Raw genomic sequence first — 114,491 nt, 5'->3', positions numbered from 1 at the left:
TTATTGCTTACACGGAGCGTAACGATCCGCAATGACTCTTACCCCTCTGATTAACGAAACACTCACGCAGCTGTATCCCCATCAGGATCCCGCTGTGACCGGCGAGAGAATTCTCCAACTCTGCAAACAATGGAAGTCTGGTCAGCACACTCCGGTTCCGCTGGACCAAACCCGCGTCTGGATGATTGCTTATGGTGACAGTATGACCTCCCCAGGCGCACCGGCACTTAACGTACTGCACCGGTTTTCACAGACGTGGCTGAAAGAGAGGATCAGTGACATCCACCTGCTGCCTATGTATCCGTGGAGTTCCGATGATGGGTTTAGCGTCAAAGATTACCGACAAATAGCCCCTGAACTGGGCGGCTGGCAGGACGTCGAAGCGATGGCAAAAGATTTCAATCTGATGTTCGACTTCGTTATCAACCATATCTCCCGGGAAAGCACCTGGTTTAAAGGGTATCTGGACGGTGATGCCCGCTACGAGAATTTTTTCCTGAATGCCGACCCGGAGGGCAATTACCATCAGGTGACGCGTCCCCGGGCGTTACCGCTACTCACGCCATTTACACGTAAAAGCGGGGAAAAGGTTCATATCTGGACAACATTTAGCGCCGATCAGATAGATTTGAATTTCCGTGAACCGGAAGTCCTTCTGGAGAGCATTGCGATCCTGCTGGAATATGCCGCCCGTGGCGCACGCGCGATCCGTCTGGATGCTATCGGTTTTCTCTGGAAGGAGCCAAATAGCCGCTGTATTCATCTTCCACAGGTGCACCAAATCATTAAGCTCTGGCGAGCCATTCTTGATAAAACGTTCCCCGATTGCCTGCTCATTACGGAAACCAACGTCCCGCATCAGGAGAATATCCGTTACTTTGGTGCCGGTGATGAAGCAAGCATGGTCTATCAGTTCCCCTTGCCTCCGCTGACGCTGCATGCATTTTTACGCGGCAATGCTCGCTGGCTGAGACAGTGGGCAGAAACGCTGGAAGCCGACCCCCTTCCTGGCAACTGCACATTTTTCAACTTCCTGGCCAGCCATGACGGTATTGGTTTACGCCCGGTAGAGAATGTGCTGGATGCAGAGGAAAAAAACTTTCTGATCAGTGAAGTGGAACGCAAAGAAGGACGTATTTCCTGGAAAACGGATCCTGACGGTAGCCAGTCGCCGTATGAACTCAACATCAACTATCTGAGTGCGTTAAGCGAACCCGGCGAAAGCCAGAACTCACAGATAGCCCGCTTCAGCGCCGCACATGCAATTTTATTCATGCTACAGGGCGTTCCGGCAATTTATTACCACAGCCTGCTCGGGAGTGAAAATGATGTTGCCGGGCTGCGCGCCTCTGGCATTAACCGGCGTATCAATCGCGAAAAGCTGGATCTTTCACGTCTGCACAGTGAGCTTATCGACCCACAGAGCCTGCGCGCCCGCATCTATGGCGAACTGACGAAACTGTTACAGATACGGCGGCAGCATCCGGCCTTTTCGCCCCACGCCGGGCAGCGTGTCCTGCCGCTGGAGGACTCGCTCTTTGGTGTGGTACGCCAGAATAAACAAGAAAGCGAAACCCTCTATTGTGTCGTCAACGTCACGGGAACCCCGCAGCCGCTTTCGTTACCGGTGGCAGGTATCGATCTCGTAACAAACAAACCGTTTACCGGCAGGTGCATTCTTGCAGGCTGGCAGACACTGTGGGTTCAGGTTAACTCACCCCTGGAGGCATAAAATGAATTTACTCACGCTGACTCACGCTGATTTCATCTTTATCAACCCCGAGCCACGCACGCCGGAAGCGCTCATCAGGCACATGTCAGATTCGCTAGCCAGACGGGGTGTGATCCACGATAAGCACGCGTTTATTGATAGTGTCTTACATCGCGAAAGCGAAGGCCCTACCGCGCTCGGTGAAGAGCTTGCCGTCCCGCATGGAAAATCAGAATCTGTCGCCCAGGCGGCCTTCTGTGTTGCACTTTTTGAAGAGCCCATCACATGGCCCGGGCTGGAGGGCGACGAAAAGGTCAGAATGGTATTTCTGCTGGCCATTCCTTCCCGTGAAGCGGGAAGCACCCATATGCAGCTTCTGACAACGCTGACAACCTCCCTCACTGATGACGAAACGCGCAGTAACCTTCTCGCGGCAAGCACCCGCGAAGAGGTGCTGTCCATTTTAGGGGGTGAGGAGGAAGCGCCTGTACCACCTGCAATGCCTGCCGCACCGGCTAACAACCCACTGCTTCCGGTGATACTTGGCATCATCACCGCGGTGGCGCTGATCAACGCCGGGCTAAGCTGGGCCGGTCACCTGTAACGCAGAACTCACACCTGTCAGTCAAAACCAGGCTCAGCGCAACCTGCGCTGAGCTGATGATTTTGTTGAAAAATTAATCAAAATTTGACGCAAGGAATTTACAAAGCCTGTAACGCTTGTCATCTGTACTCTCCCTTTTTTACTTTGTTCTGAATCAAAAAAATCGCAAACAAGTTTGATGCAAATCACTATATGTAGCACTTAAAATGCACGCCGACCCAACATCTTGTATTTATCGTCTACTATTCCAACAACAAGACGGCGACCCTGCTCCCCGGAATTGTGGATAACAAGTGTCGGGAACGAGGGAAATAGCGGGGCGGATTGAAAATCTGCCCGGCGCAATCTTCTCCACCTCTGTGGATAACCTGTTTTTAAAATGGAGTGATCATGACACCGCATGTGATGAAACGTGATGGCTGTAAAGTGCCGTTTAAATCAGAGCGCATCAAAGAAGCCATTCTGCGTGCAGCTAAAGCAGCGGGAGTCGATGACGCAGATTACTGCGCCACCGTCGCAGAAGTCGTTAGCAGCCAGATGAATACACGCAGCCAGGTTGATATCAGTGAGATCCAGACTGCCGTTGAGAACCAGCTGATGTCGGGGCCTTACAAGCAGCTGGCCCGCGCCTACATTGAGTATCGCCACGATCGTGACATTCAGCGTGAGAAGCGCGGTCGTCTGAACCAGGATATTCGTGGTCTGGTAGAGCAGACCAACTCCGCCCTGCTCAATGAAAATGCGAACAAAGACAGTAAAGTCATCCCGACCCAGCGTGACCTGCTGGCGGGTATTGTTGCCAAACACTATGCCCGTCAGCACCTGCTGCCGCGCGACGTCGTTTCCGCGCACGAGCGCGGAGAGATCCACTACCACGATCTCGACTACTCGCCGTTCTTCCCGATGTTCAACTGCATGCTGATCGATCTGAAAGGGATGCTGACCCACGGTTTTAAAATGGGTAACGCCGAGATTGAACCGCCAAAATCCATCTCCACCGCTACCGCAGTAACGGCGCAGATTATCGCCCAGGTCGCCAGCCATATTTACGGTGGCACCACCATTAACCGCATTGATGAAGTGCTTGCGCCGTTTGTCAGCGCGAGCTTCAACAAGCACCGTACAACGGCGGAAGAGTGGCAAATCCCGGATGCCGACGGCTATGCCCATTCGCGCACCGAAAAAGAGTGTTACGACGCATTCCAGTCGCTGGAGTATGAAGTTAACACGCTGCACACCGCCAACGGCCAGACGCCGTTTGTCACCTTCGGTTTCGGCCTGGGTACCAGTTGGGAATCGCGACTGATCCAACAGTCCATTCTGCGCAACCGCATCTCTGGTCTTGGCAAGAACCGCAAAACGGCGGTATTCCCAAAACTGGTGTTTGCCATTCGTGACGGTCTGAACCACAAGTTTGGCGACCCGAATTACGACATCAAGCAGCTGGCCCTGGAGTGCGCAAGCAAGCGTATGTATCCGGACATCCTGAACTACGATCAGGTGGTCAAGGTCACCGGTTCGTTTAAAACGCCAATGGGCTGTCGCAGCTTCCTCGGCTTGTACGAGGATGAAAACGGCGAGCAGATCCACGACGGGCGTAATAACCTGGGCGTGATCAGCCTTAACCTGCCGCGCATCGCGCTGGAGGCCAAAGGTAATGAAGCGGCCTTCTGGACGCTGCTGGACGAACGTCTGCTGCTGGCACGTAAAGCGTTGATGACCCGTATTGCCCGCCTGGAAGGGGTGAAGGCGCGCGTTGCGCCAATCCTGTATATGGAAGGTGCCTGCGGCGTGCGTCTGAAAGCAGACGATGACGTTTCTGAGATCTTCAAAAATGGCCGTGCGTCTATCTCGCTGGGCTATATCGGCATTCACGAAACCATCAACGCGCTGTCTGGCGACAAGCATATGTATGACAGCGACGCGCTGCGTGAAAAAGGTGTCGCTATCGTGCAGCGCCTGCGCGATGCGGTTGACCTGTGGAAAGATGAAACCGGCTATGGCTTTAGCCTGTACAGCACCCCGAGCGAAAACCTGTGCGACCGTTTCTGCCGCCTGGACACCGCAGAGTTTGGCATCATTGAAGGGGTGACCGACAAAGGTTACTACACCAACAGCTTCCACCTCGACGTCGAGAAAAAGGTTAACCCGTACGACAAGATCGACTTTGAAGCTGCTTACCCGCCCATCGCCAGCGGTGGTTTCATCTGCTACGGCGAGTACCCAAACATCCAGCACAACCTGAAAGCGCTGGAAGACGTGTGGGATTACAGCTACCAGCACGTGCCGTATTACGGTACGAACACGCCTATCGATGAGTGCTACGAGTGCGGCTTTACCGGTGAGTTCGAATGCACCAGCAAAGGATTCACCTGTCCGAAATGCGGCAACCATGATGCCTCGCGCGTTTCCGTGACTCGCCGCGTGTGTGGTTATCTCGGCAGCCCTGATGCACGTCCGTTTAACGCCGGTAAGCAGGAAGAGGTGAAACGCCGCGTGAAACATCTGGGGAATGGGCAGATCGGGTAAGTTCTTTGCCAGGTTCTCCCCCTCACCCTACCCCTCTCCCTCAAGGGAGAGGGAACCGATCGAGCACATTGTCATGCCGGACGCCGGTTTTCTCCCTCTCCCTGTGGGAGAGGGCCGGGGTAAGGGCATCAGGTTAACACTATGAATTACCACCAGTACTACCCCGTCGACATCGTCAACGGCCCCGGCACCCGCTGCACCCTGTTTGTTTCTGGCTGTGTTCACGAATGCCCCGGCTGCTACAACAAAAGCACCTGGCGCTTAAATTCAGGCATGCCGTTTACTGCAGAGATGGAAGACCGGATCATCAACGACCTGAACGACACACGCATTCGCCGCCAGGGGATTTCACTCTCCGGTGGCGACCCGCTTCACCCGCAAAACGTGCCGGAGATCCTGAAGCTGGTAAAACGTATTCGCAGAGAGTGTGCAGGAAAGGACATCTGGGTCTGGACAGGCTACAGGCTGGATGAGCTGAATGCGCAGCAGATGGAAGTGGTGGATCTGATCAACGTGCTGGTCGATGGCAAATTCGTGCAGGATTTAAAAGACCCGGCGCTTATCTGGCGCGGCAGCAGTAACCAGGTTGTGCATCATTTGCGTTAAACGCTATAGCCGTTTATCTGCATCATGATAAACGGCTGATTTCTCTCGTTTGCCTATGGCAACAACAAACACCATCACAACCTCATCCCGCACCTGATAGACCAAACGGTAGCCGGATGATTTAAGCTTAATTTTGTAGCAATCATGCAGCCCATGTAAACGGGCGGATTCGATCCTGGGATCCACCAGTACATCGACCAATTTCTTCTTAAATTGGGTTTTCACGGTATCGCCCAGTTTATGCTACTCCTTTAGCGCTCCAGGGTCGAATTCCAACTCATAAGTCATCCAGACTAACCTTAATTCCTTTTTGTGGATTAGCCAGTCGCTCCCGGACTGTCTGAATCAATGCGTCTTCACCGTCGCTAATGGTCACCGTTTTCACCGGCATACGCCCCGTCTCTGCGACGTACTGAAACAGTAATCTTACAGCTTCGGTTGGGGTGATATTGAGTTTTTCCAGCACTGCATAAGCCTCATTTTTAAGTTTGTCGTCCAGACGGACGTTCAGCGTGGCCATTATGCCTCCAGTAATGACAAAGATGTAATGCAGTTTAGCATTACATTCGCATTACATCGAATTCTGGATAACGCCTCTCAAAACCGGCTCAAACTCTCCATCGCCACGGTCTTAAACTCCGCAAAATCCCCGCAACCGCACAGCCGTGACATGGCGCGTTCGCGCAGGAATGTCACGAAGATGTCGTAAATCGCCATCGCCTCTTCGTATTCGCTTTTACTGATGGCAAGCAGGAAGATGACGTGCGCAGTTTCATCGCCCCACGGAATACCCTGCGGAGCCAGCACGGTGTAAACCACTGTTTTCTGCGCCAGTAACCCGAGGGAGTGCGGCAGCGCGATACCATCACCGAGCATGGTGCTGACGATGGCTTCGCGCTCGACGACGGAGCCCAGGAATTCCGCGCCGACAAAACCTTCGTCTTCAAGCTGCTCACACAGCTCACGGAACAGCGTTTGCTGGTCAATGGGTTTATCAATAATGCGGAAATGGGCCGCGTCGAAGTATTTGTCCAGCATCCACGGACGGGTTCTGTCCACCAGCACCAGCTTGCCGATCTGCTCCAGCTGGTAGTCCGTCGGGAACGGGGCGATCATCACCACCGGCTTGGACTTTTCGCTCACGCGGGCGGTGGCGATAACAAAGTCTTCGCTGATCGACCCGGCCTGCTCGTACTCGCGCAGCGTAAGGGTACGCGTCACCTCAATTTGCGGATATTTACGCTGCAGCACCGCCTCAATCATTCGCACCATCGCGTTACCAGCATCGCACACCAGCAGCACGCGCGGCTGACGCTGGTAACCAATATTGTAGTGACGCTCAAGACCAACCCCGATATGCAGCACCAGGAAGCCAATTTCGTTTTCACTGATCACATACGGCGTGTATTTGCCCCAGCTCGACACCGCCGCCAGCGTCATATCCCACGCCATCGGGTAGTGCTGTTTGATGTTATCCAGCAGCGGATTGGGGATCATGATTTGATACCGCACGCGGGTGATCATGGTTTTAATATGTGTCAGCAAATCCGCATGCAGCTGCTCGTCGCTGAGCAGATTGTAGTTATAGTGGGTGTTGATGTAGCGCAGGATGTAATTAACCAGCGCTTCGTCGTCATCGGCATTGATGGCGCTGGGGGCGATGTCCTGGATCTGTCGCGACGCAATGTGTACGCACAGCCAGTTCTCTTCTGAAGGCGAAAGCGCCTTACCTGCCAGCTGCTGGATAGTCACCGCGATATCCTTCGCCGCTTCACGCACATTCTCTTCCACACCTTCCGCATGGAATTCCGGCAGCGGGTAGCCTTCACTGATGCGACGCACCGACACCGCACAGTACAGGCGCAGGAACAGTTCACCTTCGTCGGTCAGGCGGATATGGTGGCGGGTCAGCGCGTCATGCAACACGCTCACCATCTGCTCAGGTACACCTGCGTTGAGTGCAACTTCCGTCACCAGTGGGTTCAGGCTGTCCTGCTGCGCCAGCTCCCAGAGGAGATCGGTCAGACAGGCGCGGGTTGCCATCTCGCTACCAAACAGCTTCATGCCGTGGCGTGGGCGGGTTTCCAGCGTCAGGTGGTAGCGATGGAACCACTCGCGCACTTCCGCCATGTCGCTTTGCAGCGTGGCGCGGCTGACAAACCACTCGTCAGCCAGATCTTCCAGCTTGAGGGAAAACGCCGAGGTGAGAAAACGCACCACCAGATAGTGCACACGCTCCGGCCCCGTCCGGGGAATGCGCAACGCGCGCGGGTGAGACTCCTGGAGCTGCTGGTAGCGCTCTGCATCGTCAATTTTGAGCTGGTAGCCATTGCCACGGCTCAAAATAAACTGTGCGCCGTGGCTCGCCAGCAGCGCGTTCAGGGCGGTGATATCAGCGCGGACGGTTCGCGTGGAGACCGACAGACGCTGCGCCAGCTCGTCCTGCGGCAGCGTCTCGTTTTGCAACAGATCGAAAAGTTGCGCTAAACGTTGGTTCGGGAATCGCACGTCGTTGTCCTCTTACTGCTTAGGGTGAAATAACCATCTGGGATGGGCTGCCGACCGGGGTATAACCCGGCTCGAAGCTCAGTTTTCCATCCTGTGCCACGCGGAAACGGGTAATGTTGTCGCTGCGCTGGTTCATGACATACAGCCAGCGCCCCTGCTTATCGAGCGTCAGGGTTCGCGGATAATCGCCCCGCGTCCAGACATCGTCCTGATGCCGCAACGTGCCATCCTCTTTTACGGTAAAGTGCCCGATGCTGTTATGCAAACGGTTAGCCACATACAGCTGCCTGCCGTCGGCACTTAATGCCAGCCCGGCGGCAAAACTGGTGCCTTTATAACCTTCCGGCAGCGCGGAGAAGGTTTTGCCTTCTTTCAGCCTGCCGCTGGCATCCAGCGTATAGTGCGTCAGCGTGGAAGCCTCTTCGTTAATCAGCCACAGGGCATCACCTTTCGGTGTAAAGACGAAGTGACGAGGCCCGGCTCCTTTTGAAGAGGCACGGATAAACGGCGGATCGTTGGGGGTCAGCTTCCCGCTTCGATCGTCAAAGCGGTACTGGTAAATACGATCCAGCCCCAGATCGGTGGAAAAAACGTATTTCCCGCGCGGATCGGCGGCGATCATATGTGCGTGCGGGCCGTTATGATCGCTGATGGCAAAACTCCCTTCCACCGCCGCCTCCGGTTTCGCCGCACCCGGCTCGCCCTGATCCTGATGTTTATCCGTGGCATCACCCAGGCTGCCGTCGGTTTTGATCGGCAGAACCGCAATCGAACCGCTGACATAATTCGCCACCAGCAGATGTTGCCCGTTCGGCGTCAGGGAGAGATAAACCGGCCCCGCACCACCGGACGCCACCTGATTGAGCTCACTCAACTCCCCGTTATCCCCCACGCGCAGCGCCTGCACCACCCCCTGCTCCACTTCGCTGGCCACATACAACGTTTTACCGTTGTGCGAGACAGTGAGCTGCGCGGCGTTCGGCAGCTTGCTCACCAGCGTTTTGCTGCCGAGCGCGCCAGTTTGCGGGTCGACGGTAAAGCGGTACAGCCCTTCACCATTGGGATTGTAGGTACCGACCCAGGCGTACTGCGTCTGGGCGACAGCAGCAGTAGCCAGTAAAGAGAGTGAAGCGACAAGCAGATTACGGGTGTGCATGGTGGCTCCTTCAGGTGTATGCGGTTTGTTCCCCTCACCCCAGCCCTCTCCCAAAGGGAGAGGGGGGAAATGTTCCCTCTCCCTTTGGGAGAGGGTTTGGGTGAGGGTTCAGGTTTTACTTCACCAGCTTCTTCGTCATGTCCAGCAGCGTACGCACATCTTCCGGACGCGTATCGCCGCTGGCTTTGTCGATAATCGAACTGTAGATATGCGGGATGATTTTGCTCACACCCGCGTCCAGCGCGATCTGCAGGATCTCCTCAAAGTTTTCCAGATCGATACCACCGGTCGGCTCCAGCCAGAAATCGTGACGGGCGCAGGCTTCCGCCACCGCGTTGTACTCGTCACGACATTTCAGGCCGCCCATCGGGAAGTATTTGATGGAGCTGCCACCAAAATCTTTCAGCAGGGCAATCGCAGTTTCCACAGGAACGATGCCGTCCGGTGCCGTACTGCTCAGCGGGCCAGTGGAGATTTTCACCATGCCAACGGTACCGGTCGGGGAGACCAGGCCGTTCACCACGGAGTCGTTCTGCCCCAGCAACGCACGGCTGGTTGCCACACCGGTGAAGACCTGGTTCACGTGCTGCGGTTGTACCTGACGGGAGATTTCACTCACCATCGCAGACTGGTTCGGATCACCTGCGCCCAGGCCCACGGACAGCGCATTATCAATCAGCGCCGCGTATTCGCGCATATCGGCCACAGCGCTTGCCACGTCCGGGTAATTTTTGGAGAGCACACCCACCAGCACATGGCCTTCCGCAGCCTCGTAAATGGCGCTGGCGTTGGCTCTGGAGCCTGCCAGTACGTTCAGACAGACGCGGTCACGGTAAAAATTAGGGGTCAGCTTCATGCGTTTTTCTCCTGTCCTAATACTTCGCGAATGCGGCGGAACACAATGTTCAGCTGTTCAGCATTCACGCTGCGCACATCCGCTTCGATAATCCCTTCGTTGGCCTTGTAGCCACGGAAATAAATGGCGTATTCGCCCTGCTTCAGCGCATTCACCAGGTCACCTGTCCCCATGCCGGTGGTCGCTTCATCAAACGCAATCTCGGTGCGCGCAATGTCACGACCAGCGCTGTCCCAGACCACGCGTGCCGTTACGCCATTCAGGGTGTTGAGCGCGTCGACAAACGGCGTCATCTTCGCCACCATCTCTGCGCCACTCTCTTTGGTCGCCGTCAGATAATGCTCAATGGCGCAGGTCAGGCCAAGAATGCCCTCTTTACCCACCTTCATGGCGCGGCCAATGCCTGCCGTCTGGCGCTTCACCCATTCAACGTACTGGGCTTTACCGATCACCAGCCCGCTGGTTGGCCCTTCAATGGCTTTCGCACCGCTGTAGATAACGAGATCCGCACCGGAGCGGTAGTAAACATGCAGATCTTCTTCTGCCGCCGCATCAACGATCAGCGGCAGACCATGTTTACGCGCCACCACGGCTGCCTGCTCCACGCTGAGCATGCTTTTCTGCACGCAGTGGTGAGACTTGATATAGAGGATCGCCGCCGTACGTGGGGAGATCGCCGCCGCCAGCTGCTCGGCAGAACATTCGTTGGCATAACCCGCCTCCACCAGCTTGCCCCCCCCCAGCGCCACCATTGTGCCCACCGGTGCGCCAAAGTTGACGTTGTGACCTTTCGGCAGCACGATTTCGTTGTTCTCAGGTGGGGTGACGTGCAGATTTTCCAGCAGCCAGTCGCTGTCTTTCACCAGCACTGCGGCCACGGACTGCGCAATACCCGCCGAGGCACAAGAGACCACTGTCGCCCCTTCCACATCCAGCAACTTCGCAATGTATTCCCCGGTTTTATTGACCAGATCCTTCATCTCAAAATACTGATTCATACCGTCCATCGCCGCCTGCACCACTTCCGGGCGCGGCGTGGAAACCCCCAGCGCCGTCATACGGCCAGAGGTGTTAATGACTTGCTTTAAGTGGTACTTCTCATAAATCGAAGGCATGTTCCGTGCTCCCTTGTTCGGTCATGTAGCCCTTGCCCGCGCGGATCGCAGCAAGCGGCACCAGAATGTGTTCAGCCTGCAGGCTGTCGTTTTCGGCATCCGTCAGCACCGTCGGCTGACGTTTAATGGTGAACAGCGTCAGATCGGCGTCGAGCCCAGGCTGGATGCGGCCCTTGCGCGTCAGGCGCAGGCCATCAGCCGCATTTGCCGTCACGCACTCAACCACCTGCGGCAGTGACATACCGATGGCGAGGAATTTCGACATCACGCTCGCAAGTGAGCCTACCGGGCCGTGAAGACGGTTGCGGCAGTAGATATCCGAGCTGATGGTGTGCGGCAGAATGCCCATCGCGATGGCGCGTTTTGCCACCTCAAAGCTGAAGCTCGCCGTACCGTGGCCGACGTCCAGACGCACGCCGCGTTTCAAGGCGGAAGTAATGGATGCACGCAGTTCGCCGGATGGGGTGAGAATGCGGTTTGGCTTGCCGTTGTAGCAGTGGGTGATGATGTCGCCAGAGCTGAGCAGTTCAGCGATTTCGTCGAGGTTTGGCGGGTTATTACCAATGTGTACCATCAGCGGCAGGTCGCCGTTCTCTTTCTGGATAGCTTTCGCACGTTCCAGTGGCGTAATGCCATTCTCACCGACCACGCTGCTGCTCATGCGCGCTTTCAGGCCAACGATAAAATCAGGGTAACGTTTAACCGCCTGTTTCACCGCATCGGCGTCGATGTTAGCCAGATTAGCCAGCTCGTTCTGCGCAATCAGTCCAACGCGGGAGATGTTCAGCAGAGTGTAAACCTCGGTTGTCGCTTTGCGGGTGATGGCGTAAAAATCGTCCACGTCATCCGCCCCGGTACTGCCCGCATCCACCACGGTGGTGACGCCAGTGGCAATGCCCACGCTGTCTGGTTCGTCGTGGTAAATGGGGGAATTCGGGTAGCAGTGTACGTGGGAATCAATCCAGCCCGCGCTAACGTATACGTCACCGTTGAGCGCCACCGTTTGATGGGCGGGTGCGTCAATGTCGCCCAGCGCCGCGATTTTTCCGTCCTGAATGGCGATATCAGTCAGGGTATCGTCAGTAAGACGCGCACGGCGCAGGAGTAAATCAAACATAGTGCTCTCCTGATAAGGCGGGCGCGCTGCGCCCGCGGGTGTTAAAGGGCGACCGGGAACAGCCAGCCTAAAATCATCGCACCGAGGATCGCACCACCGGTGATCGGCTTCTGCCAGAGATAGAACAGCAGTGCGCCTGCAAGCGACCCGATACCAATCGGAATGGATGCAGTCATGGCGCTCAGGATAATCAACGGCCCGAGGAAGCGCCCGGAAGCGTTACCTGCCCCCATCATCACGTCAGCACCGTAGGTCGAGTTACTCTGATTGATGGTGAACTTACGCGCCAGAATGATGACGTAACCAATCGCCAGACCAATCACCAGGCCGGTGATCAGGGCGGCAATAAAGTTGGTCACCGGGAACATGATGCCCGCTCCCAGCAGCAATGCAGGAACGCCGAGGCCAACGCCAGTCTGGATAGCCCCGCCGATATCTAAAATCCCCACCAGCGAGCCTTCGATGATACGGGCGAACAGGAAGCTGGCACCAAAGGCCGCTACCGCGCCGTAAACACCGGTATCAATCCCTGCTTTCAGCATCGCCACAAAAGCCACTTCGTTAAACGCGCCAATGCCGTAGAGGTAGTACATGTGCGTCCCGGCGAAGACGCCGGAGGAGAGCAGGCCAACGAAGATCGGGAACGACCAGTCGGCATACCAAAAACCTTTATTCTGTTCCATGTAGAGGCTCCTGTTATTTACCGCTGAGCGAGTTGTGGATCATGTCGAGCCAGTTCGGCACGGTCAGATGGAAGGATTCGATCATCTTCATATCGAAGCCACGGAAGAAGCCGCTCAGGACGAACAGCGCCACGATGGCCACCATCATCACTTTGGTGACGTGGTTCCAGCCGCTCTCTTCCACGCCTTTACCGATCAGAATACCCAGCACCAGACCCGGTACGGCGTTACCCATGATCAGCTGCGCCGCACCGCCAAACACGGTGGCCCAGAAGCCGGATTTTTTGCCTGCATCGATGGCCGCCAGCCAGAAGATAACCGGCATGACGGTGTTCACCAGCAGGTTAGCTGCCGGTACCAGCACCTTAACGGCCGTCACCTGAAGTGCAGCCGGAACGGAGGAGGCGGTAAGGTTAAGGAAGGTCACGACGATCATGCCGATCACGCCGCAGGCAATCGCCATCTTGCGGGGATCGTGGAGTGTTTCGCCGACGTTACGGTTTTTGAGCATTAGCGCCGCTGCGCCCCAGTTCGGGATAATGCGGTGGTCAACGTCCTGAGTGAATGCACCTGCGGCCACGGAAGAAGCCCAGGCGTTAAAGAAGAAGCCTAACCCAAAAGAGAAGTGAGAAGCCGGGTCCCCTTCACAGGAGTTCAGTTCCCCCAACGTACGAAACGCGCCCATACCCTGAGTGGTAGGCGCATGAAACATGCGTGCAGCCCCGGCCCCCACACCGACGCCAACCAGGCCGCCAATGATGAGCGATTTTATTAATATAATTAAGAACATCAGTCTGCCCTTTTATGAAGAATCAGCGTTGCGTGACGAAATCCACCCGATCAAGATTGATGGCAGTCACGTTGACGGTCACATCCAGCTCCACGCTGTAGGTGCGTCTTTCCCGGCGCAAAAAGAAGAACAGGAAGGCTTCTTTACGCACCGCTTCTTGCGCCTGAACAACCTGCACATCCTGTGGCTCAATACGCAGTAAGATATGCGGTGAGGCTTGCATCACCGCGGCCTGAACGTGGTTGAGCGCATCGGCAAAGGCGCGCGCTTTGGCATCGCCTTTGCCCTTCACTCTCACGGTGGTCGTGAACTGTTCTTTCATGCTTATGCGCCGTGCTTCTTCTGCCACGCCTGTACCAGACGCTCGCCCAGCTCTTCTTTATCCATAAAGCCGAAGCCCAGCACGTTGCAGCCTTCGTTGATGGCGGTTACGCCCTCTTCCACAGAACGCATGCCGTATTTGGCTTTGTAGCCATATTTGGTTTGCGCAGTAATGGCACCCGCGCCACCGCTGCCGCAGAAGGAGATGCCGAAGGTGGCGTTTTCCGCTTTCATCACGTCACCCAGTTTCATATCTGCCGCCACCCCCGGCACGACAACCGCACGTCCACCTGCCTTTTCCACGCCGGCGGCCACTTTCTGACCTTTACCCAGGCGATCGCCAATCACGACTGTAATCTGTTCCATGTGTTGCTCCTTAAAGGTTGTCTTTCGCGACTTCAAAGTGAACGGAGAGCAGCCAGGCCTCTTCATCAGGAAGGTTGCCAAACTGCGCCACCACTTCGCGGGCAAGTCGCATTGAATCGGGTGAAATCTCGTCGAACAGCTCTGCTTCTACTTCCGGCAGCGGCTCGCCGGTCACAGACCGGTGCGCCATCGCGCGAACGTGTGAGGTCAGCATCTGTTCCTGTACTGCATTAGGGATGATGTTGTGCCGGGCCAGCAGGGTATAGACCTGCTGCAGCATGGTGTTAGCGAGCTGTTCTGTTTGCACCGCCTGATCCCCAACGTCGTTCATTACCGCTCCGTTAATCACTCGTCTTACCCCGTTAATGGCTCTGGAATAAAACTAACGATGACGGCAAAGGGTTTGTAGCGAGTTGTTTTCCACTTCGAAGTGGAAAGGAAAGCAGCAGCAGTGATCTGTGCCACATAAATACGCTGAATTTGAATAAATCAATGCATTTACGTGATGAATATCACTCAATCTGGCGGCACAAAAGGGATGAGTAAAGCAGAAAAGATTACGAGCAGACTCGTAGAAATGTGACGTGGATAAGGTTTTCTTATGGGGATTCGCTAGAGTGGCGACGGGTGCTTGAGACTGACCGTCTCAGGCATGGGACGGAAAGTGGAAAGCCCCGCCTGATAGAAAATCAGGGTGGGGGCTCGAAACGACACGCACAACCGTGGAGTTCGCTACCTCGCCCGCTTTAAAGCAAGGAGGCATCCATGAAACGCCAGTCCCTGATTATCCGGGGTTTGATGATTATTGCTTTGACAATAATCATTTTAACGCTGGTGACGAGGAAAACACTGTGCGAGATCCGTTTTCGAAACGGCTCGTTTGAAGTGACAGCGCGGATGGATTGTCGCTCCGGAAAGTAGGGAGCAAGCATGCGGGGGCGCGTAATGCACCGCCGCACACGGAGAAAGGGCGTACAGCTCAGGCACCCAATTAACGATACTTTTTGTGATACGTATTGCGTGTCGTCACAAACTGATCGGCTGCTGCACGAGCTTCTTTCACTTTGCCTTCATTCGCGAGCTTCAGCGCACCGTCGATCTGGCCCACCAGCACGTCAAAGCCGTGGAGATAGTCCTTCATCTCGGCGCTGTCAGCCGCTTTGTTTTCCAGCTTAGGTGGCGTGGATTTTTTCGAGTCTAATGCCGCCTCACGCATTTTGGTCAACGCGTCTTTCATTTCTGCTGCATTGTCCGTTTTCTGAACGATCTTCAGGTTTTCACTGAGAATACCCATGTTGCTTTCAAGATCGGCAGCAAACGCAGAAGAGCCAAGAACCAGCGTTGAAGCCGCGACGATCGCTAACAGGTGTTTACGCATTGCTCACTTCCTTTTTTATTATTCACGATAAGCGTAATACCCTAAATAATTCGAGTTGCAGGAACGCGTGCAGCCAACGCACCTGCAGTTTGAAGTATGACGGGTATTATTGACCGGCAATTTTCATTTCCGGCAGAAGAACTGAACCACACTGTATATTGCTACGTGTTTCAATATCGTTACCGACAGTAACAATATTGCGCCACATATCTTTCAGGTTGCCGGCAATAGTGATTTCACTCACCGGATACTGGATTTCACCGTTTTCAACCCAGAAGCCCGCCGCACCACGAGAGTAATCCCCGGTCATGCCGCTCACGCCCTGGCCCATCAGCTCCGTCACCACCAGGCCGGTCCCCATCTCTTTCAGCATCTGCTCAAAGTTCAGACCTTGCCCGGCAATACGCCAGTTATGAATGCCACCCGCGTGACCCGTGCTTTTCAGCCCCAGCTTACGTGCAGAATAGTTGGTCAGCAACCACTGGGTCAGAATACCGTCTTTGATGATATCGCGGCGTTCTGTGCGCACGCCTTCGCTGTCGAATGGCGTAGAAGCCAGACCTTTAAGCAAATGCGGATGCTCTTCGATAGTCAGCCATTCCGGCAGGATCTGTTTACCCAGCGAATCAAGCAGGAACGTCGATTTACGGTAAACCGAGCCACCGGCAATCGCCCCGACCAGATGGCCAAACAGGCCAGTCGCCACTTCATTGGCAAAAATAACCGGGGCTTTCATGGTAGAGAGCTTACGCGGTGACAGGCGAGAAAGTGTGCGCTGCGCACACTCAGCACCGACCCACTCCGGAGACTGCAAATCCTCCAGCGCACGGCCAATGGTATAGGCGTAGTCACGCTCCATATCGCCATTTTCTTCGGCAATCACACAGCTGGACAGCGAATGACGGGTCGAGCAGTAACCCTGCAACATCCCGTGGCTGTTGCCGAATACTTTGATGCCGTAGTGGCTGTTGAAACTGCCGCCTTCGGTATTGGTGATGCGTTTATCAGCCTGCAGGGAGGCCTGCTCGGCACGCGCAGCCAGTTCGATCGCTTCGTCCGGGGTGACTTCCGCCGGATGGAAAAGATCGAGATCCGGGGCATCAAACGCCAGCAGCTCTTTGTCGGCAACACCTGCGTAAGGATCGGGGGACGTATAACGCGCGATATCCAGCGCAGCCTGCACCGTACGGGCAATGGCATCCGGGCTGAGATCGGTCGATGATGCACTGCCTTTGCGATTCTGGTGATACACCGTGATCCCCAGAGCACCATCGCTGTTGAATTCTACATTCTCCACTTCGCCATAGCGGGTACTCACGCTAATGCCAGTGGTTTTGCTGACCGCCACTTCCGCGCCATCTGATTTACCTGAAGCGAGCGTCAGCGCGGTGGAGACGGCTTCTTCCAGAAGCTTACGCTGCGCTTCAACTTGTGAGGTTACTTTCATCGCAAATGCCATACTGTAAGAGAGAGTTAACTGAAGTCTAACAGAGAACCGTTTTTCAGTGCGCGTCTTAACTGGTAACATTAGCCTCTTTTTTTAAGGAGCCTGACATGACTAAGCAGCCCGAAGACTGGCTCGACGACGTTCCCGGTGATGACATCGAAGACGAAGATGATGAGATCATCTGGGTCAGTAAAAGTGAAATTAAACGCGACGCCGAAGAGTTAAAACAGCTTGGCGCAGAAATGGTAGAACTGGGTAAAAACGCGCTGGATAAGCTCCCGCTCGACCAGGATCTACGTGATGCCATTGAACTGGCACAGAAAATCAAAAAAGAAGGCCGCCGCCGCCAGCTTCAGCTTATCGGTAAAATGCTGCGTCAGCGTGACGTCGACCCGATTCGCCAGGCGCTGGACAAGCTGAAAAACCGCCACAACCAGCAGGTTGCGCTGTTCCATAAACTGGAGCAGATCCGCGATCGTCTGATTGAACAAGGTGATGACGCTGTGCCAGAAGTCTTAAATCTGTGGCCAGACGCCGACCGCCAGCAGCTGCGTTCTTTGATCCGCAACGCGAAGAAAGAGAAAGAAGGGAATAAGCCGCCGAAATCTGCGCGCCTGATTTTCCAGTATCTTCGCGAGCTGTCTGAGAACGAAGAGTAACATTCGAACCGCCTGTTCCCCTCACCCTGACCCTCTCCCCAAAGGGGCGAGGGGAATTGAACAGCCTCTCCCCTTTGGGAGAGGCTGGGGTGAGGGGATTACTCGACCACTTCCGCTTTCTTCGCCAGACCGTCCAGCAGTTTCTGATGGATCCCACCAAAACCGCCGTTGCTCATCACCAGAATGTGATCGCCAGGCTGTGCAGATTTCACCACCATATCCGCAAGCGTATCAACGTCCGCACTCCAGTGCGCAGGCTGTACGCAGGCATCGGCAACTTCCGCCACCTGCCACGGAATATGCTGCGGCTGCAGCAGGAAGACTTCATCGGCACGCCCTAAGGATGGTGCGAGATCGTCTTTGCAGATGCCCATCTTCATGGTGTTAGAGCGAGGTTCCAGTATCGCCAGAATGCGCGCCGTGCCCCCCACTTTGCCGCGCAGGGCAGCAAGCGTCGCCAGAATGGCCGTTGGATGATGTGCGAAATCGTCATACACCGTGACACCGTTGGCTTCGCCACGCAGCTCCAGACGACGGCGGGCGTTCACAAATGAACCCAGTGCATTGGCCGCATCCGCAGGCTGAACGCCCACATGACGTGCCGCAGCAATCGCCATCAGACCGTTGTGCATGTTGTGCTCGCCCACCAGGCCCCACTTCACCTCACCCACTTTTTCGCCGTCGAGCAGCACTTCCCACTCAGAGGCATCCACGTTGAGTTTTTTCGCCTGCCAGTGGCCCTGATCGCCCACCAGCTCCTGCTCGCTCCAGCAACCCATCGCCATCGTCTGCTTCAGGTTGATGTCGTTCTCCGGCAGGATAATACGGCCCTGACCCGGAACAATGCGCACCAGATGGTGGAATTGCTTCTGAATCGCTTTCAGGTCGTCAAAGATATCCGCGTGATCAAACTCAAGGTTGTTGAGGATCAGCGTACGTGGGCAGTAATGTACGAATTTAGAACGTTTATCGAAGAACGCACAGTCGTACTCATCGGCTTCGATCACAAAGAATGGGCTGTCACCCAGACGTGCGGAGACGTCGAAATTACCCGGTACACCACCAATCACGAAGCCAGGCTTGTAACCACAGGCCTCAAGGATCCAGGTTGCCATCCCGGCGGTGGTGGTTTTACCGTGAGTACCGGCAACAGCGATCACCCAGCGGTCGCGCAGCACAAAATCATGCAGCCACTGCGGGCCAGACATAAATGGAATATTGCGTTCCAGCACCGCTTCAACACACGGATTACCACGGGTCATGGCGTTACCAATGATCACCAGATCCGGCTGCGGCTCCAGTTGGCTGACATCGTAGCCCTGAATAAGGGAGATGCCCTGCTTCTCCAGAAGCGTGCTCATCGGCGGATACACATTGGCGTCCGAACCTGTCACTTCATGGCCCAGCGAGCGCGCCAGCATTGCCAGTCCGCCCATAAAAGTGCCACAAATCCCCAATATATGAATGCGCATACGTCACTATCCTTCTTCAATGTGGCGCACATTTTACTCACATGTCAGCGCCTGTGAAACGCATTTCAGGTAAATCCGTATGCTGCTGGCGCGATTCACCTCTGCGCTAACATTTGAATGTTTGTTAAGATTGTTGGGCTTTAGTCGTTTTAGTGAACATACAATCGCTCTACTCACATAAGATGCAGGGAAAGTGTTATGAAAACGTTAGGTGAATTTATTGTCGAAAAGCAGCACGAGTTCTCTCATGCTACCGGTGAACTCACTGCTTTGCTGTCGGCAATAAAGCTGGGCGCTAAGATCATCCACCGTGATATCAACAAGGCCGGTCTGGTCGATATCCTGGGTGCCAGCGGTGCCGAGAACGTTCAGGGCGAGGTTCAACAGAAACTCGACCTGTTCGCAAATGAAAAACTGAAAGCTGCACTGCGCGCACGCGACATCGTTGCGGGTATCGCCTCTGAAGAAGAAGATGAAATTGTTGTTTTCGAAGGGTGCGAACACGCGAAATACGTCGTTCTGATGGATCCGCTGGACGGCTCCTCCAATATCGACGTTAACGTTTCTGTCGGTACCATTTTCTCCATCTACCGCCGCGTCACGCCTGTTGGCACGCCGGTGACCGAAGAAGATTTCCTGCAACCTGGCAGTCATCAGGTTGCTGCCGGTTACGTCGTATATGGTTCGTCCACCATGCTGGTGTACACCACCGGGTGTGGCGTTCACGCCTTTACTTACGATCCGTCGCTGGGCGTGTTCTGCCTGAGTCAGGAACGTATGCGCTTCCCGGAGAAGGGCAACACCTACTCCATCAACGAAGGTAACTACATCAGATTCCCGAACGGCGTGAAGAAATACATCAAATTCTGCCAGGAAGAGGATAAAGCAACCCAACGCCCGTATACCTCTCGCTACATTGGCTCGCTGGTAGCGGACTTCCACCGTAACCTGCTGAAAGGCGGCATCTACCTCTACCCAAGCACCGCCAGCCACCCTGACGGGAAACTGCGTCTGCTGTACGAATGCAACCCGATGGCGTTCCTGGCCGAGCAGGCCGGCGGTAAGGCGAGCGACGGTAAAGAGCGTATTCTGGATATCGTGCCAAAAAGCCTGCACCAGCGCCGTTCGTTCTTCGTCGGTAACAACCATATGGTTGAAGATGTTGAACGTTTTATCCGGGAATTCCCGGACGCGTAATACCCTTAGCAAAGGGAGCCTGGCTGGCTCCCTTTCTCATTTATATATTTTACCGTATAAGTGTTTATAAAAAATACGCTTTAATATTCACCACTGCTCCTGCATTATTTCCATAACAGTTTGACAGATATTTCGTGGAGCATAACTTGTGATGAAAAACTATTCTCGAGCCAATACCGGTATTGATTTAAATCTTATCCCCGTATTTATTGAAGTGGTCCGCTGCGGCAGCATGGCAAAAGCCTCAGTGCGTCTGGAAATGTCCCGCCCGGCGGTAAGCCTGGCATTAAAACGCTTTAGCCAACTCTTTGACGAACCATTATTTTTCCGCAAAGGTTTATATCTGGAACCAACCGAAAAAGCGTTAGCCTTAACCAGCTCGCTGGAAATATTAGTGGGTGATATTCACGATAATCTCGGGGCGATAAATTCAGCGACAAATAAAACCCTGGCACACAATGCACCAGGGCTGGATATTATTATGCAACAGCCTGAGCCGTCAGTTTGAATGATGACATGGCTTCCATCAGCTCACGCGACTGCTCTTCCAGCGAGCGTGTCGCGGCAGAAGATTGTTGCACCAGCGCCGCGTTTTGCTGCGCGGTTTCGTCCATCTGATTCACCGCGATATTCACCTGCTCAATACCGCGACTCTGTTCCTGAGACGCGGTAGCAATTTCGCGCATCAGTTTGGTCATGCGCAGGACTTCAGTCGCGATTTCGTCCATCGTTTCACCGGCCTGCTGCGCCAGCTCGCTGCCCTCGTTAACGTGGGTTTGCGAATCACTGATAAGTGAACGGATCTCTTTTGCCGCATCGGCACTGCGGCTGGCCAGGTTACGCACCTCACCTGCCACAACGGCGAATCCACGTCCTTGTTCACCTGCGCGTGCGGCTTCAACAGAGGCGTTCAGCGCCAGGATATTGGTCTGGAATGCGATACCGTCGATGACGCTCAGGATGTCGGCGATGCGCGCCGAGCTGCCAGAGATATCCCGCATTTTCTCGATCACATAGCAGACCATTTCGCTGCCGTGATCGGCAGTGTCGGACACCGACTTCGCCAGCTGGTGTGCCTGTTCGGCGTTATCGGCATTAAGTTTCACCGTCGCGGTGATCTCTTCCATGCTGGCCGCCGTCTGCTCCAGCGACGTCGCGGTGGATTCGGTGCGCTGGGCAAGGTTCATATTCCCCGCCGTTAGCTCACGGCTGCCGGTATCAATTTGTGAACTGGCATCGCGCACCCGCATAACCGAGCCCATTAGCGACTGACGCATCTCTTCGATGGCCGCGTTCAGACGGTTAAATTCCTGGCTCGCAGGTGCATTCAGCGTATGGGTTAAGTCCCCCGCTGCAACATGTTCAAGCTGCGCAATGGAGGCAGAGAGCGGCTTCAGCAACATATTGCGCAGCACCAGCCAGGCCAGCACAATAATCCCGGCCGTCAGCAGCGCCGCCACGACAATCAGGATCAGCACCCGGTTTTTACTCGATTGCACCGCGCTCACTTCCGCTTTTCCGCGCGCTTCGCTCCATGTCTGGAACGCCTGCATATCGTTATCAAACTGCTTCGCTACCGGGATCAGCCTGTTCTCCAGCAGATCGTAGTAGCTGTCTGCATTCTGGTCGTTCAGGGCTTTCAGCATCGGGTTGATCCCTTGCTGGTTATACGCCGCGAGACTCGCCGCGACCTTATCCAGCAACTGCTGTCCTTGTTTGTCCGCCACACCATCGTCGATCACGCTTTTCAGCGTTTTTTGCGCCTGGATGACTTCCTGATTGATGGTTTTCACCGACTTCGCCGCATCGTCCAGCATGCCGATTTCCATCATGCGGACGGCCTGGCTTGCTTCATTGCGCGCACGCAGGATCAGCGTATAGCCAGAATTAAGCTGCACCATCTGTTCACCCTGAAGGTGGTTGATGCGCTGGAGTGAAGACGAACTCTGTGTGAGGGCATAAATACCAATGCCGCTGACAATCAGCAGCAGAAGGGTCATAACGGCCAGTAACGAAAGCAAGCCGGTACGAATCGATAGCGTTTTCAGCATGATATTATTTCCGGTAGCGAGATATTTCTGGGCATAAAAAAAGATTATCGGCCGCTACCGGAAAATGTTTAGACTTTAAGCAAATTCAGCGTGTTATCACTTTGTTGCTGATGTGCTTACACGCGTAACAGGCGAGTTCTGGCGGTTCTCCCACAGTACCGTCAGGCCACGTTGCAACGCGATAAAAATAAAGAGCAGAATGCCGATGGCGATTTTCGTCCACCACGAACTGAGCGTGCCGTCGAAGTTGATGTAGGTCTGAATCAGCCCCTGGATCGCCACGCCAAACAGCGTCCCGAGCACCGTTCCCACCCCACCGCTGAGCAGCGTTCCGCCAATCACAACTGAGGCAATGGCATCAAGCTCCACGCCCACCCCTGCCAGAGCGTAACCGGCCTGGGTATAAATGGAGAAGACGATACCTGCCAGCGTCGCCAGTCCGGTAGAGAGCATATAAATGCGGATGGTGGTGCTGCGGGTGGAGATCCCCATCAGGTTCGCCGAGGTGGCGCTGCCGCCAATGGCGTAAACCTGATTACCAAACCGGGTGCGATGAGCGAGGAAGATCCCAATCACGACCACGCCCAGCATCAACAACCCCATCGCGCTCAGGCGGCCACCGCCAGGGATTTTCCACGCCAGGCTGGAGAGCGTGTCGTAAACCGGATGGTTAATCGGAATGGACTCTTCCGACACCAGATAGCTGACGCCGCGCAGAAAGAACATTCCCGCGAGAGTGATGATAAAGGCCGGGATTTTTAGCGCATCTATCAGCAGCCCCATAAAGGCACCAAACGCACAGCCCAGCACCAGTATCAACGGGAAGGCCAGCAGCGGTGAAATGCCCCAGAAACCGATCGCTTTCGCGAGAAACACACCGGTAAACGCGATCACCGAACCCACAGAGAGATCGATCCCGCCCGAGAGGATCACAAAGGTCATGCCGACGGCGATAATGCCTAAAAAGGCGTTATCCGTCAGGATGTTGCAAATGACGCGCGTGGAAGCAAAGCCGGGGAACTGGGTCAGGCAATAGAGATACCCCAGCACAAACACGCCCAGCGTGATCATCAACGGTAAATTACGTTTTATCATGGCCACGGATCCCCTTAATGATGCTAACAAAGCGCGGCGACTGAACAATCAGCACGCAGAGCACGACCACCGCTTTCACCACCTGGTTGAGTTCCGGCTGAAAGCCGGAGAGCAGGATACCGGTATTCATTCCCTGAATAATCAGTGCGCCGACTACCGAGAGCAGCAGGTTAAAGCGTCCGCCCATCAACGATCCGCCGCCAATGACCACCGCCAGGATCGCATCCAGCTCCAGCCATAACCCGGCATTGTTGGCATCAGCCCCACGGATATCTGCCGCGACAATGATCCCGGCGATGGCAGCGCAGACACCGCTCAGCACGTAGGTCAGCATCACCATCAGCCGGGTATTCACCCCAGCGTTTCGCGCGGCGCGAATGTTGATCCCAACCGCTTCAATAAACATGCCGAGCGCCGTTTTACGGGTAAACAGCCAGAACACCACTAACGTCACCAGCGCAATAATGACCGGCGTCGGGAAAAAGAGCAGCTTACCGCTACCGAGCCACGCCAGGCCCGGCGAGTTGAAAGTGACAATCTGACCGGAGGTGATCAACTGCGCCACCCCGCGTCCGGCCACCATTAAAATCAGCGTGGCGACAAACGGCTGGATCTTGAGAACCGCCACCAGGATACCGTTCCACAGCCCGGCCAGAACGCCCGTGCCTAATGCGGCCAGCAGTACCACCGGCAGGCTATGTCCGGCCACGGTCATCGAGGCGGCAGTGGCACCTGCAATCGCCATCACTGCACCAACGGAAAGGTCGATACCGCCGGTGGCAATGACCAGCGTCATGCCAATCGCCAGCAGGGCCACGGGAGCGGCGCGGTTTAAGATGTCTATCGGGCTACCAAACAGGCGGCCATCCTGCACAATAATCTGGAAGAAATGCGGGGCGACCAGGCTATCGACCAGCAGTACCAGCAGCAGCGCGGCAATTTGCGGCGTGCCGGTCGGCCAGTTAAAGCGGCGCTTTGACTCACCAGTTTGCGAAAGCGAACGGGGCATCACGATTAACTCCTTATGCCGCGATGGCATTCATGATTGCCGGAACGGACAGTTTATCCAGCGGGATCTCTGCCACCTGCTTGCGATCGCGCATGATAATCACGCGATCGGCATACCCCACCAGCTCCTCCAGTTCGGACGAGATCACCAGCAGCGCCAGCCCGTCGGCACAGAGCGTTTCGATAAGCCGGATAATTTCGGCATGCGCCCCGACGTCAATACCGCGCGTCGGTTCGTCGAGGATCAGGAACTGGGGTTTAGTCAGCAACCAGCGTGAAAGCAGTACCTTCTGTTGGTTACCGCCGGAGAGAAACTCAATGGGTTGTTCCGCGCTCGGGGTGCGGATCCCCAGCTGGCGGATAAAGCGTTCGGCAATCGCATTTTGTTCTTTACGCGGAATCGGTCGTAACCAGCCACGCTGCGCCTGCAGAGCAAGAATGATATTTTCCCGCACGGAGGCCGCGGCAATAATGCCGTCCGTTTTCCTGTCTTCCGGGCAGAACCCGACCCCCAGACACGAAGCCTGATGTGGCGATCGCAGCGTTTGCGGTTTGCCTTTGATCAACGCGCTGCCGCTGTCGGCAGGTTTGATCCCGAAGATCACTTCGGCGGTTTCGGTACGGCCTGATCCGAGCAGGCCTGCCAGGCCGACAATCTCGCCGGGGCGCACCTCCAGATTAAACGGCGAGATCGTCCCTTTTTTGCCGTAATCGCTGAAAGCGGCGACCGGTTTATCGCTCAACAACGTGCGGCCTGCACGCTGGAGCGCATTGGTATCCAGCTCACGGCCCAGCATCATTTTAACCAGCTCAATCTGCGGTAGCTCACGGGTTTCGCGACAGCCGACAAAACTGCCGTTGCGCAGCACCGTAATCCGATCGCTCACTTCATACACCTGATCGAGGAAGTGGGTGACGAAGATCAGGCTCACCCCCTGATTGCGCAACTGGCGCATCAGAGTAAAGAGCATCTCCACTTCCTGGGTATCGAGGCTGGCGGTCGGTTCGTCGAGGATCAGCACTTTCGCAGAGAGATCGATGGCACGGCAAATGGCGACGATCTGCTGCATCGCCACGGAAAAGCGGTTTAACGGCTCGCGGACGTCGAGGGAGAAACCGTAAGACGCCATCAGTTTCGTTGCCCGCGCTTCCATCTCTTTACGCCGTAACAGGCCAAAGCGCCGTGGCTCACGGCCAATAAACAGGTTATCCGCCACCGACATATTCGGCAGCAGGTTCACTTCCTGGTACACCGTCCCAATTCCCAGCTGCTGGGCATGGGCGGTATTTTTTGGCGAAATCGCGTTGCCTTCCAGCCAGATGGAACCACGATCGGCGTGATAAACGCCGGTCAGGGCTTTAATCAGCGTTGATTTTCCCGCACCGTTCTCACCCAGCAGCGCCATGATCTCGCCACGTCGCAGGCTAAAATCGACGTTATCCAGCGCCTTTACGCCAGGGAAAAATTTGCTTAATCCTTCTGTGCGGAGGATTTCCTGGTGTTGTTCAGTGGTCATGGTTATCCCCCTCACCCTGGCCCTCTCCCCATAGGGGAGAGGGGAACGGGCATTAGTAGCCCATATTTTTCTTCTTCTCTAACTCTTCTTTGGCAGTATCTGGCAGGTAGAGTGTGGATTTAGTGATGGTCAGCTTCTCAGGCAACGTGCCGTCTTTCTTGAATTTCTCCAGCGCATCAAATGCCGGGCCGGCCATGTCTGGCGTCAGCTCAACGCTGGCATTCGCTTCACCGTCCATCATCGCTTTGTAGATATCCGGCACGCCATCGATAGAGCCGGTGAGGATATCTTTACCCGGCTTCAGGCCCGCTTCTTTAATGGCCTGAATAGCACCGATCACCATGTCATCGTTATGGGCGTAAACCATGCAGATGTTCTTGCCGTTGTTTTCAGCCTTGATAAAGCTTTCCATAACCTCTTTACCCTTGCTGCGGGTAAAGTCGCCGGACTGAGAGCGGATAATCTTGATGTTCGGCGCTTTAGCGATGGCTTCTGCAAACCCTTTCTTACGGTCGATAGCCACGCTCGCGCCCACCGTACCCTGCAGCTCAACCACGTTACACGGTTTGCCACCCACCTGTTTCACCAGCCAGTCTCCAATTAATTGACCCTCAAGAATGTTGTTGGCGGTGACGGTGGTCATATAGAGAGATTTGTCTTTTACATCAATGGAACGATCGAGCAGGAAGACCGGGATCTCAGCGTCTTTGGCTTCCTTCAGTACCGGCTCCCAGCCTGTGGCCACCACCGGCGCAATGAAGATGGCATCCACCCCCTGAGCGATGAAGGAACGCACGGCTTTAATCTGGTTTTCCTGTTTTTGCTGACCATCGGCAATCTTCAGCGTGATGCCGCGTTTCTGGGCCTCGCTTTTCGCAACGTTGGTTTCAGCCGCACGCCAGCCGGATTCAGACCCGACCTGCGAAAATCCTACGGTTAAAGGTGCGGCCATCGCCATAGACGACATGGCTGCCGAAACTGCTGTGACAAGAAGTAAGCGCTTCCACATATGAACGTCCTCGTAGGGGGGTTTATTGTTGGTTAAAAGGTGTTCTGCGGAAAAACTATAGACAATACGAGATGTAACGGATTGCGTTACATCACACTTCAGAAAAGTGAACAAAGCGTTAATAACAAGTTTGTAATCGTTTTCATTTTGCCATGAAAAATGCAGCTGTGATTATGGACTTTCCTGCTATGAAATTGCTCTGAAAAGTGGGAAGAACGAGGAGAGAAGACGAAAACAGGCGGAGACATTCAGCGCCAGTTGGCTATAATACCTGCCACTTGTTTACCATCCATTTTAAAGGACACAGACATGAGCTTACTCAACGTCCCTGCGGGTAAAGAACTGCCTGAAGACATCTACGTTGTTATCGAAATCCCGGCTAACGCAGATCCTATCAAATACGAAGTGGACAAAGAGAGCGGCGCGCTGTTTGTAGACCGTTTCATGTCTACCGCAATGTTCTATCCATGCAACTACGGCTACATCAACCACACCCTGTCTCTGGACGGTGACCCGGTTGACGTGCTGGTCCCAACACCATACCCACTGGAGCCAGGCTCCGTCATTCGCTGCCGTCCAGTTGGCGTGCTGAAAATGACCGACGAATCCGGTGAAGATGCAAAACTGGTTGCGGTTCCGCACACCAAACTGAGCAAAGAGTACGATCACATCAAAGATGTGAACGACCTGCCAGAACTGCTGAAAGCACAGATCACTCACTTCTTCGAGCACTACAAAGACCTCGAAAAAGGCAAGTGGGTTAAAGTTGACGGCTGGGACAACGCTGAAGCTGCGAAAGCAGAAATCATCGCGTCCTTCGAGCGTGCAGCTAAGAAGTAATTCTTACCGCTGATAGTAAGCCCCGCATGTCGGGGCTTTTTTGTATCCGTTGCAAATTGTCACAAAAATGTCACAAAGAGATTTTCGCTCACGATATTAATTAGATAGCGCTTTTTACCTGCCTTACCTCCGCTTTGCCCCCTTAAAGTCCGCCTTCTACAGGTCGATACCTCCCCTGCGTGACCGCGATCGCTTTTTCACTTAACGGGAAATCATGAAACTCAACACACTCACAATTGGACAACGTCTGGGGCTTCTGGCGTCGCTTCTGCTGCTTGCGACCCTCTTGATTGGCCTGCGTGGCCTGCTGATCAATAGCGACAGCCGGGCGCAGAACGAGCAGATTATGACGATGGAACAGACCATCACCCGCAGTATCGACACCGCCCGTAATGCCCAGGTGCAATTCAAAATTCAGGTTCAGGAGTGGAAGAACACGCTGATTCGCGGTGCTCAGGGGCAAGAGGCATTCGATAAATACAAACAGGCCTTTATTGCAGAAAGCCAGAACACTCAGGCACTGCTGACACGCCTGAGCGAATTACTGCCAGAGATTGGCATGGATAACCAGCAAGTGCTGGAAACACGCGACATTCACGCCGGTCTTGAACAGAAATACCTGGCGGCACTGGCCACTTATCAGGTGGGTGATGCCACCAGCGCCCAGCGTGTGGATCAACAGGTTACGGGGATCGATCGTGAACCCACTAAAATGATCGACAATGTCGTGGCGCGTACGCTGCAACATGCTCAGGCGCTCCACCAGCAAACTATCGCCCGTAATCAGGAGCAATACCAGCAAACGAAATGGATGTTAATGCTGACAATGGCCCTCACACTTGCCGCCGGACTGCTCGTCACCTGGTGGCTGATCCGGAGCATCACCCGCCCACTGGCACAGGCTGTCATCATTGCCCGTACCGTCGCCGCCGGGGACTTACAGTCCAGCTTTACCGTTGACGGGCGTGATGAAACGGCTGAGCTGATGCGTGCCCTTCAGGAGATGAATGACAACCTCACGCGTATCGTCTCTGGCGTACGTAACGGCACCGAAACCATCGCCACCGCGTCGGCGCAGATCGCCAGCGGTAGTCACGAGCTTTCATCCCGTAACGAAGCACAGGCCAGTGCGCTGGAACAAACTGCCGCATCAATGGAGGAGCTCACATCGGTGGTGAAAAGTAACGCCGAAAACTCGCGTACCGCCAGCGATCTTGCCAGAAGTGCCCGTCAGGTTGCCAGCCAGGGTGAAGAGGCGGTTGAACGCGCAGTACAAACCATGAGTGAAATCCACAATTTCTCCAGTGAAATCAATACGATTATCGGTATGATCGACAGTATTGCCTTCCAGACCAATATCCTGGCGCTAAACGCAGCCGTTGAAGCCGCGCGTGCAGGCGCTGAGGGGCGTGGCTTTGCGGTAGTTGCTGCGGAGGTTCGTGCGCTGGCACAGCGTTCAGCCGCCGCCGCCAAAGATATTCGCGTTCTTATCGACCGTTCCGTGAACCGTATTGACGAGGGGAATGGGCAGGTGAAACAGGCCGGTGCAGCGATGGCAGATATTCTGCACAGCGTCAGTAAGGTGAGTGAACTGATTGAGGCGATTTCACATGCCAGCCATGAACAGAGCACCGGAATTGATCAGGTGAATGTGGCAGTGACCCATATGGATGCGGCTACACAGCAAAACGCCACCTTGTCGCAGGAATCTTCTGCGGCAGCACAGGCGATGCATCGTCAGGCGGAACAGCTGCTGGATACGGTACAAATATTTAAGCTACGTCAGGAAGCGGTTTAACGCTGATAAGCTCTTGCACTGAAAAAACAACGCCACCTTACGGTGGCGTTGTCGTTTTTCAGTACTGGTCTCTGTCTAACCAGTTACCGCTTTCAATCCGCGTTAACCCTTCGACCGGACGCTGATAGACGTACATCCATGCACTTCCATATGGCGTCTGGATCAACTGGCGTGCGTATTCACCGCCCCTGGTGCGCAAGGCATCAAGTTCGGCAAGCGTGGCATTATCAATACGATAAACCTCACCCTGTACCGTTCCGTCCCCCGGAACCGCGCCTGGATAGTGGCCCAGACTGTACAACTGGTAGTTCTCGATATTGTAATTTCCCAACAACTGGGCGTTGGTCATCCAGTGACTGTTGCCTTGCTTGGTTCGTAAACTGCCGTAAACAAATATTCGCATTGCTAAAACTCAAACTGATAGAGCAGATCAAGTGCCTGGTCTACGCCGGACACTGCTTCCAGATATAGCTTAGGCATCAGGCGATAGCGTAACGTGAGTGTTGCCAGTGAGTCAAAGATCCCCACACCGTATTTTACCTGCAGACCCGGCAGTACATAGCCGCTGACCACCACCTGCGAGGAGTCACCCACGCCCTGGGTGTCCAGCGCCAGATTACTTACGCCGAACGTCTCACCGATTTTACCCACAACCTGACCACTTTGTGCAACCCCCAGCCCCACTAACATTGACGTCATCGCCGCACTGTCGTTTTGACCGCTATCCAGACCCTGCCCACGCAGCAGGTAAGAGAGGGCTTCCTGTTGCGACATTGCCGGGTCAGAGAAAATCTCGGCTTTCGGTTCATCGGCAGAACCGGTGACGCGCACGCCAGCAATCACGTCGTTTTCCGTGGCCTCAGGATTACGAATCGCTTCGATATTCAGCAGCGGTTGATCCGGTGGTCCGGAGAACAGCAGTATACCTTTACGCACAATCAAATCCTGACCGTAGGCATGGAAACGCCCTTCAGGAATATTGATTTGCCCGTTAAGACCTAATCCCTGCTTATCCTGCGCGACGTTCAGATCGCCAGTCAGTTTCGCCTTCAGCCCAAACGCATCCAAACGCACGTTATTCCCCACGTGCACAATAAGATTACTATTGATCGGTATGCCAGCGCTCTTCTGTTCGACAGGTTTCAGATTATCATTGAGCATAACTTCATCGCTTGAGACACCCACTGCGCTTTCCGGCACGTCGTGAACCACAATTCGCGCCCACGGCACGTCCACGCGTCCATCCAGTGTGAAGAGGCTCGGTGTTGCTTCAAAGACAATATCCGGCGACACGTCCAGGCGCACCATTGGCGGTACGGTGATCCGCACCTTACTGCCTTTTGCTGCAATGCGAGCGCGCCAGTTATCGAGCTGGCTCCAGTCTGCATCACCGCTCAGGTTGATTTGCCCCTGCTGCGTTCGCACCACACCGGCGATAGTCGAGCGCATGCCGTTGAAGTTCATCGCTATCTGGCTTGGCTGCATATCAAACGGCATAAAGTTACCGTCAATATCCACGCCGTTTAGCTGCATCTGACCAAACAGCTGCGGGCTTTGCGCATTACCTGCCAGACGCAGGTTTGCACTGAGCATCCCCGCCGCTTTTTCTCCGCGAGAGAAAATCGGGTTCACCATCGCCAGGTTGAAATTGCGGATATTGACGTTACCGCCCAGATTGCGTCGCCCTTGCGGATCGGTAATCTGCACCTGCCCGTCAAACTGACCGTTGTTGGTCAGGCGGATAAGCCATCCCAGCTCTGCGCGGTTGTTATGCAGATCGGCACTCAGGTTGAGGGTATCGAACACCACCGGCAACGGTGCGCTGTTTACCTCCTGTGTCACCTTCACGTTACGGCCAGAGAGCGTAACGCTACCCTGCGGCAGCCCCTCTTTGGTGGTGTCCCAGACCACGTCAGCTTTACCGCTGAAGACACCGCTGGCCTGCGTGGTTTCCGGCATAAACGGCTTCAGCATCGCCAGGTCGAAACGATTGAGGTTGATCTGCGCACGCCCCTCCGCACCGGCATCGATGGTTTGCGGCACGCACAGCTCAGCGTTCGGGTTGGTCCAGCAATGTGGCCCGATGCTGATTTTCTGCTCAGCGTTACGATAGTCCAGCGCAATGGCACGCGACAGCGCCAGTGGCCCGACAGGGGTATTAAAGCGGGTGTTATCCAGCGTCCCTTTCCAGCGTTCTTCCTTACGGTCAAAACGGCCCGCCAGATGGAGTTGCCCGGAAACGGGTTCGCCCTGCACGCGCAGCTGGAGGTCATGCTGCTTCTCGTTACCTTTCGCCTCAAGCGTCACCAGATTGATATTCACATCCGGCTGGGCAATGCGCTCTACGCGCAGGTTCAGGTTGCCGCCGATCTGATCGGTAGACTTCACATCCCCTTCCACGCGCACACGGGCAACAGACAGTTCCTGCCAGCGCAGATTACTGGCCGTGATATCTGCCAGCAGCTGCGGCGCATCTACCGTGCCGCGCACCTTCACTAACCCCTTCGCCGTGCCGCCAAGCCCTGGCAGGGCGTTATCCAGATTCGGTGCATCGATGGTGGCATCCAGATTGAGATCCTTCACCCCCAGCTCGCCTTTGATATCCGCCGTGTTACGCCCCAGAGCCACATGCAAGCCCGGGATCACCCACTGCAGGTAGCTGTTGCCCTTCAGCGAACCTTCCACGTTAACCTTGTTCTGCTTCACGTTACCGGTGAGCTTAATTTCCGGCACATCCATCTGCCACGAGCCACCGTACAGGCTGCCGCGCGTTTTGATCAGGCCATCAAATTTAGACGGCCAGTCCGGTACCTCTTTCCCCGTGTTGATGCCCGTCAGCTTCAGCTCGCCGTGCCAGCTGATCGCCTGCTGCCAGTCGAGTAAAGCGGTCAGTTCCGTTTTCCCTTCCAGCGCCGCAACGGTCAGTTTGTCGAGATTAACCTGCTGTTCGTTACCCTTTGCATCCAGCGTGATAGTCGCTGGCGGCACGCCCTGCCCCTTCACTGCCGTGCGGAACGACAGCGTGTAACCGGTCATCTTGCCACTCAGCTTCAGCTTCAGGTCGTTGGCCTGGAACTGTTTTTCGCCGGTGAATGGCCAGTAAAGCTGCTGGCTGACAATATCGAGATTGAGAGGCAACCCGGCTTCCGCCAGCTGTGCCTGCGCCCGCAAGACCATATCTACCGGGCCGGAGAGGTTCACGCCAACATCCAGTTTGTCGCGCAGCGCACCGCCGACTTTTACCTTCACTTTCTCGCCCTTCAACGGGTCGATGTTGAGCGCACTGTTCAGCGTGATATCCACCGGCCAGTTATCGCGCAGTAGCGCATGACCAGACGCATTGACGGAGCCCTGGCTGGTATCAACATCCAGCGCGTCGAGCTTCATATTGCCGTCAATGCTGCTGACTTTAAGCAGCAGGTTATAGACCGTCAGATCGGTATCACCGGTCAGACGCAGCTGCTCACCCTTAAACTCTTCGATATTGAGGTTCAGCGGCAGATGAACATCCGTCATCTCCGGTAAAACAGGTTTCGAGAAGAGATCTTTCAGCGTTTCACCCAGCGGTTTTTCTTCCGGCTGCGGGTTCTGGATCTTCGGCTCGACGATCTTCTCCTGAGTCACCTGCGCCACTTTCGGCAGCGCAATCAATAGCCCCTGCAGGGAGGTTGGCGTCAGAGTCAGGTTCTTCTCCTCCCAGCGCAGGCCGGAGGTGAAATCCATCACCGACACGGTGGTGTCGTCTATGTTGATATTGACGTTATCCAGCGCCACGCGATAGAGCGCAATCGGGTACGGCGTGGAGAGGTTCAGTGGGCCGCTGTCCTCTTCTTCAACCGGTGCTGATTTCGGCATTTTTTTCGAATCAATCGCCACATTCACATCTTTTAGCGACAGATCGTTCACACACAGCTTGCTGTCCCGCAGGCAGCCCAGCTTGACCGCCAGGTGGAATTCCCCCGCGTTGACCGCTACGCCTGGTTGCGCATAACGAACATTCTTCAGACGCAGATCGCGCCAGCCGCCTGTCACCTGGCCAATTTCCAGCCCCGGAACCCAGCGGTTTGCCGCGTTAAACACCAGATGCAGGCCGGTTGTCGTACCGACCAGAAACGCCACCGTGCCGAGCAGCAGCACGATAAAAATCAACACCCCGAGGCTTATCTTCTTCCATAAACTCATAATTCAGGCCCCAGACCGATGTAAAACTGTAAACCGTGTTCCTTTTTGTCTCCCACCGGAACGGCGAAGTCGAGCTTGATTGGCCCAACGGGAGACTGCCAGCGCACGCCAACGCCTGCGCCGGTTTTAAAATCGTTTGTACGGATGTCGTTCACCGCCTCACCACCATCGACAAACATCGCGCCCCACCATTTCCCGCTGACGTTGTACTGATATTCCAGCGAGCCGGTCGCCAGCTTTGATGCCCCGGTCAGCTGACCTTTATCGTTTTCTGGCGAAATGGATTTGTACTTGTAGCCGCGAATACTGCGGTCGCCACCGGCGAAGAAACGCAGATCGGGCGGAACTTTGTCGAAGTCCCCGGTTTCAATCCAGCCGAGGTTCCCGCGTACCACGAAGCGGTGTTTATCGTACAGCGTGCGGATCCAGACGTTTTGCGCCTGCACGACCGCGAAGTCGACGTCAGAACCCCACATCGTACTGGAGTAATCAACAGAATAACGCTGGGAGTCGCCCCAGGTGGGCATCAGGCCGCCGCGTGAACGGGTGCGGCTGATCATCACGCCCGGATACAGCAGCATGGTCGTGTTGGTAACGTTAGCCTGGGTAAAGTGGTCAAGGCTCCAGCGCAGGTTGATAGCGCGCTGCCAGCCGCTGGAAAGATCCCAGTAACGCGAAACGGCGAGCGTGGTGGAATCCGCCCGGGTATCGTTCAGGTCGGTACGCTTAAAGCCGCCCTGAACGAGGTAATATTGCTCCAGCGGATTTTTCAGCAACGGCATTTTGTAGCTGAAATCGAGCTGTTGTTCCGGTGCGGAGATACTGGCACTGGTGGTCAGGCTATGGCCCCAGGAGTTCATCCACGGTTTTTTCCACGTCGCCTTCACGCGCGGACCGACGTCAGTCGAATAACCGAGCCCTGTCTCAACGGTGTTCTCTGTGCGCGGCGAAACCACGCCGTGCAGCGGCAACACTTTCGTTTTACGTGATTTATCAAACTCTGGCGCGACCACAACGGAGTTAAACCACCCGGTTGCCGACAGACGACGGTTTAGTTCTGCCAGGTCTTTTGACTGGTAGTAGTCCCCCTTCCTGAAGGGGATCAGGTTTTGCAGGTATTCATCACGAATTTGCGAGCCTTCGAACGTCACGTCACCAAAGCGATAGCGTTCACCGCTGTCGTAGTCGATATCCCAGAAGGCCTGGTGTCTGTCCAGCGCAATACCCAGCTGGCTTTTGTTGAACTGGCTGTCGAAGTAGCCCTTACGCAGCGACACGCTCGTCAGCTCTTTTTTGAAATCGTCGTAGTCACCGTGATTAAGCACGGTACCGATTTTAGGCCGCGTGCTGAGCAATTCCAGGTAATCCCGGTCCGTACGTGCGCCACCGCGTAACACAACATCAGTACCGCCAATCAGTACCGGTTCGCCCGGCGAGACGCGGGCAATCAAAACCTGTCGCCCCTTCTTTGGCGGCGGGCGAAGATCAAAATCAATGGTGGGTTCGTAATACCCCAGAGCCTTCAGCCCTTCGCGGATCGCATCATCCACGCGCGCACGAAAACGCCGGTCCGGCGTCACTTCGTCACTCTGGATCGTCGACAGCTGTGCACGCACGTTTTTTTCCAGCGCTCCGGATAACCCCTCAACCTGCAAACGAACATTCGCCGCGCTGGCGACTCCGCTTGTCAGTAATAAACTGACTAAACATAACTGGCGGATCTTTGGCACGTTTTCTCCTGAATATCCTTGTTTCCACCCCTGGAAGCAAATGAAGTGCCGCTCCGCGGTCCTCTACGGCTTATCAGCCCAAAACCCAATTCATGGGTTGAAAAAGGGTGTAATACCCAAATATTTCTTATGATTAAATCTAGACTCATTTAGCGTATTTATTGTGTTCAATTAAACGCTTCGTGACAACCTTAACCGAAACATCGCTACCCGGAGGCCCCACCGTGAGTTTATTCGACAAAAAGCATCTTGTTTCTCAGGCCGATGCATTACCGGGACGGAATACCCCAATGCCTGTGGCGACCTTGCATGCTGTAAACGGTCATTCCATGACAAATGTCCCGGAAGGAATGGAAATCGCCCTGTTTGCGATGGGCTGCTTCTGGGGCGTCGAACGTCTCTACTGGCAGCTACCCGGCGTTTACAGCACCGCTGCGGGCTACACCGGAGGCTACACACCAAACCCAACCTACCGTGAAGTGTGCTCCGGCGAAACCGGTCATGCCGAAGCGGTGCGCGTGGTGTATGACCCAGCCGTGACAGGCTACGAGCAACTGCTGCAGGTCTTCTGGGAAAATCACGACCCGGCGCAGGGTATGCGTCAGGGTAATGATCACGGCACCCAGTATCGCTCTGCGATTTACCCGCTCACGCCAGAGCAGGAAACGGCGGCGCGCGCCAGCCTGGAGCGCTTCCAGAGCGCAATGCACACCGCCGGTGACGATCGTCAGGTCACGACGGAAATTACCGCTGCGAAACCGTTCTACTATGCCGAAGACGACCACCAGCAGTACCTGCATAAAAACCCGTATGGCTACTGTGGCATTGGTGGTATCGGCGTGTGCCTGCCACCACAACTTGCATAAGGATCGCTCAGACCGGGCAGCGACGGAGGTTACCTGGTCTGAAAATCACCATTTTTAGCCAAAAACGTGACCTCTGGCGGGTTTACATACCTTTACGCTATACTACCCGCTGAAATAATCAGCTCAACGCTACGAGCTGGTGTTCAATAGTGTTTTCACACAAACGTGACTAACTTCCCTTCCGAGGATCTGGCGAGAAGCCGGATAAACTATGTTAAACAGTATTTTAGTAATACTTTGTCTTATTGCCGTCAGTGCATTTTTCTCGATATCGGAGATCTCGCTGGCCGCCTCCCGTAAAATCAAACTAAAACTGCTTGCCGATGAAGGCAACATCAATGCCTCACGCATTCTGAAAATGCAGGAGAACCCGGGTACGTTCTTTACCGTGGTGCAAATTGGCCTGAACGCTGTCGCCATTCTGGGTGGTATCGTGGGTGACGCTGCGTTTTCCCCGGCCTTCCATAGCCTCTTTATTCAGTACATGTCCGCAGAACTTGCAGAACAACTCAGCTTTATTCTCTCCTTCTCGCTGGTGACAGGTATGTTCATTCTGATCGCCGACCTGACTCCGAAACGCATCGGTATGATTGCGCCAGAAGCTGTGGCTTTGCGTATCATCAACCCGATGCGCTTCTGTCTGTTCGTGTTCCGCCCGCTGGTGTGGTTCTTCAACGGCCTGGCCAACATGATTTTCCGCATCTTTAAGCTGCCAATGGTGCGTAAAGATGACATCACTTCCGACGACATTTATGCCGTGGTGGAAGCCGGGGCGCTGGCTGGCGTACTGCGTAAACAAGAGCATGAGCTGATCGAGAACGTGTTCGAACTGGAATCCCGCACCGTGCCGTCCTCCATGACTGGCCGTGAAAGCGTGATTTGGTTCGATCTGCATGAAGACGAACAGAGCCTGAAGAACAAAGTGGCGGAACATCCGCATTCTAAGTTCCTGGTATGTAACGAAGATATTGACCACATCATCGGTTATGTCGATTCCAAAGATCTGCTGAACCGCGTACTGGCGAACCAGAGCCTGGCGCTCAACAGCGGCGTACAGATCCGCAACACCCTGATTGTGCCAGATACTCTGACGCTCTCTGAAGCGCTGGAAAGTTTCAAAACCGCCGGTGAAGACTTCGCGGTTATCATGAACGAATACGCACTGGTGGTGGGTATCATCACCCTGAACGACGTCATGACCACGCTGATGGGCGACCTGGTCGGCCAGGGTATGGAAGAGCAGATTGTTCAGCGTGACGAAAACTCGTGGCTGATTGATGGCGGTACGCCGATTGATGACGTCATGCGCGTACTGGACATCGACGAATTCCCACAGTCCGGCAACTACGAGACGATCGGTGGTTTTATGATGTTTATGCTGCGTAAAATCCCGAAACGTACCGATTCGGTGAAGTTCTCCGGCTACAAGTTTGAAGTGGTGGATATTGATAACTACCGCATCGACCAGCTGCTGGTGACGCGTATTGATAATAAACCGACCGTGCTGGTACCGAAGCTGTCAGAAGCGGAAGAGAAGGTGTCGGCGTAACGCCCTGCATACCCCTCATACATCAACGGCTCCCATCGGGAGCCGTTTTTTTAAACAACTGCATAGCACGCTGGTTAAGCCATCTCAGTTTGCAGACGCATAACCTGACGGTTGACTTCGGACATCACAGACAAGTGCTGTTTGTCCTTCACTCTTGGGATAAGGATCTTGCCCTTATCGAACTCAAAAGCGCCAACATCCTTGATATACAACCGTCCACGGAACAGGATCTTCACGTACTTCGCCACCTGAAGCGGGTTGTAGCGTTGGAAAATTTTCATTCTTGTATCTCCTGCGAATCATACGCTCTTGCGGTGCCACAATCGGCCCGACTGTCCTGAGCGCAAATTTTAGTGCCCATTGACTATAGATCAGAAAACTATTGATACCCAGTATGCATAAGTTTATTTACCGTTTTATTACAATTATTCAGAACAATCTTTGCAAACCGTGAGCGGACGCAGTATAAGCCGTCGTTTTTTCATGGATATGTGCGTTGACCCGCAAACTGGCATTGGGATTGCGGGAAAACCACATTGATCGCACTTATGATTAAAAGCGTAAGACCAAGTGGTCGGATCACCTGCAAACAATAAGGAAACACCATGACCCTACGTAATATCCTGGCAGCAGCATGCCTGCTCCTGCCCCTGTGGGCTTGCGCACACAACTTTGAAAACGGACAACGTGTGCCGCCGGTCGGGATTGCTGACCGGGGAGAACTGATTCTCGACAATGATAAGTTTAGCTACAAACCCTGGAATAGCGCGCAGCTCGCGGGCAAAGTGAGAGTTGTACAACATATTGCCGGACGTACATCAGCAAAAGAGAAAAACGCGAATCTGGTGGAAGCAATCAAGGCCGCAAAATTCCCCCATGACCGTTACCAGACCACCACCATTGTTAACACCGACGATGCCATTCCCGGCTCCGGGATGTTTGTTCGCTCAAGCCTGGAGAGCAATAAACAGCTCTATCCGTGGTCACAGTTTATCGTCGACAGTAACGGCATCGCGCGCAAAGCCTGGCAGTTGGAAGAAGAGAGTTCGGCAATTATCGTGCTGGATAAAGAGGGCCGCGTACAGTGGGCTAAAGACGGGGCATTGACCCAGGAAGAAGTGCAGCAGGTGATTGCACTGCTGCACAAACTGCTGGCTCAGTAGATAGAAACACGGAAGCCGGGGTTCAGGAATGATTCGCGCGGGGTGTAGTCCAGCGGCTTACCCTGCCAGTCATGAACATGCGCACCGGCAGCCACTGCAACCGCATGGCCTGCCGCCGTATCCCAGACATTCGTAGGCCCAAAGCGTGGGTAAAGCTGCGCATGACCTTCCGCCACCAGGCAGAATTTCAGTGATGAGCCAATCGAGGTAGTCTGGTGTTCACCCAGCTGCTGCAGGTATTCCTGCAGTTCGCTGTCGCTGTGCGAACGGCTGATGACCACCAGCGGTGGACGCGCATCGCGCACCCGAATTTGCTTACGCACGCCGCACTCTTCCTTCCAGGCCTTACCTTCCGCCGCGCTGTACATGACTTTCATCACCGGTGCGTATACCACCCCGAGTACCGCTTTCCCCTTTTCAATCAGGGCGATATTCACGGTGAACTCACCGTTACGCTTGATGAACTCTTTGGTGCCATCCAGCGGGTCTACCAGCCAGTAACGCTGCCAGTGCTGGCGTTCATCCCAGCCCTGCGGTGCCTCTTCTGACAAAACGGGGATTTCTGGCGTCAGGGCCTGCAACCCTTTGAGGATCACACCATGCGCCGCGATATCCGCCGCCGTAACCGGGGAGTCGTCCGCTTTGCTGACAACATCCATTGGTTTTGCACCATCATACACTTGCATGATGGCATCACCCGCATCCCGTGCGAGCTGACAAATCTTATCTAACATTCTCCACCTCTTCGTTAACGCAGTGGGCATAACTTATTGTTTTAGTTATATCGTAATGTGAACAATTCCGCTATCTGTGAAGCAATTCCGGTTTAAACGCACTTTTTTCTGGCAGGATTCACAATTCTGTAAGCAACAAAATATACATACATATTCTTTTGTGGCTTGGATCGAAAAAAGGACTCCTCTGATGATTAAGTTTAGCGCAACGCTCCTGGCGACGCTGATTGCGGCAAGCGTTCAGGCGGCGACGGTAGATCTCCGTATTCTGGAAACCACCGACCTGCACAGCAACATGATGGACTTCGATTACTACAAAGATACCTCGACCGAAAAATTCGGACTGGTACGCACGGCAAGTTTGATCAACGCCGCACGAGGTGAAGTAAAAAACAGTGTCCTGGTCGACAACGGAGATTTAATTCAGGGTAGCCCGCTTGGCGACTATATGGCAGCGAAGGGGCTGAAAAAAGGCGAGATCCATCCGGTGTATAAGGCAATGAACACTCTGGATTATACCGTCGGCAACCTGGGTAACCACGAGTTTAACTACGGACTGAAATACCTTCATGATGCGCTGGCCGGCGCTAAATTCCCCTACGTTAACGCCAATATCATCGATGTTAAGACCCAGAAGCCGTTATTTACCCCTTACCTGATTAAAGAAACTGCCGTCGTCGATAAAGAAGGTAAAAAGCAGACGCTGAAAATCGGCTATATCGGTTTTGTACCGCCACAGATCATGACGTGGGATAAAGCCAACCTCAACGGCAAAGTGACCGTCAACGACATCACCGAAACAGCGCGTAAATACGTGCCGGAGATGCGCAAGAAAGGGGCGGATCTGGTGGTGGTGGTCGCTCACTCCGGGCTTTCCGCCGATCCTTATCAGGCGATGGCTGAAAACTCGGTTTACTACCTGAGCGAAGTCCCGGGCGTCGACGCAATTCTGTTTGGCCACGCTCATGCGGTCTTCCCGGGTAAAGATTTTGCCAGCATCAAAGGTGCAGACATCAAAAAAGGGACATTGAATGGCGTACCGTCCGTGATGCCTGGTATGTGGGGTGACCACCTCGGCGTGGTGGATCTGGTGCTGAATAACGACGGTGGCAGCTGGAAAGTCACACAATCCACAGCCGAAGCGCGCCCAATTTATGATGCCGCGGCCAAAAAATCACTGGCTGGCGAAGACAAAAAGCTGGCCGACGTGCTGAAGCATGACCATGACGCGACGCGAGAATTCGTCAGCAAGCCGATCGGTAAATCTGCCGACAACATGTACAGCTACCTGGCGCTGGTACAGGATGACCCGACCGTTCAGGTGGTCAACATGGCGCAAAAAGCCTATGCCGAACACTTTGTGCAGGGCGATCCGGATCTGGCAAAACTGCCGGTACTGTCCGCCGCTGCGCCATTCAAAGTAGGCGGGCGTAAGAATGACCCGGCAAGCTATGTTGAAGTCGAAAAAGGCCAGTTGACCTTCCGTAACGCCGCCGACCTCTATCTCTACCCGAACACCCTGGTGGTGGTTAAAGCCACAGGGAAAGAAGTAAAAGAGTGGCTGGAGTGCTCTGCCGGGCAGTTTAATCAGATCGATCCCAACAGCAGCAAACCGCAGTCGTTGATTAACTGGGATGGGTTCCGCACCTACAATTTCGACGTCATCGACGGGGTGAATTATCAGATTGATGTCACTCAGCCCGCGAAGTATGACGGCGAATGTCAGGCCATTAATCCGCAGGCGGAACGCATCAAAAACCTGACCTTTAATGGCAAGGCCATTGACCCGAATGCCACCTTCCTGGTGGTGACCAATAACTACCGCGCCTACGGTGGGAAGTTTGCCGGTACGGGTGATAGCCACATCGCGTTTGCATCACCGGACGAGAACCGCTCGGTGCTGTCAGCATGGATCAGTGCAGAGTCGAAAAAGGCAGGTGAAATTCACCCGGCCGTCGATAACAACTGGCGACTGGCTCCGATCCACAGCAATACGCAGCTGGATATTCGTTTTGAAACCTCACCATCCGATAAAGCAGCCGCATTTATTAAGGATAAAGCCCAGTATCCGATGAGCAAGGTCGCGACCGATGATATCGGGTTTGCGGTTTATCAGGTGGATTTGAGCAAGTAAAAAGCCAAACGGCAATGCCACGTCTGTTCCCTCTCCCTGTGGGAGAGGGCCAGAGTGCGGGCATCAGGCCGCTCGATCGTCGCGGTTCGCCAACACCTGAGGCGTATTCACCTCGATCCAGTCCGCCAGTGCGGCCACTTTCTCGCTCACCTCTGCCCCTAACGGCGTCAGACTATACTCTACGTGCGGCGGTACGACCGGGTACGAAACGCGATCAACAAACCCGTCCTGCTCCAGCGCCTGAAGCGACTGAGCCAACATCTTTTCGCTCACGCCCCCCATCTTGCGGCGCAGGTCACTGAAGCGATGCGTTCCCTGACGTAATGCCACCAGAATCAGCACGCCCCAGCGACTGGTGACATGCTTGAGCACGTCCCGGGAAGGACACTGCTCGGCAAACAGATTTCCGTCGCGCATTTGTTCGCTGAGTGTCGGGATCGTCATTTTCATACTTACCTTTTTGTACGTACTTACTAAAAGTTAGTTAAGGTGATAGTGTGCCACAACACCAGACAAACACGAAGGAGATTCATCATGATCGCGATTACCGGCGCTACCGGCCAGCTTGGCCATCTCGTTATCGAACAACTGCTGAAAACCGTTCCGGCAAACCAGATTGTAGCCATTGTGCGTAATCCGGCGAAAGCCCAGGCATTAAGCCAGCAGGGTATTGTCGTCCGCAAGGCCGATTACACTGACGAAGCGGCTTTCACCACCGCACTGAACGGCGTGGATAAACTGCTGCTGATCTCATCCAGCGAAGTGGGCCAGCGCGCCACACAGCACCAGAATGTGATTAACGCCGCCAGGGCGGCTGGGGTGAAGTTCATCGCCTACACCAGCCTGCTGCATGCGGATAAATCCCCACTGGGGCTGCACGTTGAGCACGTCGCCACCGAAAAAGCGCTAGCGGAATCAGGTATCCCTTATGCCCTGCTGCGCAACGGCTGGTATACCGAAAACTATCTGGCGAGTGCGCCGCCTGCGCTGGAACACGGCGTATTTATCGGTGCCGCCGGTGAAGGCAAAATCGCCTCCGCTACCCGTGCAGATTATGCGGCAGCCGCAGCGAAAGTCATTGCTGAAGAGGGTCACGCGGGCAAAGTTTACGAACTGGCAGGCGACAATGCGTGGACGCTGAGCGAGCTGGCGGCTGAGCTGAGCAAACAGAGCGGGAAACAGGTGGCTTATCAGAATCTGAGCGAAGCGGATTTTGCCGCTGCGCTGAAGAGCGTTGGTTTGCCCGCCGGGCTGGCGGATATGCTGGCGGATTCCGACACGGGGGCGTCGAAAGGTGGTTTGTTTGACGACAGCCATACGCTCAGCAAACTGATCGGCCGTCCAACGACATCACTGAGCGAGAGCGTCAGCGCTATCCTGTAATTGTTACAAACTGGTTATTTTTTGTGGCATCCCCTCGGGTCATCTCTGATAATGAAGCGATGACCCACGAGGAGACTCACCGTGCAAGGCGTACCGGAACAGTTCATTGATGAGAGAGACAGCGCGCGCTTTCGCCACCTGGCGCAATTGCCGGGCCTCGAACTCTATCACGCGCATATCTCAGACTACGCCTTTGAGCCCCACACCCACGAAGCCTTCGGGATCGGCACGATTGAAACCGGTGCCGAGCGCTTTCGCTATCGCGGTACGCAACACCTCGCCTCTGAAAAATCCGTTGTCACCATGAACCCGGACGAGATCCACACGGGGGAATCTGCCACCGAAGGTGGCTGGCGCTACCGGATGGTCTACATCGAACCCGATTTGCTGGAAGAGGTGACCGGCCTTCGCCAGTGGTGGTTTAGCGATGTTACGCGTTACGATCCGCAACGTTCACTCCAGATTGGCCAGCTGATTTATGGCCTGTGGCATACGGACGACCCGCTGGCGCAAAAAGGGTTATTGCTGGATCTCATTGAGACCTTCCAGCCGCTGGCCCGCCACGCACCGGTGATACAGGAAGGCGCACACCGGTTCGCACGTGTGCGCGAATATCTGCATGACAACTATATGCATTCGCTGACCCTGGACGAGCTGGCGAATGTAGTGTCACTCAGCCCGTACCATTTTCAGCGCCAGTTCAAAGCCCACTTCCATGTTACGCCGCATCAAATGCTGATGGCGATCCGCCTGTGGCGCGCCAAAGCGTTCCTGACGCACGGTATGCCCGCCGCTGAAGTGGCCGCCGCCACCGGATTGACCGATCAGTCGCATTTGACCCGCGCCTTTACCCGCCGTTACGGCATCACCCCTGTGCGTTACCAGAAACAGGTGACCACGCGCTAATGCGCAACCTCATACAATACGGGCGCATGTTCCCCTTCTACACTGAGTGCAAAGTGAATCAATGTGGGTGGAAAAATGGTTAGCGGCGTGTTGTATGCCCTGCTTGCAGGTCTGATGTGGGGGTTAATTTTTGTCGGCCCTCTGATAGTACCAGAGTACCCGGCGGTACTGCAGTCGATGGGACGTTACCTGGCACTGGGGCTGATTGCACTGCCCTTAGCGTGGCTGGGGCGTGCGCGGCTGCGACAGCTCAGCCGCCAGGACTGGTTCGCTGCACTGGCGCTGACCATGATGGGTAACCTCATCTATTACTTCTGTCTGGCGAGTGCCATTCAGCGTACAGGGGCACCGGTTTCTACCATGATTATCGGTACATTACCGGTGGTGATCCCCGTGTTTGCGAACCTGCTCTATAGCCACCGCGATGGCAAACTGGCCTGGTCAAAAATGGTACCCGCACTGGCATGCATCGCCGTGGGACTGGCGTGTGTGAATATTGCCGAACTGCGCCACGGGCAGACGGATTTCAATCTCTGGCGCTACGGGTCTGGCATCACGCTGGCGTGTGTTTCCGTGGTGTGCTGGGCGTGGTATGCCCTGCGCAACGCTCGCTGGTTGCGGGAAAACCCGGATAAACACCCGATGATGTGGGCAACAGCGCAGGCACTGGTCACGCTACCGGTGTCACTGGTGGGATATGTGGGGGCGTGCATCTGGTTAGGTCACCAACAGCCAGAATTTACCCTGCCCTTCGGACCACGCCCGGGGGTATTCATCGGTTTGATGGTTGCCATCGCCGTGCTGTGTTCCTGGGTGGGCGCGCTGTGCTGGAATATCGCCAGCCAGAAGCTGCCGACGGTGATCTTAGGGCCGCTGATTGTCTTCGAAACTCTGGCAGGATTGCTTTATACCTTTCTGATGCGCCAGAGTGTACCGCCACTCCTCACGGCCTGCGGGATCTTGTTGCTTGTGGCCGGGGTAGTGATTGCGGTGAGAGCGAAGCCGGAAAAACCGAGGGTTGTTCCGGCCTCTGAGGTGTGAGTATTGCCCGGTGGCGGTTACGCCTTACCGGGCAAAGCGTTAGAACGTTTCCCAGTTTGCTTCTGAAGCGGTGACAGCAGGTTGTGCTTTTGGCACATATGTTTTCACCGGAGCCGCTTTTGCTGCCTGGTTGCGGGTAATCTTAAACACCGCCACCGCTTCGTTCAGGCGCGCAGCCTGATCTTCCAGCGCCGCCGCCGCCGCGGCAGATTCTTCCACCAGCGAGGCGTTTTGCTGGGTCACGCGATCCATCTCCGCCACAGCCTGGCCGACCTGATCAATACCGCGACTCTGCTCGTCAGAGGCGGAGGCGATTTCACCCATGATGTCAGTAACACGCGTGACCGCATTGACGATTTCCTCCATCGTCGCCCCGGCTTCATTCACCAGTTGAGAGCCCGCATTCACGCGCTCGCCGGAATCATCGATCAGCGCTTTGATCTCTTTCGCCGCCTGGGCGCTGCGCTGGGCCAGAGTACGAACTTCCCCCGCCACCACCGCAAAGCCGCGACCCTGTTCGCCTGCACGTGCAGCTTCAACCGCCGCGTTCAGCGCCAGGATGTTGGTCTGGAAGGCAATACCGTCGATCACGTTGGTAATTTGGGCAATTTTGCTGGAACTGGTAGCGATTTCATCCATCGTGCGCACCACGCCTTCCACCACATGACCGCCCTTCTTCGCTGTTGAAGAGGCATCCAGCGCAAGGCGGGAGGCCTGACGCGCATTATCGGCGTTTTGCTTCACGGTCGCCGTTAACTGTTCCATGCTGGCGGCGGTTTCTTCCAGAGAGGCTGCCTGCTGTTCAGTACGGGACGACAAATCGTTACTGCCCGCAGAAATTTCCCCCGCACCTGTATAAATGGTATCCGCACCCTCACGCACCACGCCAACCGTGTTCGACAGCGCTTTTTGCATCTCCTGGACGTTATGTGCCAGCAGCGCCATCTCGTTTTTACCACTGGCGTCGATCGGCTGAGTCAGATCACCCGACGCAATGGCACGAATATGGCTGATGACATCCTGCAGCGGCAGCAGCAGAACGCGGCGCATCGCAATCCAGCTGAAAATAATGACGACAATCACCAGAAGCATAACCGCAGAGAGGATCCACAGAATACGCGTGTAGTTGCTCTCATTATCCTGAAGCCCTTTGTCCGTCAGTACAACCTGCGCTTCACGCCATTCACGATACACGCTCTGCATTGCGTTCTGCTTCTGCTCCGCATTCTGTTTGAACATACCCTCCAGATCGCCCTGTGCCAGTAAAGCGTTCATTTGCGTAAGCGTTGCGGAATAAATGCGGTACTGCTCTTCCAGGCGATTCGTCAGGTTGTCGTCCAGACCCGGGGTATTAGGCAATGCATAGTATTTGTCGTAGTGATTCTGTGCATCTGCCAGCAGCTTTTTTGCGGTAGTCACCAGCTCATTCAGCTGCCCGCCGTTAATCTGGGATGCCATGCTGCTTTGCAGGCGCAGCATGCCGCGGTTCAGGGTGACGCGAGCCTGGTTCAGGCTGATCCATGCATCGGTAAACTCCGCCACGTTTTTGCCCGAAAGCTGCGAGACGGCGAAGTTGTCTTTGTCGTTATTCAGCGCATTAATAAAAATGCCAGCAGAGATCAATTGCATGATGCCAAGCACAAGCAGCACCGAAACCAGAAGAGTAATCACTTTTATACGTTTAAACATGCGTAGCCTTTTATATGCGGGATATTGTCTGACGTGTATCTATCGGCAGGCGCGGCGGGTTGTTTACTGCTTATCCACCTTTAAAAACTTTCGAAAGAAATTTTCCAAATCCATTCAGCAGGTTAATACACAAGATTTTTTTCGTGACCTACATCTCATTTTCAACTTTGCCCCTAAAGGGTTATAGTATCGCCACAAAGATGCATTTAAAATGCATCTTATATTATTGATGATGAGGTAACTGCTATGGCCTTCCGCGACCAACCACTCGGCGAGCTGGCGCTCTCCATCCCTCGCGCTTCGGCGCTGTTCCGTAAATATGATATGGACTACTGCTGCGGCGGTAAGCAAACTCTGGCGCGTGCGGCCTCGCGCAAAGAGCTGGATGTAGAGGTTATTGAAGCGGAGCTGGCACAGCTGGCCGCACAGCCCATTGAAAAAGACTGGCGCGCCGCACCACTTACCGAAATCATCGACCATATCATCGTGCGTTACCATGATCGTCACCGCGAACAGTTACCAGAGCTTATCCTGCAGGCGACCAAAGTTGAGCGCGTGCATGCCGACAAGCCTTCGGTGCCACGCGGTCTGGCGAAATATCTGACCATGCTGCACGAAGAACTTTCCAGCCATATGATGAAAGAAGAGCAGATCCTCTTCCCGATGATTAAACAGGGTATGGGCAGCCAGGCAATGGGGCCTATTAGCGTGATGGAAAGCGAACATGATGATGCAGGTGAACTGCTGGAAGTGATCAAACACACCACCAACAACGTCACACCGCCGCCGGAAGCGTGTACGACGTGGAAAGCGATGTACAACGGTATTAACGAGATGATTGACGACCTGATGGAACACATCAGTCTTGAGAACAACGTTCTGTTCCCGCGTGCATTAGCCGGAGAGTAACAAAAAGGCCCGGTAGCGATTACGCTTACCGGGCCTGTAACGTTTTCAAACGTATTAACGCACACCCGCCATACGTTTCTTACCGATAAACAGCCAGCCCAGACCCAGTGCGATGAACCACAGTGGCGTGACGAGCAGCGCCTGACGAGTGTCATCTTCCAGCGTCAACAGAACCAGTACGAACACGAAGAACGCCATACACACCCAGCACATCAGCTTGCCCAATGGCATCTTGTAGATCGATTTTTCATGCAGATGTGGACGCTGTTTGCGGTACACCAGGTACGAGCACAGGATGATAGTCCAGACAAACATGAACAGGATCGCAGACACCGTGGTGATCATGGTGAAGGCACCGATCACGCTCGGGTTCACGTAGAGCATTACCACACCGCCCAACAGGCACATGCAGGAGAAGGTTAACCCTTTCGCCGGTACCGCGCGCTTAGACAGTTTGGCGAACGCGCTCGGCGCAACGCCTTCCTGTGCCAGCCCAAACAGCATGCGGCTGGTAGAGAAAACACCGCTGTTCGCGGAAGAGGCAGCAGACGTCAGCACCACGAAGTTAATCAGGCTCGCTGCTGCTGGCAGCCCCACCAGAACGAACAGCTCGACGAACGGGCTCTTGGTTGGCACGACGGAGCTCCACGGCGTCACGGACATAATGATGACCAGCGCGAAGACGTAGAACATGATGATACGAACCGGAATAGAGTTGATTGCACGCGGCAGAGACTTCTCTGGATCCTTGGTTTCCGCAGCGGTAGTACCTACCAGCTCAATTCCCACAAAGGCAAATACTGCAATCTGGAACCCGGCAAAGAATCCGCTGATGCCTTTCGGGAACCAGCCACCGTCATTCCACAGATGGGTAAACGAGGCCTGAACGCCCGTTGGCGACTGGAAATGCGTGAGAATCATCACCAGCCCCACCACAATGAGCCCCACAATCGCCACGATTTTGATCATCGCGAACCAGAACTCCATCTCACCGAACATTTTCACGGTGGCAAGGTTCAGGCTCAGCAGCAGAACGATAACGGCCAGCGAGGCCACCCAGTCCGACAAACCGGGGAACCAGAACTGCGCATAGGCGGTAATCGCGACGACATCCGCCATACCGGTTACCACCCAGCAGAACCAGTATGTCCAGCCGGTAAAATAGCCCGCCCAGGGGCCGAGCAGATCGGAAGCGAAGTCGCTGAAGGACTTGTATTCGAGGTTCGAGAGCAGCAATTCACCCATTGCACGCATCACGAAAAAGAGCATAAAGCCGATGATCATATAAACGAAAATGATCGACGGCCCGGCAAGGCTAATGGTTTTACCCGATCCCATAAACAGCCCGGTACCGATGGCACCACCAATGGCAATAAGCTGAATATGACGGTTTGTGAGATTGCGCCGTAGCGACTGTTCAGACGACGCCTCTTCAACGGCGGCGACTTTGATCTGATCTACCATGTGATATTTTCCTGTTTATGCCTGTCTGTGTTGTTAAGGCTCTTCTGGCCTTTAAATACGTCAAAAGATGACGGTCCCCATGAAAGGACTCATCGATATTAGGTAAGAATCGGCGGGATGAATACTATGATTTGAATATTATGTTAATAATATGTTTAAAGTGAGTGTCATATCACTCATACAACGCGAAACAGCTCACAAAAATACACGCAACATATACATTTGCAAGATAAAATGTTGATTCAGGTGTAACTATAGGTTTTCTCACTATTTTCCCCTCCCGCACAGGGAGAGGAAAATCGTATGTCGATTACAGGATTTCCAGCAATTCGACTTCAAACACCAGGGTGCTGAATGGTGGGATGGACGCGCCCGCGCCACGCTCGCCATAGGCCAGGTTCTGCGGGATAGTCAGTTCCCATTTGGAACCCACTGGCATCAGGGTCAGCGCTTCGATCCAGCCAGCGATAACACCGTTAACCGGGAACTCAGCCGGTTCGCCACGCTGCACGGAGCTGTCAAATACAGTACCGTCGATAAGCTTACCGGTGTAGTGCACGCGAACATGGTCAGTACGTGCCGGGATAGTGCCGTCACCCTGGTTGATCACGCGGAACTGCAGGCCGGACTCGGTGCTGTTCACGCCTTCACGCTCACGGTTTTCTTCCAGGTATTTCACGCCTTCGGCAGCCATTTCTTCGAAACGCGCACGACGCACGGCGTCAGCACGTTCGTGGATTTCACGCAGCGCGCGATGCACAACATCAACCGGAACCGCCGGATGTTTGCCTTCCAGCGCGTCAGCGATACCCGCCACCAGCGCTTCCGGTAACAGGCCTTCCAGGCCGGATTCGCTCAGCTGCTGTCCTACCTGCAAGCCGATACCGTAGCTTGCCTGCGCTTCGATAGTGTCAAAAGTCGGGGTGGTCATGGGTTTTCCTTCCATCACATTTAAAGTAGCGGGCAGCATAGCAGCCATGCCCTTATGGGTAAAACTTTGTCTGAAGTAAAGGTGACAAACTGCGACGAAACAGAAACAATAGAGCCAGTCAGGATTTTCCCAAATATGTGTCACGAAAGCTGGCTTTGTTACGCCCATCAGGCAGTTAGCAAACTACACTTCTCAGGACAGGATAAAAAAGACGCGGAGCAGGAGGAAAGCCATGCCCGGGCGATTTGAACTGAAACCTACCCTGGCGAAAATCTGGTATGCGCCAGATCATTTTCGCATCATGGATCCGCTACCGTCCCTGCATCGCAGAGGCATTATCATCGGAGCGCTGCTGATGATCATTGGCTTCTTGCTTCCTACCGGCGGTGAGGATACGGGCACCACAACGGTGACCCGTAATGCACAGTTGGATCTCCAGTCGCAAACGCGACCACAGCCTGATGCTCAACCTATGCAGACTCAGCTGGTTACGCCATCTAACGATCCGGGCCAGGTCGCGCCAGTTGAACCAGAGCCGGTTCAGGATGAGCAGCCGCAGGAACAGGCCGCAACCCCTTCAGAACCTCAACAAACGCGGCAACCAACCGGAATTGAGCAACAGTGGCGTACCTATCGCGTAGAGCCGGGTAAAACCCTCGCGCAACTGTTCCGCGACCATAATCTGCCACCGACCGATGTCTATGCGATGGCACAGGTTGAAGGTACAGGTAAGCCGCTCAGCAATCTGCAAAACGGCCAGATGGTGCAGATTCGTCAGAACGCCAGCGGTGTGGTGACGGGCCTGACCATTGATGCCGGAAACGGCCAGCAGGTGCTCTTTACGCGTCAGAACGACGGAAGTTTTATCCGGGTGCGTTAGTTGCCGTAGGCCGGGCAAGCGTCAGCGCCGCCCGGCAATGCCCCACTCAGTGGCTCCGCTTATTCACCCACCAAATCCCCGAACACACCAGCACCAGCGCAACGGCATATTTTATCTCCAGGATATTTTCGCCAAGGAATATGGCAGACAGCACCGTTCCCGCAACCGGTATCACGAAGTTAAACGGTGCGATCATACTGACGCGGTTGACTTTGAGTAGCATGCTCCACAACGCGAAGGCCACAGATGAGAGCAACGTCAGATATCCCAGTACCGCCAGCGCGTTGACGCTATGCAGCACCAGCGTCCCCCCAGTGACATAGCCACCTGCCACCAGCATCGCCCCGCCGATAGCCAGCTGCCATCCGGTCATCACCATGGGGTCGACCGTCTGAGAGATGCGTTTTCCGTAAAGCGTGGCAGCAGAGAGGATAAATGCCGCCAGCACCACAAACCCGTCGCCATTCCAGACAAAGTGGAACTCACTTAGCCCACTGTGGAAGTTCACCAGCATCACTCCGGCAAACCCCAGAATACAACCCAGCGTTTTGTTATAGCTAAGCTTGTCGTTGTGATAGATAAAGTGTGCCAGCAGTACGCTGAAGAAAGTCCCGGTGGCATTCATGATCGAACCATTGACACCCGTGGTGTAGGCCAGCCCGATATAAAAGAAAGTGTATTGAATGGTCGTCTGCGTCAGACCCAGGACAGTCAGTTGCCCAAACTGAGCGGGTGTTAATCGGGCGATGGGTTTGCGCTGTGCTAATGCAAAGAGGAGTAACAACACACCCGCAAACAGAAAACGGTAGCCAGCAAACACCACTTTCGACGGGATATCATCAGTCGCAATCTGGAAGAGTTCATAACCGTTTTTAATGGCCGGGTAGGAGCTACCCCAAAGCAGACAGCAGAGCGTGGCGCAGGCATAGGCCACATTGCGACGGGCAAACACGGGCGTGGGCAGAACAGTTTCCATGACAAATCTCATAAATAAAATTGCGTTTCAATTTATTATCAGAGAAGGAGCCCGGAATAGCTACCATACAAGCAAGAAAACGTGTCTGGTACCGTTAAAAAGCAAAACGCCGGCACAAGGCCGGCGCTTCGACGTGAGCAGAGTAAAAATTACTCAGCTACAACGTTAACAACCAGTTTAGCGAACACTTCGCCGTGAACCTGGAAGTCAACTTCGTGCTCACCAGTGGTACGCAGAACGCCGTTCGGCAGACGAACTTCGCTCTTAGCCACTTTAACGCCAGCAGCAGTTACTGCATCAGCGATATCGCGGGTACCGATGGAACCGAACAGTTTACCTTCGTCGCCAGATTTGGACGCGATGGTAACGGTGCCCAGTGCGTTGATTGACTCAGCGCGAGCGTTAGCAGCCGCCAGAACGTCAGCCAGTTTGGCTTCCAGTTCAGCGCGACGTGCTTCGAAAAACTCTACGTTTTTCTTGGTAGCTGGAACAGCTTTACCCTGTGGAACCAGGAAGTTACGAGCGTAACCCGCTTTAACGTTTACCTGATCACCCAGGCTGCCCAGGTTTGCTACTTTATCAAGCAGAATAACTTGCATTACCTTATCCTCTTAAAGTCGTATTAATGGACCGTGCCCGATTACTGATGACGATCAGTGTACGGCAGCAGGGACAGGTAGCGAGCGCGTTTGATAGCGCGAGCCAGCTGACGCTGGTATTTTGCACGAGTACCGGTGATACGGCTTGGGACAATCTTACCGCTTTCGGTGATGTAGTTTTTCAGCGTTGCGATATCTTTATAGTCGATCTCTTGAACGCCTTCCGCGGTGAAACGGCAGAACTTGCGACGACGGAAATAACGTGCCATATGGCTAGTCTCCAGAATCTATCAAATCAATCTGCTCGGCATGCAGAACCATTTTGCTCAGGCCGTTCTTTGCCTTGTGGCAAGAGATGAACCCCTGAACGATGACTGCACTACCGACCGTTATACTGTGAGTAATGGCCTGGTTTTCGTGTCCGCTAATAATTACGGGCATTTGGCACCACGCCTGCCGGTGAAACCCGGCTTCCTCTTGCACAGAACGATGCTCAAGCACGAACTGGCAATGCGGAATTCCTGATGGACTGACCTTTCGAAGGGGGGTCCTGCACACGGTGCCGGACAACACCAGACGGTTGGTCATCAGAAATTACTCTTCAGAATCCCCAGCATCAGAATCATCTGCGGTTTCGTTTGCGAAATCATCGCGACGCTCACGGCGCTCGTCTTTCGCTTTAACCATCGGAGATGCTTCGGTCACTGCGTGTTTGGTACGCATAACCATGCTGCGGATAACGGCATCGTTGAAGCGGAAGTTAGTTTCCAGCTCATCGATCACTTCCTGCGGTGCTTCAACGTTCAGCAGAACGTAGTGAGCTTTGTGCAGTTTGTTGATCGGATAAGCCAGCTGACGGCGGCCCCAGTCTTCCAGACGGTGGATCGTGCCCGCTGCTGCAGTGATTGCACCAGTGTAGCGCTCGATCATACCCGGAACCTGTTCGCTCTGGTCAGGATGGACCATAAAAACGATTTCGTAATGACGCATCGAATTGCTCCTTACGGATTATTCAGCCTCCTGTCTGGGTCAGCCGAGGCCCGGGGAGGCAAGGAACGTGTTAAAGGTCGGCTGAAAAATTGACGCGTCATAATACTTGCGTGACCCTGGAAACTCAAGCTGATTGCGCAAAAAATTCGCACAAAGCGCAAAGTGACCCTAACTGGATGATTTAAAATTAATCACATCAGGAAGCGTTGTTTTTTTGAACAACTGCATCAGAAATGGTCACTTATCCGCATCGGATAAGCGATTACACTTTAATCAGAGCCCATCTGAAGAAAAAAGGAGAGCAATAAACCGTCACACAGCACGCAGTCGTGGAGCGTATATCATGAAAAAAATCGCAATCGCCATTATGGCTGCGCTATTGCTCAGTGCAAACGCAATGGCAGCCATCAAGATAGACGGCCGACAGGCCAGAAACATGGATGATGTGCAAAGCTTAGGCGTAATCTACATCAATCATAATTTCGCCACTGAAAGTGAAGCAGATCAGGCAATTAATGAAGAAACCGATGCGCAGGGTGCAACATACTATCACGTCATACTGATGCGTGAGCCTGGCAGCAACGGCAATATGCACGCCAGTGCAGATATTTACCGATAACGCTTTAACGCTAGCACCAGGAAAGCCAACAAAGAGAATATAGCCATAGTTTGACTTGCCCCCTGCCCGGGGGCTTTTTTTTTGCGAATGGCTCTGAAATACCACCGGTTACAACTGTTTTGGTATTCCAGAGCACTTATTCACTTCTGCCCGTAGTAGGCATTTGGACCATGCTTACGCATGAAATGCTTGTTCATCAGGTAATCATCAATCCCCTGAAGATGTGGGTTAATACCGCGGGCAATCCACGCCATTCGTGCCACTTCCTCCATGACGACCGCATTATGTACGGCGTCATGAGCATCTTTTCCCCAGGCGAACGGGCCGTGCTGATACACCACAATGCCCGGCGTATGCAGCGGCTCACGTTCAGCCAGCGTTTCGATAATGACCTTACCGGTGTTGAGCTCGTACTCACCTTCCACTTCCGCCTGCACTAGCGCGCGCGTGCAGGGAATATCACCAAAGAAGTAGTCCGCATGCGTTGTTCCCAGTGCCGGGATCGCCAGCCCTGCCTGCGCCCAGGCAGTGGCATGCGTGGAGTGGGTATGCACAACACCGCCAAGCGACGGATAACGCCGGTACAGCGCCAGATGGGTGGCCGTATCGGAAGAAGGACGCCAGTTACCGTCAACAACATTACCTTCGAGATCCAGCACCACCATATCGTCGACTGTCATGGTCTCGTACGCCACGCCACTGGGCTTAATCACAACCCGCCCCTGCTCACGATCGATAGCGCTGACGTTGCCCCAGGTGAACGTCACCAGACCATAGCGGGGAAGATCCATATTGGCCTCAAACACCTGCTGCTTAAGCTGTCGCATCTTCGGCCTCCATCAACCCTGCCCGCGCCATACGCTCGCGCACCCAGTCCCGTGCTTTCGCCACTTCACCTGCCGGGTCGTCCGACGTTTCGCTCCACATCTCAATCAGGTAAGGCCCGCAATAACCGGTCTGTTTGAGCGTCTGGAAGCACCGTTCGAAATCCACCACCCCGGTGCCGAACGGAACATTTTTGAAAACGCCAGGACGCGTATCTTTGACGTGTACCGCCACGATATGCCCGATACCCGCCTGAAGCTCCATCTGTACGTCATTATCCCATGCCGACAGGTTGCCGATATCAGGGTAAAGCTGGAACCACGGGTTATTCAGGTAATGGGCATAACCCAGAGCCTTGCTGATAGAGTTCATTAACGGGTAATCCATAATCTCCATCGCCAGCGTCACCTGCGCGCGGCTGGCCATGTCGACGCTCTCTTTCAGGCCGTCGCGAAAACGTCGACGCGTCTCATCGTTGGCTTCCTGGTAATAAACGTCATACCCGGCAAGCTGGATCACACGGATACCGACATCCTGCGCAAAGCGAATGGCTTTACGCATGATCTCCAGCCCCTGAGCCCGCACGGCATCATCTTCACTCCCGAGAGGAAAACGGCGGTGAGCGCTGAGGCACATGGAAGGAACACGCACGCCCGTTTCAGCAACAGCGCTCACCAGTGCCAGGCGCTGTTCACGGCTCCAGTCGAGCCGAGAGAGACGATCGTCCGTTTCATCTACGGACATTTCGACAAAGTCGAAACCCAGCTGTTTTGCCAGCTGCAGCCGCGCCAGCCAACATTCCCCCGCAGGGAGTGCCTTTTCATAGATGCCAAGCGGGACCTGTTTTGACAACATACCCGCTCCTTAGCCCCAAAGCTGAGCGATTGAACGTTTGAACTGACGCGCCGCTTCTACCGGAGACGCGGCATCACGGATGCTACGACCGGCAATAAACACGTGAATGGGAATGCCTTTGAACAGCGGCAGATCTTCCAGCGCCAGCCCCCCCGTTACGGTGACTTTGAAGCCCATATCGGCCAGACGTTTGATGGCGCTGATATCTGCTTCTCCCCACGCAACACCGGCGGCCTGCGCATCGCGGCTACGGTGGTACACCACCTGCTGGATACCCGCATCGCGCCACTCCTGTGCCTGTTCCCAGGTCCAGAAGCCGGTCAGTTCAATCTGGACGTCACCATTGAACTCTTTTGCCACATCCAGTGCGCCTTTGGCGGTGTTGATATCCGCACAGCAAATCACGGTGACCCAGTCAGCATTGGCTTCAAAGCACATACGAGAGAGGATTTTGCCCGCGTCAGCAATTTTGGCATCCGCCAGCACGATTTTGTGCGGATAAAGCGCTTTCAGATCGCGCACAGCGCGCACGCCTTCACCCACGCAGAGGATGGTACCCACTTCAATAATATCGACTTCTTCCGCAATCAGGCGGGTGGTTTCGTAAGCGTGAGACAGCGTCTGGTTATCCAGTGCAACCTGCAACATTGGTAATGACATTTTCAATTCCTCTTAAACTGCCGCCGCAGTGGCGTTATCAATTAAATCCAGCACGTCCTGCGCGGTACGGCAGGCACGTAAACGGTCAAAATTGGCTTCATCATCAAACAGATTGACGATCTGCATGATGCCCACCTCCTGGTGGGTATTGGCATCGACGGCGGCCATCGTGATGAGGATGTCGACCGGATCGTTATCTTCGTGGTTGAACACCAGAGGCGTTTTCAGCGTCACCAGGGCGAAGCCCGTTTTTTTGACGCCCTCTTCCGGGCGGCCATGCGGCATTGCCAGGCCCGGTGCAATCACAAAGTAAGGGCCATGCTGCGCAACGCCATCAAGAATGGCCTGGTAATAACGCGGCTCGACAACGTCAGCCTTAACCAGCAGATTCACGCTCAGTTTTACCGCTTCCTGCCAGGTGCTGGCCTCTGCCTGTAAAAGGATGGAGTTATTGTCTGCCAGCGAATCACGTAGTTTCATATGGCGTCCTTACTTCACGTCTTGTGGGAAGTGTTCTTTGATCACTTCCAGCAGTTTTGGACCAAAATCCGCTGGCGATAGCATGTTGCGCACACCCACGACATATTTATTGCCCGTCACGGTGATCTCACCAGCGATATGAGTAGAGGCGATGATGATATCTGCGCCGTTCAGTTCACTTTTGTATTCACCCACTGCGCAGCTGTTCACCGTGTGGTCAATGTTTGACTGGGTTAAAAACTGATCCACTTTCATTTTCATGATCATGGAGCTTCCTTGCCCATTGCCACACACAGCCAGAATACGTACGGTCATAATCAACACTCCTTAGTGAGCAGAAACTTCTGCTGTTTGTTTTTCTGCATCTTCTTCGGCTCGCAGCGCGCGACCGGCGAAGAACATATAAGCCAGGGCAATCAGGATAATGACGGCCATAAAGATCAGTCCGATGGAGACAAAGCCCTGCATCATCGGCGGTGCCAGAATTGACCAGTCAGCCATGCCCATCCAGGCACTCATGCCCGTGAGCTTAACCGCCCATACGCAGCCGAAGATTTCAATCATCCCCATCACCAGACAAATCTTGAGTGCCGCACGCCAGCCACCAAAGTGGTTAGCAAAGACACCAATGGTGGCGTTGGAGAAGAACATCGGGATAAAGCCAGGAATAATCAGAATGGAAGAGCCGCAGCCCACCAGGATGCCAACCGCAATCAGCTGACCGATAGTGCCCCACATAAAGCCCCAGACCACGGCGTTTGGTGCAAAGCTATAAATCGCCGCACAGTCAATGGCCAGTACGGCACCGGGAATCAGGCGTTGAGAAATACCGTTGAAGGCTTCGGACAGTTCGGCAACGAACATGCGCACGCCCTGGGTGATGATGAAAATCGCCACCGCGAAGGAGAAGCCGGTCTGCAGGATATAGATAGTCCAGTGGGTTTTACCCGCCATCGCCTGCACCACGTCAATGCCGAAGGAGAGCAGAATGGCACCGAAGAAGAGGGTCATGACAATCGCCGTTGAGACGATGTTGTCGTGGAAGATATTCAGCCAGCCAGGTAGCTTAAGATCTTCAACACTCTCTTCTTTCTTACCCAGATATGGCGCAACTTTATAGGCAATCCAGGAAGCAAACTGTTGCTGATGGCCGATGGAGAAGCCGCAGCCGTCGGTCACGTCCTGCGTTGGCTTGTACATCATGTTGGAGGTGATCCCCCAGTAGAGCGACACCAGCACCGCAGTGCAGATAATCGTGGTCCACATTGGGTAGCCGAAGATATAGAAAGAAACCGCAATCAGCCCCGCCTGCTGGAACATAATGTGGCCGGTCAGCATGATGGTTCGAATGCCGGTAATCCGACGTAGCAGAACGTAAATGATGTTCAGCGCCAACGCCAGCAGGACGGCGTACCCCACCCAACTATAGGCATCTCCCATACGATCGATGGTGGCCATCATGGATGCATAGGTGTCAGAGATCGCGCCGTTGATGCCATACACTTCCGACATTTTGGCGACCACTGGCTTAAACGTGCCGGTCAGAATGCCTGAACCTGCCTGCAACAACATGAAACCAATGATGGTTTTGATCGTGCCTTTGATAATAACGCTGACGCTCTTACGCAGCAGGATGTAACCCAGACACGTCACAATACCCAGCAAAAGCGGGGCGTTAGTCATTACCTGATTAAAGAACACGGTAAAGACGTTGTAGAGGATCTCCATAACTCTCTCCAGAAATGAGAACACGAGGGGCAATCCCTGTGTGGTTGGTGCCATCACTCTATTAATCACAAATAATCATCACAAGATTGCATTTGATTATTTGTGACGTATCACGCAAATTATTTCCATATTGTTAGTAATGATTTTCACTACCGCATAAAAACAATAAATTATTCTATATAATTCATTTAGTTAATACTTAATAGTCGTAAGTCTAACAAGGTTTATGCAGATTTTCCGTGAGGTTGGCAGGGTAAAATTACGCAATTTACCCATTGCAAACCCGATAAAATGGTGACAGCATTGAATCACAACAAATCACAATGTGATTACTTTTGATTAAAACCAGGAGTCAAACGATGAGTAAAGTGAACACCATCACCCGTGAATCATGGATTCTGAGCACCTTCCCGGAATGGGGTAGCTGGCTGAATGAAGAGATTGAGCAGGAACAGGTCGCTCCTGGCACCTTTGCAATGTGGTGGCTGGGTTGTACGGGGATCTGGCTGAAATCAGAAGGTGGCGCGAATATTTGCGTCGATTTCTGGTGCGGAACGGGCAAACAGAGCCACGGCAATCCGTTGATGAAAAAAGGCCATCAGATGCAGCGTATGGCGGGCGTTGAAAAACTTCAGCCCAACCTGCGTACCACGCCATTTGTCCTTGATCCCTTTGCCATTCGTCAGATTGATGCCGTGCTGTCTACCCACGATCACAACGATCACATTGATGTAAACGTGGCAGCAGCCGTCATGCAAAACTGCGCTGACGATGTACCGTTCATTGGGCCGCAGACCTGCGTCGATTTATGGATCGGTTGGGGTGTACCAAAAGAGCGTTGCATTGTGATGAAACCAGGCGACGTAGTGAAAATCAAAGACATTGAAATCCACGCGCTGGATGCCTTTGACCGTACCGCACTGATTACCCTGCCTGCCGACCAGAAAGCCGCTGGCGTGCTGCCAGATGGGATGGACGAACGTGCGGTGAACTACCTGTTCAAAACGCCTGGTGGTTCCCTGTACCACAGCGGCGACTCTCACTACTCCAACTACTACGCGAAGCACGGTAACGAGCATCAGATCGACGTGGCGCTGGGCTCCTACGGCGAGAACCCGCGCGGCATTACGGACAAGATGACCAGCGCCGATATGCTGCGCATGGCGGAAGCGCTGAACACCAAAGTCGTGATCCCGTTCCACCACGATATCTGGTCAAACTTCCAGGCCGATCCACAGGAAATCCGCGTACTGTGGGAGATGAAAAAAGACCGCCTGAAGTATGGCTTCAAGCCGTTTATCTGGCAGGTGGGGGGCAAGTTCACCTGGCCGCTGGATAAGGACAATCTCGAGTACCACTACCCTCGGGGCTTCGATGATTGCTTCACCATTGAGCCAGACCTGCCGTTCAAGTCATTCCTCTGATTGTGAAGCCAAATCGCCAGACCTGAGTGTCTGGCGATTTCATATTTATTTTAGTAATCTCACGCTATTTCAAATATCATCTTTTCAAATCAATTCTTATCGGAATAGCTCATGACGGAAGCGCAACGGCATCAAATTTTACTGGAACTCCTGGCGCAAACAGGGTTTGTCACCGTCGAGAAAGTGATCGAACGTTTAGGGATCTCCCCGGCGACGGCACGGCGGGATATCAACAAGCTGGATGAAAGCGGCAAACTGAAAAAAGTCCGCAACGGCGCGGAAGCCATCAGCCAGCAGCGCCCCCGCTGGACGCCGATGAACATCCATCAGGCACAAAACCACGATGAAAAAGTGCGGATTGCCAGAGCCGCCTCACAGCTGGTGAATCCCGGTGAGAGCGTGGTCATCAACTGCGGCTCCACGGCGTTTCTTCTGGGCCGGGAGATGTGTGGGAAGCCGGTGCAAATCATCACCAATTATTTGCCACTCGCCAACTATCTCATCGACCAGGAACATGAAAGCGTGGTGATTATGGGGGGGCAGTACAATAAGAGCCAGTCCATCACCCTCAGCCCGCAGGACAGCGAAAACAGCCTCTATGCCGGGCACTGGATGTTTACCAGCGGTAAAGGTCTGACCGCTGATGGGTTGTATAAAACCGATATGCTGACCGCAATGGCGGAACAAAATATGCTCAACGTGGTGGGCAAGCTCGTTGTGCTGGTAGACAGCAGCAAAGTAGGTGAACGCGCAGGCATGCTGTTCAGCCGGGCTGAACAGATAGACATGGTGATCACCGGCAAAAATGCCAACCCGGAGATCCTCCAGAAGCTGGAAGCCCAGGGTGTCACTGTTCTGCGCGTTTAAAGGTGCTGGCGAAAAAAGTCGACGGTGGCATCCAGCGCCGTCGGCGTAATACGATGCCGAACCCCAGTTTCCCACAGGCAGGTCAGATTGCCGTCCAGACCTTCGCGTTGTAGCGCCTGCTGTAAACGGAAGGTTTCGACAGCGGGAACCACATCGTCTGCGCCACCATGCCACAACAGTAATGGACGTTCGGCCAGGCGCGGTAATGCCCGGGTGACGTCCCACTCCGCCAGTGATGCCAGCAAGGCTTCAGTACCGTCCTGCACTGGTGGTGGAAACAACGTCTGTGACAGTGAGGTGAAATAGCCCGACCCCATCAGGCAGGCCACGGATTTCACTTCGGGGTGATGCGTCATGATCCCAAGCGCTGTCATCCCGCCCATCGAAGCCCCGGCCACTGCCAGACGATCGTCGGCCACCAGACCGGCCTGATAAAGCGCATCACGCAACCCGGCAAACTCGGTCAGACTACCGTAAAGGATTGGCCAGAACTGCCCCAGCCGTGCCTGCTCATCGCCCGTAAACCGCGCACCGTGGTCAGGAGCATCCGGCATGACGACACGAAACCCAGCCTGTGCCAACGCCACCGCAAAATAGCTATAGACCAGCTTTGATGAAGTAAACCCATGATAAAAAACCACAACAGGTAGCGGTTGCTCACTTTTCCCTGCCGGTATTGCGTGTAATATTTCATGGTCACCGAGGCGGCGTGTTTCAAGTTCAATCATTGTCGATCCTGTGCTAATGAATGATTCATAATGTTGAGAACTGGGTTACGCTTTCACGATATTTTCATTCGAAATTTACGCCCCAGATAACACTTCGGGAACATTCCCCTAAAACTAAATTCACAGACAACTACACTATGTCTATCAGGAAACGAGATATGGTTATGCACAGGCTTGCTGCTTTATTGCTGGTGTCTCTGCTCGGTGGCTGTAGTGCGCTGCAGGGAACGCCACAACCCGCTCCCCCTGTAGCCGATCACCCGCAGGAAATTCGTCGTAATCAGACGGAAGGATTACAACGTATGGGTACCGTCTCCGCGCTGGTTCGCGGTTCCCCGGATGACGCGGAAGAAGCAATTGAAGCACAAGCCGTCGCCGCCAAAGCAGATTATTACGTCATCATTATGATCGACGAAACCATCATTACGGGACAGTGGTACTCACAGGCAATTTTGTACCGTAAGTGAAGGTCATAATTTGAACGACATTTACACTGCTTTGCGTCCATAGACATTTTCCTGTCCACAATAAACTCCATGCCCGCAACAATGGAAGTGAGTTTATTTGCAAAGGAGTGCCCGGCGGATACCGGAGACATGTGAAATGGAGCTGACGATGAAACGAACTCTTGCTTTGACCTCTTTGTTGCTCTCAGCTGGCCTTGTGAGCACAACCGCACAGTCAGCTGAATTCGCCAGTGCTGATTGCGTGACTGGCCTGAATGAAATTGGCCTCATCTCCGTCAATAATATTTCGGGGAGCCCGCAAGACGTTGAACGTGTCGTTGCATTAAAAGCTGATGAACAGGGCGCTTCCTGGTATCGCATCATCCAGATGCAGGAAGACAACCATGTCGACCATTGGCGGGTACAAGCCATCCTCTATGTTTAATTCCTCCAGATAAAAGCCACTTTTTGAGTGGCTTTTCGTATTTGTAAATCAAGAAAATCATCAACAACACGTGAGCCAGGTTGACGCTAGCCGACTCTGCCCGTGGCGCGTAACAACAGGTCATTTTGCACCTGTTCACTCATAAGCGAACCGCCACGGTTGTCCAGCATCATACGGCACCACGCCTGCGCCACTGGTGGTGATGCGTACCGCAGCATCTGGCTCCCGGCTCCCAGTAAAAAGATCTGCTGAGCGATCTCTCTGCCCTGTGCCTCCTGTGGTTTACGCAGTTTTTGCTGAAGCTGCCGCCAGCAGCGATCGAAGTGTCTGTCCTGTCCTTTTACCTGGGCAAAATCGTCAGTGAGCAGCTCAAGAATGCCCGGTTGCTTCGCCAGCACGCGCAGAACATCCAGACACATGATATTGCCTGAGCCTTCCCAGATACTGTTAACCGGCATCTCCCGGTACAAACGGGGAAGCTCACTCTCTTCGCAATAGCCGATCCCCCCCAATACCTCCATCGCTTCTGCCACAAAGGGGATCCCCGCTTTGCACACGCTGTATTTCGCCGCCGGGGTGAAAAGCCGCGCCCAGGCCGCCTCTTGTGCATCGGCGCGCTTATCCCACGCGCGGGCAAGGCGGAATAACAGTGCCGTTTGCCCCTCCAGCACCAGCGCCATACGGCTCAGTACATCGCGCATTAATGGCTGCTCGATAAGGTTCTTACCAAATGTCTGCCGCTGATGGGCATGGTACAGCGCCACGGATAGTGCCCGGCGCATCAATCCGTGGCTACCCAGCGCACAGTCGAACCGCGTGAGTCCCCCCATTTTGAGGATCTGCCGAACCCCTTCCCCCTCCTCCCCTAACAACCATCCGGAGGCATCAAGAAACTCCACTTCACTGCTGGCGTTAGAGCGGTTACCCAGCTTATCTTTCAGACGCTCCAGGCGTACGGCGTTACGTTGCCCGTCAGGTAAAAAGCGCGGGACAAAAAAGCAGGACAACCCACCTTTCGCCTGCGCCAGCACCAGGTGTGCATCACTTTGCGGCACGGAGAAAAACCATTTATGCCCCACCAGCCGATAGCTGCCGTCACTGCACTTTTCCGCTTTGGTGGTATTGCTGAGCACATCCGAGCCGCCCTGCTTTTCCGTCATCCCCATACCAATCAACAGGCCACGCTTCTGCCCACCGGGAGAAAAATGTGGATCGTAACGATCGCTCAGTAATGGCGTGAGCCAGTGACGAAAATCGCCCGTCAGCGACTGTTGCAACAGCGGTGTGGCGGCAAAGGTCATGGTGATGGGGCAAAGCGTGCCTGCTTCCACCTGGGCGTGGAGCATAAAACGCGCAGCCCGGGCGACAAATGATCCCTTCCGCGCCTCCTCTTCCCACGCCAGGTTGTGTACCCGGTTGGCACAGAGACCTTGCATCAGCAAATGCCACGCCGGGTGAAAACGAACGTCGTCCAGCCTCTCCCCGGTGGCGTCATAACGTAGCAGCTCCGGCGGGTTGACGTTTGCCAGCCTGCCCAGCTCCAGTGACTCAGCCGTCCCTAACTGTTGCCCGATGCTGGCGAGAAGCTCAACATCCCAGCCAGCACCCTCACGTATCACCGCATCGCGCAGTGCGCAATCAGAGAGAAAAAGGTTGCTGTTCGAAAGCGGTACGGGTTGATTAAAAACGGTATGCGTCTGCCAGTGCATGCTGTGTCCCTCCTTCAGTGGCAATGAAGGTAAGTATGGACAGACCACGCTCACACTGCATGGGAGTGGAGTCACACGCTGGCGATCCCGCTGATATCATTCGTGAAATAGCTCACAGAACACAAGAATAAACTATTTCATACATTCCGTTTTGTTGAATAATTTATTCTTACTTTATTCTGCGAGGCACGTTATGCAACCTTCCCACCGTGCGCCGGATGCGCACAAGCGCGCGTTAATTGCTGGCTCCATTGGTAACTTCATCGAATGGTATGAGTTCGCGGTTTACGGTTTTCTGGCGACCGTCATTGCGAAAAACTTCTTCCAGCTCGAAGGGGAATCGGGGCTGACCAGCCTGATCCTCACCTACGCTTCGTTTGCCATCGCTTTCTTCTTTCGCCCGCTGGGCGCGGTGGTATTTGGCCGTATTGGCGACCGTATTGGCCGAAAACCTACCCTGATTATTGTGCTGGTGTTGATGACGCTGGCCACTGCCGCCATCGGCATGGTGCCGGTCTACGCCAGCATCGGTATTGCTGCACCGCTGATTATCACATTGCTTCGTATACTACAGGGGTTGTTTGCCGGGGGTGAATACGGGGGAGCCGTTTCGCTGATGACAGAGTTCGCACCACGCGGCAAGCGAGGGCTCTACGGAGCATGGCAGTCCTTCACCGTCGCGCTGGGACTGCTCGCGGGGGCTGGCGTGGTCGCGCTCCTTTCCACGCTGCTCACACCCGACGCTCTGCACGACTGGGGCTGGCGCATTCCGTTCTTCCTGGCAATCCCGATGGGGGTTGTTGCCCTGTGGTTACGAGTGAGCATGGAAGAGACACCAAGCTTTGTCCACCAGCAGGAAAAACCGGCCATCGCTCAGGCCGATACTGCCGCCACGCTCAAAGCCATCGTGATGGGGATTGGACGCGTGATGGTCTGGTCTGCCGCGGGTTATACCTATCTGGTGATTATGCCCACTTACCTGCAATCTGCATTACATACCGGATTCAACCAGGCACTGTTGATTGCAGTAATTTCTAACATCGGTTTTGCACTCACCATTATGCCATCGGGGATCCTGAGTGACAGGATCGGACGCCGTACGGTGATGATTATCGCCACTGCATTACTGCTGATCCTCGCCCTGCCGCTGCTGAAAATTCTGCAGGCAGAGTCCAGTACGCTGGCGGTGAAAGCGCTCGTGGTGTTGGTTGCGGGTGGCCTGGTGGGAATGCTGGCAGGGCCAGGGCCTGCGATGCTGTCGGAGATGTTCCCGACGCGGGTACGCTATACCGGGCTTGGGTTGGCTTACTCCCTGTCGAACGCCCTCTTCTCTGGCTGTGCCGGGTTGATTATTACCGGGCTGATCAAAGAGACGGGCAACCTGGATATTCCGGCTTACTACGTCATGGCAACGGCGGTGGTGAGTATGGTGGCGCTGATGACGCTGAGGAAAGATGATCATTTGCGATCGCTGGAAGAGTGAGTTGACCACCGTCTGATGCCCTCTCCCGATGGGAGAGGGCGAAAACACTAAAGGCCGTCATCAGGACGGCCTTTCTGTTTACCCGCGCTGACGCACCGCTTCAAACAGGCAGATGCCCGTTGCGACAGACACGTTCAGGGATGAGACGCTGCCAGCCATTGGAATACTGATCAGCTCATCGCAGTGTTCACGGGTCAGGCGACGCATACCTTCGCCTTCTGCACCCATCACCAGCGCCAGACGGCCGGTCATTTTGCTCTGGTACAACGTATGATCCGCCTCACCGGCAGTCCCGACGATCCAGATATTCTCTTCCTGCAGCAGACGCATGGTGCGCGCCAGGTTGGTTACACGGATCAGCGGAACGTTTTCCGCCGCGCCACAGGCGACTTTCTTCGCCGTTGCGTTCAACTGAGCGGAGCGATCTTTCGGCACGATCACGGCATGTACGCCCGCCGCATCGGCGCTACGCAGACACGCGCCGAGGTTGTGTGGATCGGTCACGCCATCCAGGATCAGGAAGAACGGGTTATCCAGCGTGGCGATCAGATCCGGCAGATCGTTCTCCTGATACTGACGACCCGGCTTCACGCGGGCAATGATCCCCTGGTGAACCGCACCTTCACTTTTCTCATCCAGGAACTGGCGGTTCGCCAGCTGGATCACCACGCCCTGCGCTTCCAGCGCGTGGATCAGCGGCATCAGACGTTTATCTTCACGCCCTTTCAGAATAAAGACTTCCTGAAAACGCTCCGGTGCGCGCTCCAGCAGGGCCTGCACCGCGTGGATGCCGTAAATCATTTCACTCATTGATGGTTCTCATAATGTGCATTTCCCCTCTCCCCTTTGAGGAGAGGGTCAGGGTGAGGGGAGAATTTACTCCGCCTGATTTTTCTTTGCTGCGCGCTTTGCTTTGGTGGCAGCGGCAATTTTCTGCGTTTTAGACGATGGCTTTTTCGCTTTTCGGGCCTCTTTCTTCGCAGCCTTCGGCTTCTGTTTCTTCTCGCCACGGAAGGCGCTGTCTGGCTCGAAGTTCACCTTCTTACCGGCCTGACGACGTTTACCGCCCGCATTGCCGCCTTTTTTCGCCTTTTCACGCGCCGTTTTACCCACGTTACGCGGGCCACGTTCGCTGGAGATCAGGCTGAAGTCGATTTTTCGCTCGTCCATATTGACGGCTTCAACCTTCACTTCAACACGATCGCCAAGACGATAGGTCTGGCCACCGGATTCGCCAATCAGGCGCTGCCCGACCTGGTCGAAACGGTAGTAGTCGTTATCCAGAGTCGATACATGCACCAGACCATCGATAAACAGCTCGTCCAGACGGACGAAGAAACCAAATCCGGCCACGCTGGCAATCACGCCTTTAAAGACGCTACCAACGTGATCCAGCATAAAGTCACATTTCAGCCAGTCAGAGACTTCGCGCGTTGCTTCATCAGCACGGCGTTCGGTCATAGAACAGTGCTGACCCAGCTGCAACATCTCTTCCATCGAACAATGGTAGCCGCCAGTTTCAGTGCTGTTCCCTTTGTGGCCCTGTTCCTGCGCCAGCAGATATTTAATCCCACGGTGCAGGGAAAGGTCAGGATAACGGCGGATTGGCGAGGTAAAGTGTGCATAAGACTGCAGCGCCAGGCCGAAGTGACCACGGTTCTCTGGATCGTAAATCGCCTGCTTCATGGAGCGCAACAGCATCGTCTGTAGCATTTCTGCATCAGGACGATCGCCAATGGACTCCAGTAACTCGGCATAATCACGCGGCTCCGGCTTGTTACCGCCAGGCAACTCCAGACCGAGTTCTGCCAGAACAGAGCGGAATGCAGTGATGGCTTCCGTCGACGGTTTGTCGTGAATACGGAACAACGCAGGCTCTTTGGCTTTCTCAACGAAACGTGCCGCCGAGATGTTCGCCAGGATCATACACTCTTCAATCAGCTTATGCGCATCGTTACGCTGGGTCTGCTCGATACGTTCAATGCGACGTTCAGCGTTGAAGATAAATTTCGCCTCTTCACTTTCAAACGAGATCCCACCGCGCTCTTCGCGCGCCTGATCCAGCGTTTTATAGAGGTTATGCAACTCTTCAATGTGTTTAACCAGCGGCGCATATTGTTCACGCAGATCCTGGTCGCCCTGCAGCATATGCCAGACTTTGGTATAGGTCAGACGTGCGTGAGAGCTCATCACCGCTTCGTAGAACTTGTAACCGGTTAAACGACCTTTGGTAGAGACGGTCATCTCGCAGACCATACACAGACGGTCAACCTGCGGGTTCAGGGAGCACAGGCCGTTGGAGAGCACTTCCGGCAGCATCGGCACCACCTGAGACGGGAAGTAAACCGACGTACCGCGGCTGCGCGCTTCATTATCCAGCGGGGTGTGCGGGCGGACATAATAGCTTACATCGGCGATAGCAACCCACAGACGCCAGCCGCCACCGCGTTTTTTCTCACAGTAAACGGCATCATCGAAGTCGCGGGCGTCTTCACCATCAATCGTCACCAGCGGCAGGTCGCGCAGATCCACACGGCCCGCTTTGGACTCTTCTGGTACTTCTTCCTTCAGGCCAACGATCTGCTCTTCAACCGCTTTTGGCCAGATGTATGGGATCTCATGCGTACGCAGCGCCATATCGACGGCCATGCCGGTACCCATGTTGTCGCCCAGCACTTCGACGATTTTACCCACCGCTTTGGTACGACGGGTTGGACGCTGGGTGAGTTCAACCACCACCACAAAGCCCATACGTGCGCCCATCACCTCTTCAGGCGGGATCAGAATATCAAAACTCAGACGGCTGTCGTCCGGTACCACAAAGCCCACACCCGCATCGGTAAAGTAGCGGCCTACAATCTGGCTGGTTTTCGGCACCAGCACGCGTACCACGCGCGCTTCACGACGACCTTTACGATCGGCACCCAGCGGCTGCGCCAGGATTTGATCGCCATGCATACACATCTTCATCTGTTCGGATGAGAGGTACAGATCGTCTTTACGGCCTTCCACGCGCAGGAAGCCATAGCCATCACGGTGACCAATGACCATACCTTTCAGCAGGTCGAGACGTTCTGGCAGCGCGTAGCACTGACGGCGGGTAAAGACCAGTTGCCCGTCGCGCTCCATCGCACGCAGGCGACGGCGAAGGGCTTCAGTTTGCTCTTCACCTTCAATGTTTAATTCAACGGCAAGTTCTTCACGATTGGCGGGTTTTTCGCGTTTTGTTAAGTGTTCAATGATGAACTCACGGCTGGGAATAGGATTCGCGTATTTTTCGGCTTCGCGTTCCTGGAAAGGATCGTGTGACATGTCGGTTCCTCCGTTGTCAGCTCCGGTGGAAATTTTCTTCATTCCACCAGCAATAATTTATAAAGCGGTTGATTCTCTTCAACCAAATCGGCCAGCGTGTAGTTATCCAGTTCCTTGAGAAAACTTTGCACAGCCTTAGAAAGCGCCTGTTTCAGGCGGCAAGCGGGGGTAATGTGGCAGAACTCGCTGCTGCAATTCACCAGAGACAGCGGCTCCAGTTCTCGAACCACATCGCCAACGCGAATACTCTGCGCCGGTTTACCGAGACGGATCCCCCCATTCTTCCCGCGGACGGCAGCCACATATCCGGCGCGACTAAGTTGATTGATTATTTTGACCATATGATTACGGGACACACCGTAGACCTCTGTCACCTCAGAGATACTGGTCATTTTCCCATCGGGTAACGACGCCATGTAAATCAGCGCACGTAAGCCGTAATCGGTGAAACTTGTTAACTGCACATCAACCTCAGGAAAAAAGGGAAAGCGCGGTCAAACCGCAGAGATATTCATTAATGATGATAAACCAGCCAGATAGTTAGCGGCTAATTTATTTGACAGACGGGGCGAAAAAGCGGGTATCAGAGAGCGTTCGCCGGATGGCGCGACGCTTAACCGGCCTGCAGGTTTCCCCGCAGGCCAGCAGTAACGAAGATTATGCGTCGAACGGGTCGCGCAGGATCATCGTTTCAGTACGATCCGGGCCGGTAGAAATAATATCGATCGGCACTTCAGTCAGTTCTTCAATACGCTTGATGTAATCCAGCGCCGCCTGCGGCAGGCCGCTACGCTCTTTCACACCAAAGGTCGTTTCAGACCAGCCTGGCATCGTTTCGTAAATTGGCTCAATGCCTTCCCAGTCGTCAGCAGCCAGCGGAGTGGTGGTCACTTCGCGGCCATCTGGCATACGGTAGCCTACGCAGATTTTTACTTCTTTCAGGCCGTCCAGCACGTCCAGCTTGGTCAGGCAGAAGCCAGACAGGGAGTTGATCTGCACTGCGCGACGCACTGCAACCGCATCCAGCCAGCCGGTACGACGACGACGACCGGTGGTCGCGCCAAACTCGTTACCCTGCTTACACAGGAACTCGCCGGTTTCATCAAACAGCTCGGTCGGGAATGGACCTGCACCCACGCGAGTGGAGTAAGCTTTGATGATACCCAGAACGTAGTCCACATAACGTGGGCCCAGGCCAGAGCCAGTCGCCACGCCACCAGCGGTGGTGTTAGAGGAGGTTACGTACGGATAGGTACCGTGGTCGATGTCCAGCAGCGTACCCTGCGCACCTTCAAACATGACGAAATCGCCACGCTTGCGTGCCTGGTCCAGCAGATCGGAAACATCAACAACCATACCGGTCAGGATGTCAGCAATCGCCATGACGTCATCCAGCACTTTCTGGTAGTCAACAGCGTCCGCTTTGTAGAAGTTCACCAGCTGGAAGTTGTGATATTCCATCACTTCTTTCAGTTTTTCAGCGAAGGTCGCTTTATCAAACAGGTCGCCCACACGCAGACCGCGACGTGCAACTTTGTCTTCGTAAGCCGGGCCGATGCCACGACCGGTGGTACCGATCGCTTTCGCGCCACGTGCTTTTTCACGCGCGACGTCGAGTGCAACGTGATAATCAAGGATCAGTGGGCAGGCTTCGGAGAGCAGCAGACGCTCGCGAACCGGGATACCACGGTCTTCCAGGCCTTTCATCTCTTTCATCAGCGCAGCAGGAGACAGCACAACGCCGTTACCGATGATGCTGGTGACGTTTTCACGAAGAATGCCTGATGGAATAAGATGGAGGACGGTTTTTTCACCGTTGATTACGAGAGTATGGCCTGCGTTGTGACCGCCCTGATAGCGTACAACATATTTAGCCCGTTCAGTCAGAAGATCAACAATCTTCCCTTTACCTTCGTCACCCCATTGGGTGCCCAGTACGACGACGTTGTTACCCATTTTTTTCAAAATCACCGTTTGCTTAAAAATGGATTCTACCACCGCTTTTTCAGATATACAGCACTTTTTGACCTTAAAACATGCCAAATCCGACCACTTTTTGATCAGCCAATCGTTTTACTCAACATGTAGTAGACAACGATACCTGCAACCACAAGACCACCGCCAAATCGACGCAAAATATTATCCGGAAGCTGGCTCATGGTGGCGATCATACGACGCCAGGCGCGTGGATAAAGCATCGGCCCCAGCCCTTCAAGGACTAAAACGAGCGCCAGTGCCAGCCAGATCGTTGAATTCATTTTGGTTCCTTATAAAAGAAAACCACCGCTCCGTAGAGAGCGGTGGTTTGAATACTCAAACGAGCCTGAGTTTATCGCGTTGCGTTAGCTGGCGTCTTCATATAACGGAAGAAATCGCTGTCCGGGCTGAGCACCATCACATCCTGGTTGCTCTGGAAGCTATTCTCGTATGCACGCAGGCTACGGATAAAGGCATAGAAGTCCGGATCCTGGCTGAATGCATCGGCAAACAGCTTCGCCGCTTCGGCATCACCTTCACCGCGCAGAATACGGCCCTGACGCTCAGATTCAGCCAGCGTCTTGGTCACTTCGTAATCCGCCGCAGCACGCAGCTTCTCAGCCTCTTCCTGGCCCTGTGAACGGTGACGACGGGCAACCGCTTCACGCTCAGCGCGCATACGGTTGTAAATCGCCTCAGACACTTCCGTTGGCAGGTTGATCTGCTTGATACGCACATCGACCACTTCGATACCCAGTGCCGCCATACTGTTCGGGTTAATCACCGGCACTTTGCCGTTGGTTTCAGCCTGAACACGCTCAGCCGCTTTGGCAATCGCATCATCTGCTGCCGGGGTAGAGACTTCGTCTTCTGTACCCGCAGAACCGGAGTTCAGCGCATCGCGCACTTCCAGGGTCAGACGACCACGGGAGTCGGTCACGATGTCTTTCACATCCAGACGACCAATCTCAGAACGCAGACGGTCAGAGAACTTACGTTTCAGCAGCACTTCCGCCTGAGAAACGTCACCACCGCCCGTTGCCAGGTAGTAGCGGCTGAAATCACTGATACGCCATTTGATGTAGGAATCAACGATCAGGTCTTTCTTCTCTTTGGTCACGAAACGGTCAGCCTGGTTATCCATCGTCTGGATACGAGCGTCGAGCGTTTTCACTGATTCAATCAGTGGGATTTTAAAGTGCAGGCCTGGCGCATAGACCAGCGGTTTGTTCTCGCTGTCGCGCAGAACTTTACCAAAACGCAGGGTAATCCCACGCTCACCCTCTTTCACGACAAAGATAGAGGTATAAAGTACGACCAGTACGATGATGATGATCGCAATAACTGACTTACGCATCCTTATTCCCCCTGACGCTGGTAGTCGTTACGCTGCGCGTTAGCACGGCGTTGGTCCATAATGTCACCATCGTTCGAAGAAGGCGTGGTTGTTGCGCTTGAGCTGCTGGATGATGCAGGTGGCAGACGCAGCAGGTTGTTGGCACCGCTGGTGTCAGCCTTCGCTGCCGGAGCAGAACCGCCTTTCAGCATCTGATCCAACGGCAGAACCATCAGGTTTCCACCTTTGTTGTCGTTAACCAGCACTTTACGCGTATGGCTCAGCACTTTTTCCATCGTCTCGATATAGAGACGCTCGCGGGTAATTTCCGGCGCGGCTTTATATTCCGGCAGGATCTTCGCGAAACGAGCCACTTCACCCTGAGCTTCCAGGACAGTCTGGGTCTTGTACGCGCGCGCTTCTTCAAGAATACGCTGTGCCTGACCGTTAGCACGTGGCTGAACTTCGTTGGTGTACGCTTCCGCTTCACGGATGTACTGCTGTTCGTTTTCACGTGCGGCAATCGCATCATCAAACGCGGCTTTCACCTCTTCCGGCGGACGGGCTGCCTGGAAGTTGACGTCCAGCAGGGTAATACCCATGTTGTACGGACGAATGGTCTCTTCCAGCTCACGCTGGGTATCGCTACGAATAACGGTACGACCTTCGGTCAGGATACGGTCCATCGTGTATTTACCAATCACGCCACGCAGTGCGCTATCGGTCGCCTGGCGCAGGCTGTCATCAGCGCTGGTTACGCTAAACAGATAACGTTCAGGATCGGTCACGCGGTACTGTACGTTCATCTCAACGCGCACCACGTTTTCGTCAGAGGTCAGCATTACGCCGGTGGCCGCCAGTTCACGGACAGACTCCACGTTCACTGCGGTCACATCGTCGATAAAGGTCGGTTTCCAGTTCAGACCCGGTTCAACCAGATGGCTGAACTTACCGAAACGGGTGACCACACCGCGTTCTGCTTCTTTAATGGTGTAGAACCCGGTGGAAGCCCAGATGATCACCACGGCAGCGGCAACAATGCCCACCACGCGGCCACCCATTTGCGGGCGCGGCCCCTGAGTGGAATTCCCACCCGAGCCAGAACCTTTACCTCCGCCAAGACCACCCAGCTTTTTGCTGAGCTTGCGGAAGATATCATCCAGATCCGGCGGCCCCTGCTCGCGACCACCTTTGTTGCCATTTCCCCCAGAGTTGCCGCCTTGATTATTGCTGCTTCCCCACGGGTCGCGGTCTTGTCCGTTATTACCGGGCTGATTCCACGCCATGTATATGCTCCATATTTGTTATGCAAGGGCGAATTATTCAGGCATCCCCTTTCCGATCAGACGATATAGTCGACCAGTGCAGGTTCTTGTTTACAGAGGCGACGCCAGTCAACGATCGGCATACGCACCTGCATCCCCACGCTGCCGTCATCCTCCATCCACTCTTTTTCTATCGCCTGAAGCTGATAAAACCGGCTGCGCAGCCTGCCTTCCTGTGGCGGCAATCGCAGCGTGTGCTGAGCTACCTCACCGGAAAGACGTTCTGTCAAAGCCTGGAAAAGCAGTGGCACGCCAATACCGGTCTGGGCAGAAAGCCAGACCCGAATCGGTTTGTTCTCTTCATCTCTATCGATACGCGGTTCAAAATCGTCCAGCATATCGATCTTATTCATCACCAACAGCGTTGGAATTTCGTGAGCGTCGATCTCTTCGAGCACCACGTTTACCGCGTCGATGTTCTCCTGCACGCGCACGTCTGCAGCATCAATCACGTGCAGCAGCAGGGTCGCCTGTCGCGTCTCCTGCAGGGTGGCTTTGAACGCCGCCACCAGGTCATGCGGCAAATGACGGATAAACCCTACGGTATCCGCCAGAACGGTTTCACCGACGTCGGCAACGTCAATACGACGCAACGTAGGATCCAGGGTCGCAAACAATTGGTCTGCGGCATACACCTGGGCCTCAGTAATCTGGTTAAACAGGGTGGATTTACCGGCGTTGGTATACCCCACCAGCGACACCGTCGGGATGTCGGCTTTTGTTCGCGCCCGACGCCCTTGTTCACGCTGTTTTTCGACTCTTTCCAGACGCGAAAGGATCTGGGTAATACGGCCACGCAGCAAACGGCGGTCGGTTTCGAGCTGGGTTTCACCCGGACCGCGCAAACCAATCCCGCCCTTTTGTCTTTCAAGGTGGGTCCAGCCACGCACAAGCCGCGTTGCCAGATGGCGCAACTGCGCCAGCTCAACCTGCAGCTTCCCTTCGTGGGTACGCGCGCGCTGAGCAAAAATATCTAAAATCAATCCTGTGCGATCGATGACACGGCATTCGCAAAGCGCTTCAAGGTTACGCTCCTGAGCCGGAGACAGCGCATGATCAAACAACACGACTGACGCACCGGTTGCTTTTACGGCATCCGCAATTTCAACTGCTTTACCTTCACCAACAAAATACTTTGGGTGCGGCGCTTTACGGCTACCGGTAATCACCTGCATTGCTTCGACACCGGCGGAAGAGACCAGAGATTCAAACTCCTGGAGGTCTTCCATATCTTTGTCTTGCGAAAAATAGATGTGTACCAGCACCGCCTGCTCACCGGCATCATAACGGTCAAACAAGCGTAAACCCCTCAAAAATGATCAGCGGGGAACGCAGGATCCCTGGCTCCCCGTGTGGATAACAGCCAGAGACCTTATTCGTTCTCTTCGCTGTCCTGCGCTGGAGTTGAAGAACCCTGCGCGCTGCTGCCATGATGGTAGTTACTACCCGTGCCGCCGCCAGCGTTATTGCTGTGATGAGATACCGGACGAGACGGAACAACGGTAGAAATAGCGTGCTTGTAAACCATCTGGCTGACCGTGTTTTTCAACAGGATCACGAACTGATCGAAAGATTCAATCTGACCTTGCAGCTTAATACCATTCACCAAATAAATAGAAACTGGAACACGTTCCCGACGCAATGCGTTCAGGAATGGGTCTTGTAAAGATTGCCCCTTAGCCATTCTATCTTTTCCTTATATGCTTGTTTTGTACTTAGAACCTTGCGATTCTGAAAAATTGCGCACGATACGATTCAATTGTACACATTCAGTGAGCGATATCACCAACAACCTCAATCACTTCGTTTAGCGCCTGTTGCGGTTTTTCACTGTCTAACCAGTGAACACCGTCCCAACCGCGTAACCAGGTAATCTGGCGCTTCGCTAACTGTCTTGTGGCGCAAACACCTCGATAAACCATTTCATCGTATGAAATCTCACCTTCAAGATACGACCACATCTGGCGGTATCCCACACAACGAATGGAAGGCATATCCGTATGCAAATCTCCACGGGCAAAAAGCGCCCGCACTTCTGCTTCAAAATCTGAAGCTAACATCTGATGAAAACGCTGCTCAATTCGTTGATGGAGCAGTTCACGGCTCGCCGGGGCGATGGCGAACTGATGCACCTGATACGGCAGAGCGTCTCCTGACGTTTGCGTCAGTTCCGTTAAAGTTTTACCCGAAATGAAAAAAACTTCCAGTGCCCGGGAAAGCCTTTGCGGATCATTTGGATGAATACGTGCTGCGGCAACGGGATCAATCTTCGCCAGTTGCTGATGCAAAACGTCCCATCCCTGCTCTGCTGCCTGCTGCTCAATTTTTGCTCTGACTTCCGGATCCGCAGATGGCAGTGGTGATAACCCTTCCAGCAACGCCTTGAAATAGAGCATGGTTCCGCCAACCAACAGCGGTATACGTCCCGCCGCCGTTATCTCGGCCATTTCGGCTAAGGCATCGCGGCGGAAGTCCGCTGCGGAGTAAGCCTGAGCCGGGTCAAGAATATCCAGCAAACGATGCGGTGCCGCGCGCAGTTCTTCTGCGTCTGGCTTCGCCGTGCCGATGTCCATTCCCCGATAGATGAGGGCGGAATCAACACTAATCAACTCTACAGGCAAAACTTTACGTAACTCAATGGCTAACGCCGTTTTGCCGGAGGCCGTTGGCCCCATTAAAAAAATCGCCTTAGGCAGGCTCGCCTTGCTTACGTCAATCATGTTTCAGGGCGGTCATCGCCGTTTGTAAATCAACAGGTTGTAATAATCCACCCGGCGGCATTTTCACCAGATGCGGGCAAAGGCGTTCAACCTCCGCCAGCACGGTAATCGCCTGCGCCATGCTCCACGGTGCGTGTTCGCTTGCCAGATGGCGGGCGATCCACTGCGCGGTATTGGCCGCATCAAACGTAGTTTGCTGCGCCAGGTAGCCTATCAGTTCAGGAATCAAGTTTTGTAAATTTTGTTGGCGTAAGGGTAAAGGCACTGCACGAATTGTCACATGCTGTGCTTCCAGTACGATTTCAATACCCATCCGGGCAAGCTGCGCTTCTACACGCTGTAATACCTTTGTTTCTTCAGGGGATATTTTTAGCCGGACCGGGATCAACAACGGCTGCGCGCAGGCCGCATTTTCCCCCGGCGTGAGCTGCACCTGCTTTAGCCAACGCTCCGCTACCGGTAAGGCCAACAGCACCAGCCTGCCATCACGTTCAAGTAATGCCATGTCAGGAGCAACAATCGTCAGTACCCGCCCAAAACTCTGACTATGGCCTTCCAGGGAAGACGTCGGCACCTCAATGTGTGCCTTACGCTCCACAGCCGGAGTATCCAGCAATTTACGGTACAATGCCCCTTGCTGCTTTTGATAGCCGGGCTGGGCGTTCGGATAGTTCGCTCCGGTTGGGCGCGGTGCGCTCTCCGTCGATGAAAAACGCGGCGCTGCCGGTTCGCGTGCAACGGCAGGTTCAGCAAAATGGTTACGCCCCGCCGCTACCCGGTTTTCCGGCAACGGACGCGGTACCTGAACCTCATTTTCCAGCGGCAGCGTCGGTGCAACCTGCTGCTGCAAGACGCTCAGCACTCCCTGATAGATAAAATCATGCACCAGACGTGACTGATGAAAACGAACCTCGTGCTTGGCAGGGTGGACATTCACGTCAACCTGATGCGGGTCGATCTCCAGATAGAGCACAAACGCGGGCTGCTGATCCGCGCCCAGCTTGTCTTCACACGCCTGACGAATGGCGTGGTTAATCAGACGGTCACGCATCATACGACCATTTACGTAGCAATACTGGATCTCAGCAAATGCGGCGCTGCTTGCGTTTGGATCGGCAACCCAGCCGCGCAGGGCCAAATCGCCATGCTGCCACTCGATGGCCAGCGCATTTTCCAGGAACGGTGTTCCGCAGATAGCGCCTAAGCGGCGCTCCTTCTGCCCGCCTTCCGCCACCGCGCGGTACTGACGCATCACCTTGCCGTTATGGCTGAGATTGATGGTAACGTCGAAACGCGCCAGCGCGATACGGCGGATAATCTCATCAATATGGCCAAATTCGGTCTTCTCGGTACGCATAAACTTGCGCCGGGCGGGAGTGTTGTAGAACAGGTCTAATACTTCCAGCGTGGTACCGACAGGATGAGCCGCAGGCTTGACCGTCACGTCCATATCACGCCCTTCAGCATAAGCCTGCCAGGCTTCCTGCTGTTCAGCCGTGCGGGAGGTGAGCGTTAAACGGGAAACAGAACTGATACTGGCCAGCGCCTCGCCGCGAAAACCGAGGCTAATAATCGCTTCCAGATCGTCAAGCGAGGCAATTTTACTGGTGGCATGACGCGCCAACGCTAACGCCAGCTCGTCTTTTTTGATGCCACAGCCGTTGTCACGTATGCGGATAAGCTTTGCGCCACCACGTTCGATATCAATATCAATGCGGGTTGCGCCCGCATCAAGGCTGTTTTCTACCAGCTCTTTCACCACCGATGCAGGACGTTCCACCACCTCACCGGCGGCGATTTGGTTCGCAAGCTGCGGCGGTAGAACCTGAATCGGCATGAATTCTCCTTAGTTTGTCGCGGTCATCTCACCCGGTAGCGCGGCACTGGCCGTCTGGCCTGCTCCACCCTGCGGGGCGGACTGCAGCGGATGCGCGTCAAAATATTTACGCAGACCGTTATAAATCGCTTCGGCAATTTGCTGCTGGTAACTGTCGCTTCCCAACAAACGTTCTTCACCGTTATTGCTGATAAAGCCCGTCTCTACAAGGATGGACGGAATATCCGGCGAACGCAGAACCCCGAGGCTGGCATGTTCAGGACGACGCTTGTGCAGCACGCCAATGCTTTGCAACTGGTTCAATACATTAGTGGCCACATCATACCCGACGCGCTGAGAATGACCGAACTGTAAATCCAGTACTGCCTGGCTGAGGTAAGGGTCAGACTGGCTGTTTGCCAGCACATCTCCCGCACCACCTAACAGTTCAGATTGCTTTTCATGCTGCTCCAGCCAGCCCGCCATTTCGCTGTTTGCCCGACGGTTTGAGAGCACCCAGACGGAAGCGCCGGTTGCATCGCGGTTTGGCGCAGCATCCGCATGGATTGAGACCAGGAAGTTGGCATTCTGCTTACGTGCAACGTCCGAGCGTCCCATAACCGAAATAAAATAATCCCCGTCGCGGGTCAGCACACCTTTAAACATCGGGTCGTCGTTTAAAAGCATCCGCAGCTTACGGGCAATAGCGATAGTGACGTTTTTCTCTCGCGTACCGCCAGGGCCAATCGCACCAGGATCCTGTCCACCGTGGCCTGCATCAATAGCGATAATGACTTTATCGCCACTGACCGCACGACGCGCACTGGCCGCCGGACGCGGTGTTGCCGTATTACTGCTGGTGAGACTGGTAATACGATCATTGTCCGATTTAAACGGGTTACGCGCAGGTTCAGAAGGACGCGGGGTATAAACTGGCTCTTCCACGCGTTTTGCCACAACCGGTGGCGGTGGTGGAGGCGGAGGTACGTCAGCATTGATGGTAAAGACCACCATATAATTCGCGCCGTTTTGCTGCTTCACGGCCTTCGTTTTGCCCTTTTCGGTCAAATCGACCACCAGTCGGAGCGACTGACTGTCTTTAGGCGTACCGGAACGAATACTTTTCACCAGGTTGTTACCGCTGAACTGCAGCGGCAATCCCTGGATCACACCAGTCTGTTTGATATCCAGCGCCACACTGTGGCTGTCTGGTTGTGAAAAATCATACTCAGGATCGCCCATAAAGCTGAGCGTGATCCGGGCCTGGCTATCCCCGTTCGACACCTGAATATCCGAGAGGCTTGCCGCCCCGGCCTGTGCGCACAGCAGTACCGTCGCAGCCAGCAACCAACCTTTAACGCGATTTATCATCCCGTTATCCCTACGTTCAACCGGCTAAACGCGCCAGTAAGGAACACCCTGATGAGGAAACAGCACTGATGCGTGCCTCACGCCCTTGTGCCTGGTAATCTAAGTGAATTTCGACATCCGGGTCAGGCAACACACCCGCACCTTGTTGCGGCCACTCCACCAGGCAAATGGCATCGTTGGCAAAATAATCGCGGATCCCCATAAACTCCAGCTCCTCAGGATCCGCAAGGCGATATAAATCGAAGTGATACACCATGAGGTTTTCAAGCGCGTACGGTTCTACCAGCGTGTAGGTTGGGCTTTTTACGTTTCCGTTATGGCCTAACGCCTGCAGAAAACCACGGCTGAAGGTTGTTTTACCCGCGCCTAAATCACCATACAGATAAATGACGGTTGCCCCCTGACAGGCCTGCGCCACGCGCTTGCCGAGATCTAAAGTGGCTTGTTCATCAGGTAAAGGAATCGCTCGATTAGTCATTTTCTACGTCAATCACATCCGGGTTAACAACACGCCTCAGCGTGCAAAAAAGATCGGTGGCCAGCATGCCGCGTGTTCCATAACGTGCAGCAAGCCTGTCAGCCGCTGCGCCGTGGGCCACGCAGCCCGCACAGGCTGCATCATAAAGGGGAAGTTTCTGTCCAAGCAATGCGCCGATAATACCAGAAAGCACATCGCCCATGCCGCCGCTCGCCATACCTGCGTTTCCGGCATCAATAATGCCTTGTGCATCGTCGCTGGCGATAACGGTTCCCGCCCCTTTTAACACGGCAACACCTCCATAACGTTTTACCAGACGCTGAGCAGAAAGTAAGCGATCGCTTTCAATTTCTGCCACGCTACAGTTAAGCAGCCGCGCGGCTTCGCCGGGGTGTGGTGTCAGAATGCGATTGTGACGCTTATCCGGGTTGATTGCCAGAAGGTTCAGCGCGTCGGCATCCCACAGCATCGGTTTACGAAAATTCTCAACTTTTTGCAGGGCTTGTTTGCCCCAGGCCTGCTGCCCGAGCCCAGGACCAATCACCACGACATCCGCCCATTCGAGGCTTTCCTCAAGCATTTGTGGCGTCAGCTCATGCACCATCAGTTCCGGGCGGGCGGTGATTATTGGCGCAATATTTTCTTTGCGCGTCAGCACGCGAACCAACCCCGCACCGCTGCGTACAGCCGCTTCACCCGCCATGCGGATAGCACCTGCCGTGCCGTGGTCGCCGCCAATAATCACCAGACGGCCATGTTCGCCTTTATGCGATGTCGGACGGCGCGGTGGTAGCCACTGCACAAGCTGCGAAGCATCAAAGCGCGAAAGGCGCGTCACCTGTCCGGCAAGCCAGTGCGCCAGCCCCAGCGCATCATGGTGTAGTGTACCCACCACATCCCGCGCTTTCCCGGTGAGTAATCCAGGTTTCAGGGCAATAAACGTTATGGTGTGCGAGGCATAGATCACCGCACCCGGGGTCGCTCCGGTCTGCGCTATCAGACCCGAAGGAATATCCAGTGCCACGATCGGCGAGGTATGCGCATTAGCATGCTCAATCAGCGCCGCAAGATCCTGACGCGGAGCACTGCGCAGGCCAGTACCCAGCAGGCCATCAATAATCACGTCGATCTCATCCGGCCAGACAATATCCGCCGCGTGAATCACACCACCGGCATTCAGCCAGGCTTCCCGCGCCATACGAGCTTCATCAGGAAGCGGCTTATCACTCTCCAGCGCCAGCAACGTCACACGGAGCCCGGTCGCAACGGCCAGACGCGCCACGACATAGCCGTCTCCACCGTTATTGCCATGCCCGCATAAAATCAACCAGTGTGAGGAGCACGGGTAGGCCTCCCGGGCAACGTTGAACGCCGCTTCGCCCGCGCGCTGCATCAGTTCATAAAGGGTAATGCCGAGGCTGTCTGCGGCCTCTTTTTCGGCGCGTCGGAGGTCATCCGCATGCCAGATGGAATGTGGTATACTTGCAGGGTTTTTCTTCACTGTATGGTCCGTCATGTCACAGCCCCTCGATCTCAATCAGTTAGCGCAAAACATAAAACAGTGGGGTGCTGAGCTTGGCTTCCAGAAGGTAGGTATTACCGATACCGACCTTTCCGCCAGCGAGCCGAAACTTCAGGCATGGCTGGACAAACAATACCACGGCGAAATGGAATGGATGGCGCGTCATGGCATGATGCGTGCGCGTCCACACGAGCTTTTGCCGGGCACATTACGCGTCATCAGCGTGCGCATGAACTACCTGCCGGCTAACGCGGCATTTGCGCGCACGCTCAAAAACCCCTCCCTCGGTTACGTCAGCCGGTATGCCCTGGGGCGTGATTACCATAAGCTCCTGCGTAACCGCTTAAAAAAACTCGGGGAAACTATTCAGCAGCACTGTGTTTCGCTGAATTTTAGACCGTTTGTCGACTCTGCGCCTGTTCTTGAGCGCCCCATCGCCGAAAAAGCCGGGCTTGGCTGGACAGGTAAGCACTCACTTATCCTTAGCCGCGACGCCGGATCGTTCTTCTTTCTCGGTGAACTGCTCATTGATTTACCGCTGCCGGTGGATGGCCCGGTAGAGGAAGGCTGTGGCCGCTGTGTAGCCTGCATGACCATCTGCCCGACCGGCGCTATTGTCGAGCCTTATACCGTTGACGCCCGCCGCTGCATCTCCTATCTCACCATCGAACTGGAAGGGGCGATCCCCGAAGCATTTCGCCCGCTTATCGGCAACCGCATCTACGGCTGCGACGACTGCCAGTTGATCTGCCCGTGGAACCGCTATTCACAGCTCACGGACGAAGAGGACTTCAGCCCGCGTAAAGCGCTGCACGCCCCTCAACTTATCGAGCTGTTTGCCTGGACCGAAGCCTGGTTCCTGAAAGTAACAGAAGGTTCGGCCATTCGCCGTATCGGCCATCTGCGCTGGCTGCGTAATGTCGCCGTTGCACTGGGTAACGCCCCGTGGGATGAAGCCAACATTCAGGCACTCGAAAACCGTAGAGGTGAGCACCCACTTCTCGATGAGCACATAGAATGGGCGATTGCGCAGCAAATCGAGAAGCGAAATGCCTGCGTGGTCGAGGTGCAGTTACCGAAGAAACAACGTCTGGTGCGGGTAATTGAAAAAGGGCTTACACGGGATGCTTGATATATTCACAGCCTGTGAATAAAAATAAAAACTCAAGCGCCATCTGGCCTGGCAAACAGGTCAAGTGATCTCACTAACATTTTGAAATCAAATTTTCTTAATAAAATTCAATAAATTAAAGAGATACTATTCACCCTGCGAAGTTTTTACCATTATCAGATAAACAACAGGTTCTGTGGATAACTCTGTTTACAAGAGTATTTCAGATACAATAGAAAACGTCCCCAACGAAGCATTTCGCTGTGGATATTTTTGAGACGAAGAAGAATTTGGAGCGGGAAACGAGACTCGAACTCGCGACCCCGACCTTGGCAAGGTCGTGCTCTACCAACTGAGCTATTCCCGCTTGGGTGGTTCTGATGCTGTGTGTATCTTGCGATACTTTCAAATTTTGGAGCGGGAAACGAGACTCGAACTCGCGACCCCGACCTTGGCAAGGTCGTGCTCTACCAACTGAGCTATTCCCGCTTGGGTGGTTCTGGTGCTGTGCGTATCTTACGATACTTTCAAATTTTGGAGCGGGAAACGAGACTCGAACTCGCGACCCCGACCTTGGCAAGGTCGTGCTCTACCAACTGAGCTATTCCCGCAAATCTGCACTGCTTTTGTTGCTGTCGTAACGTGTAATTCTCTGTCGTTACGGGAGGCGCATTATACGAGAAATCCTTTTAGCTGCAACCCCCCTGAAAGCGATTTTTTCAAAATCTTGTTCAAGTGATTAATTAATCGGCAAGCTGCACAATTTAGCGACAAAAACCCGGCAGCGCAAGGGTACCGGGCCTCAAAAATCACAGCTTAATAAAATTCTCGCGGTAGTAAGCCAGTTCCGCGACGGACTCACGGATATCATCCATCGCCTGATGGGTACCCTGTTTTTTAAAGCCGTCCAGAATTTCGGGTTTCCAGCGACGAGCCAGCTCTTTCAGGGTGCTGACATCCAGATAACGATAATGGAAGTAGGCTTCCAGTTCTGGCATGTACTTAAACAGGAAGCGGCGATCTTGCCCAATGCTGTTACCGCAAATAGGTGATTTACCTGCCGGAACCCACTGTTTCAGAAACTCAATGGTCGCAAGCTCGGCATCACGATCGCCCTGCGTGCTGGCCTTCACACGATCCACCAGACCGCTGCCGGTATGGGTACGCACGTTCCAGTCGTCCATCAGCGCAAGTTGCTCATCAGACTGATGAACTGCAATGGTTGGCCCTTCCGCCAGAATATTGAGGTTTGCATCAGTGACCAGCGTGGCAATCTCAATGATGCGATCGCGCTCGGGATCCAGCCCGGTCATTTCAAGATCAATCCAAATCAGGTTGTTTTCATCTGCGCTCATGTTATTTTCCACCCTTCTTGTATAACCAGCGGTAGCAGGTTAACTAGTATTAATTAGAGTGTATCATAGAGGTTTTGCCCATCACGGGCGACCAGGAGCCAGCGCGATTGAGTAAAAATAAACTCTCCAAAGGGCAGCAGCGCCGCGTCAACGCCAACCACCAGCGCCGTCTTAAAACCACTTCGGAGAAGCCGGATTACGACGACAACCTGTTTGGCGAACCCACTGAAGGCGTCGTTATCAGCCGTTTCGGTATGCATGCCGACGTGGAATCCGCCGATGGTGGCGTTCACCGCTGCAACATCCGCCGCACAATTCGCTCGCTGGTCACCGGTGACCGTGTAGTCTGGCGTCCGGGTAAAGAGGCCGCGGTTGGGGTCACGGTAAAAGGTATCGTTGAAGCCGTGCATGAACGCACGTCGGTGCTGACTCGCCCTGATTTCTACGACGGGGTCAAACCTATTGCGGCCAACATTGACCAGATAGTCATCGTTTCGGCGATTTTACCCGAGCTTTCGCTCAATATTATCGACCGCTATCTCGTCGCCTGTGAAACGCTACAGGTTGAACCTATCATCGTGCTCAACAAAATCGATCTGCTGGATGACGAAGGCATGGACTTCGTGAATGAGCAGATGGATATCTACCGCAAGATTGGGTATCGCGTGCTGATGGTCTCCAGCTACACCAAAGATGGTCTGAAACCACTGGAAGAGGCGCTCACCGATCGTATCAGCATCTTTGCGGGTCAATCCGGTGTCGGTAAATCCAGCCTGCTGAACAACCTTCTCGGCCTCCAGCAAGAGATCCTCACCAACGATGTGTCCGATGTCTCTGGTCTTGGTCAGCACACCACCACCGCTTCACGTCTGTATCATTTCCCGCACGGCGGCGATGTAATTGACTCCCCAGGCGTGCGTGAATTCGGCTTGTGGCACCTGGAGCCGGAACAAATCTTCAACGGATTTGTCGAATTCCATGATTATTTAGGCGCTTGCAAATACCGCGACTGTAAACATGATAATGATCCTGGCTGTGCTATCCGTGCAGCGGTTGAGAACGGTGACATTGCGGAAACCCGTTTCGAAAACTATCACCGTATTCTTGAGAGCATGGCGCAGGTAAAAACACGTAAAAGCTTTTCTGAAACTGATGACTGACAACTAAGCTAAGCATCGCTAAAATCGTCCCCCTTTTTTCAGGTTCCGGCTGCTCACAGCCGGATCAGGAACGACAAAACAATGGCCTGGAGGCTACCTTGTTAAACGCATTTAAACTTTCGCTTCAATACATTCTGCCGAAACTGTGGCTCACTCGCCTGGCGGGCTGGGGCGCAAGCAAACGAGCAGGCTGGCTGACCAAACTGGTCATCGACCTGTTCGTAAAATACTACAAGGTCGACATGAAAGAGGCGCAAAAGCCGGATACAGCCAGCTATCGCACCTTTAACGAATTCTTTGTACGCCCGCTGCGCGAAGAAGTGCGCCCGGTGGATACCGATCCCAACGTGCTGGTCATGCCAGCTGACGGCGTCATCAGCCAGTTGGGGACAATCGAAGACGACAAAATTCTGCAGGCGAAAGGTCACAACTACAGCCTGGAAGCACTGCTGGCAGGTAACTACCTGATGGCAGACCTGTTCCGCAACGGTTCGTTCGCGACCACCTATCTGTCACCACGTGATTACCACCGCGTCCACATGCCGTGTAACGGTATTCTGCGCGAAATGATCTACGTGCCGGGCGACCTGTTCTCTGTGAACCACCTGACCGCGCAAAACGTACCGAACCTGTTCGCCCGTAACGAGCGCGTCATTTGCCTGTTTGATACGGAATTTGGTCCAATGGCGCAGATCCTGGTAGGTGCGACCATCGTAGGCAGCATTGAAACCGTCTGGGCGGGCACCATCACCCCACCTCGTGAAGGTGTGATCAAGCGCTGGACATGGCCTGCAGGTGAAGCAGAAGGCTCTGTGGCTCTGCTGAAAGGCCAGGAGATGGGTCGCTTCAAACTGGGCTCTACCGTAATCAACCTGTTTGCACCGGGTAAAGTGAACCTGGTTGAACAGCTGGAAAGCCTGTCAGTCACTAAACTGGGTCAGCCGCTGGCGATGTCTACCGAAACGTTCGTGACGCCAGATGCTGAGCCAGCACCGCTGGTACAGGAAGAGATGAACGCCGAACACGACGTCAGCCCGCAGGTTGACGACAAAAAAGACGAAGGCTAACAACAGAAGGATTGCTGACGTGCGCCCGATTATCGTACTACTGATGGCCTGGTGCCTCAGCATGGGGGCGTACGCAGCGACGGCCCCCGACGCCAAACAAATCACCCAGGAGCTGGAGCAGGCAAAAGCGGCAAAACCCGCTCAGCCAGACACCGTCGAGTCGCTCCAGGCCGCACTGAACGCACTTGAGGAGCGAAAAGGCTCCCTTGAGCGTGCGCGGCAATATCAGCAGGTTATCGATAACTTCCCCAAACTCTCCCAGACGTTACGCTCTCAGCTTAATAACCTGCGTGATGAACCGCGCGATGTGCCGGAAGGTATGACTTCCGACGCGCTGAACCAGGAGATCCTGCAGGTCAGCAGCCAGCTTCTGGACACGAGTCGTATAGCCCAGCAGGAACAAGAGCGCGCGCGTGAAATTGCCGACTCGCTCAGCCAGCTTCCGCAACAACAAACCGATGCCCGTCGTCAGCTAAACGATGTCGAACGCCGCGTCGGTACGCAATCCGGCAATACGCCGCAAATCCAGGCACAAAATCTTGGGCTGCAGGCCGAATCTGCCAGGCTCAAAGCGCTGGTTGATGAACTGGAACTTGCTCAGCTCTCCGCCAACAACCGCCAGGAGCTATCGCGGATGCGGTCTGAGCTGGCGCAAAAGCAGAGCCAGCAACTTGATGCTTACCTCCAGGCTCTTCGCAACCAGTTAAACAGCCAGCGCCAGCGTGAAGCCGAGCGCGCGCTGGAAAGCACCGAACTGCTGGCGGAAAACAGCGCTAACCTGCCCACCGGGATAGTCGACCAGTTTAAGGTCAACCGTGAGCTGTCTGCCGCGCTGAACCAGCAGGCACAGCGTATGGATTTGGTGGCGTCGCAACAGCGCCAGGCCACCAACCAAACGCTACAGGTTCGCCAGGCACTGAACACTCTGCGCGAACAGTCCCAGTGGCTGGGTTCATCAAACCTTCTGGGCGAAGCGTTACGTGCACAGGTTGCCCGCCTGCCGGAAATGCCGAAACCACAGCAGCTGGATACCGAGATGGCGCAGCTGCGCGTTCAGCGCCTGCACTTCGAAGACCTCCTCAACAAACAGCCACAAATCCGTCAGATCCGTCAGGCGGACGGGCAACCGCTCACCAGCGAGCAAAACCGCATTCTGGAAGCCCAGTTGCGAACCCAGCGTGAGCTGTTGAACTCCTTGCTACAGGGTGGCGATACGCTGATCCTTGAGCTAACCAAGCTGAAAGTCTCCAACAGCCAGCTGGAAGATGCGCTGAAAGAGGTCAGCGAAGCGACGCACCGCTATCTCTTCTGGACATCCGACGTGCGCCCGATGACCTTCGCGTGGCCGATTGAGATCGTACAAGACCTGCGCCGCCTGATTTCGCTGGATACCTTCAGCCAGTTAGGCCAGGCCAGCGTGATGATGATTACCAGCAAAGAGACTATCTTCCCGCTGCTGGGGGCGTTGATTCTGGTGGGCTTCAGCATTTACTCACGCCGGCATTTTACCCGTTTCCTTGAGCGCTCCAGCGCCCGGGTGGGGAAAGTCACCCAGGATCACTTCTGGCTGACGCTACGCACCGTCTTCTGGTCGATCCTCGTCGCCTCACCGCTGCCAGTGCTCTGGATGACGCTGGGATACGGCCTGCGGGAAGCCTGGCCCTACCCGCTCGCAGTGGCGATTGGCGATGGCGTCACTGCCACCGTTCCCCTGCTGTGGGTGGTGATGATTTGCGCCACGTTCGCGCGGCCAAATGGTCTGTTCATTGCCCACTTTGGCTGGCCGCGTAATCGCGTTGCACGCGCCATGCGCTACTACCTGATGAGCATCGGGCTTATCGTGCCGCTGATTATGGCGTTGATCATGTTCGATAATCTCAACGACCGTGAATTTTCTGGTTCCCTGGGTCGCCTGTGCTTTATGTTGATCTGCGGCGCGCTGGCAATAGTGACGCTTAGCCTGAAGCGTGCCGGTATACCGCTTTACCTCGATAAAACGGGTAGCGGTGAAAACATGTTCAACCGTTTGCTGTGGAACCTGCTGCTTAGTGCCCCTCTGGCGGCGATTCTGGCGGCAGTGGTCGGTTACCTCGCCACTGCACAGGCGCTGCTGGCGCGTCTGGAAACCTCCGTCGCGATCTGGTTCCTGCTTCTGGTGGTCTACCACATCATCCGCCGCTGGATGCTGATCCAGCGACGCCGTCTGGCGTTTGACCGCGCCAGGCATCGCCGGGCTGAAATTCTGGCCCAGCGCGCACGGGGAGAAGAAGACTCCCACCACACCAACAGTACCGAAGGAACGTCAGAAACGGACGATGTCGAACTGGATCTGGACGCCATCAGTACCCAGTCCCTGCGGCTGGTACGCTCCATCCTGATGCTGATTGCCCTGCTCTCGGTGATCGTACTGTGGTCAGAGATCCACTCTGCATTTGGCTTCCTGGAGAACATCTCTCTGTGGGACGTAACATCCACGGTGAGGGGGGTTGAAAGTCTGGAGCCCATTACGCTGGGTGCGGTTTTGGTTGCCATTCTGGTGCTGATCATTACGACCCAGTTGGTGCGTAACTTCCCTGCTCTGCTGGAGCTGGCACTGCTGCAACACCTGGATTTAACCCCCGGCACGGGTTATGCCATTACCACCATCACCAAATATTTAATCATGCTGTTTGGTGGGCTGGTTGGCTTCTCGATGATTGGTATTGAGTGGTCGAAGCTGCAGTGGCTGGTCGCCGCGCTCGGTGTGGGGTTAGGTTTTGGTTTACAGGAGATTTTCGCCAACTTTATTTCCGGCCTGATTATCCTGTTCGAAAAACCGATTCGCATTGGCGATACGGTGACGATCCGCGACCTGACCGGCAGCATCACGAAGATCAACACCCGAGCCACGACGATCAGCGACTGGGATCGTAAAGAGATCATCGTGCCGAACAAGGCGTTTATCACTGAGCAGTTTATTAACTGGTCGTTGTCCGACTCCGTTACCCGTGTGGTGTTGACCGTACCGGCCCCGTCGGATGCCAACAGCGAAGAGGTAACGCAGATCCTCTACACCGCAGCGGAACGCTGCTCGCTGGTGATCGACAACCCGGCCCCGGAAGTATTCCTGGTGGATTTACAGCAGGGGATCCAGATCTTCGAACTGCGTATCTACGCCGCCGAAATGGGACACCGCATGCCGCTACGTCATGAGATCCACCAGCTGATTCTGGCAGGTTTCCGTGAACACGGTATTGATATGCCATTCCCACCGTTCCAGATGCGTCTGGAAACACTGGACGGGCGTAAGACGGGAAAAACGTTAACATCAGCGGCGCGTAGCCGCCCGGCGGGAAGTTTGTAACCATCTCCCCCTCCCGTTCGGGAGGGGGTTTTAAACCACTACACCGTTTCCGCGATATAGACCGTTGAGCGGCGACGGTAATTCTCATAAATCCCCATCGCCAGCAGAGAGAAGAAGATTGGGCCACCTACCATCCACAGCGCGCTGTTCCAGTCATTCGCCTCAATCACCGGCTGAATAATCGTAAAAATGTTAGCGAACGCCACCACCAGCACCACTACCGTGGTAGCCAGCAGCGTAGCCGCACGGGTTTTGAAAATCACAAACGGACGTTCCAGATCCTGCTTTGCTTTAAAGAACGGGAACGCCAGCGTCAGGAAAAGATAAGGCAGCGTCATTGACACATTCGCCATCAGAGTCAGCTTGTTATAAAACGCCGAGGCGGTATCCCCGCCAAATGACACCAGCAGAATAAACACACATACCAGCAGGCACTGCATCCACATCGCGTTGGCTGGCATCCCGGTGGTGTTGAGCTGTGTCATACGCGCGGGCCACAGCGCTTTTGGCGTGCCCTGAATAATGGCTTTCAGCGGAGAGTAAATCAGCGTGAAGAAGGCCCCCGTATAGGCGAGGAACATCGACAGCCCGGTAATGCGCGCAAACCAGACTCCCATCGTTGTCGCTGCGTCCGGCGTCAGGTGCATGGCCTGCCCCAGCGTCATGCCAAGACTCTTCATCAGCACATAGGTGATGTTACCCAGATTAGTGGTGTTGTTACTCAACACCTGCTGCCAGTTGGTGCTGACGCCCCACAGGAAAATCGCCAGCGAGTAGCCGATGGAGATAACAATCGCCGCGAAGATGATCCCTTTGGCAAAGTTCTTTTCCGGGTTTTCGGTTTTGTCGACCAGGCCGCCCACCGCCTCAATACCACCGTAGGCAAAGATGGCAAACACCACGAAAGAGAGCATGGCAAGGCCGGACTGATAGCCAGGATTTGGTGACGACACAAAATTCACCTCCTGTGCAAAGTGCCCACCGTTCAGACAGAGAATCGCGATACTGACCAGCAGCAGCACCAGGTTCAGACACATGACCGCAATACCGCCCACAGCAGTGATGCGGGCAATTTTGTTGATCCCTTTCGAGGCCACCAGCGTAACGACGACCATCCAGCAGACTGCCAGAATACCCACCACCTGCGTGGAGCTCAGACCTGCCAGAGACCAGACCTGCGTTTTATCTGCCCCGAACAAAAATGTGGAAAAGGGTACCCAGACTTTCGCTGCCGTGCTGACCATCCAGACAACGTAAGAGGAGAACCACATAAACGTGCCGATAAATGCATAGCGCGGGCCGACGCTGTTATTCATCCACGAATAGATCCCACCCTCTTCTTTCCGGTAGGCCGAGCCCATTTCCGCCATCATCAGCGCAAACGGAATAAAGAAGAACAGCGCCGAGACGATATAGAACGGCGTCGCGCTGTAACCCATCAGGTAGAAAGCCGACGGGCTGTTGGCAAAGCCAAAGACCGACGTAAAAATCATCAGGATGAGCCCGGTGAGGGTCATTTTTTTGAGTGAGTGAGACATAGAACCATCCGAAGAAGTATTAAGCTCCGCGGATGGTAGCAGATGACCAGACAAATATTGTGGCTATGCCGGGCAAATTAAGAAATTAACCTGTGTATAGAGAAAGTGGCAGTTTTTCATGTTGTCATGCGGAAATGGAAAGGATTATTGCCAGAGGGGGATATAGGCCGGGTAAGCGACAGCGCCACCCGGCATTTCGTTAAGCGCGGTCAACCGTAAACGCAATCACATCGCCCAGTTGTTCCGCACCCAGCGCCAGCATCACCAGACGGTCAACGCCCAGCGCCACGCCGGAGCAATCCGGCAGACCAGCCTGTAAGGCGTCAAGCAGGTTAGTGTCGATCGGCTGCTGCGGTAACCCCCGCGCGCCACGCTTGCGGTTATCCTGCTCAAAGCGCTGCTGTTGTTCGCGCGCGTCGGTCAGCTCATGGAAACCGTTCGCCAGCTCAATGCCTTTGTAATAGACCTCAAAACGCTCCGCCACGCGGTGATCTTCCGTGCTAATCTGCGCCAGCGAGGCCTGGCTTGCCGGGAAGTGATAAACAAAAGCCGGCCTGTCTTTGCCAATCTGCGGTTCAACGCCAAAAGTGAACAGTAACTGCAGCAGCGTATCGCGGTCTTCTTCCGTATCCGCCACGTTGCTCAGATCCAGTTTTGCCGCCACTTCGCGCAGCTGGGTTTTGTCCGCAGATAGCGGATCGATTTCAAGATAACGCTGGAACGCCTGCTGATATGAAAGCGTTTCCGCTTCTGAGCAATCCAGTACCTGCTGCAGCAGGTCGTCCACCTCGTTCATCAGGCGGTACATATCGTAATGCGGACGGTACCACTCCAGCATGGTGAATTCCGGATTATGGTGACGCCCCATCTCTTCATTACGGAAGCTGCGGCACAGCTGATACACCGGGCCACAACCCGCTGCCAGCAGGCGCTTCATGTGGTATTCCGGGCTGGTCATCAGATACAGATTCATCCCCTGGGAGTGACCAGGACCAACAAAACGGGTTTCAAACGGGACCAGATGAATATCCGTTACCGTTGCCTGACTCATGCACGGCGTTTCCACCTCCAGGACTCCGCGATCGGCAAAGAAACGACGGATCTCCGCCATAATTGCAGCGCGTTTTAACAGGTTAGGGATGGATGCGCTCGGCTGCCAGGTGGCCGTTTCGCTCATGAGTTTTTCTCCGATTTCAGACAAGGGCACGAAGTCTACTCGTTAGCGGGGACAGAGACAAATTTTGCACAGCTAAAGGTGCGATTTCATTTAGGAGAAAAATTATGTGACCCATTCCATCAATCGCAATGATAAATCACCGCACAGAACAGCAAAAAAATCGAACACGTCAAATTTCCCTCACATCCACACGGTTATACTGTTTTACCCATAAAGGAGCAGTGGAAACGCTTTCGCAATCGTCTCTTCGGACAGTTGAACTACCTTTAGTTCATCGCATTGCGAAATAACAAAAATCTGGAGGAATGTCGTGCAAACTTTTCAAGCCGATCTTGCCGTAATAGGCGCTGGCGGTGCTGGATTACGTGCTGCGATTGCTGCAGCACAAGCTAATCCGAACGCTAAAATCGCACTGATTTCAAAAGTCTACCCGATGCGCAGCCACACGGTTGCCGCAGAGGGAGGATCCGCCGCCGTTGCGCAGGATCATGACAGCTTCGAATACCATTTCCACGACACGGTTGCAGGGGGCGACTGGCTTTGCGAACAGGATGTCGTTGACTACTTCGTGCACCATTGTCCAACGGAAATGACCCAGCTTGAACAGTGGGGATGCCCGTGGAGTCGCCGCCCGGACGGCAGCGTCAACGTTCGCCGTTTTGGCGGGATGAAAATTGAACGCACCTGGTTTGCCGCCGATAAGACCGGCTTCCACATGCTGCACACCCTGTTCCAGACATCCCTTCAGTTCCCCCAGATCCAACGCTTTGACGAACATTTCGTTCTCGACATTCTGGTTGATGACGGCCAGGCGCGTGGTCTGGTCGCGATGAACATGATGGAAGGCACCCTTGTCCAGATCCGCGCCAATGCGGTGGTGATGGCAACGGGTGGCGCGGGTCGTGTTTACCGCTATAACACCAACGGCGGTATCGTCACCGGTGACGGCATGGGCATGGCGCTGAGCCACGGCGTGCCGCTGCGCGATATGGAATTCGTGCAGTACCACCCAACCGGCCTGCCGGGCTCTGGCATTCTGATGACGGAAGGCTGCCGCGGTGAAGGCGGTATTCTGGTCAACAAAAATGGCTACCGCTACCTGCAGGATTACGGCATGGGCCCGGAAACCCCGCTCGGCGAGCCGAAAAACAAATACATGGAACTCGGCCCACGCGACAAAGTCTCTCAGGCCTTCTGGCACGAGTGGCGTAAAGGCAACACCATTTCTACGCCACGCGGCGATGTGGTCTATCTTGACCTGCGCCACCTGGGCGAGAAGAAACTGCTGGAGCGTCTGCCGTTCATCTGCGAACTGGCGAAAGCTTACGTGGGTGTCGATCCGGTGAAAGAGCCGATTCCGGTGCGTCCAACCGCGCACTACACGATGGGCGGTATCGAAACCGACCAGCAGTGTGAAACGCGCATCAAAGGATTGTTCGCCGTGGGCGAGTGTTCCTCTGTCGGCCTGCACGGCGCAAACCGTCTGGGGTCTAACTCACTGGCCGAACTGGTCGTCTTTGGCCGCATGGCGGGTGAACGCGCAATGGAGCGTGCAGCAACCGTGGGCGAAGCCAACAGCGCCGCGCTGGATGCCCAGGTCGCAGACGTCGAAAAACGTCTGAAAGATCTGGTCAATCAGGAAGGTAACGAAAACTGGTCGAAAATCCGCGACGAGATGGGCATGTCGATGGAAGAAGGCTGTGGTATCTACCGTACACCAGAGTTGATGCAAAAAACCGTCGACAAACTGGCGGAACTGCAGGAACGCTTCAAACGCGTGCGCATCACCGATACTTCCAGCGTGTTCAATACCGACCTGCTTTATACCATCGAACTGGGTCACGGCCTGAACGTAGCGGAATGTATGGCGCACTCTGCCCTGGCACGTAAAGAGTCGCGCGGGGCGCACCAGCGTCTGGATGAAGGTTGCACCGAACGTGATGACGTCAATTTCCTGAAACACACCCTCGCCTGGCGCGACGCGGATGGCACGACTCGCCTGGACTACAGCGACGTGAAGATCACCACGCTGCCACCGGCTAAACGCGTGTACGGTGCAGAAGCAGAAGCAGCCGAGAAGAAGGAGACGGCGAATGGCTGAGATGCAAAAACTGAAAGTTGAAGTGGTGCGCTACAACCCGGAAGTGGACTCCGCACCGCACAGCGCTTTCTATGAAGTCCCTTATGACGAGCAAACCTCTCTGCTGGATGCGCTCGGTTACATTAAAGACAACCTGGCACCAGACCTGAGCTACCGCTGGTCCTGCCGTATGGCAATCTGCGGCTCCTGCGGCATGATGGTCAACAAAGTGCCTAAGCTTGCCTGCAAAACCTTCCTGCGCGAATACACCAAGGGCATCAAGGTTGAAGCACTGGGCAACTTCCCGATCGAGCGCGATCTGGTGGTCGATATGACCCACTTTATCGAAAGCCTGGAAGCCATTAAGCCGTACATCATTGGCAACCCGCGCACGCCGGATCAGGGGCCAAATACCCAGACGCCTGCACAGATGGCGAAATACCATCAGTTCTCCGGCTGCATCAACTGCGGCCTGTGTTACGCCGCCTGTCCACAGTTTGGTCTGAACCCTGAGTTCATCGGCCCGGCCGCTATTACTCTGGCGCACCGTTACAACGAGGACAGCCGCGACCACGGTAAAAAAGAACGTATGGCGCAGCTTAACAGCCAGAACGGCGTCTGGAGCTGCACCTTTGTGGGTTTCTGCTCCGAAGTATGTCCGAAGCACGTCGACCCGGCCGCCGCTATTCAGCAGGGTAAAGTGGAAAGCTCGAAAGACTTTCTTATCGCAACCCTGAAACCACGCTAAGGAGTGCATGATGACGACTAAACGCAAAGCCTATGTGCGGCCAATGCCGTCCACCTGGTGGAAGAAACTGCCGTTTTATCGCTTCTATATGCTGCGTGAGGGCACTGCAGTGCCCGCGGTCTGGTTCAGCCTTGAGCTGATGTACGGTGTGTTTGCCCTCAAACATGGCCCTGAAACCTGGGCCAGTTTTGTCGGGTTCCTGCAAAACCCTGTCATTGTGATCCTGAACCTGATCGTCCTCGCGGCGGCGCTGCTTCATACCAAAACCTGGTTTGAACTGGCACCCAAAGCGGCGAACATCATCGTTAAAGGCGAGAAAATGGGACCAGAGCCAGTCATTAAAGGGCTTTGGGCAGTGACGGCCATTGCCACCGTGGTCATTCTGTTTGTCGCACTGTTCTGGTAAGGAGACTACTGTGATCAATCCAAATCCAAAACGTTCTGATGAGCCAGTCTTCTGGGGTCTGTTTGGCGCAGGCGGCATGTGGAGTGCCATCATTGCACCGGTAATCATCCTGCTGGTCGGCATTATGCTGCCGCTGGGGCTGTTCCCGGGAGATGCGCTGAGCTATGAGCGCGTGCTGGCGTTTGCGGGCAGCTTTATTGGCCGTGTGTTCATCTTCCTGATGATCGTCCTGCCGCTGTGGTGTGGCCTGCACCGCATTCACCACGCGATGCATGACCTGAAAATCCATGTGCCAAGCGGTAAATGGGTGTTCTACGGTCTGGCAACTATCCTGACCGTGGTAACGCTGATTGCTGTGATCACCATCTGATTCACCAGGCCCGCCCTCCGGCGGGCCTGTCATTTCTGCATTTTCCCCACCAGCCACTGTGTAAACTCGCGCATTGCAGGCGTTTCTGCCCGTGACTGCAGCCTTGTCAGCCAGTAACTTCCCAGATCAATCTGCGTCGCAAACGGCTGTACAATGCGCTCGCTATTCAACAGATGGGTAAACATACTGACAGGTGCGATGGCTACCCCCACACCTGTCTGTGCCGCTTCCAGCATGGTGACAGACGAATCAAATACCATCACCCGATGCGTTGGTGACGGTGGATGTTCTCCCGCAGCCTGCATCCACGCTGACCACTCGTCACGCCGATAGGAGCGCAACAGAGTAAATTTCAGGATGTCGGCCGGGGTGTGTAGCCCCACGGCAATGTCAGGTGAACAAAGCGGAGCCAGCGGCGCATGGCAAAGAAACGTAGCCTCCGTGCCGTGCCACGCCCCTCCGCCGTAACGGATTGTGTAATCAAGCCCTTCGGCTGCCGGGTCGACACGGTTGTTATGAGTGGAAAGCTGCAGGTCGATATGCGGATAACAGCGGCGAAAATCATCAAGCTGCGAGAATAAAACCCCCGTGGCAAAAGTCCCCACTACGCCAATTTTCAGCTTCTCCTGAGCCCGGTGGCTGGCAAAACGATCCAGCATACCGGCAATACGATCGAACGAATCGTTCAGTACCGGCAGCAAATTCTCCCCTTCCGTGGTCAGCATCAGCCCACGCGAAACGCGAACAAACAGCTGGCAGTTAAGGTGGTGCTCCAGCGTCTTAACGTGCTGGCTGATAGCAGAATGGGTCACATTCAGCTCGATTGCAGCATTAGTAAAACTGAGATGTCTTGCGGCGGCCTCGAAGGCCCGAAGCGAATTGAGAGGGAGATAGCTACGTGTCATCGGTCTTTCCGTTAGAAAAATTAACAGCTAATGCTAAATTTAACCGTTTGTCAGACACAGTCAAATCCAACAGACTACGCTTGTCTGACGGCCAGGACATCCCCATTGACTCGCTATTACGGAAGATATCTGATGATGAAAAAAACCCTTTGCTGTGCGCTTCTGCTCGGCCTCTCGTGTTCCGCCCTGGCGGCAACCCTGTCAGAAAAACAGCTTGCTGACACCGTTGAACAAACCGTTACCCCCCTGATGAAAGCGCAGGCCATTCCAGGGATGGCCGTCGCGGTGATTTATCAGGGTAAACCTTACTATTTCACCTTTGGTAAAGCCGATGTCGCGGCAAACAAGCCCGTCACAGCACAGACCTTATTCGAATTAGGTTCAGTCAGCAAAACCTTCACTGGCGTGCTGGGTGGTGATGCGATTGCCCGCGGTGAGATTTCGCTGACCGATCCGGTAACAAAATACTGGCCTGAACTGACGGGCAAGCAGTGGCAGGACATTCGCCTGCTGGATCTGGCGACCTATACCGCCGGTGGCCTGCCGTTGCAGGTACCGGATGAGGTTACTGACAATGCGTCGCTGCTGCGCTTTTACCAGACCTGGCAGCCACAGTGGAAACCGGGCACAACCCGCCTTTATGCGAACGCCAGCATCGGTCTGTTTGGCGCACTGGCGGTTAAACCTTCCGGCATGAACTTTGAACAGGCGATGACAGAGCGGGTCTTTAAACCCCTGAAGCTCACGCATACCTGGATTCATGTTCCAGAAGCAGAAGAACAGCACTACGCGTGGGGATATCGTGACGGTAAAGCGGTTCACGTTTCGCCGGGAATGCTGGACGCCGAAGCTTATGGCGTTAAAACCAGCATTAAAGATATGGCGCGCTGGGTGATGGCCAATATGTCATCTGATGCCGTATCAGATACTTCCCTGAAACAAGGGATCGCTCTTGCACAGTCGCGCTACTGGCGAGTCGGTGCAATGTATCAGGGACTCGGCTGGGAGATGCTCAACTGGCCGGTAGATGCCAAAACCGTTGTTGATGGCAGCGACAATAACGTGGCACTGGCTCCACTGCCTGCCGTGGAAATTCACCCGGCAGCACCTGCAGTGAAAGCCTCCTGGGTACATAAAACGGGGTCGACGGGCGGGTTCGGCAGCTATGTGGCCTTTATTCCGGAAAAGCAGCTCGGCATCGTGATGCTGGCGAATAAGAGCTACCCAAATCCGGCGCGCGTTGAAGCGGCTTACCGTATCTTAAGTTCTCTGCAGTAAAACATTGCCGGGTGGCGCTATGCTTATTACCCGGCAAAACCCCTACATTTTCCTTGCTGTAATCTACACTTAACAAAAAACAGTAAGGAAACAACTATGCGCATTCTGCCTGTTATCGCCGCAGTGACAGCCGCGTTTTTAGTGGTTGCCTGCAGTTCCCCTACTCCGCCTCCCGGTGTCACCGTCGTCAGTAATTTCGACGCGCAACGGTTCCTCGGCACATGGTATGAAATCGCCCGTTTTGATCATCGGTTCGAACGGGGCTTAGAGAAAGTCACAGCCAATTACAGCCCAATGGATGATGGCGGTATTCAGGTCATCAACCGTGGTTACAACCCGGAACGGGGGATATGGCAGCAGTCAATTGGTCAGGCGTACTTTACCGGCGACCCGCACCGGGCCGCGCTGAAAGTCTCATTCTTTGGCCCGTTCTACGGCGGATATAACGTGATAGCGCTCGACAGAGAATACCGCCATGCGCTGGTTTGCGGGCCGGATCGCGATTATCTGTGGATACTCTCCCGCACCCCGACCCTTTCACCAGAAATGAAACAGCAGATGCTGGACGTCGCGACCCGGCAAGGTTTTGATGTCTCAAAACTTATCTGGGTTGAACAGCCGCATTAATGTGCGCTGAGCTTCAGCCCAATAATACCCGCCACAATCAGGGCGAGGCTGGCGATGCGCGCCAGACTCGCTGACTCCCCCAGCAGCAGAATGCCGGTGATGGCTGCGCCTACGGCACCAATTCCCGTCCAGACGGCATAAGCCGTCCCCACTGGCAGGGAGCGCATAGCCCACGACAGCAGGACAATGCTCACAATCATCGCAGTAAGAGTAATCACGCTGGGTGTCAGGCGGGTAAAACCGTGGGTGTACTTCAGGCCTATCGCCCATACCACTTCGAGCAGACCGGCAATAACAAGAATAATCCAGGACATATCAGGCTCCTTAACTTAAAGGTAAGTTGGGGCCGTCCCCGGTGAGTAAAGCGCTTACGGGTCGTCCCGTAAGGCAGAGATTACGCCGCATATTTTGGTTAGCGTGCGATTTTTTTTCAATACTTTTGTGCTGAACGGGTTAAGGCAAGAAATAGCCTCAGTATGCCGCGTAGTTCCGGCATTTACCACTCATCCGACTTCCCTATGATGGTGTGCTTTCTGATGGCAGGAAGCCAAACCACTAGCCGACTGCGAATACAATATGTTCAAAATTCTTTTGATTGACCGGTGTCACTTCACCCGCGCAGGGTTTGAAGCGTGGCTCAATCATTCCGGTTTATTCCCTGGCCATTTCGTCGTGACCGGGCTGAATAACCTCATCCTCGCCAGAGAGCACATCCTGCAATGGAAACCGACGCTGGTTATCGCCGATCTGCACGGTTTCCGGCAGGATCTTCATCATTTTCAGCAACTCTCTTCTCTGCTGCATGCCAGTAAAACGTTACCCTTTATTTTACTGCAGTCGGGTGAAGAACAGGAAATGGCGGGATACCTGGCACAGTTCCCGGTATGGTCTTCGTTGTTGAAAAACGCCGACCTTGAGGAGCTGGCTGTGGTGATCAACGACGCCTTAACATCCTGTGCAAGCTTTGAAATACCGCAAGTTGCCGCCCCTCTGCTGACCCGCCAGGAGGAGAAGGTGCTGACATTGTGGATGGACGGCGCAAGCAATCAGAAAATTGCCAGCCACCTGAGTATCAATGGAAAAACGGTGTATACCTATAAACGGAATATCCGCATGAAGCTGCATATGGATACGCGTTTCTCACCGTTTTTAGCTCTGCAGGAAGCAGAAAGCTGACGGTACGGCACCCGTTAGTCCCGTACCGTTTATGATTACTGCTGAGCTTTGGTTGCCGCACCAGAGATTGCGCTACCACCTTCAGAAATATCCTGACCGACGCCACGCGCGGTATTACAGGCGGTTAAAACTGATGAAAGCACCAGAACAGAAAAGATCGCTGCAATTGTCTTTTTAACCATAATGTCGTCCTTTTATCGCCAACGTGATGTTGTGTATAGCCATTTAAGGATAGACAAAATCCCGTTAGTTGACGGAAAGGAATACGGTTTTCAGAAAATTGGACGTAATCAGCTGGCGGCGTGAGAGATGATATGCCCCAGATCCTGGACATCTTCACCGACGCCACGGGCAGTATTACAGCCAGAAAGGAGTGCGCCAGAAAGCGCTAACAGAAGCAGAATTTTAACGGTACGTTTCATCATCCCTGCCTGAAAAATCAGGCGCAGCGGACACTGCGCCTTACGTCATTTACATGAATTACTTCACGCGGGACACGTATTCGCCGGAGCGGGTATCCACTTTGATCACTTCGCCAGTCTGTACGAACAGTGGAACTTTAACCACTGCACCGGTAGACAGTTTGGCTGGCTTACCGCCGGTACCTGCGGTGTCACCTTTCAGGCCTGGATCGGTTTCAACGATTTCCAGCTCTACGAAGTTTGGTGGGGTCACAGCGATAGGCTGGCCGTTCCACAGGGTCACGATGCACTCAGCCTGATCCAGCAGCCATTTAGCGCTGTCGCCTACTGCTTTCTCATCAGCAGACAGCTGTTCGAAAGTCGAGTTGTTCATGAAATGATAGAACTCACCGTCGTTGTACAGATAGGTCAGGTTCATATCAACAACATCAGCGCCTTCAGCAGAGTCAGTAGACTTGAAGGTTTTCTCAACACGGGTGCCAGTCAGCAGGCGGCGCAGCTTAACGCGTGCGAATGCCTGGCCTTTACCTGGTTTAACGAATTCGCTGGCTTCAACCGCATACGGTTCGCCGTCCATCATGATTTTAAGACCAGCACGAAAATCGTTGCTATAGTACGTTGCCATAAGGCCCTCTAAATTTGTTAACTGGTAGCTAAGCCACAAAATGGCGCATATTGTAACCCTAAACACCCCGTCCAGAGAAGATTGGTTATCGCAACTTGCCGATGTAATCACCAGTCCTGATGAATTGCTGCGTCTTTTAGACCTCGATCAGCATCAAGAGTTGCTTGCAGGCCGTGAGGCGAAGCGGCTCTTTGCCCTGCGCGTTCCCCGCGCATTTGTTGCCCGCATGGAGAAAGGCAATCCTGATGACCCGCTATTAAAACAAACACTTACCTCACAGGATGAGTTTGTGACTGCACCGGGTTACAGCACCGATCCGCTGGAAGAGCAGAACAGCGTGGTGCCCGGTTTACTGCACAAATACCTCAACCGCGCGCTGCTGCTGGTGAAAGGCGGTTGTGCGGTAAATTGTCGTTATTGCTTCCGTCGACACTTCCCGTACGCCGAAAATCAGGGCAATAAACGCAACTGGCAGGTTGCGCTGGATTACATTGCGGCCCATTCAGAGCTGGATGAGATTATTTTTTCCGGTGGCGATCCGCTGATGGCAAAAGATCATGAGCTGGACTGGTTGCTGACCCAGCTTGAAGCTATCCCGCACATTAAACGCCTGCGTATTCACAGCCGCCTGCCGGTCGTGATCCCGGCACGTATTACTGACGGGCTGGTGTCGCGCGTTGAACAGTCTCGTTTGCAGGTACTGCTGGTAAACCATATCAACCACGCGAACGAAATCGACGAAGCGTTCCGTTCCGCAATGGCGCGTCTGCGTAAAGCGGGTGTGACGCTGTTGAACCAGAGCGTGTTGCTGCGCGGTGTGAATGATAGTGCCCACGTGCTGGCCAACCTGAGCAATGCCTTGTTTGATGCAGGTGTGATGCCTTATTACCTGCACGTGCTGGATCGCGTGCAGGGTGCGGCGCATTTCATGGTCACGGATGAAGAAGCCCGGCAGATTATGCGCGAACTGTTAACGCTGGTTTCTGGCTATATGGTGCCAAAGCTGGCACGTGAAATTGGCGGTGAGCCGAGTAAGACACCACTGGATTTGCAACTGCGGCAGAGCTAGTTTCCCTCACCCTCTCCCCACAGGGGAGAGGGAAAAAGACAATCAGTTCGGGCACTTATACACCTGGCCATTCATCTGGCTGGCCGTTGGCACGAAGCTGGACAGCATACCCTGCGTTGGGCTGCTCACACCGTAAATCACGTTACCACCCATTGCCGCAGCCTGGTTACGCAGGGCGTTTGCCGCACCACGCATAGAGCCACCTTCTTCGCCGTGTTGGCCCGACATCCAGTTGCTTTGCTCACCGCTTGCCGTGCCTAAAAACTGGCATTCGCTGCCCGGCTTATCTTCCACAAAGCGAACACCCTGACCCGCGGCCGACAGCTCATTGCTGGAGCTACAACCCGCCAGCAGCAATGCTGCCCCTACGATCCCTGCACAGACTTTTACGCGCATGTTATTCCTCGTTTTCAATAAGCTGGACAGTAGTTGTCCGTGTGTAAATCTTATACTAAAAAGATGACCAAAAGAAAAACCACCGGTCATTATCTGCGACATCCCCGCGAGAAAGCGTTACGTCCCTAAATAGATTCTGATAATAGCCGTATCGGTATCGTCTTTTACGGCTTTTTTTGCTCTAAGTAGCACTCCATTGGCGTATTTTCCTGCGCCCCAGGGATAAATTCATAAGGAGGCAGCATGAGCAATCCCCCCCACAGCCAGAGAAAAGTAACATGGTCGGGGTATCTCGTTTTCATTATCACCATTATTTTCTTTTCCGGTTTGTTCTCGAAAACCACCGAATGGTGGCGAGTGTTTGATTTTACCGTACTGAACGGCACGTTTGGTCAGGTCAATGGGGTCGCGGCAACCCCCGCCTCTTTTCGCGGTATTGGTGGCACAGGTGCAAAGGATGGCTTTCTTTTTGCCTTAGAGCTCGCCCCATCGGTCATTTTATCTCTGGGTATTATTGCCGTAACCGAAGGGTTGGGCGGTCTTCGCGCAGCACAACAGCTGATGACGCCGATCCTCAAACCCCTGCTGGGTATCCCTGGTATTTGCTCTCTGGCGCTGATCGCCAACCTGCAAAACACCGATGCCGCTGCCGGGATGACGAAAGAAATGGCGGATGACGGCACGATCACCGACAGGGAGAGGGCTATTTTCGCCACCTTCCAGACCAGCGGCAGCGCCATTATTACCAATTACTTCTCATCAGGTACTGCACTGTTTACCAGTATCACGGTTCCGGTGATTACTCCCCTGGTCGTTATCCTTATTTTTAAGTTTATCGGTGCCAATTTTTTACGCCTGTGGATTGCCCGGATTGAAAACCGACAGCTAAAGGAGCCACAAAGTGACAGCACACGTGCGTAAAAACATCATGGATATGTTTATCGATGGAGCCCGCCGTGGGTTTACCATTGCCACCACCAGCCTGCTGCCTAATGTCGTGATGGCCTTTGTCATTATTCAGGCACTGAAAGTTACGGGGCTTTTGGATATTGTCGGCAAGGTGTGCGCCCCCATTATGGCGATTTGGGGATTGCCCGGCGAAGCCGCTACCGTTCTGCTGGCAGCAGTCATGAGCATGGGAGGTGGCGTCGGCGTCTGTGCGAGCCTGGTTGCCACCAGTACGCTTAACGGCCATGATGCGACTATTCTCCTGCCTGCGATTTATTTGATGGGTAATCCAGTGCAAAACACTGGCCGTTGCCTCGGCACTGCAGGCGTGAACCCTAAATACTATCCACACATCATTACTATCTGCGTGATTAACGCCCTGCTTTCACTTTGGGTGATGCAATTACTCTTCTAAAAGAAAGCCCCCGGCATTTCTGCCGGGGGCTTCTTTATTTCCGCAAGACGCAGAACAACATGATTACATCATGCCGCCCATACCGCCCATGCCACCCATGCCTGCAGCACCTAAGTCAGGTGCGTCGCCTTTAGGCAGGTCGGTCACCATGCACTCGGTGGTGATCATCAGGCCAGCGACAGATGCCGCGTACTGCAGAGCAGAACGGGTCACTTTGGTTGGATCCAGGATACCGAAGTCGATCATGTTGCCGTATTCTTCAGTTGCTGCGTTGTAACCGTAGTTACCTTCGCCTGCTTTCACGTTGTTGGTCACAACAGATGGCTCTTCACCGGCGTTGGACACGATCTGACGCAGTGGAGCTTCCATTGCGCGCAGCGCAACTTTGATACCCACGTTCTGATCTTCGTTCTGAGCAGTCAGGCCGGACAGTTTCGCGGCAACACGCACCAGCGCCACACCACCACCAGCAACCACGCCTTCTTCTACCGCAGCACGGGTCGCGTGCAGGGCATCGTCAACGCGTGCTTTTTTCTCTTTCATTTCAACTTCAGTCGCAGCACCGACTTTGATTACCGCAACACCGCCTGCCAGTTTCGCTACGCGCTCCTGCAGTTTTTCACGGTCGTAATCGGAAGTGGCTTCTTCGATCTGCTTACGGATCTGACCAACACGGCCCTGAATCGCCGCTTCGTCGCCCACGCCATCGATGATGGTGGTGGTGTCTTTGTTGATCACAACACGTTTAGCCTGGCCCAGGTCTTCCAGGGTCGCTTTTTCCAGCTCCATACCGATCTCTTCAGAGATGACGGTACCGCCGGTCAGGGTAGCGATATCCTGCAGCATCGCTTTACGGCGGTCGCCGAAGCCAGGTGCTTTAACCGCAGCCACTTTCACGATGCCACGCATGGTGTTAACCACCAGGGTCGCCAGCGCCTCGCCTTCAACGTCTTCAGCAATGATAACCAGCGGTTTGCCTGCTTTCGCAACGGCTTCCAGCACTGGCAGCATTTCGCGGATGTTGGAGATTTTCTTGTCAGCCAGCAGGATGAACGGGCTTTCCAGCTCAACAGCGCCAGTTTCTGGCTTGTTGATGAAGTATGGGGACAGGTAACCGCGGTCGAACTGCATACCTTCAACCACGTCCAGTTCGTCTTCCAGACCGGTACCGTCTTCAACGGTGATCACGCCTTCTTTACCGACTTTATCCATCGCTTCCGCGATCAGTTTACCTACGGTTTCGTCGGAGTTAGCGGAGATGGTACCTACCTGAGCAATGGCTTTAGAGTCAGAGCACGGTACGGACAGCGCTTTCAGTTCTTCAACAGCGGACGCGACAGCTTTGTCGATACCACGTTTCAGATCCATTGGGTTCATGCCCGCAGCAACGGCTTTCAGACCTTCGGTGATGATAGCCTGAGCCAGCACGGTCGCGGTGGTGGTACCGTCGCCTGCAGCGTCGTTCGCTTTAGAGGCCACTTCTTTCACCATCTGCGCGCCCATGTTTTCGAACTTGTCTTCCAGCTCGATTTCACGTGCTACAGAAACACCATCTTTCGTGATGGTTGGCGCGCCGAAGGATTTGTCCAGCACTACGTTACGGCCTTTCGGGCCCAGGGTTACTTTAACTGCATCTGCCAGTACGTTTACGCCGCGGAGCATTTTTACACGAGCGTCGTTACCGAATTTTACGTCTTTAGCTGCCATGTTCTTATTTCCTCAAATTCTCGTGCGTAAATTACGCTTCAACAATTGCCAGAATGTCGCTCTCGGACATGATCAACACGTCTTCATTGTCGATCTTCTCGGATTTCACGCCGTAGCCATCGTTGAAAATGACGATGTCACCAACTTTAACGTCCAGTGGCTGCACAGTTCCGTTTTCCAGAATGCGGCCCTTACCGACAGCGATGATTTCGCCACGCGTTGATTTGGCTGCTGCAGAACCGGTCAGAACGATGCCGCCAGCAGACTTGGTTTCAACTTCTTTACGTTTGACGATCACACGATCATGTAACGGACGAATACTCATTGATAGCTCTCCTTTGAGAAAGTCTTTATCAGTTATGGATGACGCCGATCCGCATGCGGTTTTCCGGCTAGTGCTCTGAGAGATGGGGATAGCTTTTTCCCCCTTCAAGGGGGAGTCGAAAAAAAATTTGCGAAAGTGTTACCATCGCTTCTCTTTTGATGGTGGCAGGACGATGTAAATGAGTGGACTCAAGCAGGAGTTGGGGCTGGCACAGGGCATTGGCCTGCTCTCAACCTCCTTGTTAGGCACGGGCGTGTTTGCAGTACCCGCGCTGGCGGCACTGGTGGCCGGAAATAACAGCCTGTGGGCATGGCCGGTACTGATTGTGCTGGTGTTTCCGGTAGCGATTGTCTTTGCCGTGCTCGGGCGACATTTTCCCAGCGCAGGCGGTGTTGCACACTTTGTCGGCATGGCATTTGGCCCGCGTCTGGAACGCGTTACCGGCTGGCTATTTCTTTCTGTGATCCCGGTCGGCCTGCCTGCGGCATTGCATATCGCGACGGGCTTTGGGCAGGCACTCTTCGGCTGGCATAACGAACAACTGCTGCTGGCCGAACTGGGCACGCTGGCAATTGTCTGGTGGGTCGGCTCACGCGGAGCCAGTTCCAGCGCCAACCTGCAAACGCTGGTCGCGGTGCTGATCGTCGCACTCATTGCCGCCATCTGGTGGGCGGGTGATATCTCCCTGGCAGAGATCCCTTTCCCGGCTATCACGGATGTCGATCATTCCCAGCTGTTCGCCGCACTTTCGGTAATGTTCTGGTGTTTTGTCGGTCTGGAAGCGTTCGCTCACCTGGCATCCGAGTTTAAGCAGCCGGAACGTGATTTTCCCCGAGCCTTGATGATTGGCCTGCTGCTGGCAGGCACGGTTTACTGGGCCTGTACCGTGCTGGTGTTGCACTTCAACGCGTTCGGGGCGGATAAAGCCGCCGCCGCATCGCTGCCGGGCATCGTGGTTGCGCTGTTTGGCGTGAAAGCACTATGGGTCGCCTGCGTCATCGGCTATCTGGCCTGTTTTGCCAGCCTCAATATCTATATTCAGAGCTTTGCCCGTCTGGTGTGGTCTCAGGCGCAATATAAACCGCAAAGCCGCCTTGCTCGCCTGTCAAAACGTCAGCTCCCGTTAAATGCATTGAATACCGTACTCGGCTGCTGCGTGCTGAGCACGCTGTGTATTTACGGGCTGAACATCAATCTGGATGCGCTGATTGTCTACGCCAACGGCATCTTCATCATGATCTATCTGCTGTGCATGCTGGCGGGCTGTCGTCTGCTAAAGGGGCGTTTTAAAGCGCTGGCAGTCATAGGGGGTGTGCTGTGTCTGCTACTGCTGGCGATGGTGGGATGGAAGAGTTTGTACGCCATTATTATGCTGACGGGACTGTGGCTGTTCTTACCGAAGCGCAGTGTGGTTTAAGGTGTTGTAGGCCCGGCAGGTGCAACACCACCGGGCAAAATCAGCTTAACGATCGTCTTTGTGATCTAAACGGTCGTTCTGCTCGTCCTTACGCTGATACTCCCCTTCAAACGTATCCCCTGGCCCTGTACTGAACCCACCACCCGGCATGCGGCTGAAACGCAGGTGTGGCAGCAACTTCATGGTCAGGTGCTTTTGCACCGGCGGCAACAGCAGCAACAGACCGAGGAAGTCAGTAAAGAACCCCGGCAGGATCAGCAGCAGGCCCGCAATAATCAGCGACACGCTTTTGATCATCTCGGCAGCCGGGCTTTCGCCTGCAGCCATCTTTTGCTGCATTAACAGGAAATTTTTGAAACCCTGGTTGCGCACCAGCGACACGCCGATGACAGAGGTGAAGATCACCAGAATCAGTGTCAGCAGGACACCCAACACATGGGCAACCTGGATGAAAATTGAAATCTCAATGTAAACATAGAGAAAGAAAGCAATAAACGGTACCCAGCGCACTGGCATCTCCTGTATGGCAGGTGCCATCTGGCCCCTGTCTGAATGTGTTCGCGAAACGCGTCTGTAAGAGATGGAGACGGTTAGCCAAAATTCAATCGGTTTGCACGGATATTTTTTCTGGAAATATTAAAGCGGTGACTCATTTCACAGATTAATAATTATCATGCATTCGAGACGATAATAAGTGATCCAGCTTACGGCAATTCGCTATCATCAGCATATGATCTCGAGCATCTGGCTGATTGAGGGAATAATCGTCGGTCAGAAAATATTCAAAACCACATATATACTGTGTGTTTAGTACAATCCATCGGCAGCTTGAAAAGAAGGTTCACATGTTAAACAACATTCGTATCGAAGAAGATTTGTTGGGTACCAGGGAAGTTCCAGCGGATGCCTACTATGGTGTTCACACTCTGAGAGCGATTGAAAACTTCTACATCAGCAATAGCAAAATCAGTGACATCCCTGAATTTGTACGTGGCATGGTTATGGTGAAGAAAGCGGCAGCACTGGCAAACAAAGAGCTGCAAACCATTCCAAAAAGCGCTGCAAATGCGATTATCGCCGCGTGCGATGAAGTGCTGAACAATGGAAAATGCATGGATCAGTTCCCGGTTGACGTCTATCAGGGCGGCGCGGGTACCTCCGTCAACATGAATACTAACGAAGTGCTGGCAAACATTGGCCTGGAGCTGATGGGTCACCAGAAAGGTGAATACCAGTACCTGAACCCGAACGACCACGTTAACAAATGTCAGTCTACCAACGATGCCTACCCAACCGGCTTCCGCATCGCAGTGTATGCCTCTGTGGTGAAACTGGTCGACGCGATTAATCAACTGGGCGATGGCTTCCAGCGTAAAGCGGTTGAGTTCCAGGATATCCTGAAAATGGGTCGTACCCAGCTGCAGGATGCGGTGCCAATGACCCTCGGCCAGGAGTTCCACGCGTTTAACGTTCTGCTGAACGAAGAGACCAAAAACCTGCTGCGCACCTCCGAGCTGCTGCTGGAAGTGAACCTGGGGGCAACCGCCATCGGCACACGACTGAATACGCCGGATGGCTATCAGCAACTGGCCGTACAGAAACTGGCTGAAGTCTCTAACCTGCCGGTTACGCCTGCTGAAGACCTGATTGAAGCCACCTCTGACTGCGGCGCATACGTCATGGTACACAGCGCCCTGAAACGTCTGGCGGTGAAACTGTCCAAAATCTGTAACGACCTACGCCTGCTCTCCTCCGGCCCACGCGCTGGCCTGAACGAAATCAACCTGCCAGAACTGCAGGCGGGTTCGTCCATCATGCCAGCGAAAGTTAACCCGGTGGTGCCAGAAGTCGTGAACCAGGTCTGCTTTAAAGTCATCGGTAACGACACCACCGTGACAATGGCCTCTGAAGCGGGTCAGCTGCAGCTGAACGTGATGGAGCCTGTCATTGGCCAGGCGATGTTTGAATCTATCCACATCCTGACTAATGCCTGCTACAACCTGCTGGAAAAATGCATTAACGGCATTACCGCGAACAAATCCGTGTGTGAAGGCTATGTGTATAACTCCATCGGGATCGTCACCTATCTCAACCCGTTCATCGGCCACCATAACGGCGACATCGTCGGTAAGATTTGTGCCGAAACCGGTAAGAGCGTGCGTGAAGTGGTACTGGAGCGTGGGCTGTTGACCGAAGCCGAGCTGGACGATATTTTCTCGGCGCAAAACCTGATGCACCCGGCCTATAAAGCGAAACGTTATACCGATGAAAGCGAACAGTAACAGTTCAGGCTAAGCTTGCGAAAGGCACGTCACTTGTGACGTGCCTTTTTTCTTTTTAGGCGTTACCAAAATACAACAATTCAATATCAACTTGTTAATAAACAAGGCAGGTCCTTATGTTTGGAGCAGAACTCGTCATCGTCTTGTTGGCGATTTATTTGGGAGCAAGACTCGGGGGTATCGGCATCGGTTTTGCTGGTGGTCTCGGGGTGCTCGTTCTTACCCTTATCTTTCAAATCAAACCCGGCGCAATTCCTTTTGACGTCATCGAAATCATCATGGCGGTCATTGCCGCTATCGCAGCCATGCAGGTGGCAGGCGGTATGGACTACCTGGTGAGCCTGGCGGAGCGTATGTTGCGCCGCCATCCAAAATACATCACTTTCCTTGCCCCGCTGGTGACCTGGTTTATGACCATTCTCGCCGGTACTGGCCACACCGCGTTCTCTACGCTGCCGGTGATCACTGAAGTGGCGAAAGAGCAGGGTATTCGCCCATCTCGTCCGCTCTCTATCGCCGTGGTCGCGTCCCAGATTGCGATCACCGCATCACCCATTTCTGCCGCCGTGGTCTTCTTCGCCGGTATCCTTGAACCGATGGGTGTGAGCTACCTGACGCTGCTGGCAATCTGTATTCCGGTGACGCTGATTGCCGTCATGATCACTGCCGTGCTGTGCAACTTCCTCGGCGCTGAGTTGAAAGACGATCCGGTTTACCAGGAACGTCTGGCAAAAGGTGAAGTGAAACTGCGTGGCAGCCAGGTCTTCAAGCTGAAGCCACACGCAAAACGTTCCGTGCTGCTGTTCCTGATCGGTATTGTCGCGGTGATGTTCTACGCGACCGCCATCAGTGACACCGTGGGTCTGATCCAGAACCCGGTACTGCCACGTAACGAAGCAATCGTGGTGTTCATGCTGACGATCGCAACACTTATCAGCATCACCTGTAAAATCGACACCAGTGAAGTGCTGAATGCCAGCACCTTCAAATCCGGTATGAGCGCCTGCGTGTGCGTACTGGGCGTGGCCTGGCTCGGTGATACCTTCGTGAAAGCACACATCAGCGATATCCAGACCGTTGCGGGTGACCTGCTGCACAATTACCCGTGGCTGCTGGCTGTGGTGCTGTTCTTTGCCGCCACCCTGCTTTACTCCCAGGCAGCCACCACCAAAGCGCTGATGCCTGCGGCACTGATGCTGGGTGTGACTCCTCTGACGGCGATTGCCTCATTTGCAGCGGTTTCTGCACTGTTCGTGCTGCCAACCTACCCAACCCTGCTGGCAGCGGTTGAGATGGATGATACCGGCTCTACCCGTATCGGTAAGTACGTGTTTAACCACGCATTCCTGATCCCGGGCGTCGTCGCGATCACCCTTTGCGTCATTCTCGGCTTTATCATCGGCGGCGTTGTGCTGTAAACGCCGGGGAGTTGTAAAAATAGTTAAAATCGGGCCGCTCTGCGGCCCGATTCATTAATGAGCAATCGCCTTGCGTGATATAGTGAAGACTTTCGTGATGAGGAGGTCGACCTGTGAACACGCCTGATGCTGTTGTTGTACTTTGTACCGCCCCTGATGAAGCCTCTGCCCAGGATCTCGCCGCCAAAGTGCTGGCCGAAAAACTGGCAGCCTGCGTTACACTCCTCCCAGGAGCCACCTCTCTGTACTACTGGGAAGGGAAACTGGAGCAGGAATACGAAGTCCAGATGCTGCTAAAAACCAATCTGACAAACCAGCAGGCGCTCCTGGACTGCCTCAAATCTCATCATCCCTATCAAACCCCGGAACTGCTGGTACTGCCAGTGGCCCACGGCGATAACGATTATCTCTCATGGCTCAACGCTTCTTTACGCTGATCCTGCTGCTCTGCAGCACGTCAGTTTTTGCCGGGTTGTTTGACACACCCGGCCGCTCGAATTTTATCCCTGCCGACCAGGCATTCGTTTTCGACTTTCAACAGAACCAGCATGACCTCAACCTCACCTGGCAGGTGAAAGAGGGTTATTACCTCTATCGCAAGCAAGTTAGCATCACGCCGGCTCAGGCAAACGTGGGTGCATTGCAGATGCCCGCAGGCGAGTGGCATGAAGACGAGTTTTATGGCAAAAGTGAAATTTATCGCCAGCACTTAAGCGTACCCGTCACGGTTAATCAGGCCGGGAAAGGGGCCACGCTGACCGTCACATATCAGGGCTGCGCCGACGCTGGCTTCTGCTATCCACCGGAAACGAAGATTGTTCCGCTGAGCGAAGTGAAAACTGTCACTGACGTTTCCCCGCGCCCCTCCGGGGAGAGGGTCAGTGTGAGGGGAGAAGGCGAAACCACTTCAGACCTCCCCTTCTCCGCACTCTGGGCCTTACTGATTGGCATTGGCATCGCCTTTACGCCGTGTGTGCTGCCAATGTACCCGCTGATTTCCGGTATTGTGCTTGGCGGTAAGCAACGTCTTTCCACCGCCCGTGCGCTGCTGCTGGCCTTTATTTACGTGCAGGGTATGGCATTGACCTACACGGCACTTGGTCTCGTGGTCGCTGCTGCCGGGCTACAGTTCCAGGCAGCGCTGCAACACCCTTATGTGCTCATCGGCCTGTCAGTCGTGTTTATTCTGCTGGCCCTGTCGATGTTTGGTCTGTTCACCCTGCAGTTGCCCTCCTCCCTGCAAACCCGCTTAACGCTGATGAGCAACCGTCAGCAAGGCGGATCGGCAGGTGGCGTATTTGCGATGGGTGCCATTGCCGGGTTGATTTGCTCCCCCTGCACAACCGCACCACTCAGCGCTATCTTGTTGTACATCGCTCAGAGCGGCAATATGTGGCTTGGCGGTGGTACGTTGTATCTGTATGCACTGGGCATGGGTCTGCCGCTGATCATGATGACGGTATTTGGTAACCGTCTGCTGCCGAAGAGTGGCCCGTGGATGGAGACGGTGAAAACCGCGTTTGGTTTTGTCATTCTGGCGCTGCCGGTGTTCCTGCTGGAGCGCATCATTGGTGACGTCTGGGGCATTCGTCTGTGGGCGATGCTTGGCGTCGCATTCTTTGCCTGGGCGTTTATCGTTAGCCTGGGGGCAAAAAAACCGTGGATGCGCCTGGTGCAAATCCTGCTGCTCGCGGCTGCACTGGTGAGCGTGCGCCCACTTCAGGACTGGGCATTTGGCGCTCCGGCTACGCAAACGCAGGCACACCTGAACTTCACGCAGATTAAGAACGTAGACGAACTTAACAGTGCCCTGGCGCAGGCTAAAGGTAAACCGGTTATGCTCGATCTCTATGCTGACTGGTGTGTGGCCTGTAAAGAGTTTGAAAAATACACCTTTAGCGACCCACAGGTGCAAAACGCGCTGAAAGAAACGGTTCTGCTTCAGGTGGACGTTACAGCAAACAGCGCGCAGGATAAGACCCTGCTGAAGCAACTTAATGTGCTTGGGCTGCCCACTATCTTATTCTTCAATGAACAAGGTGAAGAGCAGCCGATGCAGCGTGTAACCGGGTTTATGGATGCGGCGGCATTCAGCGCACATTTGCGCGATCACCAACCATAAACAACACTTTAAACGGGACAACCGTTGGGAATAGCGGAGGAGAAAACCGTGCAACGTGAAGACGTACTGGGACAAGCCCTGCAATTACTTGAGATTCAAGGGATCGCCAGCACCACGCTTGAGATGGTAGCCGACCGTATCGATTACCCTCTGAATGAGCTAAAGCGCTTCTGGCCCGATAAAGAAGCGCTGCTTTATGATGCCCTGCGCCATCTCAGCCAACAGGTTGATGTCTGGCGCAGACAGTTGATGCTGAATGAAGAACTGACTGCGGAACAAAAGCTGCTGGCACGCTATACTGCGCTGACCGAATGTGTGAGCAACAACCGCTATCCAGGCTGCCTTTTTATCGCTGCCTGTACGTTCTTCCCCGACCCCAGCCATCCGATCCACCAGTTAGCAGATCAGCAAAAACGTGCGGCGCATGATTTTACCCACGAGCTGCTGACCATGCTTGAAGTGGATGACCCGGCGATGGTGGCGAAACAGATGGAACTGGTGCTGGAAGGTTGCCTGAGCCGCATGCTGGTGAACCGTAGCCAGGCCGATGTGGATACCGCGCACCGTCTGGCTGAAGACATACTGCGTTTTGCCCAGTGTCGTATGGGTGGCGCACTGACCTGATTCAGGGACGTGCAACGGATATCATCAGGAACCACTTAACACGGGCTCGGTCTGAACGATTTATGCAATTTCGACGCACAAACCGACAAATTGCCGCAAACTTAAGCAGTTGAACCGTTTTTCCCGAAATAATGTTGACGGCCATGCTCGATTGCGGTTTAATGCGCTCCGTTGCCCGGATAGCTCAGTCGGTAGAGCAGGGGATTGAAAATCCCCGTGTCCTTGGTTCGATTCCGAGTCCGGGCACCACTCATTTATAACCCTCGCTTCGGCGGGGGTTTTGCTTTTTGAGTCA

Annotated in this window: 114 protein-coding genes and 4 tRNA genes (1 of these 118 running past the window's edge); 47 read left to right on the top strand and 71 right to left on the bottom strand. The window is 54.3% G+C overall.

Translation table 11 applies throughout. The annotated features are described in order from the left end of the window. From ACHHZ6_RS14780 to nrdG, 5 genes are all read left to right on the top strand, one after another. On the top strand, positions 1-35 hold the 3' portion of the coding sequence (locus ACHHZ6_RS14780) for a glycoside hydrolase family 38 C-terminal domain-containing protein (protein ID WP_395122491.1). It extends 2,584 nt beyond the left edge of the window; only the last 35 of its 2,619 coding nucleotides appear in the window; the start codon falls outside the window, past its left edge; its stop codon occupies positions 33-35. Beyond that, positions 32-1,732: a sugar phosphorylase gene (locus tag ACHHZ6_RS14775; RefSeq protein ID WP_395122489.1), complete on the top strand. Its 1,701-nt coding sequence runs from the start codon at positions 32-34 to the stop codon at positions 1,730-1,732. The genes ACHHZ6_RS14780 and ACHHZ6_RS14775 overlap by 4 nt, the downstream gene beginning before the upstream one ends. A 1-nt stretch (position 1,733) precedes the next feature. Beyond that, positions 1,734-2,315 carry a fructose PTS transporter subunit IIA gene (locus ACHHZ6_RS14770; RefSeq protein ID WP_395122487.1) on the top strand — a complete coding sequence of 194 codons (582 nt, stop codon included), beginning with the start codon at positions 1,734-1,736 and terminating at the stop codon, positions 2,313-2,315. A gap of 390 nt (positions 2,316-2,705) precedes the next feature. Beyond that, positions 2,706-4,844 carry an anaerobic ribonucleoside-triphosphate reductase gene (gene nrdD, locus ACHHZ6_RS14765; protein ID WP_395122486.1) on the top strand — a complete coding sequence of 713 codons (2,139 nt, stop codon included), beginning with the start codon at positions 2,706-2,708 and terminating at the stop codon, positions 4,842-4,844. Positions 4,845-4,985: 141 nt separating this feature from the next. Next, positions 4,986-5,450 carry an anaerobic ribonucleoside-triphosphate reductase-activating protein gene (nrdG, locus tag ACHHZ6_RS14760; RefSeq protein ID WP_395122485.1) on the top strand — a complete coding sequence of 155 codons (465 nt, stop codon included), beginning with the start codon at positions 4,986-4,988 and terminating at the stop codon, positions 5,448-5,450. A 3-nt stretch (positions 5,451-5,453) separates the two neighbouring features. Here nrdG and ACHHZ6_RS14755 read toward each other — a convergent pair whose 3' ends face one another. From ACHHZ6_RS14755 to ACHHZ6_RS14700, 12 genes are all read right to left on the bottom strand, one after another. Next, a complete protein-coding gene (locus ACHHZ6_RS14755) occupies positions 5,454-5,687 on the bottom strand; it encodes a type II toxin-antitoxin system RelE/ParE family toxin (RefSeq protein WP_395122541.1) in 234 nt (77 codons plus the stop codon). 40 nt (positions 5,688-5,727) lie between these two features. Beyond that, positions 5,728-5,970, bottom strand: coding sequence for a type II toxin-antitoxin system RelB/DinJ family antitoxin (locus ACHHZ6_RS14750; protein WP_182919308.1), 243 nt, complete (start codon positions 5,968-5,970; stop codon positions 5,728-5,730). Between the two features lie 77 nt (positions 5,971-6,047). Beyond that, the gene (locus ACHHZ6_RS14745; protein WP_395122483.1) at positions 6,048-7,958 is read right to left on the bottom strand and encodes a BglG family transcription antiterminator; all 1,911 of its coding nucleotides are present in this window, start codon (positions 7,956-7,958) and stop codon (positions 6,048-6,050) included. A 19-nt stretch (positions 7,959-7,977) separates the two neighbouring features. Further along, positions 7,978-9,114, bottom strand: coding sequence for a lactonase family protein (locus tag ACHHZ6_RS14740; RefSeq protein WP_395122481.1), 1,137 nt, complete (start codon positions 9,112-9,114; stop codon positions 7,978-7,980). Between the two features lie 115 nt (positions 9,115-9,229). Continuing rightward, positions 9,230-9,970, bottom strand: coding sequence for a KDGP aldolase family protein (locus ACHHZ6_RS14735; protein WP_182919306.1), 741 nt, complete (start codon positions 9,968-9,970; stop codon positions 9,230-9,232). Further along, on the bottom strand, positions 9,967-11,085 hold the full coding sequence (locus tag ACHHZ6_RS14730; protein ID WP_182273541.1) for a DgaE family pyridoxal phosphate-dependent ammonia lyase: 1,119 nt from the start codon (positions 11,083-11,085) through the stop codon (positions 9,967-9,969). Before ACHHZ6_RS14730 ends, ACHHZ6_RS14735 begins: the two co-directional genes overlap by 4 nt. Further along, the gene (locus ACHHZ6_RS14725) at positions 11,069-12,202 is read right to left on the bottom strand and encodes an amidohydrolase/deacetylase family metallohydrolase (RefSeq protein WP_395122479.1); all 1,134 of its coding nucleotides are present in this window, start codon (positions 12,200-12,202) and stop codon (positions 11,069-11,071) included. Before ACHHZ6_RS14725 ends, ACHHZ6_RS14730 begins: the two co-directional genes overlap by 17 nt. A gap of 41 nt (positions 12,203-12,243) precedes the next feature. Then, a complete protein-coding gene (locus ACHHZ6_RS14720) occupies positions 12,244-12,885 on the bottom strand; it encodes a DUF4310 family protein (RefSeq protein WP_182273539.1) in 642 nt (213 codons plus the stop codon). Between the two features lie 13 nt (positions 12,886-12,898). Further along, a complete protein-coding gene (locus ACHHZ6_RS14715; RefSeq protein ID WP_182273538.1) occupies positions 12,899-13,675 on the bottom strand; it encodes a DUF4311 domain-containing protein in 777 nt (258 codons plus the stop codon). A gap of 22 nt (positions 13,676-13,697) precedes the next feature. Then, complete coding sequence (locus tag ACHHZ6_RS14710; RefSeq protein ID WP_182919304.1) at positions 13,698-13,997, bottom strand: DUF4312 family protein; 300 nt, start codon at positions 13,995-13,997, stop codon at positions 13,698-13,700. A 2-nt stretch (positions 13,998-13,999) separates the two neighbouring features. Then, positions 14,000-14,362: an SFCGS family glycine-rich protein gene (locus tag ACHHZ6_RS14705; RefSeq protein WP_002437459.1), complete on the bottom strand. Its 363-nt coding sequence runs from the start codon at positions 14,360-14,362 to the stop codon at positions 14,000-14,002. A 10-nt stretch (positions 14,363-14,372) separates the two neighbouring features. Continuing rightward, the gene (locus ACHHZ6_RS14700) at positions 14,373-14,711 is read right to left on the bottom strand and encodes a glycine dehydrogenase (protein WP_182273536.1); all 339 of its coding nucleotides are present in this window, start codon (positions 14,709-14,711) and stop codon (positions 14,373-14,375) included. Between the two features lie 416 nt (positions 14,712-15,127). Here ACHHZ6_RS14700 and ACHHZ6_RS14695 point away from each other — a divergent pair, with 416 nt between their 5' ends. Further along, positions 15,128-15,283 (top strand): Hok/Gef family protein, encoded by a 156-nt coding sequence (locus ACHHZ6_RS14695; protein ID WP_182273535.1) that lies wholly within the window; start codon positions 15,128-15,130, stop codon positions 15,281-15,283. Between the two features lie 70 nt (positions 15,284-15,353). Here ACHHZ6_RS14695 and cybC read toward each other — a convergent pair whose 3' ends face one another. Next, the gene (gene cybC / locus ACHHZ6_RS14690) at positions 15,354-15,740 is read right to left on the bottom strand and encodes a cytochrome b562 (RefSeq protein ID WP_182273534.1); all 387 of its coding nucleotides are present in this window, start codon (positions 15,738-15,740) and stop codon (positions 15,354-15,356) included. A 106-nt stretch (positions 15,741-15,846) separates the two neighbouring features. After that, positions 15,847-17,199, bottom strand: coding sequence for a metalloprotease PmbA (pmbA, locus tag ACHHZ6_RS14685; protein ID WP_182274613.1), 1,353 nt, complete (start codon positions 17,197-17,199; stop codon positions 15,847-15,849). A 95-nt stretch (positions 17,200-17,294) separates the two neighbouring features. Between pmbA and yjgA the strand changes: the two genes are divergently transcribed. Next, positions 17,295-17,846 carry a ribosome biogenesis factor YjgA gene (yjgA, locus tag ACHHZ6_RS14680; protein ID WP_182273533.1) on the top strand — a complete coding sequence of 184 codons (552 nt, stop codon included), beginning with the start codon at positions 17,295-17,297 and terminating at the stop codon, positions 17,844-17,846. 98 nt (positions 17,847-17,944) lie between these two features. Here yjgA and mpl read toward each other — a convergent pair whose 3' ends face one another. Beyond that, positions 17,945-19,318 (bottom strand): UDP-N-acetylmuramate:L-alanyl-gamma-D-glutamyl-meso-diaminopimelate ligase, encoded by a 1,374-nt coding sequence (mpl, locus tag ACHHZ6_RS14675; protein WP_182919303.1) that lies wholly within the window; start codon positions 19,316-19,318, stop codon positions 17,945-17,947. Positions 19,319-19,516: 198 nt separating this feature from the next. On the opposite strand from mpl, the gene fbp reads away from it, so the two are divergent. Further along, on the top strand, positions 19,517-20,515 hold the full coding sequence (fbp, locus tag ACHHZ6_RS14670) for a class 1 fructose-bisphosphatase (protein WP_182273531.1): 999 nt from the start codon (positions 19,517-19,519) through the stop codon (positions 20,513-20,515). Positions 20,516-20,666: 151 nt separating this feature from the next. Next, the gene (locus ACHHZ6_RS14665) at positions 20,667-21,023 is read left to right on the top strand and encodes a LysR family transcriptional regulator (RefSeq protein ID WP_182274612.1); all 357 of its coding nucleotides are present in this window, start codon (positions 20,667-20,669) and stop codon (positions 21,021-21,023) included. Here ACHHZ6_RS14665 and ACHHZ6_RS14660 read toward each other — a convergent pair. From ACHHZ6_RS14660 to ytfQ, 5 genes are all read right to left on the bottom strand, one after another. Beyond that, positions 20,995-22,566: a methyl-accepting chemotaxis protein gene (locus ACHHZ6_RS14660; protein ID WP_182273530.1), complete on the bottom strand. Its 1,572-nt coding sequence runs from the start codon at positions 22,564-22,566 to the stop codon at positions 20,995-20,997. The two genes, ACHHZ6_RS14665 and ACHHZ6_RS14660, sit on opposite strands and share 29 nt — an antisense overlap. A 96-nt stretch (positions 22,567-22,662) precedes the next feature. Then, positions 22,663-23,661 carry a galactofuranose ABC transporter, permease protein YjfF gene (gene yjfF, locus ACHHZ6_RS14655; protein WP_182919302.1) on the bottom strand — a complete coding sequence of 333 codons (999 nt, stop codon included), beginning with the start codon at positions 23,659-23,661 and terminating at the stop codon, positions 22,663-22,665. Further along, positions 23,648-24,673, bottom strand: a complete 1,026-nt coding sequence (ytfT, locus tag ACHHZ6_RS14650; protein ID WP_182273528.1) for a galactofuranose ABC transporter, ATP-binding protein YtfT — start codon at positions 24,671-24,673, stop codon at positions 23,648-23,650. The genes yjfF and ytfT overlap by 14 nt, the downstream gene beginning before the upstream one ends. Positions 24,674-24,683: 10 nt before the next feature. Further along, a complete protein-coding gene (gene ytfR / locus ACHHZ6_RS14645) occupies positions 24,684-26,186 on the bottom strand; it encodes a galactofuranose ABC transporter, ATP-binding protein YtfR (protein WP_182919301.1) in 1,503 nt (500 codons plus the stop codon). Between the two features lie 52 nt (positions 26,187-26,238). Next, the gene (gene ytfQ / locus ACHHZ6_RS14640; protein WP_182273526.1) at positions 26,239-27,195 is read right to left on the bottom strand and encodes a galactofuranose ABC transporter substrate-binding protein YtfQ; all 957 of its coding nucleotides are present in this window, start codon (positions 27,193-27,195) and stop codon (positions 26,239-26,241) included. A gap of 309 nt (positions 27,196-27,504) precedes the next feature. Between ytfQ and ppa the strand changes: the two genes are divergently transcribed. Both ppa and ACHHZ6_RS14630 read left to right on the top strand, forming a co-directional pair. Beyond that, entirely contained in the window at positions 27,505-28,035 is a 531-nt protein-coding gene (gene ppa, locus ACHHZ6_RS14635; protein ID WP_010427397.1) for an inorganic diphosphatase, read from the top strand. A gap of 214 nt (positions 28,036-28,249) precedes the next feature. Continuing rightward, positions 28,250-29,833, top strand: a complete 1,584-nt coding sequence (locus ACHHZ6_RS14630) for a methyl-accepting chemotaxis protein (RefSeq protein WP_182273525.1) — start codon at positions 28,250-28,252, stop codon at positions 29,831-29,833. A 58-nt stretch (positions 29,834-29,891) separates the two neighbouring features. Here ACHHZ6_RS14630 and ACHHZ6_RS14625 read toward each other — a convergent pair whose 3' ends face one another. The 3 genes from ACHHZ6_RS14625 to tamA are packed head-to-tail and all read right to left on the bottom strand — an operon-like array spanning position 29,892 to position 35,745. Then, positions 29,892-30,236 carry a gamma-glutamylcyclotransferase gene (locus ACHHZ6_RS14625; RefSeq protein WP_182273524.1) on the bottom strand — a complete coding sequence of 115 codons (345 nt, stop codon included), beginning with the start codon at positions 30,234-30,236 and terminating at the stop codon, positions 29,892-29,894. 2 nt (positions 30,237-30,238) lie between these two features. Continuing rightward, positions 30,239-34,015 carry an autotransporter assembly complex protein TamB gene (gene tamB / locus ACHHZ6_RS14620; RefSeq protein ID WP_395122476.1) on the bottom strand — a complete coding sequence of 1,259 codons (3,777 nt, stop codon included), beginning with the start codon at positions 34,013-34,015 and terminating at the stop codon, positions 30,239-30,241. Then, positions 34,012-35,745: an autotransporter assembly complex protein TamA gene (gene tamA / locus ACHHZ6_RS14615; protein WP_182273522.1), complete on the bottom strand. Its 1,734-nt coding sequence runs from the start codon at positions 35,743-35,745 to the stop codon at positions 34,012-34,014. The genes tamB and tamA overlap by 4 nt, the downstream gene beginning before the upstream one ends. A gap of 224 nt (positions 35,746-35,969) precedes the next feature. Between tamA and msrA the strand changes: the two genes are divergently transcribed. Both msrA and ACHHZ6_RS14605 read left to right on the top strand, forming a co-directional pair. Further along, positions 35,970-36,611 (top strand): peptide-methionine (S)-S-oxide reductase MsrA, encoded by a 642-nt coding sequence (gene msrA / locus ACHHZ6_RS14610; RefSeq protein WP_182273521.1) that lies wholly within the window; start codon positions 35,970-35,972, stop codon positions 36,609-36,611. 211 nt (positions 36,612-36,822) lie between these two features. Further along, entirely contained in the window at positions 36,823-38,160 is a 1,338-nt protein-coding gene (locus tag ACHHZ6_RS14605) for a hemolysin family protein (RefSeq protein WP_182273520.1), read from the top strand. 74 nt (positions 38,161-38,234) lie between these two features. On the opposite strand, the gene ACHHZ6_RS14600 is transcribed toward ACHHZ6_RS14605, so the two are convergent. Next, positions 38,235-38,441 (bottom strand): DUF1107 domain-containing protein, encoded by a 207-nt coding sequence (locus ACHHZ6_RS14600; RefSeq protein WP_182273519.1) that lies wholly within the window; start codon positions 38,439-38,441, stop codon positions 38,235-38,237. Between the two features lie 324 nt (positions 38,442-38,765). On the opposite strand from ACHHZ6_RS14600, the gene ACHHZ6_RS14595 reads away from it, so the two are divergent. Beyond that, positions 38,766-39,323 (top strand): YtfJ family protein, encoded by a 558-nt coding sequence (locus ACHHZ6_RS14595; RefSeq protein ID WP_182273518.1) that lies wholly within the window; start codon positions 38,766-38,768, stop codon positions 39,321-39,323. Here the strand turns inward: ACHHZ6_RS14595 and cysQ are convergent. Then, on the bottom strand, positions 39,317-40,057 hold the full coding sequence (gene cysQ / locus ACHHZ6_RS14590; RefSeq protein WP_182273517.1) for a 3'(2'),5'-bisphosphate nucleotidase CysQ: 741 nt from the start codon (positions 40,055-40,057) through the stop codon (positions 39,317-39,319). The genes ACHHZ6_RS14595 and cysQ overlap by 7 nt on opposite strands. Before the next feature lie 190 nt (positions 40,058-40,247). Here cysQ and ACHHZ6_RS14585 point away from each other — a divergent pair, with 190 nt between their 5' ends. Beyond that, positions 40,248-42,191: a bifunctional 2',3'-cyclic-nucleotide 2'-phosphodiesterase/3'-nucleotidase gene (locus ACHHZ6_RS14585; protein ID WP_395122473.1), complete on the top strand. Its 1,944-nt coding sequence runs from the start codon at positions 40,248-40,250 to the stop codon at positions 42,189-42,191. Between the two features lie 63 nt (positions 42,192-42,254). Here the strand turns inward: ACHHZ6_RS14585 and ACHHZ6_RS14580 are convergent, their stop codons facing one another. Continuing rightward, entirely contained in the window at positions 42,255-42,641 is a 387-nt protein-coding gene (locus tag ACHHZ6_RS14580) for a helix-turn-helix domain-containing protein (RefSeq protein ID WP_182273515.1), read from the bottom strand. An 84-nt stretch (positions 42,642-42,725) separates the two neighbouring features. Here ACHHZ6_RS14580 and ACHHZ6_RS14575 point away from each other — a divergent pair, with 84 nt between their 5' ends. The 3 genes from ACHHZ6_RS14575 (at position 42,726) to ACHHZ6_RS14565 (ending at position 45,521) form a co-directional block, all read left to right on the top strand. Then, positions 42,726-43,574, top strand: a complete 849-nt coding sequence (locus tag ACHHZ6_RS14575; RefSeq protein WP_395122472.1) for an SDR family oxidoreductase — start codon at positions 42,726-42,728, stop codon at positions 43,572-43,574. Positions 43,575-43,655: 81 nt separating this feature from the next. Next, positions 43,656-44,480 (top strand): AraC family ligand binding domain-containing protein, encoded by an 825-nt coding sequence (locus tag ACHHZ6_RS14570; RefSeq protein ID WP_395122471.1) that lies wholly within the window; start codon positions 43,656-43,658, stop codon positions 44,478-44,480. Positions 44,481-44,555: 75 nt separating this feature from the next. Continuing rightward, positions 44,556-45,521 (top strand): DMT family transporter, encoded by a 966-nt coding sequence (locus tag ACHHZ6_RS14565; RefSeq protein WP_395122470.1) that lies wholly within the window; start codon positions 44,556-44,558, stop codon positions 45,519-45,521. Positions 45,522-45,560: 39 nt separating this feature from the next. Here the strand turns inward: ACHHZ6_RS14565 and ACHHZ6_RS14560 are convergent, their stop codons facing one another. Then, positions 45,561-47,210 carry a methyl-accepting chemotaxis protein gene (locus ACHHZ6_RS14560; RefSeq protein ID WP_182273511.1) on the bottom strand — a complete coding sequence of 550 codons (1,650 nt, stop codon included), beginning with the start codon at positions 47,208-47,210 and terminating at the stop codon, positions 45,561-45,563. Between the two features lie 246 nt (positions 47,211-47,456). Between ACHHZ6_RS14560 and ytfE the strand changes: the two genes are divergently transcribed. After that, entirely contained in the window at positions 47,457-48,119 is a 663-nt protein-coding gene (gene ytfE / locus ACHHZ6_RS14555) for an iron-sulfur cluster repair protein YtfE (RefSeq protein ID WP_182919297.1), read from the top strand. Positions 48,120-48,173: 54 nt separating this feature from the next. Here the strand turns inward: ytfE and cycA are convergent, their stop codons facing one another. Together cycA and fklB are read right to left on the bottom strand one after the other, a co-directional pair. Further along, positions 48,174-49,583, bottom strand: a complete 1,410-nt coding sequence (gene cycA, locus ACHHZ6_RS14550) for a D-serine/D-alanine/glycine transporter (protein ID WP_182273509.1) — start codon at positions 49,581-49,583, stop codon at positions 48,174-48,176. Positions 49,584-49,893: 310 nt separating this feature from the next. Further along, the gene (gene fklB / locus ACHHZ6_RS14545; RefSeq protein ID WP_182273508.1) at positions 49,894-50,514 is read right to left on the bottom strand and encodes an FKBP-type peptidyl-prolyl cis-trans isomerase; all 621 of its coding nucleotides are present in this window, start codon (positions 50,512-50,514) and stop codon (positions 49,894-49,896) included. A 232-nt stretch (positions 50,515-50,746) separates the two neighbouring features. Between fklB and ACHHZ6_RS14540 the strand changes: the two genes are divergently transcribed. Further along, positions 50,747-51,394 (top strand): LysM-like peptidoglycan-binding domain-containing protein, encoded by a 648-nt coding sequence (locus ACHHZ6_RS14540; RefSeq protein ID WP_182273507.1) that lies wholly within the window; start codon positions 50,747-50,749, stop codon positions 51,392-51,394. Positions 51,395-51,440: 46 nt separating this feature from the next. Here ACHHZ6_RS14540 and ACHHZ6_RS14535 read toward each other — a convergent pair whose 3' ends face one another. From ACHHZ6_RS14535 to rpsF, 5 genes are all read right to left on the bottom strand, one after another. After that, positions 51,441-52,370, bottom strand: a complete 930-nt coding sequence (locus ACHHZ6_RS14535; RefSeq protein ID WP_395122468.1) for a DMT family transporter — start codon at positions 52,368-52,370, stop codon at positions 51,441-51,443. A 149-nt stretch (positions 52,371-52,519) separates the two neighbouring features. Next, a complete protein-coding gene (gene rplI / locus ACHHZ6_RS14530) occupies positions 52,520-52,969 on the bottom strand; it encodes a 50S ribosomal protein L9 (RefSeq protein ID WP_182273505.1) in 450 nt (149 codons plus the stop codon). 41 nt (positions 52,970-53,010) lie between these two features. Then, positions 53,011-53,238, bottom strand: a complete 228-nt coding sequence (rpsR, locus tag ACHHZ6_RS14525; RefSeq protein ID WP_000135199.1) for a 30S ribosomal protein S18 — start codon at positions 53,236-53,238, stop codon at positions 53,011-53,013. 4 nt (positions 53,239-53,242) lie between these two features. Further along, positions 53,243-53,557 (bottom strand): primosomal replication protein N, encoded by a 315-nt coding sequence (gene priB, locus ACHHZ6_RS14520; protein WP_014068638.1) that lies wholly within the window; start codon positions 53,555-53,557, stop codon positions 53,243-53,245. A 6-nt stretch (positions 53,558-53,563) separates the two neighbouring features. Beyond that, positions 53,564-53,959, bottom strand: coding sequence for a 30S ribosomal protein S6 (gene rpsF / locus ACHHZ6_RS14515; protein WP_014830397.1), 396 nt, complete (start codon positions 53,957-53,959; stop codon positions 53,564-53,566). Positions 53,960-54,302: 343 nt separating this feature from the next. Between rpsF and yjfY the strand changes: the two genes are divergently transcribed. Further along, a complete protein-coding gene (gene yjfY, locus ACHHZ6_RS14510; protein WP_182273504.1) occupies positions 54,303-54,578 on the top strand; it encodes a DUF1471 family protein YjfY in 276 nt (91 codons plus the stop codon). Between the two features lie 140 nt (positions 54,579-54,718). Here yjfY and ACHHZ6_RS14505 read toward each other — a convergent pair whose 3' ends face one another. The 6 genes from ACHHZ6_RS14505 to ulaA are packed head-to-tail and all read right to left on the bottom strand — an operon-like array spanning position 54,719 to position 59,126. After that, entirely contained in the window at positions 54,719-55,405 is a 687-nt protein-coding gene (locus ACHHZ6_RS14505; protein WP_182273503.1) for an L-ribulose-5-phosphate 4-epimerase, read from the bottom strand. Beyond that, on the bottom strand, positions 55,392-56,258 hold the full coding sequence (locus tag ACHHZ6_RS14500) for an L-ribulose-5-phosphate 3-epimerase (protein WP_182273502.1): 867 nt from the start codon (positions 56,256-56,258) through the stop codon (positions 55,392-55,394). The genes ACHHZ6_RS14505 and ACHHZ6_RS14500 overlap by 14 nt, the downstream gene beginning before the upstream one ends. A gap of 9 nt (positions 56,259-56,267) precedes the next feature. Further along, positions 56,268-56,918 carry a 3-keto-L-gulonate-6-phosphate decarboxylase UlaD gene (gene ulaD / locus ACHHZ6_RS14495; RefSeq protein ID WP_008502901.1) on the bottom strand — a complete coding sequence of 217 codons (651 nt, stop codon included), beginning with the start codon at positions 56,916-56,918 and terminating at the stop codon, positions 56,268-56,270. Between the two features lie 12 nt (positions 56,919-56,930). Next, entirely contained in the window at positions 56,931-57,398 is a 468-nt protein-coding gene (ulaC, locus tag ACHHZ6_RS14490; protein WP_395122465.1) for a PTS ascorbate transporter subunit IIA, read from the bottom strand. Positions 57,399-57,407: 9 nt separating this feature from the next. Next, complete coding sequence (ulaB, locus tag ACHHZ6_RS14485) at positions 57,408-57,713, bottom strand: PTS ascorbate transporter subunit IIB (protein ID WP_000218355.1); 306 nt, start codon at positions 57,711-57,713, stop codon at positions 57,408-57,410. A gap of 12 nt (positions 57,714-57,725) precedes the next feature. Continuing rightward, a complete protein-coding gene (gene ulaA, locus ACHHZ6_RS14480) occupies positions 57,726-59,126 on the bottom strand; it encodes a PTS ascorbate transporter subunit IIC (protein ID WP_182273500.1) in 1,401 nt (466 codons plus the stop codon). A 359-nt stretch (positions 59,127-59,485) separates the two neighbouring features. Here ulaA and ulaG point away from each other — a divergent pair, with 359 nt between their 5' ends. Together ulaG and ulaR are read left to right on the top strand one after the other, a co-directional pair. Beyond that, positions 59,486-60,550 (top strand): L-ascorbate 6-phosphate lactonase, encoded by a 1,065-nt coding sequence (ulaG, locus tag ACHHZ6_RS14475; protein WP_010427455.1) that lies wholly within the window; start codon positions 59,486-59,488, stop codon positions 60,548-60,550. Between the two features lie 111 nt (positions 60,551-60,661). Further along, the gene (gene ulaR / locus ACHHZ6_RS14470; protein ID WP_182273499.1) at positions 60,662-61,417 is read left to right on the top strand and encodes an HTH-type transcriptional regulator UlaR; all 756 of its coding nucleotides are present in this window, start codon (positions 60,662-60,664) and stop codon (positions 61,415-61,417) included. Here the strand turns inward: ulaR and yjfP are convergent. Then, the gene (gene yjfP, locus ACHHZ6_RS14465) at positions 61,414-62,145 is read right to left on the bottom strand and encodes an esterase (protein WP_182273498.1); all 732 of its coding nucleotides are present in this window, start codon (positions 62,143-62,145) and stop codon (positions 61,414-61,416) included. The two genes, ulaR and yjfP, sit on opposite strands and share 4 nt — an antisense overlap. A gap of 137 nt (positions 62,146-62,282) precedes the next feature. Here yjfP and bsmA point away from each other — a divergent pair, with 137 nt between their 5' ends. Both bsmA and yjfN read left to right on the top strand, forming a co-directional pair. Then, entirely contained in the window at positions 62,283-62,612 is a 330-nt protein-coding gene (gene bsmA / locus ACHHZ6_RS14460; protein ID WP_182273497.1) for a biofilm peroxide resistance protein BsmA, read from the top strand. A gap of 148 nt (positions 62,613-62,760) precedes the next feature. After that, on the top strand, positions 62,761-63,036 hold the full coding sequence (gene yjfN, locus ACHHZ6_RS14455; protein ID WP_182273496.1) for a DUF1471 family protease activator YjfN: 276 nt from the start codon (positions 62,761-62,763) through the stop codon (positions 63,034-63,036). A gap of 86 nt (positions 63,037-63,122) precedes the next feature. Here the strand turns inward: yjfN and ACHHZ6_RS14450 are convergent, their stop codons facing one another. Continuing rightward, complete coding sequence (locus ACHHZ6_RS14450; protein WP_182273495.1) at positions 63,123-64,745, bottom strand: isovaleryl-CoA dehydrogenase; 1,623 nt, start codon at positions 64,743-64,745, stop codon at positions 63,123-63,125. A 193-nt stretch (positions 64,746-64,938) separates the two neighbouring features. Between ACHHZ6_RS14450 and ACHHZ6_RS14445 the strand changes: the two genes are divergently transcribed. Beyond that, positions 64,939-66,228: an MFS transporter gene (locus ACHHZ6_RS14445; protein ID WP_182273494.1), complete on the top strand. Its 1,290-nt coding sequence runs from the start codon at positions 64,939-64,941 to the stop codon at positions 66,226-66,228. A gap of 78 nt (positions 66,229-66,306) precedes the next feature. On the opposite strand, the gene rlmB is transcribed toward ACHHZ6_RS14445, so the two are convergent. From rlmB to nnr, 14 genes are all read right to left on the bottom strand, one after another. Next, positions 66,307-67,038 (bottom strand): 23S rRNA (guanosine(2251)-2'-O)-methyltransferase RlmB, encoded by a 732-nt coding sequence (rlmB, locus tag ACHHZ6_RS14440; protein ID WP_182273493.1) that lies wholly within the window; start codon positions 67,036-67,038, stop codon positions 66,307-66,309. A gap of 66 nt (positions 67,039-67,104) precedes the next feature. Further along, complete coding sequence (gene rnr / locus ACHHZ6_RS14435; RefSeq protein WP_182273492.1) at positions 67,105-69,540, bottom strand: ribonuclease R; 2,436 nt, start codon at positions 69,538-69,540, stop codon at positions 67,105-67,107. 38 nt (positions 69,541-69,578) lie between these two features. After that, positions 69,579-70,004, bottom strand: a complete 426-nt coding sequence (nsrR, locus tag ACHHZ6_RS14430; protein WP_014068620.1) for a nitric oxide-sensing transcriptional repressor NsrR — start codon at positions 70,002-70,004, stop codon at positions 69,579-69,581. A 193-nt stretch (positions 70,005-70,197) separates the two neighbouring features. Continuing rightward, positions 70,198-71,496, bottom strand: coding sequence for an adenylosuccinate synthase (locus tag ACHHZ6_RS14425; protein ID WP_006178975.1), 1,299 nt, complete (start codon positions 71,494-71,496; stop codon positions 70,198-70,200). 104 nt (positions 71,497-71,600) lie between these two features. Then, complete coding sequence (locus ACHHZ6_RS14420) at positions 71,601-71,798, bottom strand: DUF2065 domain-containing protein (RefSeq protein ID WP_182919292.1); 198 nt, start codon at positions 71,796-71,798, stop codon at positions 71,601-71,603. 71 nt (positions 71,799-71,869) lie between these two features. Further along, positions 71,870-72,874: a protease modulator HflC gene (hflC, locus tag ACHHZ6_RS14415; RefSeq protein ID WP_182273490.1), complete on the bottom strand. Its 1,005-nt coding sequence runs from the start codon at positions 72,872-72,874 to the stop codon at positions 71,870-71,872. Between the two features lie 2 nt (positions 72,875-72,876). Further along, the gene (hflK, locus tag ACHHZ6_RS14410; protein WP_395122461.1) at positions 72,877-74,139 is read right to left on the bottom strand and encodes an FtsH protease activity modulator HflK; all 1,263 of its coding nucleotides are present in this window, start codon (positions 74,137-74,139) and stop codon (positions 72,877-72,879) included. Positions 74,140-74,195: 56 nt separating this feature from the next. Next, the gene (gene hflX, locus ACHHZ6_RS14405) at positions 74,196-75,476 is read right to left on the bottom strand and encodes a ribosome rescue GTPase HflX (RefSeq protein WP_023310136.1); all 1,281 of its coding nucleotides are present in this window, start codon (positions 75,474-75,476) and stop codon (positions 74,196-74,198) included. Positions 75,477-75,550: 74 nt separating this feature from the next. Continuing rightward, complete coding sequence (hfq, locus tag ACHHZ6_RS14400; protein WP_182273487.1) at positions 75,551-75,862, bottom strand: RNA chaperone Hfq; 312 nt, start codon at positions 75,860-75,862, stop codon at positions 75,551-75,553. Positions 75,863-75,947: 85 nt separating this feature from the next. Then, the gene (gene miaA / locus ACHHZ6_RS14395; RefSeq protein ID WP_182273486.1) at positions 75,948-76,898 is read right to left on the bottom strand and encodes a tRNA (adenosine(37)-N6)-dimethylallyltransferase MiaA; all 951 of its coding nucleotides are present in this window, start codon (positions 76,896-76,898) and stop codon (positions 75,948-75,950) included. After that, on the bottom strand, positions 76,891-78,735 hold the full coding sequence (gene mutL, locus ACHHZ6_RS14390; protein ID WP_182273485.1) for a DNA mismatch repair endonuclease MutL: 1,845 nt from the start codon (positions 78,733-78,735) through the stop codon (positions 76,891-76,893). The genes miaA and mutL overlap by 8 nt, the downstream gene beginning before the upstream one ends. Positions 78,736-78,744: 9 nt before the next feature. Beyond that, a complete protein-coding gene (amiB, locus tag ACHHZ6_RS14385; RefSeq protein ID WP_182919290.1) occupies positions 78,745-80,085 on the bottom strand; it encodes an N-acetylmuramoyl-L-alanine amidase AmiB in 1,341 nt (446 codons plus the stop codon). A gap of 16 nt (positions 80,086-80,101) precedes the next feature. Then, on the bottom strand, positions 80,102-80,563 hold the full coding sequence (tsaE, locus tag ACHHZ6_RS14380; RefSeq protein WP_182273483.1) for a tRNA (adenosine(37)-N6)-threonylcarbamoyltransferase complex ATPase subunit type 1 TsaE: 462 nt from the start codon (positions 80,561-80,563) through the stop codon (positions 80,102-80,104). Next, complete coding sequence (gene nnr, locus ACHHZ6_RS14375) at positions 80,556-82,079, bottom strand: bifunctional ADP-dependent NAD(P)H-hydrate dehydratase/NAD(P)H-hydrate epimerase (RefSeq protein ID WP_182273482.1); 1,524 nt, start codon at positions 82,077-82,079, stop codon at positions 80,556-80,558. The genes tsaE and nnr overlap by 8 nt, the downstream gene beginning before the upstream one ends. On the opposite strand from nnr, the gene queG reads away from it, so the two are divergent. After that, positions 82,078-83,217: a tRNA epoxyqueuosine(34) reductase QueG gene (queG, locus tag ACHHZ6_RS14370; protein ID WP_182273481.1), complete on the top strand. Its 1,140-nt coding sequence runs from the start codon at positions 82,078-82,080 to the stop codon at positions 83,215-83,217. The two genes, nnr and queG, sit on opposite strands and share 2 nt — an antisense overlap. Positions 83,218-83,487: 270 nt before the next feature. On the opposite strand, the gene ACHHZ6_RS14365 is transcribed toward queG, so the two are convergent. From ACHHZ6_RS14365 to orn, 4 genes are all read right to left on the bottom strand, one after another. Next, a tRNA-Gly gene (locus ACHHZ6_RS14365) sits at positions 83,488-83,563 on the bottom strand. Positions 83,564-83,609: 46 nt separating this feature from the next. Further along, a tRNA-Gly gene (locus tag ACHHZ6_RS14360) sits at positions 83,610-83,685 on the bottom strand. A gap of 46 nt (positions 83,686-83,731) precedes the next feature. Next, a tRNA-Gly gene (locus ACHHZ6_RS14355) sits at positions 83,732-83,807 on the bottom strand. 198 nt (positions 83,808-84,005) lie between these two features. Further along, positions 84,006-84,551, bottom strand: coding sequence for an oligoribonuclease (gene orn, locus ACHHZ6_RS14350; RefSeq protein WP_182273480.1), 546 nt, complete (start codon positions 84,549-84,551; stop codon positions 84,006-84,008). Positions 84,552-84,658: 107 nt separating this feature from the next. On the opposite strand from orn, the gene rsgA reads away from it, so the two are divergent. From rsgA to mscM, 3 genes are all read left to right on the top strand, one after another. Next, positions 84,659-85,711: a small ribosomal subunit biogenesis GTPase RsgA gene (gene rsgA, locus ACHHZ6_RS14345; RefSeq protein WP_182273479.1), complete on the top strand. Its 1,053-nt coding sequence runs from the start codon at positions 84,659-84,661 to the stop codon at positions 85,709-85,711. A 98-nt stretch (positions 85,712-85,809) separates the two neighbouring features. After that, a complete protein-coding gene (asd, locus tag ACHHZ6_RS14340) occupies positions 85,810-86,778 on the top strand; it encodes an archaetidylserine decarboxylase (protein ID WP_196390719.1) in 969 nt (322 codons plus the stop codon). A gap of 19 nt (positions 86,779-86,797) precedes the next feature. Further along, positions 86,798-90,121, top strand: a complete 3,324-nt coding sequence (gene mscM / locus ACHHZ6_RS14335) for a miniconductance mechanosensitive channel MscM (protein WP_395122459.1) — start codon at positions 86,798-86,800, stop codon at positions 90,119-90,121. A 38-nt stretch (positions 90,122-90,159) separates the two neighbouring features. On the opposite strand, the gene yjeM is transcribed toward mscM, so the two are convergent. After that, positions 90,160-91,659: a glutamate/gamma-aminobutyrate family transporter YjeM gene (yjeM, locus tag ACHHZ6_RS14330; RefSeq protein WP_182273476.1), complete on the bottom strand. Its 1,500-nt coding sequence runs from the start codon at positions 91,657-91,659 to the stop codon at positions 90,160-90,162. A gap of 199 nt (positions 91,660-91,858) precedes the next feature. Next, positions 91,859-92,836 carry an elongation factor P--(R)-beta-lysine ligase gene (gene epmA / locus ACHHZ6_RS14325; RefSeq protein ID WP_182273475.1) on the bottom strand — a complete coding sequence of 326 codons (978 nt, stop codon included), beginning with the start codon at positions 92,834-92,836 and terminating at the stop codon, positions 91,859-91,861. A 310-nt stretch (positions 92,837-93,146) separates the two neighbouring features. Between epmA and frdA the strand changes: the two genes are divergently transcribed. The 4 genes from frdA to frdD are packed head-to-tail and all read left to right on the top strand — an operon-like array spanning position 93,147 to position 96,440. Next, entirely contained in the window at positions 93,147-94,937 is a 1,791-nt protein-coding gene (gene frdA, locus ACHHZ6_RS14320) for a fumarate reductase (quinol) flavoprotein subunit (RefSeq protein ID WP_182273474.1), read from the top strand. Then, positions 94,930-95,664, top strand: a complete 735-nt coding sequence (locus ACHHZ6_RS14315; protein ID WP_182273473.1) for a succinate dehydrogenase/fumarate reductase iron-sulfur subunit — start codon at positions 94,930-94,932, stop codon at positions 95,662-95,664. The genes frdA and ACHHZ6_RS14315 overlap by 8 nt, the downstream gene beginning before the upstream one ends. 10 nt (positions 95,665-95,674) lie before the next feature. Further along, the gene (gene frdC, locus ACHHZ6_RS14310; protein ID WP_182274611.1) at positions 95,675-96,070 is read left to right on the top strand and encodes a fumarate reductase subunit FrdC; all 396 of its coding nucleotides are present in this window, start codon (positions 95,675-95,677) and stop codon (positions 96,068-96,070) included. A 10-nt stretch (positions 96,071-96,080) separates the two neighbouring features. Next, on the top strand, positions 96,081-96,440 hold the full coding sequence (gene frdD / locus ACHHZ6_RS14305) for a fumarate reductase subunit FrdD (RefSeq protein WP_128312491.1): 360 nt from the start codon (positions 96,081-96,083) through the stop codon (positions 96,438-96,440). 29 nt (positions 96,441-96,469) lie between these two features. Here the strand turns inward: frdD and ampR are convergent, their stop codons facing one another. Next, on the bottom strand, positions 96,470-97,345 hold the full coding sequence (gene ampR / locus ACHHZ6_RS14300; protein WP_182273472.1) for a LysR family transcriptional regulator AmpR: 876 nt from the start codon (positions 97,343-97,345) through the stop codon (positions 96,470-96,472). A gap of 132 nt (positions 97,346-97,477) precedes the next feature. Here ampR and ampC point away from each other — a divergent pair, with 132 nt between their 5' ends. Next, complete coding sequence (gene ampC / locus ACHHZ6_RS14295) at positions 97,478-98,623, top strand: CMY2/MIR/ACT/EC family class C beta-lactamase (protein WP_182273471.1); 1,146 nt, start codon at positions 97,478-97,480, stop codon at positions 98,621-98,623. A gap of 96 nt (positions 98,624-98,719) precedes the next feature. Then, positions 98,720-99,250: a lipocalin family protein gene (locus ACHHZ6_RS14290; RefSeq protein WP_182273470.1), complete on the top strand. Its 531-nt coding sequence runs from the start codon at positions 98,720-98,722 to the stop codon at positions 99,248-99,250. Here ACHHZ6_RS14290 and sugE read toward each other — a convergent pair. Continuing rightward, positions 99,247-99,564, bottom strand: a complete 318-nt coding sequence (sugE, locus tag ACHHZ6_RS14285) for a quaternary ammonium compound efflux SMR transporter SugE (RefSeq protein WP_182273469.1) — start codon at positions 99,562-99,564, stop codon at positions 99,247-99,249. The two genes, ACHHZ6_RS14290 and sugE, sit on opposite strands and share 4 nt — an antisense overlap. A gap of 262 nt (positions 99,565-99,826) precedes the next feature. Between sugE and ACHHZ6_RS14280 the strand changes: the two genes are divergently transcribed. After that, a complete protein-coding gene (locus tag ACHHZ6_RS14280) occupies positions 99,827-100,426 on the top strand; it encodes a LuxR C-terminal-related transcriptional regulator (RefSeq protein ID WP_182273468.1) in 600 nt (199 codons plus the stop codon). A 35-nt stretch (positions 100,427-100,461) separates the two neighbouring features. Here the strand turns inward: ACHHZ6_RS14280 and ecnB are convergent, their stop codons facing one another. The 3 genes from ecnB to efp all read right to left on the bottom strand — a co-directional run bounded on the left by ecnB (position 100,462) and on the right by efp (position 101,473). Continuing rightward, positions 100,462-100,608, bottom strand: coding sequence for a lipoprotein toxin entericidin B (gene ecnB / locus ACHHZ6_RS14275; RefSeq protein WP_182273467.1), 147 nt, complete (start codon positions 100,606-100,608; stop codon positions 100,462-100,464). Between the two features lie 108 nt (positions 100,609-100,716). Continuing rightward, positions 100,717-100,848 carry an entericidin A/B family lipoprotein gene (locus ACHHZ6_RS14270; RefSeq protein ID WP_182919993.1) on the bottom strand — a complete coding sequence of 44 codons (132 nt, stop codon included), beginning with the start codon at positions 100,846-100,848 and terminating at the stop codon, positions 100,717-100,719. 58 nt (positions 100,849-100,906) lie between these two features. Beyond that, positions 100,907-101,473, bottom strand: a complete 567-nt coding sequence (gene efp / locus ACHHZ6_RS14265; RefSeq protein WP_010427766.1) for an elongation factor P — start codon at positions 101,471-101,473, stop codon at positions 100,907-100,909. Positions 101,474-101,513: 40 nt separating this feature from the next. On the opposite strand from efp, the gene epmB reads away from it, so the two are divergent. Continuing rightward, on the top strand, positions 101,514-102,542 hold the full coding sequence (gene epmB, locus ACHHZ6_RS14260; protein WP_182273466.1) for an EF-P beta-lysylation protein EpmB: 1,029 nt from the start codon (positions 101,514-101,516) through the stop codon (positions 102,540-102,542). A 42-nt stretch (positions 102,543-102,584) separates the two neighbouring features. On the opposite strand, the gene ACHHZ6_RS14255 is transcribed toward epmB, so the two are convergent. Next, positions 102,585-102,938: a DUF4156 domain-containing protein gene (locus ACHHZ6_RS14255; protein ID WP_182273465.1), complete on the bottom strand. Its 354-nt coding sequence runs from the start codon at positions 102,936-102,938 to the stop codon at positions 102,585-102,587. Positions 102,939-103,181: 243 nt separating this feature from the next. Between ACHHZ6_RS14255 and ACHHZ6_RS14250 the strand changes: the two genes are divergently transcribed. Continuing rightward, entirely contained in the window at positions 103,182-103,859 is a 678-nt protein-coding gene (locus tag ACHHZ6_RS14250) for a nucleoside recognition domain-containing protein (protein ID WP_395122455.1), read from the top strand. Further along, complete coding sequence (locus ACHHZ6_RS14245; RefSeq protein WP_395122454.1) at positions 103,840-104,301, top strand: YjiG family protein; 462 nt, start codon at positions 103,840-103,842, stop codon at positions 104,299-104,301. Before ACHHZ6_RS14250 ends, ACHHZ6_RS14245 begins: the two co-directional genes overlap by 20 nt. Positions 104,302-104,364: 63 nt before the next feature. Here the strand turns inward: ACHHZ6_RS14245 and groL are convergent, their stop codons facing one another. After that, positions 104,365-106,008, bottom strand: coding sequence for a chaperonin GroEL (gene groL, locus ACHHZ6_RS14240; protein WP_182273462.1), 1,644 nt, complete (start codon positions 106,006-106,008; stop codon positions 104,365-104,367). A 31-nt stretch (positions 106,009-106,039) separates the two neighbouring features. Continuing rightward, positions 106,040-106,333: a co-chaperone GroES gene (locus tag ACHHZ6_RS14235; RefSeq protein ID WP_048971807.1), complete on the bottom strand. Its 294-nt coding sequence runs from the start codon at positions 106,331-106,333 to the stop codon at positions 106,040-106,042. 178 nt (positions 106,334-106,511) lie between these two features. Here ACHHZ6_RS14235 and yjeH point away from each other — a divergent pair, with 178 nt between their 5' ends. Beyond that, positions 106,512-107,750, top strand: coding sequence for an L-methionine/branched-chain amino acid transporter (yjeH, locus tag ACHHZ6_RS14230; RefSeq protein ID WP_182273461.1), 1,239 nt, complete (start codon positions 106,512-106,514; stop codon positions 107,748-107,750). A 45-nt stretch (positions 107,751-107,795) separates the two neighbouring features. On the opposite strand, the gene ACHHZ6_RS14225 is transcribed toward yjeH, so the two are convergent. After that, a complete protein-coding gene (locus ACHHZ6_RS14225; RefSeq protein ID WP_182274609.1) occupies positions 107,796-108,260 on the bottom strand; it encodes an FxsA family protein in 465 nt (154 codons plus the stop codon). A gap of 335 nt (positions 108,261-108,595) precedes the next feature. Between ACHHZ6_RS14225 and aspA the strand changes: the two genes are divergently transcribed. The 6 genes from aspA to ACHHZ6_RS14195 all read left to right on the top strand — a co-directional run bounded on the left by aspA (position 108,596) and on the right by ACHHZ6_RS14195 (position 114,445). Continuing rightward, positions 108,596-110,032 (top strand): aspartate ammonia-lyase, encoded by a 1,437-nt coding sequence (aspA, locus tag ACHHZ6_RS14220; RefSeq protein ID WP_182273460.1) that lies wholly within the window; start codon positions 108,596-108,598, stop codon positions 110,030-110,032. A gap of 116 nt (positions 110,033-110,148) precedes the next feature. Beyond that, the gene (locus ACHHZ6_RS14215; protein WP_182273459.1) at positions 110,149-111,450 is read left to right on the top strand and encodes an anaerobic C4-dicarboxylate transporter; all 1,302 of its coding nucleotides are present in this window, start codon (positions 110,149-110,151) and stop codon (positions 111,448-111,450) included. A 113-nt stretch (positions 111,451-111,563) separates the two neighbouring features. Next, positions 111,564-111,887: a divalent cation tolerance protein CutA gene (cutA, locus tag ACHHZ6_RS14210; RefSeq protein ID WP_182273458.1), complete on the top strand. Its 324-nt coding sequence runs from the start codon at positions 111,564-111,566 to the stop codon at positions 111,885-111,887. Next, positions 111,863-113,572, top strand: a complete 1,710-nt coding sequence (locus ACHHZ6_RS14205; protein WP_196390716.1) for a protein-disulfide reductase DsbD — start codon at positions 111,863-111,865, stop codon at positions 113,570-113,572. The genes cutA and ACHHZ6_RS14205 overlap by 25 nt, the downstream gene beginning before the upstream one ends. A 48-nt stretch (positions 113,573-113,620) precedes the next feature. Further along, positions 113,621-114,196: a transcriptional regulator gene (locus ACHHZ6_RS14200; RefSeq protein ID WP_182919282.1), complete on the top strand. Its 576-nt coding sequence runs from the start codon at positions 113,621-113,623 to the stop codon at positions 114,194-114,196. Positions 114,197-114,369: 173 nt separating this feature from the next. Further along, positions 114,370-114,445 (top strand) — tRNA-Phe (locus ACHHZ6_RS14195). Positions 114,446-114,491: the final 46 nt, after the last annotated feature.

It is taken from the genome of Enterobacter cloacae complex sp. 2024EL-00214 (assembly GCF_043945575.1).
Lineage (GTDB): Bacteria > Pseudomonadota > Gammaproteobacteria > Enterobacterales > Enterobacteriaceae > Enterobacter > Enterobacter cloacae_P.
This window is presented reverse-complemented; position numbering and strand designations above follow the sequence as displayed.

Coding starts and splice junctions, on each gene's coding strand:
- hflK (WP_395122461.1), bottom strand. CDS start 74,139: ATGGCGTGGAATCAGCCCGGTAATAACGGACAAGACCGCGACCCGTGG.
- ACHHZ6_RS14445 (WP_182273494.1), top strand. CDS start 64,939: ATGCAACCTTCCCACCGTGCGCCGGATGCGCACAAGCGCGCGTTAATT.
- ulaA (WP_182273500.1), bottom strand. CDS start 59,126: ATGGAGATCCTCTACAACGTCTTTACCGTGTTCTTTAATCAGGTAATG.
- tamB (WP_395122476.1), bottom strand. CDS start 34,015: ATGAGTTTATGGAAGAAGATAAGCCTCGGGGTGTTGATTTTTATCGTG.
- yjeH (WP_182273461.1), top strand. CDS start 106,512: ATGAGTGGACTCAAGCAGGAGTTGGGGCTGGCACAGGGCATTGGCCTG.
- ACHHZ6_RS14425 (WP_006178975.1), bottom strand. CDS start 71,496: ATGGGTAACAACGTCGTCGTACTGGGCACCCAATGGGGTGACGAAGGT.
- ACHHZ6_RS14705 (WP_002437459.1), bottom strand. CDS start 14,362: ATGGAACAGATTACAGTCGTGATTGGCGATCGCCTGGGTAAAGGTCAG.
- ACHHZ6_RS14235 (WP_048971807.1), bottom strand. CDS start 106,333: ATGAGTATTCGTCCGTTACATGATCGTGTGATCGTCAAACGTAAAGAA.
- ACHHZ6_RS14630 (WP_182273525.1), top strand. CDS start 28,250: ATGAAACTCAACACACTCACAATTGGACAACGTCTGGGGCTTCTGGCG.
- nrdG (WP_395122485.1), top strand. CDS start 4,986: ATGAATTACCACCAGTACTACCCCGTCGACATCGTCAACGGCCCCGGC.
- yjfY (WP_182273504.1), top strand. CDS start 54,303: ATGAAAAAAATCGCAATCGCCATTATGGCTGCGCTATTGCTCAGTGCA.
- ACHHZ6_RS14580 (WP_182273515.1), bottom strand. CDS start 42,641: ATGAAAATGACGATCCCGACACTCAGCGAACAAATGCGCGACGGAAAT.
- ampC (WP_182273471.1), top strand. CDS start 97,478: ATGATGAAAAAAACCCTTTGCTGTGCGCTTCTGCTCGGCCTCTCGTGT.
- ACHHZ6_RS14600 (WP_182273519.1), bottom strand. CDS start 38,441: ATGAAAATTTTCCAACGCTACAACCCGCTTCAGGTGGCGAAGTACGTG.
- ppa (WP_010427397.1), top strand. CDS start 27,505: ATGAGCTTACTCAACGTCCCTGCGGGTAAAGAACTGCCTGAAGACATC.
- ulaC (WP_395122465.1), bottom strand. CDS start 57,398: ATGAAACTACGTGATTCGCTGGCAGACAATAACTCCATCCTTTTACAG.
- ACHHZ6_RS14540 (WP_182273507.1), top strand. CDS start 50,747: ATGCCCGGGCGATTTGAACTGAAACCTACCCTGGCGAAAATCTGGTAT.
- ACHHZ6_RS14575 (WP_395122472.1), top strand. CDS start 42,726: ATGATCGCGATTACCGGCGCTACCGGCCAGCTTGGCCATCTCGTTATC.
- rlmB (WP_182273493.1), bottom strand. CDS start 67,038: ATGAGTGAAATGATTTACGGCATCCACGCGGTGCAGGCCCTGCTGGAG.
- nrdD (WP_395122486.1), top strand. CDS start 2,706: ATGACACCGCATGTGATGAAACGTGATGGCTGTAAAGTGCCGTTTAAA.
- ACHHZ6_RS14585 (WP_395122473.1), top strand. CDS start 40,248: ATGATTAAGTTTAGCGCAACGCTCCTGGCGACGCTGATTGCGGCAAGC.
- miaA (WP_182273486.1), bottom strand. CDS start 76,898: ATGATTGACGTAAGCAAGGCGAGCCTGCCTAAGGCGATTTTTTTAATG.
- ACHHZ6_RS14315 (WP_182273473.1), top strand. CDS start 94,930: ATGGCTGAGATGCAAAAACTGAAAGTTGAAGTGGTGCGCTACAACCCG.
- ACHHZ6_RS14280 (WP_182273468.1), top strand. CDS start 99,827: ATGTTCAAAATTCTTTTGATTGACCGGTGTCACTTCACCCGCGCAGGG.
- ulaD (WP_008502901.1), bottom strand. CDS start 56,918: ATGTCATTACCAATGTTGCAGGTTGCACTGGATAACCAGACGCTGTCT.
- cysQ (WP_182273517.1), bottom strand. CDS start 40,057: ATGTTAGATAAGATTTGTCAGCTCGCACGGGATGCGGGTGATGCCATC.
- frdC (WP_182274611.1), top strand. CDS start 95,675: ATGACGACTAAACGCAAAGCCTATGTGCGGCCAATGCCGTCCACCTGG.
- rnr (WP_182273492.1), bottom strand. CDS start 69,540: ATGTCACACGATCCTTTCCAGGAACGCGAAGCCGAAAAATACGCGAAT.
- ACHHZ6_RS14625 (WP_182273524.1), bottom strand. CDS start 30,236: ATGCGAATATTTGTTTACGGCAGTTTACGAACCAAGCAAGGCAACAGT.
- ytfR (WP_182919301.1), bottom strand. CDS start 26,186: ATGACCACTGAACAACACCAGGAAATCCTCCGCACAGAAGGATTAAGC.
- nnr (WP_182273482.1), bottom strand. CDS start 82,079: ATGACGGACCATACAGTGAAGAAAAACCCTGCAAGTATACCACATTCC.
- hfq (WP_182273487.1), bottom strand. CDS start 75,862: ATGGCTAAGGGGCAATCTTTACAAGACCCATTCCTGAACGCATTGCGT.
- orn (WP_182273480.1), bottom strand. CDS start 84,551: ATGAGCGCAGATGAAAACAACCTGATTTGGATTGATCTTGAAATGACC.
- rpsR (WP_000135199.1), bottom strand. CDS start 53,238: ATGGCACGTTATTTCCGTCGTCGCAAGTTCTGCCGTTTCACCGCGGAA.
- mutL (WP_182273485.1), bottom strand. CDS start 78,735: ATGCCGATTCAGGTTCTACCGCCGCAGCTTGCGAACCAAATCGCCGCC.
- ACHHZ6_RS14750 (WP_182919308.1), bottom strand. CDS start 5,970: ATGGCCACGCTGAACGTCCGTCTGGACGACAAACTTAAAAATGAGGCT.
- ACHHZ6_RS14665 (WP_182274612.1), top strand. CDS start 20,667: ATGAAAAACTATTCTCGAGCCAATACCGGTATTGATTTAAATCTTATC.
- ACHHZ6_RS14735 (WP_182919306.1), bottom strand. CDS start 9,970: ATGAAGCTGACCCCTAATTTTTACCGTGACCGCGTCTGTCTGAACGTA.
- cycA (WP_182273509.1), bottom strand. CDS start 49,583: ATGGTAGATCAGATCAAAGTCGCCGCCGTTGAAGAGGCGTCGTCTGAA.
- priB (WP_014068638.1), bottom strand. CDS start 53,557: ATGACCAACCGTCTGGTGTTGTCCGGCACCGTGTGCAGGACCCCCCTT.
- mpl (WP_182919303.1), bottom strand. CDS start 19,318: ATGCGCATTCATATATTGGGGATTTGTGGCACTTTTATGGGCGGACTG.
- ACHHZ6_RS14205 (WP_196390716.1), top strand. CDS start 111,863: ATGGCTCAACGCTTCTTTACGCTGATCCTGCTGCTCTGCAGCACGTCA.
- ACHHZ6_RS14255 (WP_182273465.1), bottom strand. CDS start 102,938: ATGCGCGTAAAAGTCTGTGCAGGGATCGTAGGGGCAGCATTGCTGCTG.
- rpsF (WP_014830397.1), bottom strand. CDS start 53,959: ATGCGTCATTACGAAATCGTTTTTATGGTCCATCCTGACCAGAGCGAA.
- ACHHZ6_RS14270 (WP_182919993.1), bottom strand. CDS start 100,848: ATGAAACGTACCGTTAAAATTCTGCTTCTGTTAGCGCTTTCTGGCGCA.
- ecnB (WP_182273467.1), bottom strand. CDS start 100,608: ATGGTTAAAAAGACAATTGCAGCGATCTTTTCTGTTCTGGTGCTTTCA.
- ACHHZ6_RS14695 (WP_182273535.1), top strand. CDS start 15,128: ATGAAACGCCAGTCCCTGATTATCCGGGGTTTGATGATTATTGCTTTG.
- ACHHZ6_RS14500 (WP_182273502.1), bottom strand. CDS start 56,258: ATGTTGTCAAAACAGGTCCCGCTTGGCATCTATGAAAAGGCACTCCCT.
- ulaG (WP_010427455.1), top strand. CDS start 59,486: ATGAGTAAAGTGAACACCATCACCCGTGAATCATGGATTCTGAGCACC.
- tsaE (WP_182273483.1), bottom strand. CDS start 80,563: ATGACTAATCGAGCGATTCCTTTACCTGATGAACAAGCCACTTTAGAT.
- fbp (WP_182273531.1), top strand. CDS start 19,517: ATGAAAACGTTAGGTGAATTTATTGTCGAAAAGCAGCACGAGTTCTCT.
- ACHHZ6_RS14710 (WP_182919304.1), bottom strand. CDS start 13,997: ATGAAAGAACAGTTCACGACCACCGTGAGAGTGAAGGGCAAAGGCGAT.
- ACHHZ6_RS14605 (WP_182273520.1), top strand. CDS start 36,823: ATGTTAAACAGTATTTTAGTAATACTTTGTCTTATTGCCGTCAGTGCA.
- fklB (WP_182273508.1), bottom strand. CDS start 50,514: ATGACCACCCCGACTTTTGACACTATCGAAGCGCAGGCAAGCTACGGT.
- ytfE (WP_182919297.1), top strand. CDS start 47,457: ATGGCCTTCCGCGACCAACCACTCGGCGAGCTGGCGCTCTCCATCCCT.
- ACHHZ6_RS14560 (WP_182273511.1), bottom strand. CDS start 47,210: ATGTTTAAACGTATAAAAGTGATTACTCTTCTGGTTTCGGTGCTGCTT.
- ACHHZ6_RS14720 (WP_182273539.1), bottom strand. CDS start 12,885: ATGGAACAGAATAAAGGTTTTTGGTATGCCGACTGGTCGTTCCCGATC.
- efp (WP_010427766.1), bottom strand. CDS start 101,473: ATGGCAACGTACTATAGCAACGATTTTCGTGCTGGTCTTAAAATCATG.
- rplI (WP_182273505.1), bottom strand. CDS start 52,969: ATGCAAGTTATTCTGCTTGATAAAGTAGCAAACCTGGGCAGCCTGGGT.
- ampR (WP_182273472.1), bottom strand. CDS start 97,345: ATGACACGTAGCTATCTCCCTCTCAATTCGCTTCGGGCCTTCGAGGCC.
- ACHHZ6_RS14770 (WP_395122487.1), top strand. CDS start 1,734: ATGAATTTACTCACGCTGACTCACGCTGATTTCATCTTTATCAACCCC.
- ACHHZ6_RS14730 (WP_182273541.1), bottom strand. CDS start 11,085: ATGCCTTCGATTTATGAGAAGTACCACTTAAAGCAAGTCATTAACACC.
- yjfF (WP_182919302.1), bottom strand. CDS start 23,661: ATGATAAAACGTAATTTACCGTTGATGATCACGCTGGGCGTGTTTGTG.
- ACHHZ6_RS14290 (WP_182273470.1), top strand. CDS start 98,720: ATGCGCATTCTGCCTGTTATCGCCGCAGTGACAGCCGCGTTTTTAGTG.
- ACHHZ6_RS14715 (WP_182273538.1), bottom strand. CDS start 13,675: ATGTTCTTAATTATATTAATAAAATCGCTCATCATTGGCGGCCTGGTT.
- amiB (WP_182919290.1), bottom strand. CDS start 80,085: ATGATAAATCGCGTTAAAGGTTGGTTGCTGGCTGCGACGGTACTGCTG.
- ACHHZ6_RS14215 (WP_182273459.1), top strand. CDS start 110,149: ATGTTTGGAGCAGAACTCGTCATCGTCTTGTTGGCGATTTATTTGGGA.
- epmB (WP_182273466.1), top strand. CDS start 101,514: ATGGCGCATATTGTAACCCTAAACACCCCGTCCAGAGAAGATTGGTTA.
- yjfP (WP_182273498.1), bottom strand. CDS start 62,145: ATGATTGAACTTGAAACACGCCGCCTCGGTGACCATGAAATATTACAC.
- ulaB (WP_000218355.1), bottom strand. CDS start 57,713: ATGACCGTACGTATTCTGGCTGTGTGTGGCAATGGGCAAGGAAGCTCC.
- ulaR (WP_182273499.1), top strand. CDS start 60,662: ATGACGGAAGCGCAACGGCATCAAATTTTACTGGAACTCCTGGCGCAA.
- ACHHZ6_RS14775 (WP_395122489.1), top strand. CDS start 32: ATGACTCTTACCCCTCTGATTAACGAAACACTCACGCAGCTGTATCCC.
- ACHHZ6_RS14740 (WP_395122481.1), bottom strand. CDS start 9,114: ATGCACACCCGTAATCTGCTTGTCGCTTCACTCTCTTTACTGGCTACT.
- ACHHZ6_RS14535 (WP_395122468.1), bottom strand. CDS start 52,370: ATGGAAACTGTTCTGCCCACGCCCGTGTTTGCCCGTCGCAATGTGGCC.
- sugE (WP_182273469.1), bottom strand. CDS start 99,564: ATGTCCTGGATTATTCTTGTTATTGCCGGTCTGCTCGAAGTGGTATGG.
- ACHHZ6_RS14660 (WP_182273530.1), bottom strand. CDS start 22,566: ATGCTGAAAACGCTATCGATTCGTACCGGCTTGCTTTCGTTACTGGCC.
- groL (WP_182273462.1), bottom strand. CDS start 106,008: ATGGCAGCTAAAGACGTAAAATTCGGTAACGACGCTCGTGTAAAAATG.
- pmbA (WP_182274613.1), bottom strand. CDS start 17,199: ATGGCATTTGCGATGAAAGTAACCTCACAAGTTGAAGCGCAGCGTAAG.
- cybC (WP_182273534.1), bottom strand. CDS start 15,740: ATGCGTAAACACCTGTTAGCGATCGTCGCGGCTTCAACGCTGGTTCTT.
- yjfN (WP_182273496.1), top strand. CDS start 62,761: ATGAAACGAACTCTTGCTTTGACCTCTTTGTTGCTCTCAGCTGGCCTT.
- ACHHZ6_RS14250 (WP_395122455.1), top strand. CDS start 103,182: ATGAGCAATCCCCCCCACAGCCAGAGAAAAGTAACATGGTCGGGGTAT.
- hflC (WP_182273490.1), bottom strand. CDS start 72,874: ATGCGTAAGTCAGTTATTGCGATCATCATCATCGTACTGGTCGTACTT.
- ACHHZ6_RS14450 (WP_182273495.1), bottom strand. CDS start 64,745: ATGCACTGGCAGACGCATACCGTTTTTAATCAACCCGTACCGCTTTCG.
- ACHHZ6_RS14595 (WP_182273518.1), top strand. CDS start 38,766: ATGACCCTACGTAATATCCTGGCAGCAGCATGCCTGCTCCTGCCCCTG.
- queG (WP_182273481.1), top strand. CDS start 82,078: ATGTCACAGCCCCTCGATCTCAATCAGTTAGCGCAAAACATAAAACAG.
- ytfQ (WP_182273526.1), bottom strand. CDS start 27,195: ATGTGGAAGCGCTTACTTCTTGTCACAGCAGTTTCGGCAGCCATGTCG.
- ACHHZ6_RS14725 (WP_395122479.1), bottom strand. CDS start 12,202: ATGTTTGATTTACTCCTGCGCCGTGCGCGTCTTACTGACGATACCCTG.
- ACHHZ6_RS14565 (WP_395122470.1), top strand. CDS start 44,556: ATGGTTAGCGGCGTGTTGTATGCCCTGCTTGCAGGTCTGATGTGGGGG.
- ACHHZ6_RS14505 (WP_182273503.1), bottom strand. CDS start 55,405: ATGCGACAGCTTAAGCAGCAGGTGTTTGAGGCCAATATGGATCTTCCC.
- epmA (WP_182273475.1), bottom strand. CDS start 92,836: ATGAGCGAAACGGCCACCTGGCAGCCGAGCGCATCCATCCCTAACCTG.
- aspA (WP_182273460.1), top strand. CDS start 108,596: ATGTTAAACAACATTCGTATCGAAGAAGATTTGTTGGGTACCAGGGAA.
- yjeM (WP_182273476.1), bottom strand. CDS start 91,659: ATGTCTCACTCACTCAAAAAAATGACCCTCACCGGGCTCATCCTGATG.
- yjgA (WP_182273533.1), top strand. CDS start 17,295: ATGACTAAGCAGCCCGAAGACTGGCTCGACGACGTTCCCGGTGATGAC.
- bsmA (WP_182273497.1), top strand. CDS start 62,283: ATGTCTATCAGGAAACGAGATATGGTTATGCACAGGCTTGCTGCTTTA.
- ACHHZ6_RS14420 (WP_182919292.1), bottom strand. CDS start 71,798: ATGAATTCAACGATCTGGCTGGCACTGGCGCTCGTTTTAGTCCTTGAA.